105 protein-coding genes, 1 other RNA gene and 1 riboswitch (1 of these 107 only partly in view) are annotated in these 112,422 nt (G+C 64.8%); of the genes, 67 read left to right on the forward strand and 39 right to left on the reverse strand.

Annotated elements, in window-relative coordinates; all coding sequences use genetic code 11:
• Positions 1–99: 99 nt before the first annotated feature.
• The 5 genes from AC0L27_RS11150 to AC0L27_RS11170 all read right to left on the reverse strand — a co-directional run bounded on the left by AC0L27_RS11150 (position 100) and on the right by AC0L27_RS11170 (position 3,645).
• Positions 100–708: a thiamine phosphate synthase gene (locus AC0L27_RS11150; RefSeq protein WP_473318947.1), complete on the reverse strand. Its 609-nt coding sequence runs from the start codon at positions 706–708 to the stop codon at positions 100–102.
• A complete protein-coding gene (locus tag AC0L27_RS11155) occupies positions 695–1,477 on the reverse strand; it encodes a thiazole synthase (RefSeq protein WP_354205216.1) in 783 nt (260 codons plus the stop codon). The genes AC0L27_RS11150 and AC0L27_RS11155 overlap by 14 nt, the downstream gene beginning before the upstream one ends.
• A 169-nt stretch (positions 1,478–1,646) precedes the next feature.
• On the reverse strand, positions 1,647–1,844 hold the full coding sequence (thiS, locus tag AC0L27_RS11160) for a sulfur carrier protein ThiS (RefSeq protein ID WP_254141651.1): 198 nt from the start codon (positions 1,842–1,844) through the stop codon (positions 1,647–1,649).
• A complete protein-coding gene (locus AC0L27_RS11165) occupies positions 1,835–2,845 on the reverse strand; it encodes an FAD-dependent oxidoreductase (protein ID WP_354205218.1) in 1,011 nt (336 codons plus the stop codon). The genes thiS and AC0L27_RS11165 overlap by 10 nt, the downstream gene beginning before the upstream one ends.
• A riboswitch (TPP riboswitch) is annotated at positions 2,833–2,961 on the reverse strand. (Overlaps the previous gene by 13 nt.)
• A gap of 132 nt (positions 2,962–3,093) precedes the next feature.
• Positions 3,094–3,645: a lytic transglycosylase domain-containing protein gene (locus AC0L27_RS11170; protein ID WP_354205220.1), complete on the reverse strand. Its 552-nt coding sequence runs from the start codon at positions 3,643–3,645 to the stop codon at positions 3,094–3,096.
• Positions 3,646–3,889: 244 nt separating this feature from the next.
• Between AC0L27_RS11170 and AC0L27_RS11175 the strand changes: the two genes are divergently transcribed.
• Positions 3,890–4,105, forward strand: a complete 216-nt coding sequence (locus AC0L27_RS11175; protein ID WP_354205222.1) for a hypothetical protein — start codon at positions 3,890–3,892, stop codon at positions 4,103–4,105.
• A 292-nt stretch (positions 4,106–4,397) separates the two neighbouring features.
• Positions 4,398–4,943 (forward strand): PRC-barrel domain-containing protein, encoded by a 546-nt coding sequence (locus tag AC0L27_RS11180; protein WP_275173963.1) that lies wholly within the window; start codon positions 4,398–4,400, stop codon positions 4,941–4,943.
• Between the two features lie 147 nt (positions 4,944–5,090).
• On the opposite strand, the gene AC0L27_RS11185 is transcribed toward AC0L27_RS11180, so the two are convergent.
• Both AC0L27_RS11185 and AC0L27_RS11190 read right to left on the reverse strand, forming a co-directional pair.
• A complete protein-coding gene (locus AC0L27_RS11185; protein WP_354205224.1) occupies positions 5,091–5,366 on the reverse strand; it encodes a hypothetical protein in 276 nt (91 codons plus the stop codon).
• Positions 5,359–6,153, reverse strand: coding sequence for a DUF899 domain-containing protein (locus AC0L27_RS11190; protein WP_354205226.1), 795 nt, complete (start codon positions 6,151–6,153; stop codon positions 5,359–5,361). Before AC0L27_RS11190 ends, AC0L27_RS11185 begins: the two co-directional genes overlap by 8 nt.
• Before the next feature lie 147 nt (positions 6,154–6,300).
• Here AC0L27_RS11190 and AC0L27_RS11195 point away from each other — a divergent pair, with 147 nt between their 5' ends.
• From AC0L27_RS11195 to AC0L27_RS11230, 8 genes are all read left to right on the forward strand, one after another.
• Complete coding sequence (locus tag AC0L27_RS11195) at positions 6,301–7,521, forward strand: helix-turn-helix domain-containing protein (RefSeq protein WP_354205228.1); 1,221 nt, start codon at positions 6,301–6,303, stop codon at positions 7,519–7,521.
• A 30-nt stretch (positions 7,522–7,551) separates the two neighbouring features.
• Positions 7,552–8,190 carry a Vgb family protein gene (locus AC0L27_RS11200; RefSeq protein WP_275173956.1) on the forward strand — a complete coding sequence of 213 codons (639 nt, stop codon included), beginning with the start codon at positions 7,552–7,554 and terminating at the stop codon, positions 8,188–8,190.
• Positions 8,191–8,331: 141 nt separating this feature from the next.
• Positions 8,332–9,900 carry a DUF4403 family protein gene (locus AC0L27_RS11205; protein WP_354060432.1) on the forward strand — a complete coding sequence of 523 codons (1,569 nt, stop codon included), beginning with the start codon at positions 8,332–8,334 and terminating at the stop codon, positions 9,898–9,900.
• 134 nt (positions 9,901–10,034) lie between these two features.
• Positions 10,035–11,174: an ABC transporter ATP-binding protein gene (locus AC0L27_RS11210; protein WP_473318951.1), complete on the forward strand. Its 1,140-nt coding sequence runs from the start codon at positions 10,035–10,037 to the stop codon at positions 11,172–11,174.
• An 87-nt stretch (positions 11,175–11,261) separates the two neighbouring features.
• Positions 11,262–12,311, forward strand: coding sequence for an ABC transporter substrate-binding protein (locus AC0L27_RS11215; RefSeq protein ID WP_354205233.1), 1,050 nt, complete (start codon positions 11,262–11,264; stop codon positions 12,309–12,311).
• Positions 12,312–12,333: 22 nt separating this feature from the next.
• Positions 12,334–13,596, forward strand: coding sequence for an ABC transporter permease (locus AC0L27_RS11220; protein WP_354205235.1), 1,263 nt, complete (start codon positions 12,334–12,336; stop codon positions 13,594–13,596).
• Positions 13,593–14,420 (forward strand): ABC transporter permease, encoded by an 828-nt coding sequence (locus AC0L27_RS11225; RefSeq protein WP_354205237.1) that lies wholly within the window; start codon positions 13,593–13,595, stop codon positions 14,418–14,420. The genes AC0L27_RS11220 and AC0L27_RS11225 overlap by 4 nt, the downstream gene beginning before the upstream one ends.
• Before the next feature lie 348 nt (positions 14,421–14,768).
• Positions 14,769–15,983, forward strand: coding sequence for an ABC transporter substrate-binding protein (locus AC0L27_RS11230; protein WP_354205239.1), 1,215 nt, complete (start codon positions 14,769–14,771; stop codon positions 15,981–15,983).
• Positions 15,984–16,020: 37 nt separating this feature from the next.
• Here AC0L27_RS11230 and AC0L27_RS11235 read toward each other — a convergent pair whose 3' ends face one another.
• Together AC0L27_RS11235 and AC0L27_RS11240 are read right to left on the reverse strand one after the other, a co-directional pair.
• A complete protein-coding gene (locus tag AC0L27_RS11235) occupies positions 16,021–16,431 on the reverse strand; it encodes a c-type cytochrome (protein ID WP_354205241.1) in 411 nt (136 codons plus the stop codon).
• 113 nt (positions 16,432–16,544) lie between these two features.
• Positions 16,545–17,252: a L,D-transpeptidase gene (locus AC0L27_RS11240; RefSeq protein WP_354205243.1), complete on the reverse strand. Its 708-nt coding sequence runs from the start codon at positions 17,250–17,252 to the stop codon at positions 16,545–16,547.
• A 274-nt stretch (positions 17,253–17,526) separates the two neighbouring features.
• Here AC0L27_RS11240 and AC0L27_RS11245 point away from each other — a divergent pair, with 274 nt between their 5' ends.
• From AC0L27_RS11245 to AC0L27_RS11255, 3 genes are all read left to right on the forward strand, one after another.
• A complete protein-coding gene (locus tag AC0L27_RS11245; protein WP_354205245.1) occupies positions 17,527–18,579 on the forward strand; it encodes a glycosyltransferase family 4 protein in 1,053 nt (350 codons plus the stop codon).
• A 35-nt stretch (positions 18,580–18,614) separates the two neighbouring features.
• Positions 18,615–19,304: a class I SAM-dependent methyltransferase gene (locus tag AC0L27_RS11250; RefSeq protein WP_106945316.1), complete on the forward strand. Its 690-nt coding sequence runs from the start codon at positions 18,615–18,617 to the stop codon at positions 19,302–19,304.
• A gap of 124 nt (positions 19,305–19,428) precedes the next feature.
• The gene (locus AC0L27_RS11255) at positions 19,429–20,088 is read left to right on the forward strand and encodes a hypothetical protein (RefSeq protein ID WP_354205247.1); all 660 of its coding nucleotides are present in this window, start codon (positions 19,429–19,431) and stop codon (positions 20,086–20,088) included.
• Between the two features lie 146 nt (positions 20,089–20,234).
• Here the strand turns inward: AC0L27_RS11255 and AC0L27_RS11260 are convergent, their stop codons facing one another.
• Positions 20,235–21,899, reverse strand: a complete 1,665-nt coding sequence (locus tag AC0L27_RS11260) for an aminotransferase class III-fold pyridoxal phosphate-dependent enzyme (protein WP_473318962.1) — start codon at positions 21,897–21,899, stop codon at positions 20,235–20,237.
• Positions 21,900–21,934: 35 nt separating this feature from the next.
• On the opposite strand from AC0L27_RS11260, the gene asd reads away from it, so the two are divergent.
• Together asd and AC0L27_RS11270 are read left to right on the forward strand one after the other, a co-directional pair.
• Positions 21,935–22,798 carry an archaetidylserine decarboxylase gene (gene asd / locus AC0L27_RS11265; protein WP_354205251.1) on the forward strand — a complete coding sequence of 288 codons (864 nt, stop codon included), beginning with the start codon at positions 21,935–21,937 and terminating at the stop codon, positions 22,796–22,798.
• A 67-nt stretch (positions 22,799–22,865) separates the two neighbouring features.
• Entirely contained in the window at positions 22,866–23,429 is a 564-nt protein-coding gene (locus AC0L27_RS11270) for an NUDIX hydrolase (protein WP_275173932.1), read from the forward strand.
• Positions 23,430–23,615: 186 nt separating this feature from the next.
• On the opposite strand, the gene AC0L27_RS11275 is transcribed toward AC0L27_RS11270, so the two are convergent.
• Together AC0L27_RS11275 and AC0L27_RS11280 are read right to left on the reverse strand one after the other, a co-directional pair.
• On the reverse strand, positions 23,616–25,070 hold the full coding sequence (locus AC0L27_RS11275) for a FecR family protein (RefSeq protein ID WP_473319285.1): 1,455 nt from the start codon (positions 25,068–25,070) through the stop codon (positions 23,616–23,618).
• A 272-nt stretch (positions 25,071–25,342) separates the two neighbouring features.
• Entirely contained in the window at positions 25,343–26,107 is a 765-nt protein-coding gene (locus AC0L27_RS11280; protein ID WP_473318965.1) for a DUF2147 domain-containing protein, read from the reverse strand.
• A 195-nt stretch (positions 26,108–26,302) separates the two neighbouring features.
• On the opposite strand from AC0L27_RS11280, the gene AC0L27_RS11285 reads away from it, so the two are divergent.
• The 7 genes from AC0L27_RS11285 (at position 26,303) to AC0L27_RS11315 (ending at position 34,360) form a co-directional block, all read left to right on the forward strand.
• The gene (locus AC0L27_RS11285; RefSeq protein ID WP_473318967.1) at positions 26,303–27,151 is read left to right on the forward strand and encodes a DUF2147 domain-containing protein; all 849 of its coding nucleotides are present in this window, start codon (positions 26,303–26,305) and stop codon (positions 27,149–27,151) included.
• 306 nt (positions 27,152–27,457) lie between these two features.
• Positions 27,458–28,648 (forward strand): extensin-like domain-containing protein, encoded by a 1,191-nt coding sequence (locus AC0L27_RS11290; protein ID WP_473318969.1) that lies wholly within the window; start codon positions 27,458–27,460, stop codon positions 28,646–28,648.
• Between the two features lie 319 nt (positions 28,649–28,967).
• Positions 28,968–30,266, forward strand: a complete 1,299-nt coding sequence (locus tag AC0L27_RS11295; RefSeq protein ID WP_473318970.1) for a M20 family metallopeptidase — start codon at positions 28,968–28,970, stop codon at positions 30,264–30,266.
• A complete protein-coding gene (locus AC0L27_RS11300) occupies positions 30,263–31,102 on the forward strand; it encodes an ABC transporter permease (protein WP_354060465.1) in 840 nt (279 codons plus the stop codon). The genes AC0L27_RS11295 and AC0L27_RS11300 overlap by 4 nt, the downstream gene beginning before the upstream one ends.
• Before the next feature lie 29 nt (positions 31,103–31,131).
• Positions 31,132–32,142 (forward strand): taurine ABC transporter substrate-binding protein, encoded by a 1,011-nt coding sequence (locus AC0L27_RS11305; RefSeq protein ID WP_473318976.1) that lies wholly within the window; start codon positions 31,132–31,134, stop codon positions 32,140–32,142.
• 62 nt (positions 32,143–32,204) lie between these two features.
• Positions 32,205–33,599: an amidase family protein gene (locus AC0L27_RS11310; RefSeq protein ID WP_473318978.1), complete on the forward strand. Its 1,395-nt coding sequence runs from the start codon at positions 32,205–32,207 to the stop codon at positions 33,597–33,599.
• 32 nt (positions 33,600–33,631) lie between these two features.
• A complete protein-coding gene (locus AC0L27_RS11315; protein ID WP_354205263.1) occupies positions 33,632–34,360 on the forward strand; it encodes a Crp/Fnr family transcriptional regulator in 729 nt (242 codons plus the stop codon).
• A 117-nt stretch (positions 34,361–34,477) separates the two neighbouring features.
• Here the strand turns inward: AC0L27_RS11315 and AC0L27_RS11320 are convergent, their stop codons facing one another.
• Both AC0L27_RS11320 and panE read right to left on the reverse strand, forming a co-directional pair.
• Complete coding sequence (locus AC0L27_RS11320; RefSeq protein WP_473318982.1) at positions 34,478–35,758, reverse strand: MFS transporter; 1,281 nt, start codon at positions 35,756–35,758, stop codon at positions 34,478–34,480.
• Between the two features lie 19 nt (positions 35,759–35,777).
• Complete coding sequence (gene panE, locus AC0L27_RS11325) at positions 35,778–36,698, reverse strand: 2-dehydropantoate 2-reductase (protein ID WP_473318983.1); 921 nt, start codon at positions 36,696–36,698, stop codon at positions 35,778–35,780.
• A 149-nt stretch (positions 36,699–36,847) separates the two neighbouring features.
• On the opposite strand from panE, the gene AC0L27_RS11330 reads away from it, so the two are divergent.
• A complete protein-coding gene (locus AC0L27_RS11330) occupies positions 36,848–37,420 on the forward strand; it encodes a bifunctional transcriptional activator/DNA repair enzyme AdaA (RefSeq protein ID WP_354205269.1) in 573 nt (190 codons plus the stop codon).
• A gap of 171 nt (positions 37,421–37,591) precedes the next feature.
• Here the strand turns inward: AC0L27_RS11330 and AC0L27_RS11335 are convergent, their stop codons facing one another.
• Positions 37,592–37,855 (reverse strand): DUF6665 family protein, encoded by a 264-nt coding sequence (locus AC0L27_RS11335; protein WP_473319286.1) that lies wholly within the window; start codon positions 37,853–37,855, stop codon positions 37,592–37,594.
• Between AC0L27_RS11335 and AC0L27_RS11340 the strand changes: the two genes are divergently transcribed.
• The 3 genes from AC0L27_RS11340 (at position 37,799) to AC0L27_RS11350 (ending at position 39,344) form a co-directional block, all read left to right on the forward strand.
• A complete protein-coding gene (locus AC0L27_RS11340) occupies positions 37,799–37,930 on the forward strand; it encodes a helix-turn-helix domain-containing protein (RefSeq protein ID WP_354205271.1) in 132 nt (43 codons plus the stop codon). The two genes, AC0L27_RS11335 and AC0L27_RS11340, sit on opposite strands and share 57 nt — an antisense overlap.
• Positions 37,931–38,140: 210 nt before the next feature.
• Positions 38,141–38,494 (forward strand): hypothetical protein, encoded by a 354-nt coding sequence (locus AC0L27_RS11345; RefSeq protein WP_473318986.1) that lies wholly within the window; start codon positions 38,141–38,143, stop codon positions 38,492–38,494.
• Between the two features lie 64 nt (positions 38,495–38,558).
• On the forward strand, positions 38,559–39,344 hold the full coding sequence (locus AC0L27_RS11350; protein ID WP_354205274.1) for a potassium channel family protein: 786 nt from the start codon (positions 38,559–38,561) through the stop codon (positions 39,342–39,344).
• Positions 39,345–39,478: 134 nt separating this feature from the next.
• Here AC0L27_RS11350 and AC0L27_RS11355 read toward each other — a convergent pair whose 3' ends face one another.
• Both AC0L27_RS11355 and AC0L27_RS11360 read right to left on the reverse strand, forming a co-directional pair.
• Entirely contained in the window at positions 39,479–39,820 is a 342-nt protein-coding gene (locus AC0L27_RS11355; RefSeq protein ID WP_354205276.1) for a DUF6665 family protein, read from the reverse strand.
• Positions 39,821–39,864: 44 nt separating this feature from the next.
• Positions 39,865–40,500 carry a TetR/AcrR family transcriptional regulator gene (locus AC0L27_RS11360; RefSeq protein ID WP_354205278.1) on the reverse strand — a complete coding sequence of 212 codons (636 nt, stop codon included), beginning with the start codon at positions 40,498–40,500 and terminating at the stop codon, positions 39,865–39,867.
• 195 nt (positions 40,501–40,695) lie between these two features.
• On the opposite strand from AC0L27_RS11360, the gene AC0L27_RS11365 reads away from it, so the two are divergent.
• The 4 genes from AC0L27_RS11365 (at position 40,696) to AC0L27_RS11380 (ending at position 47,377) form a co-directional block, all read left to right on the forward strand.
• Positions 40,696–42,015 (forward strand): HlyD family secretion protein, encoded by a 1,320-nt coding sequence (locus AC0L27_RS11365; RefSeq protein ID WP_354205280.1) that lies wholly within the window; start codon positions 40,696–40,698, stop codon positions 42,013–42,015.
• Positions 42,016–42,041: 26 nt separating this feature from the next.
• On the forward strand, positions 42,042–43,628 hold the full coding sequence (locus AC0L27_RS11370) for a DHA2 family efflux MFS transporter permease subunit (RefSeq protein WP_275173904.1): 1,587 nt from the start codon (positions 42,042–42,044) through the stop codon (positions 43,626–43,628).
• 484 nt (positions 43,629–44,112) lie between these two features.
• Positions 44,113–45,912, forward strand: a complete 1,800-nt coding sequence (locus tag AC0L27_RS11375) for an ABC transporter ATP-binding protein (protein ID WP_354256130.1) — start codon at positions 44,113–44,115, stop codon at positions 45,910–45,912.
• A gap of 58 nt (positions 45,913–45,970) precedes the next feature.
• A complete protein-coding gene (locus tag AC0L27_RS11380) occupies positions 45,971–47,377 on the forward strand; it encodes an MATE family efflux transporter (RefSeq protein ID WP_473318989.1) in 1,407 nt (468 codons plus the stop codon).
• 71 nt (positions 47,378–47,448) lie between these two features.
• On the opposite strand, the gene AC0L27_RS11385 is transcribed toward AC0L27_RS11380, so the two are convergent.
• Complete coding sequence (locus tag AC0L27_RS11385; RefSeq protein WP_473318990.1) at positions 47,449–48,192, reverse strand: sulfite exporter TauE/SafE family protein; 744 nt, start codon at positions 48,190–48,192, stop codon at positions 47,449–47,451.
• A 230-nt stretch (positions 48,193–48,422) separates the two neighbouring features.
• Here AC0L27_RS11385 and AC0L27_RS11390 point away from each other — a divergent pair, with 230 nt between their 5' ends.
• Positions 48,423–48,680 carry a hypothetical protein gene (locus tag AC0L27_RS11390; RefSeq protein ID WP_354205287.1) on the forward strand — a complete coding sequence of 86 codons (258 nt, stop codon included), beginning with the start codon at positions 48,423–48,425 and terminating at the stop codon, positions 48,678–48,680.
• 58 nt (positions 48,681–48,738) lie between these two features.
• Here AC0L27_RS11390 and AC0L27_RS11395 read toward each other — a convergent pair whose 3' ends face one another.
• Complete coding sequence (locus AC0L27_RS11395) at positions 48,739–50,109, reverse strand: aminotransferase-like domain-containing protein (RefSeq protein ID WP_354205289.1); 1,371 nt, start codon at positions 50,107–50,109, stop codon at positions 48,739–48,741.
• 49 nt (positions 50,110–50,158) lie between these two features.
• Between AC0L27_RS11395 and AC0L27_RS11400 the strand changes: the two genes are divergently transcribed.
• Both AC0L27_RS11400 and AC0L27_RS11405 read left to right on the forward strand, forming a co-directional pair.
• A complete protein-coding gene (locus AC0L27_RS11400) occupies positions 50,159–50,623 on the forward strand; it encodes a DUF983 domain-containing protein (protein ID WP_354060491.1) in 465 nt (154 codons plus the stop codon).
• A gap of 72 nt (positions 50,624–50,695) precedes the next feature.
• Positions 50,696–51,409 carry an alpha/beta fold hydrolase gene (locus AC0L27_RS11405; protein WP_354205291.1) on the forward strand — a complete coding sequence of 238 codons (714 nt, stop codon included), beginning with the start codon at positions 50,696–50,698 and terminating at the stop codon, positions 51,407–51,409.
• A gap of 56 nt (positions 51,410–51,465) precedes the next feature.
• Here AC0L27_RS11405 and rnpB read toward each other — a convergent pair.
• Positions 51,466–51,896: RNase P RNA component class A (rnpB, locus tag AC0L27_RS11410), an RNA gene on the reverse strand.
• Positions 51,897–52,045: 149 nt separating this feature from the next.
• Here rnpB and AC0L27_RS11415 point away from each other — a divergent pair.
• Positions 52,046–52,399: a YciI family protein gene (locus tag AC0L27_RS11415; protein ID WP_354205293.1), complete on the forward strand. Its 354-nt coding sequence runs from the start codon at positions 52,046–52,048 to the stop codon at positions 52,397–52,399.
• Positions 52,400–52,421: 22 nt separating this feature from the next.
• Complete coding sequence (locus AC0L27_RS11420; protein ID WP_354205295.1) at positions 52,422–53,654, forward strand: RNA polymerase sigma factor; 1,233 nt, start codon at positions 52,422–52,424, stop codon at positions 53,652–53,654.
• Between the two features lie 73 nt (positions 53,655–53,727).
• On the opposite strand, the gene AC0L27_RS11425 is transcribed toward AC0L27_RS11420, so the two are convergent.
• A complete protein-coding gene (locus AC0L27_RS11425; protein WP_275173891.1) occupies positions 53,728–54,510 on the reverse strand; it encodes an N-acetylmuramoyl-L-alanine amidase in 783 nt (260 codons plus the stop codon).
• 523 nt (positions 54,511–55,033) lie between these two features.
• On the opposite strand from AC0L27_RS11425, the gene rsmH reads away from it, so the two are divergent.
• The 19 genes from rsmH to ligA all read left to right on the forward strand — a co-directional run bounded on the left by rsmH (position 55,034) and on the right by ligA (position 81,018).
• Complete coding sequence (rsmH, locus tag AC0L27_RS11430; RefSeq protein WP_354205297.1) at positions 55,034–56,023, forward strand: 16S rRNA (cytosine(1402)-N(4))-methyltransferase RsmH; 990 nt, start codon at positions 55,034–55,036, stop codon at positions 56,021–56,023.
• Positions 56,024–56,026: 3 nt separating this feature from the next.
• Positions 56,027–56,419 carry a cell division protein FtsL gene (gene ftsL, locus AC0L27_RS11435; protein WP_027570696.1) on the forward strand — a complete coding sequence of 131 codons (393 nt, stop codon included), beginning with the start codon at positions 56,027–56,029 and terminating at the stop codon, positions 56,417–56,419.
• A complete protein-coding gene (locus tag AC0L27_RS11440) occupies positions 56,416–58,170 on the forward strand; it encodes a peptidoglycan D,D-transpeptidase FtsI family protein (protein WP_275173889.1) in 1,755 nt (584 codons plus the stop codon). Before ftsL ends, AC0L27_RS11440 begins: the two co-directional genes overlap by 4 nt.
• Before the next feature lie 84 nt (positions 58,171–58,254).
• Complete coding sequence (locus AC0L27_RS11445) at positions 58,255–59,727, forward strand: UDP-N-acetylmuramoyl-L-alanyl-D-glutamate--2,6-diaminopimelate ligase (protein WP_354205300.1); 1,473 nt, start codon at positions 58,255–58,257, stop codon at positions 59,725–59,727.
• On the forward strand, positions 59,724–61,103 hold the full coding sequence (locus AC0L27_RS11450; protein WP_354205302.1) for a UDP-N-acetylmuramoyl-tripeptide--D-alanyl-D-alanine ligase: 1,380 nt from the start codon (positions 59,724–59,726) through the stop codon (positions 61,101–61,103). Before AC0L27_RS11445 ends, AC0L27_RS11450 begins: the two co-directional genes overlap by 4 nt.
• A 164-nt stretch (positions 61,104–61,267) precedes the next feature.
• A complete protein-coding gene (gene mraY / locus AC0L27_RS11455; RefSeq protein WP_106945343.1) occupies positions 61,268–62,371 on the forward strand; it encodes a phospho-N-acetylmuramoyl-pentapeptide-transferase in 1,104 nt (367 codons plus the stop codon).
• 7 nt (positions 62,372–62,378) lie between these two features.
• Positions 62,379–63,779, forward strand: coding sequence for a UDP-N-acetylmuramoyl-L-alanine--D-glutamate ligase (gene murD, locus AC0L27_RS11460; protein ID WP_354205304.1), 1,401 nt, complete (start codon positions 62,379–62,381; stop codon positions 63,777–63,779).
• A gap of 237 nt (positions 63,780–64,016) precedes the next feature.
• The gene (ftsW, locus tag AC0L27_RS11465; RefSeq protein WP_354205306.1) at positions 64,017–65,168 is read left to right on the forward strand and encodes a putative lipid II flippase FtsW; all 1,152 of its coding nucleotides are present in this window, start codon (positions 64,017–64,019) and stop codon (positions 65,166–65,168) included.
• A 109-nt stretch (positions 65,169–65,277) separates the two neighbouring features.
• A complete protein-coding gene (gene murG / locus AC0L27_RS11470) occupies positions 65,278–66,378 on the forward strand; it encodes an undecaprenyldiphospho-muramoylpentapeptide beta-N-acetylglucosaminyltransferase (protein ID WP_354205308.1) in 1,101 nt (366 codons plus the stop codon).
• A gap of 136 nt (positions 66,379–66,514) precedes the next feature.
• Positions 66,515–67,918: a UDP-N-acetylmuramate--L-alanine ligase gene (gene murC, locus AC0L27_RS11475; protein WP_354205310.1), complete on the forward strand. Its 1,404-nt coding sequence runs from the start codon at positions 66,515–66,517 to the stop codon at positions 67,916–67,918.
• Positions 67,919–67,922: 4 nt separating this feature from the next.
• Positions 67,923–68,843, forward strand: coding sequence for a UDP-N-acetylmuramate dehydrogenase (gene murB / locus AC0L27_RS11480; RefSeq protein ID WP_354205312.1), 921 nt, complete (start codon positions 67,923–67,925; stop codon positions 68,841–68,843).
• Positions 68,844–68,913: 70 nt separating this feature from the next.
• The gene (locus tag AC0L27_RS11485; protein ID WP_354205314.1) at positions 68,914–69,900 is read left to right on the forward strand and encodes a D-alanine--D-alanine ligase family protein; all 987 of its coding nucleotides are present in this window, start codon (positions 68,914–68,916) and stop codon (positions 69,898–69,900) included.
• A 350-nt stretch (positions 69,901–70,250) separates the two neighbouring features.
• Positions 70,251–71,279: a cell division protein FtsQ/DivIB gene (locus AC0L27_RS11490; RefSeq protein ID WP_473319000.1), complete on the forward strand. Its 1,029-nt coding sequence runs from the start codon at positions 70,251–70,253 to the stop codon at positions 71,277–71,279.
• Complete coding sequence (gene ftsA / locus AC0L27_RS11495) at positions 71,276–72,598, forward strand: cell division protein FtsA (RefSeq protein ID WP_354205318.1); 1,323 nt, start codon at positions 71,276–71,278, stop codon at positions 72,596–72,598. The genes AC0L27_RS11490 and ftsA overlap by 4 nt, the downstream gene beginning before the upstream one ends.
• A gap of 87 nt (positions 72,599–72,685) precedes the next feature.
• A complete protein-coding gene (ftsZ, locus tag AC0L27_RS11500; protein ID WP_354205320.1) occupies positions 72,686–74,491 on the forward strand; it encodes a cell division protein FtsZ in 1,806 nt (601 codons plus the stop codon).
• A 360-nt stretch (positions 74,492–74,851) separates the two neighbouring features.
• Positions 74,852–75,814, forward strand: coding sequence for a UDP-3-O-acyl-N-acetylglucosamine deacetylase (gene lpxC, locus AC0L27_RS11505; RefSeq protein WP_275173869.1), 963 nt, complete (start codon positions 74,852–74,854; stop codon positions 75,812–75,814).
• Between the two features lie 295 nt (positions 75,815–76,109).
• Entirely contained in the window at positions 76,110–77,015 is a 906-nt protein-coding gene (locus AC0L27_RS11510; RefSeq protein WP_354205324.1) for an outer membrane protein assembly factor BamD, read from the forward strand.
• A 13-nt stretch (positions 77,016–77,028) separates the two neighbouring features.
• Positions 77,029–78,702, forward strand: coding sequence for a DNA repair protein RecN (recN, locus tag AC0L27_RS11515; RefSeq protein WP_473319005.1), 1,674 nt, complete (start codon positions 77,029–77,031; stop codon positions 78,700–78,702).
• A 162-nt stretch (positions 78,703–78,864) separates the two neighbouring features.
• Positions 78,865–81,018 carry an NAD-dependent DNA ligase LigA gene (gene ligA, locus AC0L27_RS11520; RefSeq protein ID WP_473319006.1) on the forward strand — a complete coding sequence of 718 codons (2,154 nt, stop codon included), beginning with the start codon at positions 78,865–78,867 and terminating at the stop codon, positions 81,016–81,018.
• Positions 81,019–81,182: 164 nt separating this feature from the next.
• Here ligA and AC0L27_RS11525 read toward each other — a convergent pair whose 3' ends face one another.
• Both AC0L27_RS11525 and AC0L27_RS11530 read right to left on the reverse strand, forming a co-directional pair.
• Positions 81,183–82,457: a multidrug effflux MFS transporter gene (locus AC0L27_RS11525; protein WP_473319007.1), complete on the reverse strand. Its 1,275-nt coding sequence runs from the start codon at positions 82,455–82,457 to the stop codon at positions 81,183–81,185.
• 323 nt (positions 82,458–82,780) lie between these two features.
• A complete protein-coding gene (locus AC0L27_RS11530; RefSeq protein WP_473319008.1) occupies positions 82,781–84,607 on the reverse strand; it encodes an aminopeptidase P family protein in 1,827 nt (608 codons plus the stop codon).
• 188 nt (positions 84,608–84,795) lie between these two features.
• Between AC0L27_RS11530 and AC0L27_RS11535 the strand changes: the two genes are divergently transcribed.
• Positions 84,796–84,978 (forward strand): hypothetical protein, encoded by a 183-nt coding sequence (locus AC0L27_RS11535; RefSeq protein ID WP_354060534.1) that lies wholly within the window; start codon positions 84,796–84,798, stop codon positions 84,976–84,978.
• A 20-nt stretch (positions 84,979–84,998) separates the two neighbouring features.
• Here AC0L27_RS11535 and AC0L27_RS11540 read toward each other — a convergent pair whose 3' ends face one another.
• Positions 84,999–85,886: a 50S ribosomal protein L11 methyltransferase gene (locus tag AC0L27_RS11540; RefSeq protein WP_473319009.1), complete on the reverse strand. Its 888-nt coding sequence runs from the start codon at positions 85,884–85,886 to the stop codon at positions 84,999–85,001.
• Between the two features lie 163 nt (positions 85,887–86,049).
• On the opposite strand from AC0L27_RS11540, the gene AC0L27_RS11545 reads away from it, so the two are divergent.
• A complete protein-coding gene (locus AC0L27_RS11545; protein WP_456769831.1) occupies positions 86,050–86,205 on the forward strand; it encodes a Flp family type IVb pilin in 156 nt (51 codons plus the stop codon).
• Between the two features lie 263 nt (positions 86,206–86,468).
• Here the strand turns inward: AC0L27_RS11545 and AC0L27_RS11550 are convergent, their stop codons facing one another.
• Positions 86,469–88,079, reverse strand: coding sequence for a phytoene desaturase family protein (locus AC0L27_RS11550; protein WP_473319010.1), 1,611 nt, complete (start codon positions 88,077–88,079; stop codon positions 86,469–86,471).
• 250 nt (positions 88,080–88,329) lie between these two features.
• Here AC0L27_RS11550 and AC0L27_RS11555 point away from each other — a divergent pair, with 250 nt between their 5' ends.
• Entirely contained in the window at positions 88,330–90,612 is a 2,283-nt protein-coding gene (locus AC0L27_RS11555) for a fused MFS/spermidine synthase (protein WP_473319012.1), read from the forward strand.
• A gap of 148 nt (positions 90,613–90,760) precedes the next feature.
• Here AC0L27_RS11555 and AC0L27_RS11560 read toward each other — a convergent pair whose 3' ends face one another.
• A complete protein-coding gene (locus AC0L27_RS11560) occupies positions 90,761–91,768 on the reverse strand; it encodes a glycerophosphodiester phosphodiesterase (RefSeq protein WP_473302198.1) in 1,008 nt (335 codons plus the stop codon).
• A 160-nt stretch (positions 91,769–91,928) separates the two neighbouring features.
• Between AC0L27_RS11560 and AC0L27_RS11565 the strand changes: the two genes are divergently transcribed.
• The 3 genes from AC0L27_RS11565 to AC0L27_RS11575 are packed head-to-tail and all read left to right on the forward strand — an operon-like array spanning position 91,929 to position 95,304.
• Positions 91,929–92,888, forward strand: coding sequence for an acyl-CoA desaturase (locus tag AC0L27_RS11565; RefSeq protein WP_473319013.1), 960 nt, complete (start codon positions 91,929–91,931; stop codon positions 92,886–92,888).
• A 45-nt stretch (positions 92,889–92,933) separates the two neighbouring features.
• Positions 92,934–94,316: an MBOAT family O-acyltransferase gene (locus AC0L27_RS11570; protein ID WP_473319016.1), complete on the forward strand. Its 1,383-nt coding sequence runs from the start codon at positions 92,934–92,936 to the stop codon at positions 94,314–94,316.
• A 25-nt stretch (positions 94,317–94,341) separates the two neighbouring features.
• A complete protein-coding gene (locus AC0L27_RS11575) occupies positions 94,342–95,304 on the forward strand; it encodes a hypothetical protein (RefSeq protein ID WP_473319018.1) in 963 nt (320 codons plus the stop codon).
• A gap of 6 nt (positions 95,305–95,310) precedes the next feature.
• Here AC0L27_RS11575 and AC0L27_RS11580 read toward each other — a convergent pair whose 3' ends face one another.
• From AC0L27_RS11580 to AC0L27_RS11590, 3 genes are all read right to left on the reverse strand, one after another.
• Positions 95,311–97,011 carry a fatty acyl-AMP ligase gene (locus AC0L27_RS11580; RefSeq protein WP_473319019.1) on the reverse strand — a complete coding sequence of 567 codons (1,701 nt, stop codon included), beginning with the start codon at positions 97,009–97,011 and terminating at the stop codon, positions 95,311–95,313.
• A 24-nt stretch (positions 97,012–97,035) separates the two neighbouring features.
• Positions 97,036–97,290, reverse strand: a complete 255-nt coding sequence (locus AC0L27_RS11585) for an acyl carrier protein (protein WP_106945368.1) — start codon at positions 97,288–97,290, stop codon at positions 97,036–97,038.
• Between the two features lie 225 nt (positions 97,291–97,515).
• Entirely contained in the window at positions 97,516–98,286 is a 771-nt protein-coding gene (locus tag AC0L27_RS11590) for a L,D-transpeptidase (RefSeq protein WP_473319021.1), read from the reverse strand.
• 306 nt (positions 98,287–98,592) lie between these two features.
• Between AC0L27_RS11590 and AC0L27_RS11595 the strand changes: the two genes are divergently transcribed.
• The gene (locus AC0L27_RS11595; RefSeq protein WP_275173846.1) at positions 98,593–98,916 is read left to right on the forward strand and encodes a hypothetical protein; all 324 of its coding nucleotides are present in this window, start codon (positions 98,593–98,595) and stop codon (positions 98,914–98,916) included.
• 107 nt (positions 98,917–99,023) lie between these two features.
• Here AC0L27_RS11595 and AC0L27_RS11600 read toward each other — a convergent pair whose 3' ends face one another.
• Both AC0L27_RS11600 and AC0L27_RS11605 read right to left on the reverse strand, forming a co-directional pair.
• On the reverse strand, positions 99,024–99,785 hold the full coding sequence (locus tag AC0L27_RS11600) for an ABC transporter permease (RefSeq protein WP_354060558.1): 762 nt from the start codon (positions 99,783–99,785) through the stop codon (positions 99,024–99,026).
• Positions 99,782–100,705, reverse strand: a complete 924-nt coding sequence (locus tag AC0L27_RS11605; RefSeq protein ID WP_007600889.1) for an ABC transporter ATP-binding protein — start codon at positions 100,703–100,705, stop codon at positions 99,782–99,784. Before AC0L27_RS11605 ends, AC0L27_RS11600 begins: the two co-directional genes overlap by 4 nt.
• 279 nt (positions 100,706–100,984) lie before the next feature.
• Between AC0L27_RS11605 and AC0L27_RS11610 the strand changes: the two genes are divergently transcribed.
• Positions 100,985–101,698 carry a hypothetical protein gene (locus tag AC0L27_RS11610; protein ID WP_354060560.1) on the forward strand — a complete coding sequence of 238 codons (714 nt, stop codon included), beginning with the start codon at positions 100,985–100,987 and terminating at the stop codon, positions 101,696–101,698.
• Between the two features lie 421 nt (positions 101,699–102,119).
• Positions 102,120–103,109 carry a zinc-binding metallopeptidase family protein gene (locus AC0L27_RS11615; protein WP_473319024.1) on the forward strand — a complete coding sequence of 330 codons (990 nt, stop codon included), beginning with the start codon at positions 102,120–102,122 and terminating at the stop codon, positions 103,107–103,109.
• A gap of 22 nt (positions 103,110–103,131) precedes the next feature.
• Here the strand turns inward: AC0L27_RS11615 and AC0L27_RS11620 are convergent, their stop codons facing one another.
• Positions 103,132–103,983 carry an alpha/beta fold hydrolase gene (locus AC0L27_RS11620; protein WP_473319025.1) on the reverse strand — a complete coding sequence of 284 codons (852 nt, stop codon included), beginning with the start codon at positions 103,981–103,983 and terminating at the stop codon, positions 103,132–103,134.
• A gap of 127 nt (positions 103,984–104,110) precedes the next feature.
• Here AC0L27_RS11620 and AC0L27_RS11625 point away from each other — a divergent pair, with 127 nt between their 5' ends.
• Positions 104,111–104,728 carry a CGNR zinc finger domain-containing protein gene (locus tag AC0L27_RS11625; protein ID WP_354205364.1) on the forward strand — a complete coding sequence of 206 codons (618 nt, stop codon included), beginning with the start codon at positions 104,111–104,113 and terminating at the stop codon, positions 104,726–104,728.
• 128 nt (positions 104,729–104,856) lie between these two features.
• Positions 104,857–105,789, forward strand: a complete 933-nt coding sequence (locus tag AC0L27_RS11630) for a LysM peptidoglycan-binding domain-containing protein (RefSeq protein ID WP_473319026.1) — start codon at positions 104,857–104,859, stop codon at positions 105,787–105,789.
• Positions 105,790–106,132: 343 nt separating this feature from the next.
• On the opposite strand, the gene AC0L27_RS11635 is transcribed toward AC0L27_RS11630, so the two are convergent.
• The 4 genes from AC0L27_RS11635 to AC0L27_RS11650 form a co-directional block, all read right to left on the reverse strand.
• Positions 106,133–106,372, reverse strand: a complete 240-nt coding sequence (locus tag AC0L27_RS11635) for a hypothetical protein (RefSeq protein ID WP_473319028.1) — start codon at positions 106,370–106,372, stop codon at positions 106,133–106,135.
• Positions 106,373–106,396: 24 nt separating this feature from the next.
• Positions 106,397–106,714 carry a hypothetical protein gene (locus AC0L27_RS11640; RefSeq protein ID WP_354205370.1) on the reverse strand — a complete coding sequence of 106 codons (318 nt, stop codon included), beginning with the start codon at positions 106,712–106,714 and terminating at the stop codon, positions 106,397–106,399.
• Between the two features lie 117 nt (positions 106,715–106,831).
• Complete coding sequence (gene hspD, locus AC0L27_RS11645) at positions 106,832–107,287, reverse strand: small heat shock protein HspD (RefSeq protein WP_007613480.1); 456 nt, start codon at positions 107,285–107,287, stop codon at positions 106,832–106,834.
• Between the two features lie 230 nt (positions 107,288–107,517).
• Positions 107,518–108,591 carry a tartrate dehydrogenase gene (locus tag AC0L27_RS11650; protein WP_473302185.1) on the reverse strand — a complete coding sequence of 358 codons (1,074 nt, stop codon included), beginning with the start codon at positions 108,589–108,591 and terminating at the stop codon, positions 107,518–107,520.
• Between the two features lie 133 nt (positions 108,592–108,724).
• Between AC0L27_RS11650 and AC0L27_RS11655 the strand changes: the two genes are divergently transcribed.
• A complete protein-coding gene (locus AC0L27_RS11655) occupies positions 108,725–109,642 on the forward strand; it encodes a LysR substrate-binding domain-containing protein (RefSeq protein WP_473319030.1) in 918 nt (305 codons plus the stop codon).
• Between the two features lie 37 nt (positions 109,643–109,679).
• Complete coding sequence (locus AC0L27_RS11660; protein WP_354205376.1) at positions 109,680–110,504, forward strand: aspartate dehydrogenase; 825 nt, start codon at positions 109,680–109,682, stop codon at positions 110,502–110,504.
• A 3-nt stretch (positions 110,505–110,507) separates the two neighbouring features.
• Here AC0L27_RS11660 and AC0L27_RS11665 read toward each other — a convergent pair whose 3' ends face one another.
• The 3 genes from AC0L27_RS11665 to AC0L27_RS11675 all read right to left on the reverse strand — a co-directional run.
• Positions 110,508–111,812, reverse strand: coding sequence for a PQQ-dependent sugar dehydrogenase (locus AC0L27_RS11665; protein WP_473319033.1), 1,305 nt, complete (start codon positions 111,810–111,812; stop codon positions 110,508–110,510).
• A 142-nt stretch (positions 111,813–111,954) separates the two neighbouring features.
• Positions 111,955–112,164: a hypothetical protein gene (locus AC0L27_RS11670; protein ID WP_275173407.1), complete on the reverse strand. Its 210-nt coding sequence runs from the start codon at positions 112,162–112,164 to the stop codon at positions 111,955–111,957.
• 247 nt (positions 112,165–112,411) lie between these two features.
• On the reverse strand, positions 112,412–112,422 hold the 3' end of the coding sequence (locus AC0L27_RS11675; protein WP_007600907.1) for a methyltransferase family protein. 616 nt of this gene lie beyond the right edge of the window; 11 of the gene's 627 nt are visible here — the last part of the coding sequence; its start codon lies beyond the right edge, outside the window; its stop codon occupies positions 112,412–112,414.

Consider the following 112,422-nt stretch of genomic DNA (forward strand, 5'->3'; position numbering starts at 1 on the left):
GAGCTCTTGCGACGAAGCAATCCAGACTGTCTCTGCGGAGAGACTCTGGATTGCTTCGCTGCGCTCGCAATGACGGGGTGAGAGAGTGAGGCGCACGCATCACGCCGCCTCCGCGGACAGGCCGAGCCACTGCCGCACCCGCGCATCGGGGTCGGCGTTCTGGGTGACGTCGCTGACGACGGCGATGGAATCCGCGCCGGCGGCAAAGATCTCCGCGGCGTGCTCGAACTTGATGCCGCCGATCGCGACCAGCGGAATGTCGCCGATGCGCTTCTTCCATTCCGTGATCTTTGGAATGCCCTGCGGCTCGAATCGCATCGACTTCAAGGTGGTGAAGAAGATCGGGCCCAGCGCGACATAATCGGGTTTGGCGGCGAGCGCGGTGTCCAGCTCCGCATCGTCGTGGGTGGAAACGCCGAGCGACAGGCCGGCCTCGCGGATGGCGCCGAGGTCTGCGTCGGCAAGGTCCTCCTGGCCGAGATGCAGATACTTTGCACCGGCGACAATCGCAGCGCGCCAATAGTCGTTGACGACCAGCTTGGCTTGCGTGCCCGCGGTGATCGCGAGCGCATCGGTGACCATCTGGAGCGATTGGGAGTCGTCGAGGTCCTTTGCGCGCAGCTGGATGGTGCCCACGCCGAGTTTGGTCAGGCGCTCGACCCAGGCGAGGCTGTCGACGACCGGATAAAAGCGATCAGGATACGGCATGCCAGAACGGTGTCCCAACGACAGGGGTGGAAGGAGAGGCGAAATCGCGTGCGTTCATCAGCCCGGCTTCGTAAGCGGTGCGGCCGGCCTCGATGCCGAGGCGGAAGGCGTTGGCCATCGCGACGGGATCGGCGGCTTTTGCGATGGCGGTGTTGAGCAGCACGGCGTCGTAGCCGAGTTCGAGCGCCTGCGCCGCATGCGAGGGCGCGCCGATGCCGGCATCGACCACCAGCGTGATATCGGGCAGCCGCTCGCGCATCAGCTTGAGCGCATCGCGGTTGGTGATGCCTTTTGCGCTGCCGATCGGCGCGGCCCACGGCATCACCACCTTGCAGCCGGCATCGACCAGCCGGTTCGCGACCGAGAGATCCTCGGTGCAATAGGGGAACACTTCAAAGCCGTCCTTGATCAGGATGCTTGCTGCTTCCACAAGTCCGACCACATCGGGCTGCAGCGTGTCATTGTCGGCGATGACTTCGAGCTTGATCCAGGATGTCGCAAACAATTCGCGCGCGAGCTTGGCCGTCGTCACCGCCTCGCGCACGCTGCGGCAGCCGGCCGTGTTCGGCAGCACCGTGACGTCGAGCTCGCGGATCAGATTCCAGAACGCGTCCCCGGTCTTGCCGCCGGCGGATTCGCGCCGCAGCGACACCGTGACGATGTTCGAGCCCGAGGCGCGGATCGCCGACTGCATGATCGCAGGCGAGGGATAGAGTGCGCTGCCGATGAGGAGGCGGGAGGGGAAGGTCTTGCCGTAGAAGGTCACCATGTGGGAGGTGTCTCCTCAAATTCAACTGTCGTCCCGGCGAAGGCCGGGACCCATACCGCGTGATTTCCCTTAGGGCAGCTTGGCAGAGACCTTCCGTCCCAATGAAGGACGGTGGCTATGGGTCCCGGCCTTCGCCGGGACGACAAGGAGAGAGAACGTGCGATCATCTTCACCCTCCCTGCCGCGGCGTGATGATTTCGATCTCGTCGCCGGCCTTCAGCGCGGTCTCGGCCCAGCGGCTCTTCGGCACGACGTCGTAGTTCAGCGCGATCGCGAAATGAGTGCCTTCGTAGTCGAGCTCGGCGAGCAGCGCGTCCACGCTGGCGGAATTCACCTCGCGTTGCTCGCCGTTGACGATCACGCGCATTGCATCACCTCATTGTCGATCTGGCCGCGCTCGACATAAGCGAGCGTCAGCTCGGCCAGCGCCGGCGCGATCAGGAAGCCGTGGCGGTAGAGGCCGTTCACGTTGATCGTGTTGCCGCGAATGCCGATGCGCGGCAGATTGTCAGGGAAAGCGGGGCGCAGGCCGGAGCCGAATTCGACGATGCGGGCCTCGCCGAAGGCGGGATGCACGGCATAGGCCGCACCCAACAGCTCCAGCGCCGAGCGCACGCTGACGCCGGTGTCCTCTGCCTCGATCGAGGTCGCGCCCAGCATGAACAGATTGTCCTCGCGCGGGATCACATAGAGCGGCCAGCGCGGATGGATCAGCCGCACCGGGCGCGCGAGCTGCACCTCGGCGGTTTCGATCAGGATCATCTCGCCCTTGACGCCGCGAAGCTCCGGCTGCTCGTCGCGCGCGGAAAGGCCGCGGCAGTCGATGACGATGCCGTCGAGATCCCCGGCGGTGACGTCGCTGTCGAACTTGATGGTGCCGCCAGCAGCTTTGATGCGCTCGTGCAGTTTCGGCAGCACGCGGCGCGGCTCGACATGGCCTTCGGTCGGGAAGAACAGCGCGTCGCGGAAGCGGCCTTCGAGCGACGGCTCGAGCTCGGCCAGGCCGGCGGCATCGAGCCGGCGATGGCCTGCGGTCATCCGGGCAAAACGCTCGAAGTCGTTGCGCTCGCGCGGATGGGCGACGACCAGCGAGCCGTTGAAGGGCGTGTCGGGCAGCTCGCGCCGCCAGATGTCGAGCGAGCGCAGGCCGAGCCTGGAGATGATGGGTTCGGAAACTTCCGCCTCGCAATAAGGCGCGAGCATGCCGCCGGCCCAATGGCTGGTGGCATCGGTCATTTCGGCGTCACCGCGCTCGTGCAGGGTGACGGCGTGGCCGGCCTGCGCGAACAGCAAGGCCTGCCAGGCGCCCGCAATGCCTGCGCCGATGATGGATACCGGGGAATCCGGTCGCTTGGTCGTCTGCAACATCCCTGTCCCTTCGCCGGCATGACCCGGATCAGGTTCAAAGGGTCACCGCGGTCCTGGGCGGATTTGCCCATTTAGCGGTATCTCAGCTCCTCCTCGGAGCACCCCTCGGAACGGACGGAATGTATGCCAGTGGAGTGGGATGTCAATGTGCTGTCGGTCGTCATGCCCGGGCTTGTCCCGGGCATCCACGTTCTTGATGCGGCGCGAAAGTTCGTGGATGGCCGGGACAAGCCCGGCCATGACGGCGATCAGCGAGCGGGCGCCTGCGCCCGGGCGTTGCGAACGCGCTGGGCGAGCTTACGGTGCGGGACGGTGCCGAACATCGGCTGCGGATTGCCGTTCGGCTCGAGCCAAGGGGCGCTCATATTGGCCTCGCCCATATTGGCGACTTGGACGGCCTCCTGCCGCTGCCGCTTTGCGGCGTAGTAATAGCCGCCGGCGAAATAACGAACGGCTCTCGCATGATCGCCATTGGCGGCGTGATAGGCGCCGGCGAGATATTTCACGGCATAGGTGAGGTTGGTGTTGGGATCGCGCAGGCCGGCGGCGTCGCCGGTGTAGCCGACCCCGCGGGCGGTCGCGAGCTTGATCTGCATCAGCCCGATGGTGCCGCCATGGCCGACCAGGCCAGGCTGATAGCGGCTCTCGCGCATGATGACGCGATGCACGAGCGCCTCCGGCACGCCGTTGGCGCGCGCATGGGCCGCGACCATCTCGGCGTACTCCGCTTGGCCCGCGAATGCCGCCTGCGGCAACGTCAGTCCGGCCGCGAGCAGCGCGGCAACATGTAAAATTTTCATCAGATATCCCGGAGGTCCCTGAGACTGATTGAACGCCTGCGCCCGGCTGCCGTTTAGGCCTCCCGAACGCGGCGATGATGTGACCAAACGCCGCCGTTAACGTTTTCGCGGCGCCGAGCCGCTGTGACGACTCAATGCTGGCGCAGGAGTTCCCTCAGGCGGACAACTCGCGACAGCAGGCCTGTCTATTCGCATGGTCGGACGAAAGCGAGTATGTCACGGCCAGCGAATCGGGAGAGGTGCCATGACAAAATCAACCATGGTCAGTGCCCACACCGGCGAGATCCCCAGACATAACCCCTGTGCCCAATGCGGCACGCCGATCGCGCAGCCCGATTGGATCGAGCCGGGCGAAGGGCGCGTCTCCTATCTCTGGACATGCCACGCCTGCAATTACCGCTTCGAGGCGGTGGCGATCTTCGACGAGGCGGCGCTCGAGCACCCGCCGCTCGCGGCCTGAGTTTCGTTCTTTAGGCATGATTTCGGAAAAACCGCTGCACATTTTTCCGGATCATGCCTCAAGCCGCAAGCCGCGGCTGCTGCCGCACCAGCAACTGCATCCGCTCGATCCCGCGCCCCGCGCGATGGTCGGCGAGAAACGGTGCGCTGCAAAATGTTCCTGAGTGACTTAGGAACAATCACGCGCAGCTCTGATACTCGCGCAGCGCGCGACGAAATTGCAGCGCGCGCGGAACTGGGACTGATCCGGACTGTTTTCTCCGCACAAGTTTTCTGCTGAAGGAGAGGACAATATGTTGATGAAATCGATCGCGGCCGGTCTCGCCGGTACCGCACTGCTCGCAACCGTTGCGTTCGCGCAAAATCCGACCGCCACCACCGACAAGGCGCCGGCTGCCGCCGCCTCGACCACCACCACGACCGCGTCGGGACAGTGGCGTACGTCCAAGATGGACGGCATCAAGGTCTACAACGACGCCAACGAGAACATCGGCTCGATCAATGATCTGCTGATGGACAAGAGCGGCAACATCAAGATCGCCGTGATCGGCGTCGGTGGCTTCCTCGGCCTGGGCGAGCATCTGGTCGCGGTGCCATATGAGAAGCTGAAGTTCGTCAACGAGGCGGTTGCCTACACCGGCGCTGCTGGCAACAACCCGAACAGCGCAGCCAACCGGCCCGCGGCGAGCACCACGACGGGTGCCGCGACCGGCACCGACAACAAGCCCGCGACGACAACGACCGCGTCGTCCTCGTCGAAATGGTATCCGGACCACGCCGTGTTCAATGCGAGCAAGGACGAGCTGAAGAACATGCCCGAGTTCAAGTACTCGGAGTAATTCGGCTCTGAACGGCTAAACGAAGCGCGCCCGGTTTTTGCCGGGCGCGCTGTCGTGTCTTTTTTCGTCTGCCGTCATTGCGACCCTCAGTCCGAGGAGCCCGCTGCAGGCGGGCTCTCGAAGGACGGGGCGGGCGCGGGATAGCCGCTAACGGCCAACTCCGCCCCGCCACTCCGCAATCAGCCTCAGCCATGCCGCCGAATGAAACGCGCTCATCAGCAGATACATCGGCACCATCCCTCCGAGCATCGCCCCGTGTCCGGAGCCGCACAGCACGTCCGCCGGGCCATCGAGCACGGCCGTCAGCACGGCCATGATCGCAAAGGTCGGCGTGGCCGCCAGCCCGAGCCATCTGGCGAGGTGGCGCGCCGCCACCACACCGTTGCGGGTCGCACCGACACTTGCGCTGACGGGACTAGTCACGTCCTTCAGCTGCCTCCTCGCGAAAAGCCTTTTCGCCGGCGGTCGAGATCTCGACCCATTTCTTGTCGGGCGCCGCACCTTCGGTGTAGCTGTCGTGCCAGTTCCACCATTTATAGGTCGGCGTTTGCGGATAACCTTTCGGCGAATCCTCCCAGACCTCCTGCCGTCCCAGCGGCGTGATGTCGAGATAATTCCAGGTGCCGCCCATCTGCTCGTCGCCGCGGCTCTTGACGAAGTAGGTGCGGAAGATGCGCGTCCCGTCGCGGTAGAACACGTTGGTCCCGTGCCATTCGTCGACGCCGAAATCCGCATCGAAGCTGTCGGTGACGGTGACCCATGGCATGGTCCAACCCATCCGCTGCTTCAGCCTGATGATATCGGCCTGCGGCGCGCGCGAGGCGAACACCAGCGTGGTGTCGCGGGCATTCAGGTGTGAGACATGGGCGACCTGATCGGCCACCATCGAGCAGCCGCGGCAGGCGTGATCCGGCCAGCCGAACACGCCCGGCTCGAAGAAGGCGCGGTAGACGATCAGTTGCCGCCGGCCCTGGAATAAGTCGTGCAGACTGACCTTGCCGCCGGGCCCCTCGAACGCATAGGTTTTGGTGACTTCCATCCACGGCATGCGCCGCCGCTCGGCGGCCAGGGCGTCGCGGGCACGGGTATGCGCCTTTTCCTTCACGAGCAGTTGCTGACGGGCGGCCTCCCAGTCCTGCGGCGACACCACCGGCGGTGTTTGCATGGCGGCCTGTCCGTTATTTCCTGCGTTGTCAGCTGATGTCATCATGGCTCTCCAACTTTTCCCGGGCGGTCGTTCCGTATCTCGCTATGCAAGATGCGGAACCGCTCGCCCCTCGCCGCACATTGTCGGCCGTCAACGATCTCTCGCACCAGACAGTTGCGCGGTGGGAGTAACAAGTGTGGCGGGATTTGAATGGAGTCGTTGATCACGGCCGCGGCCCGCGCGCTCGAAGCCGGCGATCCGCTCGGCGCGCTGAACCGCGTCGCGCTGCGCAACGATGCACCTTCGCTGGCGCTGCGCGGCATCGCGATGGCGCAGCTCGGCGATCTCGCGAAGGCGAAGACGCTGCTGCGCAGCGCCGCACGCGCCTTCGGTCCGAGAGAGGCGGTCGCGCGTGCAAGATGCGTGGTGGCGGAGGCCGAGATCGCACTCGTCTCGCGCGACCTGAATTGGCCGGCAAACACGCTCGCGGCGGCGCGGGCGACGCTCGAAGGTCACGGTGACCTCGCCAACGCCGCCCATGCGGGTCACATCGAGGCGCGCCGACTGCTCCTTCTCGGGCGTCTCGACGAGGCCGAACGCACGCTGGCCGAGATCAAGACCACGCCGATGCCCCCGGCTTCGCAGGTCGCCCGCGAGCTCGTGATCGCCGGCATCGCCATCAGGCGGCTCCGAACGAAAGACGCGCGCGTGGCGCTCGGGCGCGCGGCGAGCGCAGCGCGGCAGGCCGGCATTCCAGCACTTGCGGCCGAGGTCGAAGGCACGAGCCGCGTGCTCGATACGCCCGCAGCGCGCCTGATCACGCGTGGGCACGAACGGCCGTTGCTGCTCGACGAGGTCGAGGACCTCGCGACATCGGAGGCGCTCGTGGTGGACACGTTCCATCACGCGGTTCGCAGGCGAGGCATCCTCGTGCCGCTCGGAAGACGGCCGGTGCTGTTCGCGCTCGCCCGCATCCTGGCGCAGGCCTGGCCCGCCGATGTCTCGCGGGAAGCGTTGATCACGGGAGCGTTTCAGGCAAGGCACGTCGATGAATCGCATCGCGCCCGGCTCCGCGTCGAAATCGGGCGGCTCCGCACCAAGCTCGAGCCTCTCGCCGACATCAGCGCGACGAAGGAGGGTTTTGTGCTGACACCGCGCAAGACGCGGCAGGTTCTCGTGCTGGCACGGCCCGTCGAGGAGAAGCACGCCAGCGTGCTGGCTTTCCTCTCCGACGGCGAGCCCTGGTCGAGCTCGGCGCTCGCGCTGGCGCTGGCAACGAGCGCGCGCACCGTGCAGCGGGCCCTCGAAGAGCTAGCACGATCGAACAAGGTGCAGTCCTTCGGACACGGACGGGCGCGGCGCTGGATGACGCCGCCCGTCCCGGGTTTCCCGACAGGCTTGTTACTCCCCGGATCGCTCATGAAGACGTAAGGTGGGATTCACACCACAGGGACCGAGCAGATGAAACGTTCAGCCGCCGAGATCGTCAGGGAATACGGGCCCTTTGCGGGCGTCGAAGCCGTGCACGGCGTCACCTATGACGGCAGCCATATGTGGTTCGCATCCGGCGACAGATTGAATGCGGTCGATCCGGCCGACGGCAAAATCGCCCGCTCCATCGATGTCGCCGCGCACGCGGGAACGGCGTTCGACGGCCGGCACTTGTTCCAGATCGCCGAGGACCGCATCCAGAAGATTGACGCTGCGACCGGCAAGGTGCTCGCCACCATCCCTGCACCTGGCGGCGGTGGCGATTCCGGATTGGCCTGGGCCGAGGGCTCGCTCTGGGTCGGGCAGTATCGGGAGCGCAAGATCCATCAGGTCGATCCCCAGACGGGAAAAATTCTCCGCACCATCGAAAGCAAGCGCTTCGTCACCGGCGTGACCTGGGTCGACGGCGAGCTCTGGCACGGCACCTGGGAAGGCGAGGACAGCGACATCAGGCGGATCGACCCAGATACGGGCAAGGTGCTGGAGCAGCTCGACCTGCCCGCCGGGACGATGGTGTCAGGATTGGAGTCCGACGGCGGCGACCGTTTCTTCTGCGGTGGCGGAGATCGCGGCAATGTGAGAGCGGTCCGCCGTCCCAAACGCGGCTAGCCTCGTGAGGGCTGCCTGAATCCGCGGCAATTGCGCACTCGCAGCCGTTAACCCATTCGCCGCAATTCCACCCCATCGGTACGCTCTAGCGCCCCTCTCTCCCGCCCTGTAAAATCCCTTCCCGGGCGGCCTGGGGGATTGATGCGACTAACTCTGAACTTGAAGACCATCCTGATCGCCGTCGCGGTGCTCGCGGCGTCGTTTTTCATCAGCCTGAAGGCGATGGACTTGCTGTCGCCGCGGGCGACGAATTCCGCGCCGCCGGTCGCGCAACTGCCGCCGCTGCTGCAGGTCGCGAAGAGCTCGATCGTGGTGGCGCCGGTCGCCATCGCGCTGTCGGCGATCCGCGAGCAGGCCGAGAAGGCCGCCCCGCGCAATTTCGCCGGCAAGGCCGAGAACCCGATTTCGCAAATCCTGGAGAACGCCGACATCGGCTGGTCCGCCGTGCGCGGGCCGATGTCGGCGGTCGGCGACAAGGACGTGCTGACGATCTCGACACCGCTCACGGGCAAGCTGAACGTGACGGGATCGCTGTCGTCGAAAGCCACCGGCGCCCTCGGCGAGGCGCTCGGCAGCGTGCTCGGCGGCAATGCCGCAAAACAGATCGGCGCGGTCAACATCAAGAATCTGAACGCCAGCGCCGAGATCAAGGGCAACGTCGTCGTCACCTCGCGGCCGAAGCTCGCGGCCAACTGGCATCTCGAGCCCAATCTCGGCGCCCAGGTCAATCTTGGCGACACCAACCTCAACGTCTCGGGCGCCAAGGTCAACGTGCCGGCGCAGGTGAAGCCGCTGATCGACAAGACCGTCGGCGAACAGATCAACGCCGTCTCCGAACGCATGCGCAACGATCCGACCTTGCGGGAGAACGCGAAGCTGCAATGGGCCAAGGCCTGCCGCTCGATCCCGCTGCAAGGCTCGGGCTCCTCGGCCGCGCTGCCGCCGCTCTGGCTGGAGATGAAGCCGATCCGCGCCATCGCGGCGCAGCCGCGCGTCGATGCGCAGGCCGTGACCCTGCTGCTGGGCCTGGAAGCGGAGACGCGCGTTACGTCCACGCCGACCAAGCCCGACTGCCCGTTCCCCGACAAGATATCGATCGTGCCGCCGACCGGCACCGGTGTGAATATCGGCGTACCCATCGACGTGCCCTTCACCGAGATCAACAAGCTGATCGCGGCGCAGATGGTCGGCCGCACCTATCCCGAGGACGGCTCCGGTCCGGTGGACGTCACCGTCAAGAGCGTCAACGTGATCCCGTCGGGGGAGCGCCTCCTGATTTCGCTGCTGGTGCGCGCCAAGGAGAAGAAGAGCTGGCTTGGTCTCGGCGCCGAAGCGACCGTGCACATCTGGGGCCGGCCGATGCTCGACCAGGCGCAGCAGACGCTGAGGCTCGCCGACATCCAGCTCGCGGTGGAGTCGGAGGCGGCCTTCGGCCTCCTGGGTGCCGCGGCGCGGGCGGTGGTGCCGCAGATGCAGCAGGCGCTGGTACAGAAAGCGACGATCGATCTGAAGCCGATTGCCGCGAACGCACGCGAGAAGATCGCCGCCGCGATCGCCGACTTCCAGAAAAACGAGGACGGCCTCAAGGTCGAGGCGAAGATCGACAGCCTGACGCTGGCCGACATCGCCTTCGACTCCAAGACGCTGCGCGTGATCGCGGAAGCCGGCGGCTCGCTGAATGTATCCGTGACGAAACTGTCGGGAATGTAACGCGCGCCTTTCCTCGACGGGTTCGTGCGCGTCGTCGCTTGCGCCGCTGGCAATCTGGTCGGAGGATGCTAAGCTGTTCCTCGCACCTTCGGACGAGGTGCTGACAGCAGTGTGGCTGATAACGCGAGGACGACATGGAAGCCGGCATGGTCACGCCTGCGCCGGCGCTGGTGCGCTTTTCCGGCATTCAGAAGACCTACGATGGCGAGCACCTCGTGGTGAAGAACCTCGATCTCGACATCAGGAAGGGCGAGTTCGTCACCCTGCTCGGTCCGTCGGGCTCGGGCAAGACGACCACCCTGATGATGCTGGCGGGTTTCGAAGTTCCGACCCATGGCGAGATCTACCTCGCGGACCGGCCGATCAAGAACGTGCCGCCACACAAGCGCGACATCGGCATGGTTTTCCAGAACTATGCCTTGTTTCCGCACCTGACAATTGCGGAGAATATCGCCTTCCCGCTATCCGTCCGCAACACGAACAAGGCCGAAGCGCAGGAGCGCGTGAGGGCAGCGTTGCGCATGATCAAGATGGAAAACCTGGCTCAGCGCCGGCCCGGGCAGTTGTCCGGCGGTCAGCAGCAGCGCGTGGCGCTGGCCCGCGCCCTGGTTTTCAATCCGCAACTCGTGCTGATGGACGAGCCCCTGGGCGCGCTGGACAAGCGCCTGCGGGAGCAGATGCAACTGGAGATCAAGCAACTGCACGAGACGATGGGCATCACCGTCGTCTACGTCACCCACGATCAAAGCGAAGCGCTTACGATGTCGGACCGCATCGCCGTGTTCAACGACGGCATCGTGCAGCAGATCGACAGGCCCGACGCGCTGTATGAGCATCCGGTGAACAGCTTCGTCGCCCATTTCATCGGCGAGAACAATGTGCTGTCCGGCACCGTCGAGACGGTCGAGAAAGAATATTGCCGCGTTGCGCTGGCGGGCGGCGGCGCCGTGACCGCACGAGCGGTCAACGTATCGGGCGCGGGCGCATCGACCTCGCTGTCGGTGCGGCCGGAGCGGATCGCCATTATCCCGGATGGCACCTCCAGCGACCAACCGAACCGACTGCCTGCCAAGGTGCAGAACACCATCTATCTCGGCGACCACGCGCTGGCCGTGCTCGACGTCGCCGACAACAGGGAGTTCATGGTCAAGCTTCAGCCGGGGACGCATGACGGCCTGAGAGCCGACAGCCTGAGAGTTGGCGGCCTTACACCCGGCGATGACGTGTTCATCACCTTCCGCCCGGAGGACTGCCTGGCTCTCGATCCCGTCTGATCCAACGATGCAACATCGCTCCCACGCGGGCGGACCTGCACCGACCAAGCTCAACGCAATTCACGTGAAGAAGAAGGAACAAAGACCATGCTGAAGCGCAAGATTGCACTGGGGTTCGCCGCGGCATTCACCGCCAGCGCGGCGCTGGCCACGGTCGCGCAGGCGCGTGACCTCACCGTCGTGTCGTGGGGCGGCGCCTATCAGGATGCCCAGAAGAAGGTCTATTTCGAGCCGTTCAAGAAAGCGACCGGCGTTGCGATGAACGACGAGTCATGGGACGGGGGCGTCGGCGTGTTGCGCGCCAAGGTGCAGGGTGGTGCCGCCACCTGGGACGTCGTCCAGGTCGAGAGCGACGAACTGGCGGTTGGCTGCGAGGAAGGCCTGTTCGAGAAGCTCGACTATTCGAAGATCGGCGGCGAGGCCGCCTATATCCCACCGTCAGTCAACGCTTGCGGCGTCGGCGCCATCCTCTACGATTTCGTTCTCGGCTACGACAAGGACAAGCTGAAAGAGGCTCCCAAGGGCTGGGCCGACTTCTTCGACACCAAGAAGATTCCGGGCAAGAGGGCCTTGCGTCAGGGCCCGAAGACCACGCTGGAGATCGCCCTCATGGCCGACGGCGTCGCGCCAAAGGACGTCTACAAGGTGCTGGCGACCGACGAAGGCGTCGAGCGCGCGTTCAAGAAGCTGGACACCATCAAGGGCGACATCGTGTGGTGGAAGGCCGGCGCTCAGCCGCCGCAATTGCTCGCCTCCGGCGAGGTGGCAATGACCTCGGTCTACAATGGCCGCATCGACACCGCGAACAAGAACGAGAAGAAGAATTTCGGCATGGTGTGGGACGGAGCGCTGTTTACCCTCGACACCTGGGTCATCCTGAAAGGCAGCCCGAACAAGGATGCGGCCTACAAGTTCCTGGACTTTGTCGGCAAGGCGGAGAACCAGTCGAAACTGTCGGAGAACATTGCTTATGGCACCTCGAACAAGGCCGCAGCCGCTCTGCTCGCGCCTGCTGTTCTGAAGGACCTGCCGACGGCACCCGACAACATCAAGAATGCGGTCGAGATCAACGTCGCCTTCTGGCTCGAGAACATCGACCGCCTGACCGAGCGCTTCAACAAATGGGCAGCGAAGTAGCGCGCCCCGCAGGGCTCGACCAATGACGGATGCGCTCTTGACCGGCGCCAACGCATCGACCGAGGTGCCGCTCAAGCGCCGATTGCGGCGTGCGGAGCGAGCACGCCAGGTCAAGGCATTGGCGCTGGTGCTGCCGCTTCTCGTCTTCCTGCTCTTCACCTTCGCTGGGCCCATCGCCGGCATGCTGTGGCGCTCGGTCGATGACCGGGAGGTGCGCCAGATTCTGCCTCAGACCATCGCGGCTCTCGCCAGTTGGGACGGCAGGGATCTGCCGGACGAAAAGGCCTACGCGGCGCTGGCCGGCGACATCATGGCGGCGCGCGCTTCCGGCACCATTGCGATTGCGGCCAAGCGGCTAAATTACGCACTGAACGGCTTCCGCACGATCCTGACCAGCACCGCACGCAATCTGAAGACCGTGCCCGAGCCCGGCACGGCCAGGGAGACGCTGGGCAAGATCAACCCCGCCTGGCGCGAACGCGCCACCTGGACCACGATCAAGGACGCCAGTGGTCCCATGACCGGCTTCTATCTTTTGTCGGCGCTCGACCTGACGCGGAACGTGGACGGCGCGATCGTCGCGGCCCCGCCGGATCAGGCCATCTACCGCGACGTTTTCGTCCGCACCTTCCTCATCAGCCTCAGTGTCACGGCACTTTGCCTGATCCTCGGCTTCCCGGTCGCTTACTTGCTGGCCGCGCTGCCGCCCGGCCGGTCGAACCTGCTGATGATCTTTGTCCTGCTGCCGTTCTGGACGTCTCTGCTGGTCCGCACCTGCGCCTGGATCGTTCTGTTGCAGGGCAAAGGCGTCGTGAACGAAAGCCTGCTCTGGCTTGACATCATCGATGCGCCGTTGCGCCTGATCTACAACCGCTTCGGTGTCTGCGTGGCCATGACCCACGTTCTCTTGCCGTTCATGATCCTGCCGCTGTACAGCAGTATGAAGGCGATCTCGCCTGCTTACATGCGTGCCGCCGCCTCGCTCGGTGCGCCGCCGGTCGCCGCCTTCCTGCGCATCTACCTGCCTCAAACGCTGCCCGGCATCGGCGCGGGAAGCCTGCTCGTTTTCATCCTGGCGCTCGGCTATTACATCACGCCGGCACTCGTCGGGGGCGCCGCCGACCAGATGATCAGCTACTTCATCGCGCTCTACACGACCGAGACGGCCAATTGGGGCCTTGCTTCGGCACTGGGTGCGGTGCTGCTGCTCGCCACTATTCTGCTCGCGCTCGTCTACGGAAAGCTGGTGCAGGGACAGCAGGTGACGGGAGGGATGAAGAATTGAGCGACAGTCCCTCCCTCCGCACGCCCAGCCAGCGCATCGCGTGGGCCGCGACCATCGTGATCTCCACGCTGGTGTTCATCTTCCTGATCGCGCCGATCCTCGCGATCATGCCGCTGTCCTTCAGCTCGGGCTCGTATCTCACTTATCCGCTGCCGGGCCTCTCCCTGCGCTGGTATGACGACTTCATCAATTCGCCGCGCTGGATGAATTCGCTGAAGAACAGCATGATCATCGGGGTGTCCTCGACCCTGCTGTCGATGGTGCTCGGCACGTTGGCGGCGCTGGGGCTGGCGCAGTGGAAGAGCCGGTTCAAGCCGCTCGTGCTGGCCTTCGTGCTGTCGCCGGTCGTCGTGCCCGGGGTCATCACCGCGGTCGGCCTGTATTTCTTCTTCGCGCCGATCGGACTGACCGGCAGTTATCTCGGCTTGATCCTGGCCCACACCGCGCTGGCGACACCCTTCGTGGTGATCACGGTCGGCGCGACGCTGCAAAGCTTCGACACCAATCTGGCACGCGCCGCCGCCTCGCTCGGGGCCTCGCCGCTTGATGCGTTCCGCCGCGTGATCCTGCCGCTGATCCTGCCCGGCGTGGCGTCGGGGGCGCTGTTCGCCTTCGCGACCAGCTTCGATGAGGTGGTGATCGTGCTGTTCATGGCAGGTCCGGAACAGCGCACCCTGCCGCGCGAGATGTTCAGCGGCATCCGCGAGAACATCAGCCCGACCATCACGGCAGCGGCGGTGATTCTGACCACGGTCTCGGTGATCCTGCTCGCCACGCTGGAAGGCCTGCGCCGACGCAATGAACGGCTCAAGGGCAGCGCGTGAGCGGGATCGGCGCTTCTCTCTCACCCGGCTTGCGGCAGGGCTATCGCCTGTGAGCATGCGCGAGAAGTCGTCATGCCCGGGCTTGTCCCGGGCATCCACGTTCTTCGCGCCGCATGGTTAGACGTGGATGGCCGGGACAGGCCCGGCCATGACGCGGAGGCTTCGCGCCCAAACTCTCGGATCAAATTCGATTGCTTTCCCGCAAGCGGGGAGAGACGAAGGAACACCGCCGCGCCCTGCTTATTTCTCAACCCTCCTCGCACATCCCGGGCTTTGCTCCCGCCAGCGATTGTCGCTAGAACGGCTCCCGCAACAAAGCCCAAACAACAACACAAAGGGAGAAACAAAATGCAAAAACTCATCGCCGCGGTCGCGGCCGGTCTCGCTCTCGCCGCCACTTCGGGCGCCGCGCAGGCGCAGATTTCCGACGACGTCGTCAAGATCGGCGTGCTCACGGACATGTCGAGCCTCTATGCGGACGCGACCGGCAAGGGCTCGCTCGCAGCCGTGGAGATGGCGGTCGCCGATCACGGCGGCAAGGTCGCGGGCAAGCAGGTCGCCGTGGTCTCCGCCGATCACCAGAACAAGCCCGACGTCGGCGTCAACATCGCCCGCAACTGGTACGACAACGACAAGGTCGACGCGATCTTCGACGTGCCGACCTCGTCGGTGGCGCTGCCAATCTCGGCGCTGACGCGCGAGAAGAACAAGATCCACATCAATTCCGGCGGCGGCTCATCCGATATCACGGGCGTCGCCTGTTCGCCCAACACGGTGCACTGGACCTACGACACCTATGCGCTGTCGAACGTCGCCGGCAAGGCGATGGTCAAGCGCGGGGAGGACTCCTGGTTCTTCGTCACCGCGGACTACGCCTTCGGCATGGCGCTGCAGCGCGACGCCGCCAACGTGGTCAAGGAGAGCGGCGGCAAGGTGCTCGGCGAGGTCCGCCATCCGCTCAACTCGTCGGACTTCTCCTCCTTCCTGCTCCAGGCTCAGGCGTCCAAAGCCAAGGTCGTCGCGCTGGCCAATGCCGGCGGCGACACCACCAACGCGCTCAAACAGGCGGCCGAGTTCGGCCTGACGCAGGGCGGCCAGAAGATGATCGCCTTGCTCATGGAGATCACCGACGTTCATTCGCTCGGCATCAAGTCGACGCAGGGTCTGATCATCACCGACGCGTTCTACTGGGACACCAACGAGGAGACGCGCGCCTTCTCCAAGCGCTTCAACGAGAAGGTCGGCCACATGCCGACCATGATCCAGGCGGGGCTCTATTCGGCGACCATGCATTACCTGAAGGCGATCGACGCCATCAAGTCCGACGAGGCACCGAAGGTGATGGAGCAGATGCGCAAGACGCCGGTCAACGACTTCTTCGCAAAGAACGGCAAGATCCGCATCGATGGCCGCATGGTCCACGACATGTATCTGTTCGAGGTCAAGAAGCCCGAGGATTCCAAGGGCGAGTGGGACCTCTACAAGCTGATCGCCACCGTGCCCGGCGACGAGGCCTTCCGTCCGCTCGACAAAGGCGGCTGCCCGCTGGTGAAGGGGAACTAGGACGGATAACCGGTCGGCGTCCTGCGTCGGGGGCTGGTTACGGCGAAGCCGCCTGCAAATATGCAACCACCTTCGCCGCTTCCTCCGCCGAGACGCCGCCATAGGGCTGCATCTTGTTGCCGGATACGACCTCGTCCGGCTTGACCATGAAGCGGGTGAGCTTGTCCTGGTCCCAGACGAAATCGGCTTCTTTCATCGATGAGGAATAGTTGTAGTTCGGCAGCGAGCCGGCTTTGCGTCCGACGATTTTATTGAGGTTGGGGCCCAGACGATTGTCGCCCTCTTTCACCGAGTGGCAGGTTCGGCAGGAATTGTTGAACGCCTGCTGGGCTGCGTCGCTGCTCGCCGGCTGCTGTGCGAGCGAGGCGGGCGCAGACAGCAGCAGCGCCACTGCGCCCGCGAACACGCGCAGCCATGTGCCTTGCGGCGTTTGCGGACGTGATTGCATTGGCGCCTCCATCGGGGATCGCGCCGCAGCACGCGCGCGCATCGGGATGCCGAGGGCCAACGAAAACGGCCCCGGTGGGTTCCGGGGCCGTTTGCGTCACAATGTCCTGTTGCTTACCGCGTCGCGGCGCCGAGGTCGGCGCGGCGCTCCGTCATCGGCAGCACGATGACCTTGGTGCCGACATTGACGCGGGAGTAGAGATCCGAGACATCGTCATTGGTCAGGCGGATGCAGCCGGAGGAGACCTGCTTGCCGATGGTCTCGGGCGCGTTGGTGCCGTGGATGCGGTAAATGGTGCCGCCGAGATACATGGCGCGGGCGCCGAGCGGATTGCCGGGGCCGCCGGCCATGTGGCGCGGCAGATAGGGCTGGCGGGCGATCATCTCCGGCGGCGGGGTCCACGCCGGCCACTCCGCCTTCCTGGTCACCGACTGCACGCCGGACCAGGTGAAACCGTCGCGGCCGACACCGATGCCGTAGCGTATCGCCTGGCCGTTGCCGAGCACGAGATAGAGGTAGGTGTTGGGCGTATCGATGATGATGGTGCCGGGCGCCTCACGCGTCGCGTAGGAGACCGTCTGACGACGAAAGCGGGCGGGTGTTTCAATGACGTCCTGATCTTCGGACGGCGCGGCCTGATAGGGCGTCGCTTGATAGGGTTGGTACGGCTGCGGCGCTGCGATCGGCGGCAGTGGTTGGAAGAACGGGAAGAGCTGCACGGGCGCGGCGTTGGCCGGGCCGGCGAACGCGATCGCGGTGACAGCCACTGCGCCAAACACAACGGCGCGCGAATAAGTCTTCAACGTCTCCAGATTGATCATTGGTCGCCCCTGTTTGCGCGGTGTTGCTTGGCCGCCCCGGCACCGCTTCGGTGCTCTGTTGCGTAAATCACTAACGGCAAGAAGTTTCGGGACGTTTGCGCGGAAAACCGAAAACGGCTTCATGGCGGCAACGATTGTTTCATGACGGTTTCGTGGCTGCGCGGACCCGTTAACGAACAAAACAGCGGGCCGACACTTACATGACGTCACACGCCTGAAATATCCGTGGTTGATGGTCCAAAGCCGAGAATCATAAAAATCTCGGGATTTCCCCATGCGGGTATTAATCGCGACTGACGCCTGGCATCCGCAGGTCAACGGTGTGGTGCGGACGCTGACCTCGCTGGCTGGCGCGGCCAAGGCATTGGATGTCGAGATCGACTTCCTCACGCCGGACGGCTTTCGGTCGTGGCCGTTGCCGACCTATCCGGGGCTGCGCATTGCGCTGCCGAGCGGCAAGGAGATTGCGCGGCGGATCGAGAAGGCGGCGCCGGAAGCGCTGCACATCGCGACCGAGGGGCCGATCGGCTGGGCGGCGCGGGCTTATTGCCGTCGCAACGGGCTCGCCTTCACCACCTCCTACACCACGCGCTTTCCGGAATATGTCTCGGTGCGAACCGGCATCCCCGCGAGTGTCGGCTACGCCGTGCTGCGCCACTTCCACGATGCCGCCGCGATGACGATGGTGGCGACGGCCTCGCTGCGGCAGGAGCTGTCCGAGCGCGGCTTCAAGCGGCTCGGCTTCTGGACCCGCGGCGTCAACACCGAGCTGTTCCATCCCGACTCTCCGGCCAAGCTTGATCTGCCTGGGCCGATCTTCATGACGATGGGCCGCGTGGCGGTGGAGAAGAACCTCGAGGCGTTCCTCTCGCTCGACCTCCCCGGCACCAAGGTCGTCGTCGGCGACGGCCCGCAGAAGGCTGCGCTCGAAAAGAAATATCCTGATGTGGTCTTCCTCGGCGAGAAGAAGGGCGCCGATCTCACCGCCCATCTCGCCGCCGCCGATGTGTTCGTGTTTCCGAGCCTGACCGACACGTTCGGCGTGGTGCAGCTCGAGGCGCTCGCCTGCGGCACGCCGGTTGCGGCGTTTCCGGTGACGGGTCCGAAGGATGTCATCGCCGATCATCCGATCGGCGCGATCGACCACGATCTGCGCGCCGCGTGCCTGCGCGCGCTCACCATGTCGCGCCAGACCTGCCGCAACTTCGCGCTGGAGCGCTCCTGGGAAAACAGCGCGCGCCAGTTCGTCGGCAACCTCACCTCACTTCAGCCCAGCCGTGCCTTGCGCGCCTCGCCTCGCATGGCGCGGCGGCCGGTGCGCGGTTGACCTCAACGTTTTGAACCACAGCGAGAACCTCACCGATGGCTAAGATCATGAACCTTGACGGCACCCAGCAGCTCGACCTCACCCGTGGCACGGTCGAGCAGGCCTATGATCGCTGGGCGCCGGTCTACGACCTCGTGTTCGGGGGCGTGTTCGCCAAGGGCCGGCAGGCCGCGATCGCCGCCACCAACAAGATCGGCGGCCGGGTGCTCGAGGTCGGCGTCGGCACCGGCATCTCGCTGCCGCTCTACGCGCCGCATCTGCGCATCTTCGGCACCGACATCTCGGAGGCGATGCTCGACAAGGCGCGCCAGCGCGTCGCCGAGGGCAAGCTGAACAACGTCGAAGGCCTCGCGGTGATGGATGCCGAGAAGCTCGAATTTCCCGACAACTCCTTCGACGTCGTGATGGCGCAATACGTCGTCACGGCCGTGCCGAATCCGGAAGTCGCGCTGGACGAATTCGCCCGCGTGCTGCGCCCGGGCGGCGAGCTGATCATCCTCACCCGCGTCAGCGCCGATACCGGCATGCGCCGCTTCATCGAGCAGAAGCTGCAGCCGGTGGTGCGCCCGCTCGGCTTCCGCACCGCCGAGTTCGCCTGGTCGCGTTACGCCAAATGGCTGGCCGGTGCCGACGGCATCGAGCTGGCCGAGCGCCGCCTGATCCCGCCGCTCGGTCATTTCTCGCTGGTGCGCTTCCGCAAGCTCGACGTCGCCAAGGCGGCGTAACCCAAGCTCACGGGTCGCGTGCGTCACCGCGTCGCTGCACATTGTCACATGACAAAATGATGATGTCACACGACCTACATCGAATCTCTGTAAATCCTGAACCCGAAAGCATTTGGGGAAGAGCATGATCAAGAACTATCTCGAACAGCTGCGGATCCAGCGCTGGGACGACCATCGCTACTATCACCACAGCCGCATCAATCAGAGCCTGCACTTCGTCAGCGCGCTGAGCTTTCTGTTCGCCTATGTCTGGTTGTTCGTCGATCCCATGGTCTCCGCGCTGGTCGGCTGGCTGGTGTCGATGACCTCGCGTCAGGCGGGTCACTTTTTCTTCGAGCCGCACGGCTACGACCACGTCAATCAGGCGACGCACGAGCACAAGGAAGAGATCAAGGTCGGCTACAACCTTCAGCGCAAGGTGGTGCTGATGTCGATCTGGGCGCTGTCGCCACTGGTGCTGTTGGTCGATCCCACGCTGTTCGGACTGTTCACGCCCTGGGCAGGCGCAACCGACTTCATGCGGCAGGTCGCCAAGATCTGGCTCGTGGTCGGCGGTGGCGGTCTCCTGTTCCGCACGGTGCACCTGTTCTTCATCCGCGACGTCGAGACCGGCCTCGTCTGGATGACGAAGATCCTGACCGACCCCTTCCATGATTTGATGCTCTACCGTAACGCGCCGCTGGCGCTGATGCGCGGCGAGCTGATGGATCCCGGCCTGCACCTCAACCCCGAGCACACGCTGGGCCTCATCGGCGAGCCCACGCTCGAAGAGCAGCACGCCTGAGCGCGCCGTTCTCACCAAGGCCTCCGATGTCTGATGGTTGCGTCATGCCCGGGCTCGTCCCGGGCATCCACGTCTTGGAGTTCTCGCGCGGAGACGCGTGGATGGCCGGGACAAGCCCGGCCATGACGCCGTTGGAGGAACTAGCCTCAGCGCCCGAAGCGCTTGGCGAGCATCTCTTTCAGGATCTGCCGCTTGATGGTCTTGTTGGTGAGGACGCCATCGTGCCACCAGAAGCCGTCGGCCTTCATCTTCTCGGCCGCGCGGACGAAACGCTCGGCGACCTCGGTGAAATCGGCATCGGTGTAGTTCAGGCTGAAGATCAGCCGGCCGGTGCCGACCCAGCTCAAGGACAGGCCTTCGGCGCGAAGGTAATACTGCAGCATCCAGTTGTAGCGGGACGGGGTGGTGTATTTCACCGTCCAGATCGACGAGAAGTTGGCGAACCGCACCGGCAGGTCGGCGCCCTCCATCATCTGGTTGAGCTTTTGCCCGCGGCCGTTCCAGGTCTCTTCCAGCCCGTCATAGACGGCGCGGAAGTTCGGGCTGGCGAGCCGGCTCAGAAACTCGTCCATCGCCGTCATGACGTAGGGGTGCGAGTTGAAGGTGCCGCGGGCGAAGCAGACGTCGGCGGGGCGATCGTCGCGGAAGCGGCGCATCAGCTCGCGTTTGCCGCAGACCACGCCGACCGGCAGGCCGCCGGCGAGGCTCTTGCCGTAGGTCACCATGTCGGCCTTGATGCCAAAATATTCCTGGGCGCCGCCTGCGGCGAGGCGGAAGCCGACGAACACTTCGTCGAAGATCAGCGCGATGCCGCGCTCGGTGCAGACCTCGCGCAGCTGCTTCAGCCACGCGGTGTAGGCGGCGCGGTCGAAATTGCCGCCGCGGGAGGAATCGACCAGCGAGGAATCGCCGGGCGCGTTGCCGTTCGGATGCAGGCCCTGGAGCGGATTGACCAGCACGCAGGCGATGTCCTTGCGCGTGCGCAGCACGTGCAGCGTCTTCTCGGACATCTCGGCGAGGGTGTAGGTCTCGTGCGCGGGAATCGGATTGCCGACGCCGGGCTGCACGTCGCCCCACCAGCCGTGATAGGCGCCGGCGAAGCGGACGAGATGGCTGCGCTTGGTGTGATAGCGCGCGAGCCGCACCGCCTGCATCACGGCTTCGGTGCCGGACATGTGGAAGGACACTTCGTCGAGGCCCGAGATCTGGCAGAGCCGCGCCACGTTCTCGAGGATGACGGGATGGTAGGGGCCGAGCACCGGCCCGAGTGCGTGCGCCCGCTTCTCGGAGCCCTCGATGCATTCCTTGTAGAAGTCGTTGCCGAAGATGTTGACGCCGTAGGACCCGGTGAGGTCGTAGGAGGTGTTGCCGTCGACATCCGTGACGGTGACGCCGCGCGACGACTCCACGAAAGTCGAGGTGCCCAAATGCTCGCGAACCAGACGCGAGAACTGGAACGGCACGCGGTAGGTCTCGGTGAAGTGCAGGTCGGAGATCTTTTCCGCCGCTTCCTTCGTCATCGCGCGGCCCTTGGGGTAGCGCTCGGCGTAGAGGCTTGCGAGGCGGAAGAAGCCTTCCTTGCGCCGGGCCGCGATGTTCGCGGGCGCGCCATCGCAGGCGAAGTACGCATCGCCCTCGAATTCGTAGAACGGGAGCAGCTTTGCCACCCGGCGCGACATTTTGGAGTGACCGGCCAGCGAGCGGTGCTTGGCGCGGGACAATTCGATCCGCGCCTTGATTTTCGGGAAGGCGGCGGCAGCGGACGCTGCGGCGGCCACGGACAAAGAAAGAATCGGGAGTGTCGTTTCCATGACAACAAGCGCTAATACTGCGAGCTGACAGATTCATGACAGTCAAAGCCCTCATCGCCTCTTTCACCCAGCAGGAAGACCTCAACTTCCTGTTGACCAACCGCATCCCCCGCGCGGCGCTGACCCGTTTCATGGGCTGGTTCTCCAAGATCGAGAACCCGCTGGTGCGGGACGGCTCCATCGCGCTGTGGAAGCTGTTCTCCGACCTCGATCTGTCGGAGGCGCGCAAGACCCATTTCAGGAGTCTGCACGACTGCTTCACACGGGAGCTCAAGCCCGGCTTGCGGCCCTTTGATCCGGACCCCTCCATTGTCGCCAGTCCGTCCGACGGCATCGTCGGCGCCCATGGCCGGATCGCCGACACCGAGCTGTTCCAGGTCAAGGGCGCGCCGTACTCGCTACTCGATTTGCTCGGAGACTCCGTGCTGGTCGACCAGCACCGCAACGGCTCCTTCGTCACGCTGCGGCTGACCTCGAGCATGTATCACCGCTTCCACGCGCCTTTTGACGCGCATATCGAGCGCGTCACGCTGATCCATGGCGATGTCTGGAACGTCAACCCGATCGCGCTGAAGCGGGTCGAGCGTCTGTTTTGCAAGAACGAGCGCGCGGTGATCCGCACGCATCTGCCGACGGGCGAAGCCGTGACGCTGGTGCCGGTCGCCGCGATCCTGGTCGCGAGCATCCGGTTGCACTTCCTCGACATGGTGCTGAACGCGCAGACCAGGGGGCCGGTCAATTTCCCCTGCGACGTCAACGTGGCCAAGGGCGAGGAGCTCGGCTGGTTCGAGCACGGCTCGACCATCATCATCCTCGCGCCCGGCGATTTCACCTTCTGCGAAGGAATCGCCGAGGGCGTGCGCATCCGGGCGGGTCAAGCGCTGCTGAGAAAAAACTAGCCTTCAATCCGCCGGGTCGGGCGCCTATATCGTTCCTGGGGACGTTTCTACGACGACGGATTGGGTGATGGCGCGGGCGCCGGTCATGGCGGCGGGTGGTATTGTGCTGCGGCGAGGTGCGCCGCCGCTGATTGCCGTCGTGCGCCAGCGCAAGCGCAACGAATGGGTCTTGCCCAAGGGCAAGCTCGATGACGGCGAAACGCCGAAGCAAGCCGCGCATCGCGAAGTGCTGGAAGAGACCGGCCACGACGTCGCCATCCACGAATTTCTGGGCACGCTCGTCTACCAGTCGGGCGGACGTTCCAAGGTGGTGCATTTCTGGCGGATGGAGGCCGGGGACGGTCCGGTCCGCAAGCTGATGAACGACATCAAGGCGGTCGACTGGCTGACGCTGGAAGACGCGCTCGCGCGCCTCTCGCGCGAGTACGAGCGCGTATTCCTGACGCAGATCGGCCCGATCGCGCTTGCGGCGGCGGGGCTTGCATCCTCGCCTGCGTCCGAGCCGACGCTGGCAACCGACGATGTCGATGCAGCTTTGCAGACACTGACACCGGCTGAAGCGGCCTCGGTCGGCGAGTTGCGGCATGGTCTGTTGCAGAAGATGAAGGCGTGGCTACGCGGCGAGGCGTAAATTGTTGTCGCGCCCAGCTTACGGGTGCGGAAGCATCCGCGGGTTGATACGGCCAAGATAGCGTCGCTCCCTCCAGATCGTCATTGCGAGGGCAGCGAAGCAATCCAGAATCTTTCCGCGGAGGGACTCTGGATTGCTTCGCTGCCCTCGCAATGACGGGGAGAGAGAGCAGCAAGCTGACGCACGTCACCGCCGCTCCTTCTCCTTTGGGGCCGGCACTGGCCTTCGCGGCGCTGCGGGGAGTTGTGCGGCGGGCGGGCGCTGCTGGAAGCTGCCCGGTCGCTGCATGCCCGGCTGTTGAACCGCGGGCGGCTGGCCCGGCTGCAATCCGGTGCGCGGCAGTCGCGGCTGCAGGCCGGGCTGCTGTTGCGCTCCGCCCGGCTGCTGCGGCGCGACTCCGCCGGGCTGCCTCGGAATCTGTCCACCGCGTTGCGGCCGGGTTTGCGGCGTGCCGTCAGGCTGCGTGCCTTGACCGGCACGCGGTAGGCCTGCCGGACGCCCCGCGCGTTGCTTCTGGCCTTGTTGCTGCTGACCTCGACCCGCGCGCGGCGTACCCGGTTGCACCGCGCCGCCTTGGCCCGGCCGCTGCGGCGGCTGGGCGCCTTGCTGGTTGCCTTGGCGACCTGGCGCGCCCGGCTGCTGTTGGCCTGGACGGTTGTTCTGACCGGGCTGGCCGTTCGGCCGCTGCGGCTGTTGGCCAGGCGCCGTGTTCGGCCGCAATTGTTGCTGTTGCGGCGGTTGGAACGGCCGCGGAATGCGCGGGCTCGCGGTCGGATTGGCGCGGCGGAAGTCGCGCTGCTCGGTGACGATCTGCCGGCCCGTGGTCTGCGCCAGATGCACCTGGCCGACGAAGCCGCGGTCGCGTGCGATCTGCTGTGGCGCAATCGTGATCGGCACCGCGGCAAAGCGCATGACGCCGGCAGCGGCTGCGCCCGGCCGGATTGCAAAACCGCTCGCGCCTTGCGTCAGCGCACCGAGCCGCGTCCCGCTCGTGCGATCGTCGACGTCGATGTGTCCGACCCGGCCGTCGGCGTCGGGATAGAGCTTGATGTTGACGTTGTTGGCTTTGTTCGCGGCCCCGCCTTCCGGCACGTCGACGACGCCCGTGGTGCCGCGGATGCCGAGCGTCGCCGTCGGCGTCGTGATCTTCATGTCGCCGGTCTTTGCCACCGCCGCCGCGACGAAGGCGACCGTGCCCTTGCCGATGTCGAAGATTCCTGCGTTGTGCTTGCCGCCGTCCTCATAGACGTAAGTGTCGATGGTGATCTTCGTGCTTGCGGAAAGGTTGAACGTGGTCGCGTCGTCGAAGGTGATGCCGAGCGAGGAGTTCGACGAAGTCTGCACGACGTCGTTGAGATAGATGTCGTCGCGCACCCGCAGCGGATAGGAATTTTTGTCGCGGATCACGGTCGCGATGCCCGTCACCGTTGCGACATTGCCGATCGGCTCGACGGCGGCGGGCTGCGCCTCGGTCGCGGGAGCGGGTGAAGCCGATGGAGTCGGCGAGGGGGCGGGCGACGGCTGCGCTTGTGGCTGCGCCTGCGCAAGGTGGATTGCATCGGATGCAGATGCTGCGTTTGAGCCGGCCGGCGGCAAGGCCAGCAAGGCGAGCGCGAACAAAAAGCGGCGCCAGGCCACGATAAAATTCAAGAGGAGGTCCCGGTGAGAAACGCGAGGCGAGATCGACCGATATCATCCTGATGCAGGTGAACGGCGGATGAATGTCTATCGCACGGGGGCAGCGAACGTTCAAACGGTACGCGATACTAGCTTGTGGCCAAGCCTCTCCACCGTCATGGCCGGGCTTGTCCCGGCCATCCACGCCTTGAAGCGCAGGACTAAGAACGTGGATGCCCGGGACAGGCCCGGGCATGACGAAGAATGTGCATGTGTTGGAGACGTCACCTTTGGCGTCAGCTCACGCGCTTCCAGGTCTGGCCGCCGCAGAACATGCCGCCGAAGGCGCAGCCCTGCACGCGCATTGCATTCGGGCCCTTCATCGCAATCGTCGAGTCGTAATTGCGGCCGGAGTCGGGATCGTGGATGCGGCCGCTCCACTTCGCGCCGTCGGGCTTCATGTTGATCAGGATGCGCTCGTTGGTCTTTGCGGCGTAGCCGCAGAGATTGACGCCGCACTGTTCGACACGGACATTGCCCTTGTTCTCTTCGGTGGCCCAAACGCCGATCGGCGTGTTGGCAACCGCGACAGGCGCGGCGACGGGAGCCGGAGCGGGGGGCGGCGCAACTGCGACGGGTGCGGGCGCGGCAACGGGAGCGGGCGCCGCGACGGGCGCAGCCTGCGTTGTGGTGTCGTAGCTGGCGGCCGGAGCAGCGGCAACCGTCGTGGCCGGAGCCGCGATAGCGGGCGCTGCCGGCGCGGTCGCCTGCACCGGCGCCTGCTGCACGGGAGCCGGCGCGGGCTGCGTGGTCGTGGCCGGCGTGGTGTCGACGTCATCGTCCTTCGAGCCCAAGCCCTTGAGGTTGATGTTGTTCAGCTTGATCGGCTTGTCCGACAAGCCCGGCGCCACGATGGTCACGCAATTGAGCGAGGCGCAGTTGCGCGGCGTCTCGATGCGGATTTTCTGGCCTTCGATCTGGAACGAGAGCGAATTGCCGGCATGCGCGGCGGCGGTGGACGCGAGGAAGAGAGCGGTGGCGGCGATGGCGAGCTTGTTCATGACAACCTCCGAAGAATGTGTGGGTCCCGATGGGACTGAAGTCGCTGGTGGATGAAGCGTGGTTCGACCCTATGCCGGGCTGATCGGACGTTCTGTGATAGACGTCACAACGGCTCGCGGCCGCTGGGTGACGCAGCGCACATTCATCTGCGATTCCATCTGCGTAACCTCGTCGCGACACAGAGGGAGGCGCCGATGACGCGGCTTGTGACTTCGCTTGGCACATTGATCGCGCTGATGGCGATTGCGCCCGCAGCCGAGGCCGGGTCCTACGCGTTCTCGATCGGCGTTCATCGATTCCAGGTCGAGTCGTCCAGTCGTTGCCGATCGGCTTCCTGTGTTTCGGTTTCCTCCCATCGCAGCTTTCGGGCGGACGTCGATACGACACCGGCGCCGACGCCGGTGCTTCCGCCGTCGCAGCCGCTCTATCCCGTGGCTCCGGTCAGGCCGCCGCAAGCCATCGTGGTCGCGCCCGCGCCAGCGCCGGGGGCTCCTGTCCTTGCCTCAACGACGTCGCAGCCAATTGTTCTGCCGCCGGCGCCAAGCGCCAATCCGCCGCGGGTCGAGCTACCGCGGACGGAACCGCCGAAGACCGTCGCGCTCGATCCGCCGCGCATGGAGGCACCTGTCGTCTCGCCGAGGCCGGAGCTCAAGCAGCCCGTGACCAGCCCTGAGCGCGACGACGACGAGCAGGCCTATTTGCCGCTCGGCGAATGGGAGAGCGCAGGCGCCAAGGGCACGGTCCGCATCGAACGCTGTGGACCGGCACTGTGCGGCTTCGCGCTGACTGAAGCGTCGACCAGGGGCGAGAGCGTGCTCGTCAACATGAAGCCGAAAACCCACGACGTCTGGACCGGCAACATCTACAGCCGCTCGAGCGGCAGCACCTATTATGCGAGGATGACGCTGAAGAGCTCCGGCAAGCTTCACGTCGAAGCCTGCGCACTGGGCCATTTCTGGTGTTCCGGCAACGACTGGACGCGAGCCGAAGAGCGGCCGGAGAAGCTGATCACGACGTCGCGGCAGTGGAGCGCGCGGTCGTAAGGGATGCGTTCGGTAGCTTCGACTGAAGCCGCTAGACCATGCCGAGCACGATGGCGCCGACAAAGGCCATGGCGAGGTACGCGGTGATAACGCTCAGTTTACCGGCGAACGTCATGAGGTCGCTCCCGCTGTCGCGCCGCCTTGCGCAAGAGCGTCATGGTTAACAGAAAGTCTCTTTTCGAAAAAGTCAGCCTTGCTGTCGCTCGCCCCCGGCAGGGCATTAGGCGCGCGCGGGCTGACATGGTTAAAGAACACTGAAATCAACACGTTGAAGAGTCTTTAAGTAAATTCACCGAACGTGCGTGCATGACGCGCGGAGTTCGTTTGTATCTCGTCGGCTCCATCGTCCTTGTTTCGTTAGCGGGTTGCGGACGCGGCTTCTTCCAGGCCGAACGTGAACCGTGGCGGGCCGAGGCCGAAGCCGCATGCCTGAAATCAGGCGCGGTGAAAGAGGGGCCGGATCTCGTTCGCATCGACCCGATCTCCGGGCCGGGCATGTGCGGCGCCGAGTTTCCGCTCAAGGTCGCCGCCCTCGGCGACGCCTCGAGCAGTTACGGCTTTGCCGATGAGGAATTGCGTCCGCCCGGGAGCGTGGGCAGCCAGCCGCGCTGGCCGGTGACGCAGCCGCGATCGAATTACCCGCAAGGCCAGAACTATCCGCAACGCTCAAACTATCCCGAGAGCGCGGTGCGCCAGCCGTCCGGCTATGGCGCGCCGTCCGGCCCGGTGTCGTTGAACGCACCCGGCGTGGCGCAGCAGGAAGACGAGATCGATCTGCCGCCCGAGGGCACCGATGCCGCGGGCGCATCGCGCTACATGAATGCGCCGAGCTATCCGGCGCGGCCGGCGCCGTACTCGCAGGCGCCCGCGCAGCAACCGCCGCCGCGTCTTGGTCCGGCACAGGGCAACCCCGTCACTGCCGTCGGTCCTGTTGCGATCAAGCCGGTTGCGACGCTGGCCTGTCCCATCGTGTCCGAGCTCGACCGTTGGCTCGCCGACACCGTGCAGCCATCGGCGATGCGCTGGTTCGGCACCCGCGTCGCGGAGATCAAGCAGATCTCCGCCTATTCCTGCCGCGGCATGAACGGCAATTCGCACGCCCATATTTCTGAGCACGCCTTCGGTAACGCGCTCGACATCGCCGCCTTCGTGCTCGCCGACGGCCGCCGCGTCACCGTGAAGGATGGCTGGCGCGGCATGCCGGAGGAGCAGGGATTCTTGCGCGACGTGCAGTCAGGCGCGTGCGTGCATTTCACCACGGTGCTGGCGCCGGGCTCGAACGTCTATCATTACGATCACATCCACGTCGATCTGATGCGCCGCGCCAGCCGCCGCCTGATCTGCCAGCCCGCCGCCGTCTCCGGCGAAGAGGTCGCCGGCAGGGCGCAATCGCGCAGCCCTTACGCCAGCAGGCGCGATCCCACCATCACCGGCTCGCTGGGTACGCGCAAGAGCACGCTTCGCAAGCACGAAGAGGACGAGTACGCCGACGATTGAGGATTGCGCGTGGTCCGTAGCCTGGACTACGGGCAGCGCAATCCTGGAAGGCGTTCCCGCATTGCGCTTCGCTCCATGCGGGCTACGACCCCACGCCGGGCGGCCTCGCGCTGAGCCTTGCCTGTTCAGCCGACGTCGCGTCTTCGGCAGAGCGCATCTCGAGCGCAAAAATTTGCGCGCGCGCAAATCCCGCCTAAGCCATTGAAGTCAGAAAGACAATTGTGCCGCGGCGGGCCTTTTCGGCGGTTGGCACGGTCGCTGCAATGAGGAGGCTGCCACGAAGCGGCGCTGCCGGCGCCGTGAGCCAGCGGATCCCGTCATGCAGATGCCTGTCACCCCTCCTTATTCGGATCTCGAACAGCGCGTGCTGTCGCGCATCACGGAGGAGCGCTGGCTTGAACTGGCGTCCGAGCTGATCCGCACCGGGCAGCCCCGTTCCGGCAATCCGCTGGATCCCGATTTGCCGCCCGCCGAGGAAGAGGCGATCTCGATGCTGGTCGCGGGCAAGCTCGAAGCGCTCGGCATGGAGGTCACCAAGCATAGCGCGCAGCCGCACCGGCCGAACGTGCTGGGCGTGCTCAAGGGGCGCAACGGCGCCCCCTCGCTCATTCTCAACGACCATCTCGACACCTATCCAGCCGTCGAGCCCGAGAAATGGCACATGACGGATTTCGATCCGTTCAAGGCGACGCGCCACGGCGATCTGCTCTATGCGCGCGGCACGTCCGATACGCGCGGCAACCTCGCTGCATCGTTGCTCGCAGTGCAGGCCCTGACCGAAGCGGGTGTGAAGTTCGATGGCACCTTGATGTGCTGCTACACTGTCGATGAGGAGCGGAACGGCACCGAGGGCTCCATCTACATGCTGAACAAGGTCGGCCTGACCGCCGACTACGAGATCACCGCCGAGCCGACCGCCTGGGGTGATGTCAACAGGGACTGGGGCATGAACCTGTCGGTGGCCAATTCCGGCCACTGCCTGATCGAGCTCACTGTCCACGGGATCAAGTCGCACATCTGGCGGCCGGACATCAGCGTCAACGCCATCATGGAAGCGGCAAAGCTGTTGCCGAAACTGAAGGACATGGCGTTCACGCATGTCCCCAGCAAGTTCATGGGACATACGCCGCCCTGCTGCGCCGTGGTGCGCATTCGTTCCGGCCTGCCTGGCGAGATGCAGTTCTCGCCGGATGCCTGCACCATCACGCTCGCCGTGGTCGGCATCGTGCCCGGCATGACGCTGTCGAGCGTGATTGCGGACATCGAGCGTCTCGGACGGGACACTTTTGCCGGCGTGAACGACGTCAAGGTCGAGGTGCGCCAGGTGCCCGGCTCGCTGTTCGTCAACGCGACCGAACCGGTGCCGGTCGAGGAGGAGCCCTGCCGCTCCTTGCGCGCCGTTTACCGGCGTCTGATGGGCCGCGAGCCCGGGGTCAACCGCAAGAACGCCTTCAACGACACAATCCGCTTCCGCGAAGCCGGCATCAATGCGGTGACGTTCGGTCCCGGAGAAGACGGCTGGGCCGTCGACAACGAGAACATCTCGATCACCAAGTCGGTGATGGCGACGCGGATCTACGCGCTGACCATCATGCAGATCCTGGGAGTGCGGACATGAGCGTCGAGGCGACCCACATGACGATTCCAATCTCGCCGGATCGCACCCGACGCGGCAGCCTGCGGCTGGGGCTTCCGAAGGTCTCGCGATCGGTGCTGCTCTCGACGTTGACCGTCGCCGTGCTGCTGGCCGGCTGGGCCATCGTCACGGAGATGGGCTGGGCCAACGAGCTGTTCCTGCCGAAGCCGCAGGCGGTCTGGGCTGCGTTCGTCAAGACGATGACGAAGGGATATCAGGGCGCGACCCTGCTTCAGCATCTCGGCGCAAGTCTCTATCGTATTCTCACGGCCTTCACGCTGGCCTGCCTGATCGGCATCCCGCTCGGAGTCCTCATGGGCGTGTCGCGGAATGCCCGCGCGCTGCTCAATCCGCTGATCGAATTCTACCGGCCATTGCCGCCGCTCGGCCTTTATACGCTGCTGGTGATGTGGCTCGGCATCGGTGAGAGCTCGAAGCTGTCGCTGCTGTTTCTTGCCGGTTTGCCGGGCATCGTCATCTCGACGATCCAGGCCGTCACCAGCGTGGATCCCGTTTACGTGCGCGCCGCACAGTCGCTCGGCGCGACCCGGCGCCATCTGCTCTTTCACGTCTACCTGCCGGCGGCGGGACCGCTGATTCTCGCTGGCATGCGCATCTCGCTCGGATTCACCTACACCGTTCTCGTCGCCGCCGAAATCGTCGCGGCATCCGCCGGCATCGGCTGGATGATCTGGGACGCCGCAAAATTCCTGCTCTCCGACGTCGTGATCATGGGGCTGATCGTGCTCGGTCTCACCGGCGTCGTGCTCGACCTCATGATGCGTGGAATCGCGAAACTGTTGATGCCGTGGGCCTGAATCCAATCCTGATCGTAGGGGAGACCTCCATGATGAAGAGACTGATTGCGACGCTCGCAGTTGCCACGTTGGCGCTCACGGGCGCAGGACGCGCCGAGGACAAGCCGGCGAAGGTGACCGTCGGCTATCTGAACCTCGTGAATGCGCAACTGGTCACCAAGCATCTTGGCCTGCTCGCCAAGGAGATGCCGGGGGTCGACATCAAATACGTCAAGATCGGCGGGGGCGGCGACATGCTGCGCGCGATCGCCGGCAACGACGTCGATTTCGGCGGCCTCGGCAATCCGCCGACCGCGATCGGCGCGACGCGCGCCCTGCCGATCAAGGGCATCCTGGTGATCAACATGCTCGACTACGTCGAGTCGATGGTGGTTCGCACCGACAAGAACATCACCTCGCTCAAGGACCTCAAGGGCAAGACGGTGGCGGCGCCGTTCGGCTCCACGACACACTACCTCCTGCTCCAGGCGCTCAAGGACGAGGGCGTCGATCCCGGCTCGATGAAGATTCTGGACCTCGCGCCCTCGGACATCGCGGCGGCCTGGCTTCGCGGCGACATCGACGCGGCCTGGTTCTGGGAGCCGAATCTCGGCAAGACCGTCAAGAACGGCGGCAAGATCCTCGTCACCTCGGGCGAGATGGCCAAGCGCGGCTACCCGACCTGGGACATCGGCGTCGTCATGAACGCGTTTGCGGAGAAGTATCCGTCCTACGTCGACAAGTTCATCAAGGCCGAATGCGAAGGCATCGATTTCTGGCTGAACAACCCGGAGAAGACCGCGGAGATCATCGCGGAAGAGCTTTCGCTGCCCATCGAGGACGCGCAGCGAATGATGAAGGGCACCGGGATGGTCCCCTGCAACAAGCAGCTCACGGAGGAGTATCTCGGCACGTCCGCGAAGAAGGGCAAGTTCGTCGACACGCTGATCTCGACCGCCGATTTCCTGGTGAAGCAGGAGCGCCTGCCGAAGTTGCTGCCGCGCGCCGACTTCGAAGCCTTCATCCAGCCCGCCTATCTGGAGAAGGTGATCGGCCGCTAGGGTCGATGCCGGCGGGCTTGTCTCGCCGGCATATTGCCAATCCCCGCACGCACGTGACCGACATGAATCTCGCACCTCGCCACCTCCGCGCCGCCTATTGCAGCGGTGAGCTCAAGCCGTCCGATGTCGCCGCACATGTGCTTTCGCGCCTTGACGACGCCGACCAGAGCGGCGTCTGGATCTCGACGGCAAATCCCGAAGGCGTCATGGCAAGGGCCCGCGCGCTCGATGCCCGCATTGGCGAGATCGGCAAGCTGCCGCTCTACGGCTTCGTGTTCTCGGTCAAGGATTGCATCGACGTGGCCGGCGAGCAGACCACCTCGGCCTGCCCGGAATTCGCCTACACCGCGAAAGCTACGAGCCCGGTTGTCGCCGACGCCATCGCCGCCGGCGCGATCTATCTCGGCAAAACCAATATGGATCAGTTCGCCACTGGCCTGGTCGGCGTGCGCTCGCCCTATGGCATCGCCCGCAACCCGCACAATCCCGACTACATTCCCGGCGGCTCCAGTTCTGGCGCCGCGGTATCGGTCGCGACAGGCACCTCGTCCTTTGCTTTTGGCACCGATACCGGCGGATCGGGCAGGGTGCCGGCGTCCTATTGTGGCGTGACCGGCTTCAAGCCGGCGCCCGGCGCCTTCAGTCAGCGCGGCATGGTCTACGCGTGCCGTAGTTTTGATACGATCTCGCTCTACACGCGCGATCCCCGCGATGGCCACGAGATCTATCGCGTGTTGGCGCGGCGCGATGCCGGCGACTGTTTTTCACCGGTCAATTTCGCCGGATGGACGGAGCAGGCATCTCCAGCGCGGCCGCTCAACATCGCAACGCCGCGTCCGGATCAGCTCAGGTTCTTCGGCAATTCGGAGACGGAGGCGCTGTTCGGCGATGGGCTTCGCAAGCTGCGGCGGCTCGATCTGTCGGTGGCATCGGTCGATTTCGCGCCCTTCATTTCGGTCAACGATTTGATGTTTTTCGGACCTTTCCTCGCCGAGCGGGACGTCTCGGTCGGCGCGTTCCTCGACGCCAATCCGGACGCGGGCGTGAAGATCGTGCGCGACCTCGTCGTCGGCAGCCGGAAGTTCACCGCGGCCGACGCCTATCGTGCGCTCTACAAGGTCAAGGAGGTCCAGCGATCGCTGCGCGACTTCTGGCAAGTTCACGATGCGCTGGTCGTGCCGACGGTCGGCACCGTGCTGAGCATCGACGACGTCGCGCGCGATCCGCTGACGGCCAACTTCAACAACGGCTATTACACCAATTATGCCAACCCGCTGGGCCTGGCCGCCATTGCCGTTCCGAACGCAATCACCGCGGCGGGCGTGCCCTATGGCGTCACGTTCCTGGCGCCGGCCGGCCGGGAGCGCCTGCTCACTGATCTGGCTTGCGCTTTCATGGAGGCTTCGGCCGAGCCCGAACATCTGCGCCGCGTTGCAATCCGAGCGGAGACCTCCTAGCCTTCGAGCCGTTACTCGAAGGGAGACCGATCGTGGGGCGCAGCGATGCGCATGAGGTGGCCGATCCAGCTGAGCCGCGCGCCGAACTGCCACGGCCCGGGACCGGACGTTATGTGCTGAAGGCGTTGGACAAGCCCGATCTGGATCTGGTGATGCGAACCGGCAGGCTCGCGACCTACCAGAATCGCGAATATCTGCTGCGGGAGGGCGAGCCCGCAAACGGCGTCCACATCATCCTGAATGGGATCGTCGAAAGCACCCATGCCGGCACGCAAGGGCGCGAACTGATGCTGTCGACCTGGGAGGCCGGTGACTTCGTCGGCGCGCCCTATATCCTCGGCGATCACCGCCACAGCTGGTCGGCCCGCGCGCTCGGGCGGGTCGAAGCACTGCATCTCGACCAGGATGCGGTCCGCCGGTTGATCGCGCAGTCGCCGTCGTTCGCAGTCGCGCTGATCGAGTGTCTCGGCTTCAAGGGCGAGACCTATTCGATGCTGGCGCAAACGCTGGCGGGACAGAAGGCGGCGGAACGGCTGGTGCTGCTGCTGGTCAAGCTGTGCGAGAACGCGGCCCAGGACGAGAGCGGCCCGATCTCGCTCGGCCGCATTACGCAGGCCAATCTCGCGCGCATGATCGGCGCGACGCGCCAGTCGATCAGCCTGATCCTCAGCCGCCTCCAGGACGACGGCATCATCTGGACCGGCCCGACCAAGATGGTCGTCAACGATCTCGCTGCGTTACGGAAGCAGGTGACCGACTAGGTCGTGCACATCAAGGTCAGCTTACCGACGCAAAACCGAAGTCTCCCCCCTTGAGGATGATGGGCGGCTTTTGACCCATTGCAGGCACTGGCTCCACCGCTGGGTTCGTCCGAAGATCTACTCACCAGCCGACCTTCTTGGAGGCCTTATGAGCACAATCAACGCGGCTACGATTTGCATTGCCGCGGCCAAGGCGAACGGCACCACGTAGCTCGTCGAAATGTCCCGAAGTACGCCGAGGATAGCAGGAGCCAACGCAAAGACAGCTTGATTGAACGCCACCACGAGCGCGACGACCGTACCGACGTCGGCCGGACGAAACTCATGTTGCGCGATAAGCGGGGGAAGGGAAACAACGTTACCGACGCCGAGACCAAACAGCACGCAACCAACCAGTACAATCGTGGGCACATTTGAGATGATCATCAATGCAACGCCGACACTTTGGAGGAGAAAGTTCGCGGATGCAGCCAGGCGGCGATCACGGCCTCCGATCGTCCAGCCTAGCAGAGTGCGGCCCAAAACAGCAGATGTCGTCACCATACTGACTGCGGCGGCAGCCCCGTTCTCGCCGAGCAATGGGGATATTCGGGTCAGCAAGTGCGTTAGCAGTCCGACTTGAGCGAATAGAGCCAACGCAAAGGCCACTGAAAGTGTCATGAAACCCTTTGTCTTGATGAGGTCTTTACGAGGACTACGCGTCGATGGGGCAGCGACGTGGGGCTTGCTGTCGATAAGCAGTCCGTCGGGCGCCAGACCGAGTCCCTTCGGATCACGGCGCAGGTAAAAAATCGAAAGAGGTATTATGACCAGCGGCATGGCGATACCTACCGCGACCGCCGCCGCCTCAACTCCAATCTTGGCGATCAGCAAAATAAGCAAGGGTGGAAACATGACGCCGCCGATGCTTGCGCCGTTGAATGCCAAGCCGATGGCCTTTGGTCGATCTCGATCGAACCATGGAGCGACCATCGCGTTGATCGCCGCACCGCTCGTCGCTGCCCAACCACTCCCCGAGATTGCTGCCGCCACGAACAATTGCCACGGAGCTGACGCGACTGACCAGGCCACGATCCCTGCGCCTGCGAGAACCGCGCCGATGATCGTTGTCTGCGCCAACCCAAGTGATCTGTGAGCTTCGGGTAAGTACACAATCAGTGCTGCCCCGATCAGGAAGTGCGCAGTGATCGCGCTAGAGATCATTGCGACCGGCCAGCCCTTGGAAGCGTGCAACGTCAGCAAGAGCACTCCCGGACTATAAAATCCGACACCCCATCCGAACAGCGCGATTACAAACGCGACCCAAACGACGGACCAGCCCTGAAATCGCGATTGTCGAAGCTCGGGGATCTGCAGAGTTAGGTGTCCTGATCTGAGGGCAGGGCGACGACTTGCCAAGTACGCACCGTATGCGCGATCAACCGCGCGTTTGCTCGTATGCCTTCAGATGCGTGTAGGTCGTGCGCAGCCGGGGCACCGGAACTTTTGCGGTATCAGCGCGCGCAATCAGGTCGCCAATCACATGATCGGCTTCGATCAGTTGGCCCGCCTTAATGTCGCGGAACATCGATGCGGTGAGCGGTGAGCCTTCCGTGGTCAACATCCCTGTCGCGCGTTCCAGCGCAGGCGCACGGGGCGGATAGCCCTCCACGGTCGCGACCGCCCTGCATTCGTCGAGAATGCCAAGCAGGAAGTCCTTACCGCCGGGCGCCGCCAGAATCATGCCGATTGGGGCGCGCATCACGCTGGTCGAGGCCGCGATCGACGCGAGGAACACCCATTTCTCCCACATGTCTTGCAGGACGGTCTCGCTCGCCGCGCCGTCGAAATTACAGCTTCTGACGATGTCCTCAATGGCGCGAACCCGGTCTGACAGTTTGCCGTCGCGCTCGCCGAAACCAAGCGACTGCACCGGGGCCAGCTGAACTACTTCGCGCTTGTCGTTCAGTGTCACCGCAATCAGGCAGAGCCCGCCCAGCACCTGGCTCGCGCCAATTTTTTCGTCGAGAACGTCCAGATGACGCATACCGTTGAGCAGCGGGATGATCACGGTCCTCTCGCTTACCGCCGGCGCGAACGACTTGATCGCATCGTCGAGGTCGTAGGCCTTGCAACTCAACAGCACGACGTCAAACTTGTCCTTGATGGTGTCAGCCTGGACGACAGGCGGATGCTTCAGCGTTACGTCGCCATTCGGGCTTTTGATCACGAGGCCTGCGGCGGCAAGCTCCGAGGCACGGCGCGGCCGCACCAGAAAGGTGATGTCGCGGCCGGCTTGCAGCATCCTGCCGCCGAAGTATCCGCCAATGGCCCCTGCGCCAACGATGAGAACGCGCATCTCTCAATTCCTCTTGTTGTTGGATACCGGATTGTCCAGAACGTTGCTTATCCGCGGCTCCGCTGTTCCTGGACATCTACATACCAGAAGGGGCACTCTGCGCGCTCGCCGGAATCGGACTCCGTCGCCGGCTATCCTCGAGGAACTCAATGCTCGATATCGAAGAATGCGAACGGGCGCGCGTTAGGCGGGATCGTCGCTTCGACGGCCTATTCTTTTCTGGCGTTCGCACGACACGTATCTACTGCCGCCCTGTCTGTCCGGTGCGCCCAGCCAAGGCGGCCAACGTAATGTTCTATCCGTCGGCAGCAGCGGCCGAACTTGCGGGTTTCCGACCGTGTCTGAGGTGCAGGCCCGAGGCTGCTCCTTTCTCGCCTGCATGGAAGGGAACACGCACCACTGTCGAACGTGCGCTCCGGCTCATCGCGGACGGTGCACTTGATGACGGCAGCGTCGAGACTTTGGCCGATCGTCTCGGGATCGGTTCGAGACATTTGTCCCGGCTCTTCCAAAGGCATCTCGGTGCAAGCCCGGTTCAGGTCGCCCAGACGACACGCGTGCAGCGGGCGAAGCGGTTTCTGGACGAGACCGATCTCACGATGTCGGAGATCGCGGTGCGCGCAGGCTTCGGTAGCTTGCGGCGATTCAATACGGTGTTCGTTGAGGTTTATCGGCGACCGCCAACGCAGATCAGGCGTGCCCGCAAACCGAGTGCCACGTAAACGTCGGCTTCCGGTGAAGCGGACAGATCGTCAGCCGAGCGCACACGTCTCTTGTTTGCCCATCTGCGACCTCGGAAGCCATCCGCTCGTCGGCCAGTGTTGGCGTTAAGCCGGACATCAGGCGGCCGGCCGCTCGATGAGTACACGCTCTAGCGCACGGCGCCGTAGAAATCATTCCGAGGCCGACTTCGAGGACGCTGGGACCAGCCCCATGCACAGCTGCACCTCGGCCGGGACATTGTAGGTCCGCATGATGTGGCGGCTGTCGCGCAGGCCGGTCGCCTCACGTTGCACCACGAACATCCAGAGTGCGTGGCCGGCTTCCATCACCAGCTTTCGCCTGGCCGGCTGCATCGAGGCAGGCACCTCGGGGAGGGCATGATCGGCGCGACGCGCGAGTCGATCAGCCTGATCCTCAGCCGCCTCCAAGAGGATGGCATCATCTGGACCGGCCCGACCAAGATGGTCGTCAACGATCTCGCTGCGTTACGGAAGCAGGTGACCGACTAGGTCGTGCCCATCAAGGTCAGCTTACCGACGCGAAACCGAAGTCTCCCGCCTTGAGCATGATGGGCGGCTTGTGACCGGAGCGCACGTGCTGTTTGTCTGAATCAGCTTCGGGCCAGTAAACGCACTTGCTTCCAGCGAACTGGAACAATCTCCAAGCGATCCGGTTGAATTCCTGGAGAAGCCTGTCGTTTATCGGGGAAGGTGTTTCACATGGATGACGAACGAAAATCATCAAAAGCTGGGGAACGGGCCGCTGAAGGCTTGCGCGAGGCGACTGCTAAGGAAGAAGCGAAAAACGAGAGCAAGACGGGACACGATTTAGCGAAGGGCGCTGATCGCTTCGAAGAACGCTCTAAAAGCTCCGATGGAGAGCGCAGAAGAGAAACAAAAAGGGTGAATGTATACGGCAGACCCGGCGCGGCATTTCAGTGGAGGAAAGCAGGCGAGCGGGGACCCGATAGCATCGAGGTTGTGCCGATGACAGTCCGTCCCGGTAACAGCCACCTGACGCTGGTGCTTCGGACTGTCACGGAAGCGTCAACTAGCTCGAACTTGTCGCACTGACTTAGATCTCGTAGCGCGCGCAAGGGGCGTCCCAGCTGCAATCATCTGTGCAAAGTGCGAGCATATGGCAGCTGTGAACCACACCTCCCTGAGAAGCCGCGTCCGTCGCCTCTACGAAGGTACAACGCCTAGCGCCGTTGGTTTCCGCTATGCGTTGCTCGCGTTTGATGTTGTGACCATACTGTTCATCATCGGAACGTCGTTCCTGCACCCCAGTGAGATCATCGAAACGTTCGACCTGCTATTCGGCGCAATGATATTGGCCGATTTTTCAGCACGGCTACTCGCCGACCGGCACCCGCTTCGAAAGTTTGCCCGCCTCTCGACATGGGCTGACATAGTCGCCATCGTTTCATTCCTGGCGCCCCTCGCTGGCGAGGCGGGCGGCTTTCTGCGGATTTTGCGGACGTTGGGACTGCTTCGTGACTACCAGATGCTCGCTAGGTTGCGCATGGATTCGTCATTCTTCCGTCGCAACGAGGAGGTCATCTTTGCCGTCACTAACCTTGCGGTTTTCATATTTGTCATGACGGGGATAGTTTACGAGACTCAGAAGTTTCGCAACGATCAGATTCGGAATTATGCTGACGCGCTGTATTTCACTGTTACCGCGCTGACGACGACCGGCTTTGGCGATATTACCCTGCCAGGCACAATAGGTCGTTTGATAACCGTCGTGATCATGATTTTCGGAGTAACCCTGTTCTTCAATCTTGCGCGCGCATTGTTGAGTCCGAACAAGGTCAGATTTCCTTGCCCAGCTTGCGGACTACAGCGGCATGAGAGCGATGCCGTGCATTGCAAAGCATGCGGCGCTGTTCTCAATATTCCCGATGAAGGTTTGGCGTAGCTGTTTCTACCTCAGCGATCGAGACGTATTGCCGTCATCAGGAGCGGTGCCCAAGCGGTCATTCGGCGTGGATGGCGTTTTTCGGTCGTGGGTGCCCGCTCGCGAGGAGCTCTAGCGCCGGGCGCCGTCGAAAATCATTTTCGGGTCGACTTCGACGGTGCCGGGACCAGCCCCATGCACAGTTGCACCTCGGACGGGACGTTGTAGGTCCGCATGATGTGGCGGCTGTCGCGCAGGCCGGTCGCCTCACGCTGCACCACGAACATCCAGAGCGCGTGGCCGGCTTCCATCACCAGCTTGCGCCTGGCCGGTTGCAGCGAGGCCGGCACCTCGGGGAGGGCATGGGCGGCGTCGAACTCGCGCAAGCGCGCCAGCGCCTGTTCGAGCGTGCGGCCCATCCGTCCGAGCGCGGAGGCCTGTTCCTGGACAATCTCGTAATGGAGGATATCGACGGGCGGGCGGAGATCACGGGACATGAGCCCCAATATAGGACCGACGGAACGGCCTGCAACGCGTGCGGCTACTTCGCCCAGTACGCCGCCAGGAACATCCGCGTCGCGCTGTCGACGACTTCGCTCATGCGTTCTTCCGATGGTGCGGGCGCGGCCTGGAAGACGAAGGGCAGGAACAGCGAGGCCTTGCACAGTTCCATGAACTGCGACGCCGCGAGGTCGCAATCGTCGATCGCGAGATCGCCGGAGGCGACATGGGCTTTGAGATAGTCGGAGAGGCGGTTGATGGTCTTGTCCAGCACCCGCGCATAATAGCGGCGGCCGACGTCGGGCATGCGCTCGGCGATCGCCATCACAGTGCGGATTGCGGACCCGCCGCCGGGCCGGCACAGCAGATGGATGTAAGCCTGGCCGAAATCCTTCAGCGTGGTCTCGGCATCGCGCGCGGGATCGAAATTGAACGCGACCTGCCCGTGCTGGAGCGCCTCCTGCTCGAGGATGGCTTCGAACAGCGCGCATTTGTCGGCGAAGTAGACGTAAAGTGTGCCCTTGGAGACCTGCGCCGCGCGGGCGATCTCGCCCATGCTGGCACCGTCAAACCCGAGATCCATGAACACCTTGCGGGCTCCGTCCAAGATCTGGCGGCGTTTGGAACTGTCCTCCTCCTGGATGACGTGCAGATGTTCGCGAGCGGCTACAACCATTGGTTCAGGGTCTCGGAAAGTTTTTGCATCGGTCCAGGGCCATGAAACCGAAATAAAGGATTCGGGCCAGTAGGCTCTGCCCGGGAATATTATCTATATTGACCGAACGGTTCGGTCAATGATATTTGGGATAGGCGAGAGGGACCCGGCCGCACGGCGAACGTCCCTCATCGCGCTTTTTTTGGGGAGGCCTTCATGGCCGTATTGAGAGACCAGGCTGCGCGGGTCCTTCGCAAGGACGCCGTGGAGACGCCGACGCCCGCGGGTGGTGACGCTGCCACCGAGACGTCTGTAGCTCTCGCCGAGCAGTTGCGCTCTCATGTGGCCGAGGAAGCCAAGCGCCTTCCCAGCGAGGCGCCGGAGAAGCCCGTGACCGACAAGCCGGCCGCAGCCCCAGACGCGCCCGCCGCCGCCGGCGCGCCGAAGTCCGGCAAGCGCAAATTCGTGATGATGGGTATAGGGCTGCTTCTGGCGCTCGCGGCCGCGAGCTATGCCGGCTATTACACGCTGGTCGGCCGCTTCTACGTCGCGACCGACGATGCCTATGTCCGCGCCAACAACACCATGCTGGGCGCGCGCGTTGCCGGCCACGTCTCCTCGATCCTCGCCGGCGACAACACGACGGTGCGCGCCGGCGACATCGTCTTCCGCATCGACGACGGCGACTACAAGATCGCGGTCGACGCCGCCGCGACCAGGATCGCGACCCAGCAGGCTACCATCGATCGCATCGGCCGCCAGGTCGCGGCGCTCGACAGCCAGGTCGCACAGGCCAAGGCGCAGCTCGTCTCCGCCGAAGCCGGCCTCAAGCGCGCCGATCTCGACTATGAGCGCCAGCAAGCGCTGAGCAACAAGGGTTTTGCCTCCCGCGCCACCTTCGAGAGCTCCGAAGCCGGACGCGACCAGGGCGCCGCCGCGGTCAAGGCTGCGCAGGCCGCCTACGATGTCGCGCTCAGCAATGTCGACGTCGCCAAGGCGCAGCAGGCCGAAGCGCAGGCGCAGCTCGCCGAGCTCAAGACCACGCTGGCCAAGGCCGAGCGCGATCTCGCCTTCACCGCGGTGCGCGCGCCGGTCGACGGCACGTTCTCGAACCGCCTTGTCAGTGCCGGCGACTTCGTCGCGGTGGGCCAGCGGCTCGGCAACGTCGTGCCGCTCGACAACGTCTATATCGACGCCAATTTCAAGGAGACCCAGCTCAAGCGCATCCGCCCCGGCCAGCCGGTGACGATCAAGGTCGACGCCTATGGCATGCGCAAATTCTCCGGCGTCGTCGACAGCATCGCGGCGGGCTCGGGCTCGGTATTCACGCTGCTGCCGCCCGACAACGCCACCGGCAACTTCACCAAGATCGTGCAGCGCGTGCCGGTCCGCATCCGCGTGCCGAAGTCGGTCGCGAAGCAAAACCTGCTCCGCGCCGGCATGTCGGTCTACGCGAGCGTCGATACCAACAAGGGCGCGGCCGACGCCGACAGCGAGGTCGATCTCGACGACGCCACCATGATCCATCCGCAGTAGCGCGCCTGCGCCCGCGAGGACAGATCATGGCGAACGCCACGACCGCTTCACCTGCCATGATGGCGGACCCCGCTTCGGAGCGCATCGCGCCGAAGCGGTTGTTCGCTTTCATCATCATGGTGTTCGGGATGTTCATGTCGATCCTGGACATCCAGATCGTCTCGGCGTCCCTGAGTGAAATCCAGGCCGGCCTGTCGGCAAGCTCCAGCGAGGTCTCCTGGGTCCAGACCGCCTATCTGATCGCCGAAGTGATCGCGATTCCGCTCTCGGGATTTCTGTCGCGCGCCTTCGGCACGCGGCTGCTGTTCGCTATCTCCGCGGCCGGCTTTACCGCATCGAGCCTGCTCTGCGGCTTCGCCACCACCATCGAGGAGATGATCCTCTGGCGCGCGCTGCAAGGCTTTCTCGGCGCCGGCATGATCCCGACCGTGTTCGCTTCGGCCTACACTGTTTTCCCACGCACCAAATTCCACATCGTCGGTCCCATCATCGGGCTCGTCGCGACGCTGGCCCCGACCATCGGGCCGACCGTCGGCGGCTACATCACCGACCTGATGTCCTGGAACTGGCTGTTCTTCATCAACATCGTGCCCGGCATCGGTATCACCATCGGCGTGCTGGCGCTGGTCGATTTCGACGAGCCGCATTTCGAATTGCTCGATCGTTTCGACTGGTGGGGACTGCTGTTCATGGCCGGCTTTCTCGGCACGCTGGAATACGTGCTGGAGGAAGGCCCGCAATATGAATGGATGCAGGACCCCTCGGTCGCGATCTGCGCCTGGATCTGCGGCATCTCGGCGATCGCCTTCTTCTGGCGCGTCTTCACCGCGGCCGAGCCGATCGTCAATCTACGCACCTTTTCCAACCGCAATTTCGCGATCGGCTGCGTCCTTCAGTTCTGCATCGGCATCGGCCTCTACGGCCTGACCTACATTTATCCGCGCTATCTCGCCGAAGTGCGCGGCTACAGCGCGCTGATGATCGGCGAGACCATGTTCGTCTCGGGCATCACCATGTTCCTGGTCGCGCCGGTGGTCGGCCGTCTGATGGCCAAGTACGACATGCGCTACATGATCGCGTTCGGGCTTGTCGTGTTCGCGCTAGGCTCCTACCAGATGACCTGGATCACGCGCGACTACGATTTCTACGAGCTGTTGATTCCGCAGATCCTGCGCGGCATCGGCATGATGTTCGCGATGGTGCCGACCAACAACATCGCGCTCGGCACGCTGGCGCCCGACCGGGTGAAGAACGCCTCGGGTCTCTTCAACCTGATGCGCAATCTCGGCGGCGCCGTGGGTCTCGCCGTCATCAACACCGTGCTCAACGACCGCACCGACCTGCACATCACGCGCCTGCAGGAGCGCGTGACCTGGGGCAACGCGACGGCGACCGAAACCCTGACCATGTTCATGCAGAAATTCCAGGGGCTCGGCGATTCCACACTGATGGCGATGAAGCAGCTCTCGCAGCTCGTGCATCGCCAGGCCGTGGTGATGAGCTTCGGCGATGCTTTCTTCATCCTGACGCTGTTCTATCTCGGCCTCACCCTGCTCGTCACACTGTTGAAGAGACCAGCCTCGCCGTTCGGCGCCAGCGGCGACGCGCACTAAGCCAGCCACTCATCCGGTGTCATCGCCCGCGAAGGCGGGCGATCCAGTATTCCAGAGGCCTTGGTTGGAAAGCGCGCTCCTGCCATAGAAGCCGCGGCGTACTGGATGCCCCGGTCAAGCCGGGGCATGACGGAGGAGCGCGCAGCGACGCGCACTAATTTGCAACACTCGTGCGTGATCTCGCGCGAGCCCCGTTGCAAATCACCGATGACACATCTATAAAGCGCACCTCATTCCATCGAACCGGGAGGATTTGCATGATTTCGTCGCATTCGCAGATCGCACGCCCGCGCTCGATGATGCTCTGGCTCGGTATGTGCTCGGCCTCCTAGAGGCATCTTCCGCCAGCTTCGATTGGGCTTTCAGTCCCGATCGCTCCGCTTCCCAAGTCAAAGCCAATTTTAAGTGACGCCGTCTCGGCCCTCGCGGCCGGTCTGTGTCCATCAATGGAGCCGGCCCGCGTCATAAGCGGCCGGATGATGCCATGACCGCTCTGTCAAAACGGCCCGCGGCGATACGCGTGGTGCTGCCCTTCGTGTTCCGGCACTGGCTGAAGCAGCCGGGGCGTAGCCTCGTCGTGGCCGGCGGCTTGTTGGGTGCGACCATCGCCGACCTGTTCATGCCGGTATTCTCCGGACATCTGGTCGACGCCCTGACGCGCGGCCCTTCCGATCCCGCCGCGCGCCACGAGGCGCTGATGGCATTGGCCGGTATCGTGGCGCTGGGCGCGGCGTCCATGGTGCTGCGGCTGACCGGCCTCCAGGCCATCGTGCCGTTCTCGCTGAAGATCATGTCCGAGGTCGCGCAGGAAGCCTTCATGCGCGTGCAACGCTTCTCGACCGACTGGCACGCCAACTCCTTCGCGGGATCCACGGTGCGCAAGGTCACCCGCGGCATGTGGGCGCTCGACCTGTTGAACGACACCATCTTGATGGCGGTGGCGCCGTCGCTGCTGGTGCTGATCGGGTCGATGATCCTGCTCGGCGTGCACTGGGCCTCGCTCGGCGCGGTGATCGCGCTTGGCGCGCTGGTCTATGTCACGATGACGGTGCTGTTCTCGACGCGCTACATCGCGCCGGCCGCGCGCGTCTCCAATGCCTGGGACACCAAGGTCGGCGGCACGCTGGCAGACGCGCTGACCTGCAACGCGGTAGTGAAATCCTTCGGCGCGGAAGTGCGCGAAGACGCGCGGCTTGCCCGTGTCGTCAACCGCTGGCGCGTGCGCGTGCGGCGGACCTGGCTCCGCTACAACTACACCAATCTGGCGCAGCTCTCGGTGCTACTGGCCCTGCGCGCCTCCGTGATCGGCGGTGCCGTGCTGCTGTGGGTGTCGGGGCGGGCCTCGCCCGGCGACGTCACCTATGTGCTGACGAGCTATTACGTCATCCATGCCTATTTGCGCGACGTCGGAATGCACATCAACAACCTGCAGCGTTCGGTCAACGACATGGAGGAACTGGTGGCGATTCATGACGAGCCGATCGGGATTGCGGATGCGACGAACGCGCGGCCGATCGCGATCGAGCGTGGCGAGCTCGTGTTCGATGATGTCACGTTCCTTTACGGCGGCCATCACGCGCCGCTCTATGACGGACTCTCAGTCACGATCCGCGCCGGCGAACGCGTCGGTCTCGTCGGCCGCTCCGGCTCCGGCAAGACCACTTTCGTCAAGCTGGTGCAGCGGCTCTACGACGTCACCGGCGGCCGCGTTCTGATCGATGGGCAGGACATTGCCAAGGCCACGCAGCATTCGCTGCGCAGCCAGATCGCGATCGTGCAGCAGGATCCGATCCTGTTCCACCGCTCGCTCGCCGAGAACATCGCCTATGGCCGGCCCGGCGCCAGCCTGGAGGCGATCGAGCAGGCGGCACGGCTGGCCAACGCGCACGACTTCATCGTGCGCCTGCCTAAGGGCTACGGCACGCTGGTCGGCGAGCGTGGCGTCAAGCTCTCCGGCGGCGAGCGGCAGCGCGTGGCGCTGGCGCGCGCCTTCCTGGCCGATGCGCCGGTGCTGATCCTGGACGAAGCGACCTCGAGCCTCGATTCGGAATCCGAGGCGCTGATCCAGCAGGCGATGGAGCGGCTGATGAGAGGCCGCACCTCGATCGTGATCGCGCACCGGCTGTCGACGGTACGGAGCCTCGATCGCATCCTGGTGTTCGACCACGGCGAGATCGTCGAGCAAGGCACACATGCCAAGCTCGCGGCCAAGCCCGGCGGCATCTATCGCGGCCTGTTCGAGCGCCAGGTGGTGGAGCTCGGACAGATCGCAGCAGCGGAATGAGTGGCGCGCGACGGCGGGACGAAAGTCCCGCCGTCGCGGCGCCAGAGGATGGAACGACATGAAGGACCTGACGCGCGGCTCCATCGTGAGCCACATCCTGAGCATGGCGCCACCGATCGTGGTCGGCATGATCACGATCATGATCTGCCAGCTGGTCGACCTGTATTTCGTGTCGGGACTGGGCGATGCGGCAATCGCGGGCGTCGCCGCGGCCGGCAATGCCGGCTTTCTCGTCAATGCGCTGATGCAGGTGCTCGGCGTCGGCACGGTGGCGCTGATGGCGCACGCCGTGGGGCGCAAGGATCGCGGCGACGCGAACCTCGTCTTCAACCAGTCGGTCGTCCTCTCGGTGCTGTTCGGGCTCCTGACCCTCGGCGCAGGCTTCGCATTGTCGCGTCCATATATGCGCGCGGTCGCGGCCGATGAGGCCACGGTCGAAGCCGGCGCGGTTTATCTGCTCTGGTTCATGCCGGCTTTGGCGCTGCAGTTTGCGTCGCAGGTCATGGCGTCTGCGTTGCGGGCGACAGGCATCGTGCGGCCGAGCATGCTGGTTCAAGCGCTTGCAGTGGCCATCAATATCGCGCTGGCGCCGGTCCTGATCTCGGGTTGGGGCACCGGGCTCGCGCTCGGTGTTGCCGGAGCGGGCCTCGCAAGCTCGATTGCCGTCTTCATCGGTGTGCTCATGCTGCTGGTGTATTTCCTGAAATTGGAACGCTATGTCGCCTTTGATCCCACGCAATGGCGACCGCAGCTTCAGCAGTGGAAGAGGATTCTCAATGTCGGCCTGCCCGCAGGCGGCGAGTTCGCGATGGTCTTCATCATCATGGCCGTGGGCTATTACGTGCTGAGCGTTTTCGGCTCGGCGGCACAGGCCGGATTTGGCATCGGAACGCGTCTGCTCGGCCTGATGCAGATGCCGGCGCTCGCCATCGCCCTTGCTGCAGGGCCGATCGCCGGCCAGAACTTCGGCGCCGGCAACGGAGCGCGCGTGAGAGAGACCTTTGTCAAGGCGGCGCTCATCGCGACCGCCGTGATGATCGTTTTCTTGATCCCGGCGCAACTCGCGCCTGGTCTGTTGCTAACCGGCTTCTCGAAGGATCAGGAGACGATGGCGGTTGCGTCGCTTTTTCTGCGCATCGTCTCGCTCAACATGGTGGCGCAGGGGCTGATCTTCACCTGCTCCAGCCTGTTTCAGGGGCTTGGCAACACCAAGCCGGTGTTGTGGACCTCGGCAACGCGGGTCCTCACCTATTCCCTGCCGTCGATCTGGCTCTCGACGTGGCCGGGCTTCCGGATGGAGCATGTCTGGTACCTGTCGATCGCGACGACCACGCTGCAGGCCGCCTTGAGCGTGTGGCTGCTACGACGTGAATTCAGGAAGCGCCTTGTCATGCTCCGGCACGAGGAGTCCCCCGAGCCGGCCGTGCCCAAGCCCGTGGGGTCTCCTGCACGCGCGCCCGCGTAGCGAGCGCTTATCTGCGTGCTTGGCGTCGGAATTGCCGGCGGCACGGCGCTTGCCGCGAAAAAAAGACGGAGCTAGTGCGTGCCCAAACTGTTCCAGACCAGGCCGAGGCCCGACAGGAACAAGAGACCGAGCACGACATCGCCAAAATGCTTGTCACTCAGCGCGTGATAGACGCGCGCGCCGGCCCATGCGCCGATCAAGGTGCCCGGAAAGGCAACCACCGCGAGCCAGACCACCTTGAACGCGACGAGGCCCGAGGCCGTCTGCAACACCAAAGCGGTGGCGAGCACGGTGAAATTGAAGAGCTGGAAGATGCCGCGCCGCTCGTGCTTGTTCCAGCCGCGAATGTTCGCCCACAGGATCGGAAGCGGCCCCGACAATCCGGCGAGACCGCCAAGAATGCCGCCGGCAAAGCCGATCGCACCGTCGGCGATGCGACCGCCGAACGTGATGGCGAGCGGCCTCTTGTTGAGGTACAGCGCCGTCGAGAAGATCAGCAGCAGCACGCCGACGCTCAGCTTGAACACTTTTGGATCGGCAGAGGCGACCAGCATGGTGCCCAAGGGCACGCCGATCAGTCCTCCAATCAGGAACGGCCAGACCAGCGAGAGATCAAAACTCTTCCACATGGACGGCAGCGTCGAGCTCTGCGCGATCACCGAGCAGATCAGCACCAGGGGCACCGCGAGCGAGGGCGGCAGCACGTAGAGCCAGATGCCGAGTGCCATCAGCGCCGTGCCGAATCCGGCAAGGCCCGAGACGAAGCCCCCGGCGAGTGCGCCGAGCAGCAGCAGCGCGTAGGTGAGTATTTCCAACAGATTGTCCCTGTTATTTGGACGATCCCGAACTGTTGATCGCCATCGCTCGCATAGCACAGCTGCGGCCGTGCAGGTCAATTTCAAAACCGCACGCAAGCGTGATCCCCAGCGGCGGGCGTTCGCGAAAGACAGGCCTACATGATGCTCGTACTTCAATGTAGGGCCCGCTCGACGCGATCATGCGGTTCGATCGGCCAGTCTCCCGAATGAGCATATGGAGAAGGACGATGACTCGCACGAAGATTGCCGTCGCGGCCGCGCTAGTGTCGGCGGCGGCCTTGATGCCGACAATGGCGGAGGCCCAGTTTTCCGAGCCTGCGGCCTATCAGGCTGCCCATCCGGACCGCGACGTCCTGAATGGCGGTCAGCTCACGCCCGCCGCGCGCGGGGCTCTCGGCCAGCCGAGCGATGCCTACGCATCGCAAGCTTATCCATCGGCTGTTGCGCCAGTCGTGCGCTCGCGGCATCGCCGTCAGCATAGATAACTATTTTTTGGAGCATGATCTTTTCGGAAAACCGCTGCACACTTTTCCGGATCATGCTCTAGACGATCTGTCTGATGTCGGCGGGCCTGTGCAGCGCGTTGACCAAGATGCGGAGCGCTTCCGTCAATTCCGCCCTGTTGCGCGCCGCGCCAAGCGAGACGCGTGCCGCGTGTGGCGGCGTTCCGTCGACGGTGAAGGCCTCGCCGGCGACGACTGCGAGTCCATTCCGCAGCAGATGCGCCGCGACGTCGGGACGGCCCTCCGGCAGCCGTAGCCACAGATGGTGAGCGGCGGGCTCGGCCTCGAACTCGAATCCTTTGAGCGCGCGTTGCGCGAGCTGCTGGCGGCCGATCGCCTCGCTCCTGATGGCGGTGATGATGCGGTCGGCGATGCCGGTCTCGATCCAATGCGTCACCAGCGCGACCATCAGCGGCGCCGGCATCTGCACCGTCGCTTGCAAATAGCTGCGCATCTCCCGCTGCGAGCCGCCGTCGGGCGTCACCAGATGGGCGACGCGTAGCGCGGGCGCGATGCATTTTGACAGCGTGGTTGCGAGATAAGTCCGTTCCGGAATGAGATTGGCGATCGGCGATGCCGAGCGATCGAGCAGCCCGTAGGCGTCGTCTTCGATCAGAACCGTATCGGAATCGTTGATGATCTTTGCGATGGCGCTGCGGCGGTCGGGAAGAAGCGTCGCGGTGGTGGGATTGTGCAGCGTCGGAATGAGATAGACGGCCTTCGGCTTATGCGTGCGGCAAGCCTTTGCCAGCGCGTCGGGCAGGATGCCGCCGTCGTCCATGGCGACGCCGACAAGCTTGACGCCGAGCCGCGCGGCGGCGGCCCTGATGCCGGGAAAGGTGAGGGCCTCCGTCAGCACGATGTCGCCGGGCCGGGCGAGGTGGGCGAGCAGATTGAACAGGATCGTCTGCGCGCCGGGAAAGATCACGAGCCTGTCGGCGTGGGCATGCGGCACGCGTGCGCGCATCCATCGCGCCGCGACCTCGCGCTCGTGGGCGCTGCCGCCGGGCGGCTGGTAGTTGAGATGCGCCGTCAGGCCCGATTGCGCGCGGATGGCTTCCATCCCGGCGATGATGCGCTCGTCGAGTTGCGCTTCGAGTGGCTGCGGCGGCACGTTCATCGAGAGATCGATCGCGACGGGATGCGGCAGATCGACCGCGCGGCGCGCGCTGGTCTCCGACACGAACGAGCCCTGGCCGACCCGGGCCTCCATGATGCCGCGGCGCCGCGCTTCGGTGTAGGCGCGAGTCACCGTGGTGAGGTCGATGCCGAGCGCCTTTGCCAGGGCCCGTTGCGTCGGCAATTGCTGCCCGCGCACCAGCCGGCCGGCGGCGATATCCGCCTCCATGGCCTCGACGATGCGCTGGTAGCGCGGCCCGCTCAGCTCCGAGATTGTAGGGGTCCAGTCCATGCAATTAACGTCCATATCCTTTGAATGTATGGATGCAAGATATTATTGTATGGATCGTAGAAAAGGAAGAGGTGGGGTCATGGCGACCGGTTCAGTCTCTCTGGCAAAGGCGATGTGGCGCGGTTTCTTGGGCAAATGCCCGAACTGCGGCGAAGGGCATGCGTTCGGCCGTTTCCTGAAGGTGGCTGATACCTGCGACCATTGCGGCGAGGAGCTGTTCCACCAGCGCGCCGACGATTTTCCGGCTTATCTCGTGATGGTGGTGGTCGGCCATCTCGTGGTCCCTGCGATTCTCGCGGTCGAAACCGCCTATGCGCCGGCCGTCTGGCTGCAACTGGCGGTGTGGCTGCCCGTGACGTTATTTGCATCGCTCGCGCTGCTGCAGCCGACCAAGGGTGCCATCGTCGGGCTGCAATGGCAGATCGGCATGCACGGTTTTGAGGCGGGCAAGCTTCGGCGCGAAGCTGGTCAGGGTGCACCCGTCCTCGTGAAGGTGAACACGCGCGCGGCCTAAGGGGCCAGAGCGTTTACATCGCGCGGTCGCCCGCTACACTCCGTCGTACAAACAAGAACGATGGAAACGCCGATGGCCGCACGCTCAAAAACCTTCCTGCTTTGTCACGGTGCGTGGTCCGGCGGGTGGGCCTGGAAGAAGATGCATCCGCTGCTGGCGCAGGCCGGCCGTCGCTTCATTGCGCCGACCTATACCGGGCTCGGCGAGCGCGCCCATCTGGCCAGCCCCGCGATCGATCTCGACACGCACATCCAGGACATTCTCAACGTCATCAGGTTCGAGGACCTCGAGGACATCGTGCTGCTCGGTCACAGCTATGGCGGCATGGTCGCCACCGGCGTCGCCGATCGCGCGCGCGAGCGGGTGACGCAATTGATCTATCTCGACGCCTTCGTGCCGCGTGACGGCCAATCGCTGTTCGATCTCCATGAGGGCGGGCGCGAGCCGATGCGCAAGGCAGCAAGCTCAGGCGACGGCTACCGCATCCCGCCGAACCCGCCGCCGCCGGACACGCCGCAGGCCGATCTCGACTGGCTCAACGCACGCCGGATCAACATGCCGATCAAATGTTTCGAGACGAAGCTGAAGCTCGAACATGGCGAGCCGAAAGTGCCGCGCAGCTACATCTATTGCACGCGCATTCCGCCGGGCGACGTGTTTGGGCAGTTTGCGAAGCGCACGAAGAGCGAGGATGGCTGGCGTTATGTCGAGCTCGACGCCAGCCACGCGCCGAACGTGACAGCGCCGGACGCGCTGATGGGCGTGTTGCAAGAGATCGCCGGATAGTGAGCGCCCAAATGGTGAGGGGCTCGATGCGGTCAGCATCGAACCCCTCGTTGCAAGATATCAGCCGGCCTGTAAGCCGGGTTCTGTAGGGCACCGTCCGCTTGCGCGAACGATACGTGACGGCCATTCCTCTGGGACCATGTTTGCACATGGCCTCGAGCAACCTACCCGGACGGCGGGCCTGACATCGCCCCGCGGCGTTATCGCTTTCGCGAACAGCCCGCTACGCCGTCCCTATTCGGTTTTGCTCCCGGTGGGGTTTACCATGCCGGCTCCGTTGCCGCAGCCGCGGTGCGCTCTTACCGCACCTTTTCACCCTTACCTGCCTGTGCAGCTTGCGCTGCGAAGGCGGGCGGTTCGTTCTCTGTGGCACTTTCCCTGGGGTCGCCCCCGCCGGACGTTATCCGGCACCGTATGTCAAGGGAGCCCGGACTTTCCTCCCCGGCGGCCTTTCGGCACTTGCCGGAGCGGCCGTCCGGCCGACTGACGGCTTACGCATGAAGCATTTGTGTCGGTTCCGCAAGCCGATAACGCCATGCACGGTTCGCCCGAAATAATTTATCCTGAAGATGTCGTTGGGCGTGTGTCCCGTTCGACTGGATATCGGCGATCCAGCCGTGCAACAGGAGTTAAGCGATGCAGTATTTGCTGATGATCTACCAGAACGAAGCCGAGTACGCGAATATGCGTCCGGCTGCCGGCCAGCAGATGACGGCGGAATATCAGACCTTCACGCAAGACATCATTCAGAGCGGCAATTTCAAGGCCGGCGACCGGCTGCAGCCGACCACGACCGCGACGACGGTCCGCGTGCGCGACGGCAAGACGCTGACGACCGACGGCCCGTTTGCCGAAACACGCGAGCAGCTCGGCGGCTACTACCTCGTGGAGGCCAAGGATCTCGATGCTGCGATCGAGATCGCGTCGCGGATTCCGTCGGCGCGCATCGGCTCGATCGAGGTGCGGCCGATCTGGGTCTACGACAAGTGATGGCGCAGCCGCGCATCGGGGCATGACACTGTCCGAGATCGACAAGGTCTTCCGCGACGAGGCGGGGCGGGCGCTGGCCACGCTGATCCGCCTCGTCGGCGATTTCGATCTCGCCGAGGACGCGCTTCAGGACGCCTTTGCGGTGGCACTGGAGCGCTGGCCGGCGTGCGAGGTCCCCGACAATCCGCGTGCGTGGCTGGTCAATGTCGCCAAGCACAAGGCCATCGACCGTATCAGGCGCCAGGCCGTCTTCCGCGGCAAGGAGCAGGCGCTCGTGCACGAGCTCGAGCTGAACGCGCAAGCGCCCAACGAGCCGCCGACGATGCTCGACGACGACATGCTGCGGCTGATCTTCACCTGCTGCCATCCTGCGTTCGCGCCCGAAGTCCAGGTCGCGCTGACGCTGCGCACCGTCTGCGGGCTCTCCACGGCGCAGGTCGCGCGTGCCTTCCTGGTCAGCGAGGAGGCGATGGGGCAGCGTCTCGTCCGCGCCAAGCAAAAGATAAGGCTCGCCGGCATTCCCTATGAGGTCCCCGAGCGCGACACGCTGGTGCCGCGGCTCGACGGTGTCCTTGCCGTGATCTATCTCGTCTTCACCGAAGGCTATGTGGCGACATCCGGTGCGGATTTGATGCGGCCCGATCTTGCGGCCGAGGCGATCCGGCTTGGCCGTTTGCTCGACCGGCTGCTACCCGATCGCGCCGGGATCAAGGGCCTGCTGGCGCTGATGCTGCTGCACGATGCGCGCCGCGCAGAGCGCCAGACCGCCGCCGGCGACATCGTGCTGCTGGAAGAGCAGGATCGTTCGCGGTGGCACCGTGCACAGATCGAGGAGGGGCTGCGTCTGGTGGACGACGCACTGCGCGTGCCCGGTCGGCCGCAGCCTTATGCAGTACAAGCCGCAATCGCCGCGCTGCATGCACGTGCGCCGAGCTATGAGCAGACAGACTGGTCGCAGATCGCCGGGCTCTATGAAGTGCTGCTGCGGATCAATCCGTCGCCGGTGATCGAGCTGAATCACGCAGCGGCAGTGTCGATGGTCGATGGTCCCGCACGTGCGCTCGATCTCGTGGATGCGACCGCCGCGCGTGGCGGGCTTCATGGTTACGAACTGTTGCCAGCAGTACGGGCGGATTTGTTGCGGCGGCTCGGCCGGAATGAGGAGGCGCGCGAGGCTTATCGCGCGGCGACGGAGGCGACGCAGCTCGAGCCGCTGCGACGGCTTTATGCGCGAAGGATGAGAGAGATGGAATAGTCGCCACATACTCCGTCATTGCGAGGAGCACTTGCTTCGCTTCGCTCGCAATGACGGGGTGTGGCAGTCGCCGTCACTTCGTCGCGATAGTCGTTGTCTCCTGAGGGAGACTCCCCAACAGCGCCTGCAAGGTCGACAGCGTCGAGTGATCCGCGACCCCATCCAGTCGCGCCGGGCGGAAATGGCGCTGGAACGCGGTGACGACTTCCATGGTCGCGGCGTCGTATTTGCCGGTGAGGGGAACGCCGTAGCCGTATCTGGCGAGCGCCTGCTGCAGGCTCAGCACCTCGTCGCTGATGGTGCCGAGCATCAGGCTCTCGCCGCGCACGACCGGCGCGGGCGTGACCCAGTGGCCGACGCCGGAATTGGCCAGCGAATGCCACGGAAATTTTTCGCCGGGATCTTTCTTGCGCGCGGGCGCCACGTCGGAATGGCCGAGCACCCGGTGCGCGGGCACCTTGCGGCGGAGCATGATGCCACGGCACAGCGCGATCACGGCGGCGATCTGGCGCAGCGGAAACTCCGGATAGCCCCAGTCGTGGCCGCGATTGACGATCTCGATCCCGATCGAGCAGGAGTTGATGTCATCCTCGCCGGCCCAGGACGAGACGCCGGCGTGCCAGGCACGCCTGGCCTCCGGCACGCATTGCACGATGCGGCCGTCTTCCAGCACGACATAATGTGCCGACACCTCGGTGCCCGCGGAGCAGAGCCGCGCGAGCGCACCTTCGACGTCGGGCATGCCGGTGTAGTGCAGCACGATCATATCGGGCTGCCGGCCCTTGTTGCGGTCGCCATGGTTCGGTGAGGGGATGATGTCGGAGACGATCGAGGAATCCGGCTCGAACGTCCGCATGTTCGCGGCGGCCTTGGGAACCGGGAGAACACGTTGACGCTTCGAATCAGATCCAGACGGCGTGGACGAACCGGACGACATAAACAGCTCGAGACAGACAGAGAGTGGGCCAAGCCCTTCTCTTTACTATTCCTTTACCCTCGATCGCGCGCAATCCGGCGACGGGGTTAACGGATGCATTTTGGCGCATGTGTGTGGATGAAGCATCACCGCCGCGTCAGCTTTTCGACTTGTCGCGAGCCGATCAACGCTTTCTTAACGCTAAGGGCCGTTACTGAGAGATGAAGAGCCGACCCGCGTCCGGAGGCGGCCAAAGCGTATTTTGGCTCGAAATCCCATGGCTGCCCGACAAATTCCAAGGGGAATACTGGGTTGGTGGCCCGGGACGACCGGGCTCGGTAACTATGTTGGACGGGGGTTGGGTCGTGGAACCGCCGCGACGCGGAATCATTCGAGGCGTTATGAGCTTGTTCGTCCCCGATCTCACTTGGGAGTCCGGCGAGGCGATCGGCAGGCCTGGCGCATGAGCTCGGCTCCGCACATCCCCGTTCTTGGCCGTGAGGCCATCGACCACCTCGCGCCACGCGAAGGCGGCCTTTATATCGACGCGACCTTTGGTGCCGGCGGCTACAGCCGCGCGATCCTCGACATGCCGGGAACCCGGGTGATTGCCATTGATCGCGACCGCACTGCGATCGCAGGCGGCGCCGAGTTGGTCGAACGCTCCGCGGGCAGGCTGACCCTCGTTGAAGATCGCTTCTCCAACCTCGCCGAAGTCTGCGCGGCTCAAGGCGTCGATGGCGTCGACGGCGTCGTGATGGATGTCGGGGTATCCTCGATGCAGCTCGACCAGGCCGGCCGCGGCTTCTCGTTCCGCCTCGATGGTCCGCTCGATATGCGGATGGGGCAGGCAGGCCCGACTGCGGCCGATGTCGTGGCGCGCGCATCGGAAGGCGATCTCGCCGACATCATCTATCTCCTCGGCGAAGAGCGGCAGTCGCGCCGGATCGCCCGCGCCATCGTCGCGGACCGCCAGGAGACGCCGTTCACGACCACACGCGCGCTCGCCGAGCTCGTCGGCAGGGTGGTCCGTTCCAAGCCGGGCGATATTCACCCGGCGACGCGAACGTTCCAGGCCCTGCGCATCCTCGTCAACGAAGAGCTCGAGGAACTCCAGAACGCACTCATCGCTGCCGAGCGTGTGCTCAAGCCCGGCGGTCGCCTCGTGGTCGTCTCATTCCATTCGCTGGAAGACCGCATCGTCAAGAATTTCCTCGCCGATCGGTCCAAGACGGGTGGCGGCTCACGCCATCTGCCGGAAGTGTCGCAGGCGGTGCCGAGCTTCCAGCTTCTGACGCGGCGGCCGGTGATCGCAGGCGAGGACGAAGTCGCGCATAACCCGCGCGCGCGGTCGGCAAAACTCCGCGCTGCCGAGCGCACCTCGGCGCCTGCGCATGACGATCGCGAGCAATCGTCCTGGCCAAAACTCTCCGACGTCATGAGAGGTGGCTAGCGCATGCGCTTCATCCACCTCCTCGTCATCGGTGCGCTGATCTTCGCGGCGGCCCATGTCTACCGGATCAAGATGGACTCCACGGCGCGCACCGAAAAGGTTCTGCGGCTGCATGCGGAGATCCGCGAGCAGCGCGATGCGATCGCGGCGCTGCGCTCCGAATGGGCCAAGCTCGATGCGCCCCTGCGCCTGCAAGGCCTGTCCGACCGCCATCTGCAGCTCAAGCCGGTCAACGGCACGCAGTATGATTCACTGAAGAATTTGCCCGAGCGTCCGCCGCGGATGTTCAGGCCGGGCGAGCCGGATCCGATCGGCGCCATGCTCAATACCATCGAAGCCGCCAGCGATCCCGATAATGTGACGGGCTCCGTGCCTCAGCCCGAGGACAAGCCATGAGTGCCGTGACCCCGGCCAAGCCTGCAGAAAAGCGGACCGAGCCTTGGCGGCAGCGGCTGATCCGCAGCCTGCTTTACGGGCGCAATGTCGATCGCGCGGCCAAGGCGCGGGCGCGCGTCGGTCTGGCGATGCTCGCCTTCGGCGCGGTCTACGCTCTGATCGGCGGTCGCCTCGTGATGTTCGCGATCGGCGCCGACGCCCACGGCGCGCGCCGCGCCGCGTCGCAGGAGGTGGTCGCGACCGCGCGGCCCGACATCGTCGATCGCAACGGCGCGATCCTCGCGACCGACGTCAAGGCGTCGAGCCTGTTCGGCGAGCCGCGCCGCATCATCGACAAGGACGAGGCGATCGAGCTTCTGACCGCCACCGTGCCCGACCTCGACGAGGCCGAGGTGCGCGAGCGCCTGAAGACGCGCAAGGGCTTCGTCTGGCTCAAGCGCGAGATTACGGCGAAGCAGCAGCAGGACATCCACAAGCTCGGCATTCCCGGCATCGGCTTCCTGCGCGAGAACAAGCGCGTTTATCCAACCGGCAACGAGGTTGCCCACCTCATCGGTCTCGTCAACATCGACAACCAGGGCATCGCCGGCATGGAGAAGTGGCTCGACAATCAAGGGCTGGCCGATCTCCACCGCGCGGGCTTTGCCACCGACCGGCTGCAAAAGCCGATCGAGCTCTCGGTCGATCTGCGCGTCGAGCACGCACTGCGTGACGAGTTGCTGAAGGCCAAGGAGAAATACCACACCAAGGCCGCCTCCGGCATCGTCTCCAACGTCAAGACCGGCGAGATCGTGGCGATGGTCTCGCTTCCGGATTTCGACCCGAACAATCCGAAGGAAGCGCACGACCCCGACCGCATCAATCGCCTGACCACCGGCGTCTACGAGATGGGCTCGACCTTCAAGGCGTTTACGCTGGCGATGGCGCTCGATTCCGGCAAGATCAATCTGAACACGTCGTGGGATGCACGCGGAAACCTGCACTACGGCAAGTTCACCATCCACGACAGCCATCCGCTCGGACGCTTCATCAACACCAAGGAAGTGTTCACGTTCTCGTCCAATATCGGCGCCGCGCGGATCGCGCTCGGTCAGGGCGTCGAGGCTCACAAGGCCTTCCTCGCCAAGATGGGCCAGTTGACGCGGCTGCGCACCGAACTGCCGGAAAGCGCGGCTCCGCTGATACCGCGCCGCTGGGGCGAGCTGAACACGGTGACCATCGCGTTCGGCCAGGGCATGTCGGTGGCGCCGCTGCAGGCGGTGATGGGCATCAATGCGCTGGTGAACGGCGGCTATCTGATTCCGCCGACCTTCATGAAGCGCAGCGAGTCCGAAGCGGCGGCGATGGCCAAGCGCGTCATCAGGACCGAGACCAGCGACAAGATGCGGTTCCTGATGCGGCTCAATGCCGAAATCGGCACCGCCAAGACCGCTGACGTCAAGGGTTACTACGTCGGCGGCAAGACCGGCACGTCCGAGAAGGTCATCAACGGCCGCTATGCCAAGAAGCGGGTGCTCAACTCCTTCACCGCGATCATGCCCTGCGACGATCCGAAATATCAGATCCTGATCATGCTGGACGAGCCCCAGGCGATTCCCGAAACAAAGGGTTTCATCACCTCGGGCTGGAACGCGGTGCCGACCGGCGGCAAGGTGATCGAGCGGATCGCCCCGCTTCTGGGCGTCGAACCGCGGTTCGACCTGCCGCCGTCTGAGCGCCTTATTCTTGCAGCATCCAGGACAACCCAGTAATCAACCGGGTGGGCCGTTGCCGCTGCTGAGTCGGGATTTCCCTGGAGATTCGGCGATCCGGTCCGGCATGTCGACTGGAAGACCATGAAGCTGCGCGACCTCCTCGATCAGGACGTTCAGGGTAATGATGCCGCAATTGAGCCCGCGGTCGCGGCGCTCGACGTGAGCGGCGTTGCCCTCGACAGCCGCGCGGTCAAGCCGGGTGATCTCTTCTTCGCACTTGCGGGCAGCAAGACCGACGGTGCGCGTTTCATCGATGCCGCGATTGCCGCAGGCGCGTTGGCGGTCGTCGGCGACCATGCGCCTGATGGCTGCAAGGTGCCGTTCATCACAGTCGCCAATCCGCGCCGCGCGCTGGCGCTCGCCGCGGCAAGATTCTACCCCGCGCAACCCGCGACCATTGCGGCGGTGACCGGCACCAGCGGCAAGACCTCGGTCGCCGCATTCACCCGGCAGATCTGGGAGAGGCTCGGGCACGCTTCCGCCAGCATCGGAACCATCGGCCTAGTCTCGCCGAAGCGTACCGTCTACGGCTCGCTGACGACGCCCGATCCGATCGCGCTGCACCGGCAACTCGACGAGATCGCGCGCGAGGGCGTCACGCATCTCGCCTTCGAGGCCTCCTCGCACGGACTCGATCAGTATCGCCTCGACGGCGTGCGCGTGTCCGCCGGCGGCTTCACCAATCTCTCGCGCGACCACATGGACTACCATCCGACCGTCGCGCATTATCTCGCGGCCAAGCTCAGGCTGTTCCGCGAACTTGTGCCGCCGGGAGGCGCGGCCGTGATCTCCGCCGATCATGATTGCTCGGCGGAGGCAATCAGTGCTGCGAATTCGCGCGGCTTGCGCGTGATGGCGGTCGGTCGCAACGGCGACGGGGCAGGCGAGGGCATTCGTCTCGCGGGTGCGGAGGTCGAAGGGTTTTCGCAAGTGCTCGCGCTCGAACATCGCGGCAAGCGGTATGCGATCCGGCTGCCGCTGGTCGGCGAATTCCAGATCGAGAATGCGCTGGTGTCGGCCGGTCTTGCGATCGGCACAGGCAGCGACGCCGCAAACGTGTTCGCGACCCTCGAAGGTCTCGAAGGCGCCAAGGGCCGGTTGGAGCGTGTCGGCGAGCGCAACGGCGCGCCGATCTTCGTCGATTACGCGCACAAGCCCGACGCGCTGGCCAAGGCGCTGCAGGCGCTGCGTCCCTACGCCAGGCGCAGGCTGGTCGTCGTGTTCGGTGCCGGCGGCGACCGCGATGCCGGCAAGCGTCCGATCATGGGCGAGATCGCGGCCGGCAACGCCGACGGCGTCATCGTCACCGACGACAATCCTCGCAGCGAGAAACCGGAATCCATCCGCGGCGAAATCCTGGCCACTGCGAAGGGCGCCCGCGAAATCGGCGACCGCGCTGCGGCGATCCGCACCGCGATCGAGGAATTGCAAGATGGCGATGCGCTGCTCATCGCCGGCAAGGGCCACGAGACCGGGCAGATCGTCGGCGGAGAGGTTTTGCCCTTCAGTGATCACGAGGCGGTCGCCGCCGCACTAGCGTCGAGGATTGCATGAGCGCGCCAATATGGACGGTGGCCGAAGTGGCGCGCGCGCTGGGCGCTGCCGGATCGTTCCCGGATACGCCGATCGACTTCGTCACCCAGGACAGCCGGCTGGTGAAACCGGGCAGCCTGTTCGTGGCGCTCAGCGGCACGCCGAGCGGCGGCTTCATCTCGGCCTTCGCCAGCGCGCGCGACGGTTGGGAGTTCGCGGACAAGGCGGAGGCTTCCGGCGCGGTCGCGATGATCGTGCCGCACGAGATCGCGGGCATCCGCATTCCCCAGATCGTGGTCAAGGACACGCTGATCGACGGTCTCTGGGGCCTTGCGCGCGCGGCACGTGCGCGCTTCAACGGGCCGGTGATCGGGCTCACCGGCAGCGCGGGCAAAACCAGCACCAAGGAATTCCTCGCGGCCTACCCCAATGCCTATGCCAGCCCGTCGAGCTTCAACAATTTCTGGGGCGTGCCGCTGACGCTGTGCAATGCGCGGCCCGATGCCAGTCTCTGGGTCGTCGAGATGGGCATGAACCAGGCCGGGGAGATCGCGCGGCTCAGCGAACTGACGCGGCCGACAGTCGCGCTCGTCGTCAACGTCCAGCCGGTGCATCTGGAGAAGCTCGGCTCGCTCGAAGCCATCCGTCGCGAGAAGGTGTCGATTGCACTCGGTCTGCCGGCGGAAGGCGTGCTGGTGCTGCCCGCCGGGATCAAGGCGCCGGACTGGAAAGGCAAGGTCATACGCTTCGGCGAGAAAGCCGAGGTGCACGAGGTCGCGCACGCGCCGCATGGCGACAGCTGGCAGGTCGTGGCCGCGCTCGGCAAGAAGGAGATCGCGTTCAGCCTGACGCCCGGCGCGCCGCACCGCGTCCAGAATGCGCTCGCGGCGCTCGCATCGATCCGTGCGGCGAACCTCGATGCGGCCACGCTTGCGATCAAGCTCGACCGCGTCGGCATCATGACCGGCCGTGGCGTCGAGCAGGCGGTCGGCGGCGTCACCGTGATCGACGACAGCTTCAACGGCAATCCGGCCAGCGTGGCTGCCGCGCTGCAAAGCCTGCAGGCGCGCAACACGACCGGCGGCCGCCGCATTGCGGTGCTCGGAGACATGCTGGAGCTGGGCGACGGCGCGCCGGCCTACCACACCGACCTCGCCAGGCATCTCGACGGCATTGACGGGGTCTATTGCGTCGGGCCGCTGATGCGTCACCTGTTCGAGGTGCTTCCAGCCGGCAAGGGTCTCGGCTGGCACGGCGACCCCGTCACGCTGAAGCCGGGCGAGGTCGCAAATCTGCTGCGGGCAGGCGATGTCGTGGTTGTCAAGGGCAGCAAGAAGATGTTCTGGGTCAACAAGTTTGTGCCGGGCCTAGTGGCCGCCTTGCAGGCAAGGGCGTAAACTGCTTGGAAGGCGCTGTTCCCGAATCCCACCGTTTCCGGCGCGAAGCCGTTCGTTTTCTTTAGAGGTCGCCCGACCCCAGGATGAAGACCAGCGAATGCGCGTGAGGCAGGTTGACAAGGCCAAGATCAAGGCGCGTGCAAAGGCGCCATAGGACCGTCTGAATGTTTTACTGGTTGATCGAGCTCTCCAACACATTTCCGGGCTTCGGTGCCGTTCGCACCTTCCTGAACGTCTTCCGCTACATCACCTTCCGCACCGGCGGCGCTGTCGTCACCGGCGCGCTGTTCGTGTTCCTGTTCGGACCCTGGATCATCGACCATCTGCGCATCCGGCAAGGCAAGGGCCAGCCGATCCGGGCCGATGGTCCGCAATCGCATCTCGCCAAGAAAGGCACGCCCACCATGGGTGGGCTGATGATCCTGTCCGGCCTCACGGTCGGCACGGTGCTGTGGGCCAATCCGCTCAATCCTTACGTCTGGATCGTGCTGGCGGTGACGCTCGGCTTCGGCTTCGTCGGCTTCTATGACGATTATCTCAAGGTGACCAAGCAGACCACGACCGGGTTCGGCAGCAAGCTTCGCCTGCTGATCGAGGCGGCGATCGCGCTGGTTGCCTGCTACGCGCTGGTGCGGCTGAACCGCGATCCGGCGTCGACCGCGCTGACGATTCCTTTCCTGAAGGACACCGTGCTGCATTTCGGCTGGTTCTTCGTCATCTTCGGCGCCTTCGTCATCGTCGGCGCCGGCAATGCGGTGAACCTCACCGACGGTCTCGACGGCCTTGCCATCGTGCCCGTGATGATCGCGACCGCGAGCTTTGCGATGATCGCCTATCTCGCCGGCAACGCGGTGTTCGCCGATTACCTCCAGATCAAATATGTCGCCGGCACCGGCGAACTCGCCGTGCTCTGCGGCGCCCTGCTGGGCGCGGGCCTCGGCTTCCTCTGGTTCAACGCGCCGCCGGCCTCGATCTTCATGGGCGACACCGGCTCGCTCGCGCTCGGCGGCATGCTGGGTGCGATCGCGGTCGCGGTGAAGCACGAGATCGTGCTCGCGGTGATCGGCGGCCTGTTCGTGCTGGAGGCAGTCTCCGTCATCGTGCAGGTGGTGTCGTTCAAGATGACGGGAAAACGCATCTTCCGGATGGCGCCGATCCATCACCATTTCGAGCAGCTCGGCTGGACCGAGCCGCAGATCGTGATCCGGTTCTGGATCATTTCGGTGATGCTGGCGCTCGCCGGCCTGTCCACGCTGAAGCTGCGGTGACCGGTCGATGATCCCCGTCACGTCCTTTGCCGGCAAGACGGTCGCGGTGTTCGGCCTCGGCGGCTCGGGGCTCGCGTCCTGTCACGCGTTGAAAGCGGGCGGCGCCGAGGTGATCGCCGCCGATGACAATGCCGAGAATGTCGCCAAGGCCGCGCAAGCGGGCTTCATCACGGCTGATTTGCGCAACGTCTCCTGGACGAATTTCGCCGCGCTAGTGCTCGCGCCCGGTGTACCGCTGACCCATCCGGTGCCGCATTGGAGCGTGCTGAAGGCGCGAGAGGCCGCAATCGAGGTGATCGGCGACATCGAGCTGTTCTGCCGCGAACGGCGCCGGCACGCACCGGATGCGCCGTTCGTCGCCATCACCGGCACCAATGGCAAATCGACCACGACGGCTTTGATCGCGCACCTGACCAAAGTCGCCGGCTACGACACCCAGATGGGCGGCAATATCGGCACCGCGATCCTGTCGCTGGAGCCGCCGGGCATGGGCCGCGTCCACGTCATCGAGATGTCGTCCTACCAGATCGACCTCACGCCCTCGCTCGATCCCTCCGTCGGTATTCTGCTCAATGTCAGCGAGGACCACATCGATCGCCATGGCACCATCGCGCACTACGCCGCGGTGAAGGAGCGCCTTGTTGCCGGTGTGCAGCAGGGTGGCACGGCGATCGTCGGGGTCGATGACGGTTTTTGCCGCGATATCGCCGACCGGCTCGATCGTGCCGGCAAGAATGTGGTGCGCATCTCGGTCAGGAATCCGGTGGCCAGCGGCATCCATGTCGAGCATGGCACCATCGTGCGCACCGCGGGTGGCGCGCGCAGCGAAGTCGCCAAGCTCGGCGGCATCGGCTCGCTGCGCGGCCAGCACAATGCGCAGAACGCGGCGTGCGCGGCCGCCGCCGCGCTCGCGATGGGCATCGGCCTGGATGTCTTGCAGAACGGACTGCGCAGCTTTCCCGGCCTTGCACATCGGATGGAGCAGGTCGGCCGCCGCGGCAACGTGCTGTTCGTCAACGACTCCAAGGGCACCAATGCGGACGCCACCGCGCATGCGCTGTCGTCCTTCTCCGACATCTTCTGGATCGCCGGCGGGAAGCCGAAAGCCGGCGGCATTACGGGCCTCACCGGCTACTTCCCGCGCATCCGAAAAGCCTATCTGATCGGCGAGGCCGCGCAGGAGTTTTCGGGGACGCTGGGCACGCAAGTGCCGCACGAGATCAGCCAGACCCTCGACGTCGCGGTCGAGCAAGCCGCACGCGATGCGGAAGCGTCGGGGATCACCGACGCGGTCGTGCTGCTGTCACCCGCCTGCGCCTCCTTCGACCAGTACCGCAATTTCGAGATCCGCGGCACCAGATTCCGCGAGCTGGTGCAGGCGCTGCCTGGCGTGAAGCCGGTGGTGTGAGGCGCCGTAGCCTCCTCGTTCTCCGCTGTCATCGCCCGCGCAGGCGGGCGATCCAGTACTCCGTGACAGCTGTGGTTCATCGAGAAGCCGCGGCGTACTGGATGCCCCGCCTTCGCCGGGCATGACGAGCATTTGAGGTGGCACTCTCCTTCTGTCTCCAATCATCCGCGATTCCTTAACCCCCCGGTAACCAACCTCGGCGACCAATGGACCGACCTCTGTCCGAAAGCGGCCGCCATGCTCTCCCGTGAAGAACGCACCCCCTTTTCCGAGTGGTGGTGGACCGTCGACAAGCCGCTGATGGGGGCCATCCTGGCGCTGATGCTGACGGGCGTGATCCTGTCGCTGGCGGCGAGCCCGCCGGTTGCGACCCGCATCGGGCTCGATCCCTTCCATTTCTTCAGCCGCCACGTGATGTTCCTGGTGCCGTCCGGCCTGGTGCTGCTCGGGGTGTCCTTCCTGTCGCCGCGGGCGATTCGTCGATCGGCGCTGATCATCTTCGCGGCCAGCATCGTTCTGATCGTGCTGACGCTCGCGATCGGCCCCGAGGTGAAGGGCTCGCGGCGCTGGATCACGCTGATCGGCGTCAACATTCAGGCCTCCGAAATCGCAAAGCCGTCGTTCGTCGTCATTGCCGCCTGGCTCTTCGCGGAATCGACCAGGCGGCCGGAGATGCCGGCGACATCGATGGCGCTGGCGCTGCTCTTGATGCTGGTCTCGCTGCTGGTGATGGAGCCCGACTTCGGCCAGACCATGCTGATCCTGATGGTGTGGGGGTCGCTGTTCTTCATCGCGGGCATGCGGATGATCTGGGTGTTCGGGCTAGCCGGCCTCGGCGCCGCCGGGCTGTTCAGCGCCTACCTTTTTGTTCCCCACGTCGCTGGTCGCATCAAGCGCTTCATGAATCCGGCCTCGGGCGACACCTTCCAGGTCGATACAGCCATGGAGGCTTTCTACAACGGCGGCTGGTTCGGGCTCGGACCGGGCGAGGGGATCGCCAAGCGCAGCCTGCCGGACAGCCACACCGACTTCGTGTTCGCGGTTGCCGCCGAAGAGTTCGGCATCATCCTGTGCCTCGCGATGCTGGCACTGTTTGCCTTCGTCGTCATCCGCACGCTGTCGCGCGCCTATGCCAACGAGGACATGTTCTCGCGCTTCGCTGCCTCGGGTCTTGCAATCCTGTTCGGCGTGCAGGCCGCGATCAACATGTCGGTCAACCTCCAGCTCATCCCGGCCAAGGGCATGACGCTTCCCTTCATCTCCTATGGCGGCTCCTCGATAGTGTCGCTGGCCTATGGTGTCGGCATGATGCTGGCGCTGACGCGGCTGCGCCCGCGCACCGAAGTCGAGGCGAGCGGCCACGCCGAGGCGATGCGCAGCTACGCGTAGTTTCGTCATTGCGAGCGAAGCGAAGCAATCCAGAATCCCTCCGCGGTGGCAGTCTGGATTGCTTCGCTTTGCTCGCAATGACGGGCGAGACACTGTAAAAGTCCCTGCCATGGACACCTCCCCCCTGATTCTTCTCGCCGCGGGCGGCACCGGCGGCCATCTGTTTCCGGCCGAGGCGCTCGGCGTCGAGCTGATCCGGCGCGGATTCCGCGTCCGCCTCGTCACGGACGAGCGCGCGCTGCGCTACAGCGGCCTGTTCACCAAGGACATGATCGACGTCGTTTCGAGCGAGACTGCGCGTGGACGCAATCCGCTGCAGCTCGCTTATGCCGGCCTGACGCTCGCGGCCGGCACGCTGTCCGCCTACAGCCTGATCAAGCGACTGAAGCCGGTCGCCGTCGTCGGCTTCGGTGGCTATCCGACGCTGCCGCCGCTGGTCGCCGCAAAATTCGCCGGCGTGCCCGGCATCATCCATGATGCCAATGCCGTGCTCGGCCGCGCCAACCGATTCCTGTCGAGCCGCGTGCGCGCCATTGCGACGTCATTGCCCGGCGTGCTCGATCGCGATCCGGCGCTATCGGGCAAGACCACGACGGTCGGTACGCCGATGCGTCCGGCAATCCTCGCCGCAGCTGGCGTGCCATATGCTGCGCCTGAAGCGAACGGTCCGCTGCGCCTGCTCGTCGTCGGCGGCAGCCAGGGGGCACGCATCATGGCCGACATCGTGCCGGGCGCGATCGAGCGCCTCGAACCCGCGCTGTGGAGCCGGCTCGTCCTCACCCAGCAGGTGCGCGACGAGGACATGGCGCGCGTGCGTGCGGTCTACGACAGGCTGAAGATCAAGGCCGAGCTTGCGCCGTTTTTCACTGATCTGCCGGCACGGCTCGCCTCCAATCATCTGGTGGTGTCGCGCTCAGGCGCCGGCACCGTGGCCGAACTCGCCGCGATCGGGCGGCCCTCGATCCTGGTGCCGCTGCCGGGCGCGATCGACCAGGACCAGTTCGCCAATGCCGGCGTGCTGGCCAAGGTCGACGGTGCGATCCGCATTCCGCAAACCGAGTTTTCCTCCGATCGCCTCGCCGGCGAGATCTCCGCCTTCGCCGCCGAGCCCGCGCGCCTTGCCGCCATGGCGCAGGCCGCCCGCGGCGCCGGTCGGCTCGACGCAGCGGAGCGGCTGGCCGATCTGGTGGCCAAAATCGCGGGAATCTGACGCCAAACTGGAATTTCCATAGTTTTACCGTCATGGCCGGGCTTGTCCCGGCCATCCACGTCTTGCAAGAAAGACGCTAGGATTCGTGGATGCCCGGGACAAGCCCGGGCATGACGAGGGAACTGCGGGATACGCCATGAGACTGCCGCGCGAGATCGGACCCATCCACTTCGTCGGGATCGGCGGGATCGGCATGAGCGGCATCGCCGAGGTGCTGCTCAATCTCGGCTATACCGTGCAGGGCTCGGACGCCTCCGACAATTACAATCTCGACCGTCTGCGCAAGAACGGCGCGAGGGTCTCGGTCGGCCACAAGGCGGAGAACGTCGATGGTGCCGAGGTCGTTGTGGTCTCCACCGCGATCAAGCGCGACAATCCGGAACTGACGGCGGCGCGCGAACGGCGCATTCCGGTGGTGCGCCGCGCCGAGATGCTGGCCGAGCTGATGCGGCTGAAGAGCTGCGTCGCCATCGCCGGCACGCACGGCAAGACCACCACGACCACGATGGTTGCGACGCTGCTGGATGCCGGCGGCCTCGATCCCACCGTCATCAACGGCGGCATCATCAATGCCTATGGCTCCAACGCGCGTCTCGGTGCGGGCGACTGGATGGTGGTCGAAGCGGACGAGAGCGACGGCACGTTCCTGAAGCTGCCGACCGAGGTTGCGATCGTCACCAATGTCGATCCCGAGCATCTCGATCACTTCAAGACCTTCGAGGCGGTGCAGGACGCCTTCCGCCATTTCGTCGAGAACCTGCCATTCTACGGCTTCGCCGTGATGTGCATCGATCATCCCGTGGTGCAAACCCTCGTCGGCAAGATCGAGGACCGCCGCATCATCACCTATGGCGAGAATCCACAGGCCGATGTGCGCTTCGTCGACCTGACCCCGACGGGCGGCGGATCGAAGTTCAAGGTTACGTTCCACGACCGCAAGACGGGCGTCGTGCACGAGATCGCCGATCTCGTGCTGCCGATGCCGGGACGCCACAATGCCTCGAACGCGACGGCCGCGATTGCGGTCGCGCGCGAGCTCGGCGTGTCGGACGAGGCGATCCGCAAGGCGATCGCCGGCTTCGGCGGCGTCAAGCGCCGCTTCACCAAGACCGGCGAATGGGACGGCGTCACCGTCATCGACGACTACGGCCATCATCCGGTCGAGATCGCGGCGGTGCTGAAGGCGGCGCGGGAATCCACCAACGGCAAGATCGTCGCCGTCGTGCAGCCGCATCGCTATACCCGCCTGCAGTCGCTGTTCGAAGAATTCTGCACCTGTTTCAACGATGCGGATGCGGTGATCGTCGCCGAGGTCTACGCCGCAGGCGAGACGCCGATCCAGGGCATCGACCGCGACCATTTCGCCGCGGGCCTGCGTGCCCACGGCCACCGCGAGGTGATCCCGCTGCCGGCGGCGTCCGATCTCGCCGGCATCGTCAAGGGCGTGGCGATGTCGGGCGATCTCGTCGTGTGCCTTGGCGCCGGCAACATCACGCAATGGGCGTATGCCTTGCCCGGCGAGTTGAAGGCGCTGGGGTAGGGCAGTGAGCTTCCCCGACATCACACCCTCGCTCAAAGCCGCGATGCCCGATCTCCGCGGCCGGCTGCTGGCGAACCAGTCGCTCGCCGAGCTGACCTGGTTTCGCGTCGGCGGTCCGGCGCAGGTGCTGTTCACGCCGGCGGACGAGGACGACCTCGCTTATTTCCTCGCGCATCTCGCAAGCGACATTCGCGTTCATGTCGTCGGCGTCGGCTCCAACCTGATCGTGCGCGACGGCGGCATTGCGGGCGTGGTGGTCCGGCTGGCGCCGCGCGCCTTCGGCGAGGCGAGCGCGAGTGGCGATGTCGTCACCGCGGGCGCGGCCGCGCTCGACAAGCGCGTGGCGGAAGTCGCCGCGTCAGCCAATATCGGCGGGCTCGAATTCTATTTCGGCATTCCCGGCACGGTCGGCGGCGCGCTGCGCATGAATGCGGGCGCCAATGGCGGCGAGACCAGGGACGTGCTGATCGAGGCGCGAGGCGTCGGGCGCGACGGCACGAAGCACGTCTTCTCCAATGCCGACATGAAGTTCGTCTACCGCAACAGCGGAGTCGATCCCTCCATCATCTTCACCTCCGCGCGTTTCCGCGGCGAGATCAGGGATGCCGAGGCGATCCGCGCGCGCATGGCGGAAGTGCAGACCCATCGCGAAACCGCGCAGCCGATCCGCGAAAAGACCGGCGGCTCGACCTTCAAGAATCCGCCCGGCCATTCCGCCTGGAAGCTGGTTGATGCCGCCGGCTGCCGCGGTTTGCGCGTCGGCGGCGCCGAGGTGTCCGAGATGCACTGCAATTTCCTGATCAACATGGGCGATGCCACCGCGCACGACATCGAGACGTTGGGCGAGACCGTGCGTGAACGGGTGAAGACGAATTCCGGAATTGAGCTACACTGGGAAATCAAGCGGATCGGAATTCCCGCGTGAGTGTCATTCCGGGGCGATGCTTAGCATCGCCCCGGAATGACGAACACAGACAGGTGACGGACCAAAGAACATGCGCATCACCATCCTCTTCGGCGGCTCCAACCGCGAACGTCTGGTTTCGGTCGCCTCAGCCCAGGCGCTGCATCAGGCGCTGCCCGAGGCCGATCTCTGGTGGTGGGATGTCGAGGACAAGGTGCATGTCGTGCAGTCGAGACAACTGCTCGAACATGCCCGTCCGTTCGAGGATGAATTCAAGCCGGGCACGTCAGGCATTCCGTTGGAGCAGGCGCTCGACCAGGCCAGGGCGGAGAACCGCGTGCTGGTGCTCAGCTTGCATGGCGGGCGGGCCGAGAACGGCGAATTGCAGGTGATGTGCGAGGCGCGCGGCGTGCCTTTCACCGGATCGGGCTCGGCCTCCTCGCATCTCGCGTTCGACAAGATCGCAGCCAAGCATTTCGCTGCGCTCGGCGGCGTGACGCCGCCGGCCAACATTGCGCTGGACCAGATCGACGAGGCCTTCGCCGAATACGGCCGGCTGATCGCAAAGCCCGCCAGGGATGGCTCGAGCTACGGCCTGATCTTCGTCAACGCCAGGCAGGATCTCGTCGCCGTCCGTAATGCGGCGAAGCACGAAGAATACGTGATCGAGCCCTACATCGCCGGCGTCGAGGCGACCTGCGGTGTGCTGGAGCGGCCGGACGGCTCGATCATCTCGCTGCCGCCGATCGAGATCATTCCGGGCGAGGGCAGTTTCGACTACGCGGCAAAATATCTTTTGAAGTCGACTCAGGAGATCTGTCCCGGCCGCTTCACGGCGGAGATCACCGCGGCGCTGAAGCAGCAGGCGATGCTGGCGCACCGGGCGATGTCGTGCACCGGCTATTCCCGTTCGGACTTCATCGTCTCGGACAAGGGGCTGGTCTATCTCGAAACCAACACGCTGCCCGGCCTGACCAAGTCCTCGCTCTACCCCAAGGCGCTGAAGGCCGAGGGCATCGAGTTCGTCGACTTCCTGCGCGGCCTGGTCGAGCTCGCCGTGGCCGGTGTGCGAAAATAATTAGGACTGGTTAACGGCCGAATCGGCGAAACGGCCGGTTTTGGAACCCAAAACCGGTAAAATGCCGGATATTGCGGCATAAATGCCTCACAGGCCTGGGCAAATAGCTCACGTCGTTAACGAACTTTACCTTTTGTTTACCAGGACGTCCGAAGGTTAACGCTGGCGGCGCATATGACGCTTTGGCTGCCGGCGCGTGGACCGTTGCGGGTGTTGTCACCTCCAGCGAACGCTCTGAAGGGGAGAGGTTTTCTTCTGCTGAAGACCAGCACCCGGCCCGGCAAGTCCGAGACGTCATGTTCGCCAGGACCCGCGCGATGTCGCGGGCAAACTGTTGACGAGCTCGTGCAATGGATGGAGCAGGAAGCCTCACTCGGTCGCTTTTCAGATCGCTGAGGCCCCAAGCTGACCTGAAGGCGGCCGCTATCGGAGCGGTCGTGCTTCTGCGCGAGTGGGTGCAGGACAAGCGCCAGGAAAGAGTTCACGGCGCGCGTGCTGCAGCCAAGGAAAAGATCAGGGCCAAAGCCGTCATCGAGCGCGAGCCGCCGCCGCGGCTGGTCGCGCTGGTCGAGCGCTATCTGCCGCGCCGGGTCGGGATCACCATGACGGTGCTGCTCCTGATCGGAAGCTGCGGCTTCGGTATCGTCAAGGGCGGCCATCTCCAGGATTTCATCACGGCGGTCAACGACACCCGCAACGCGCTGGCCAATTCCGCCGGTTTCCGCATCACCTCCGTCGTGATCAACGGCCGCAAGCAGCTCAGCCAGGACGAGATCCTCGCGATCGGCGGCGTCAGCGGCCGATCCTCGCTGCTGTTCCTCGACGCCGACGCCGTGCGCGACAAGCTCAAGGCCAATCCCTGGATCGCGGATGCGACCGTGCTGAAGCTCTATCCGGGCCAGCTCATGATCGAGCTCACCGAGCGCAAGGCGTTCGCGCTGTGGCAGGAGGCCGGCCGCCTCTCAGTCATCGCCGATGACGGCGCCGTGCTCGAGCCCTATGTCTCGCGCCGGTTCCTGTCGCTGCCGCTCGTGGTCGGCAAGGGTGCCGAGACGCAGGCCCGCGACTTCCTCGCTTTGCTGGCGCGCTATCCGCAGGTCAACTCGATCACCAAGGCCGCGATCTTCGTCGGTGAGCGGCGCTGGAACCTGAGGCTGAAGGACGGCCTCGACATCCGCCTGCCCGAGCAGGACGTCGGCAACGCGCTTGCGATGCTGTCCAGGCTCGACAAGGAGGACAGGCTGTTCTCCCGGGACATCGTCGCCATCGACCTGCGCCTGCCCGATCGGCTGGTGGTGCAGCTGTCCGAGGACGCCGCCAAGGCGCGCGACGATTTGTTCAAGGACAAGAAGAAGAAAAAGGCCGGGGACGCTGCATGACCGGTCTTGATCGCACCCAGACACCGAAGACACGCCCGATGCCGCACAAGCGCGGCGGCCTCGTCGCCTGCCTCGACATCGGCACCAGCAAGATCGCCTGCATGATTGCGCGGCTGAAACCGTCGGCGCCGAGCGAAGCCCTGCGCGACCGGACCCATGCGGTGGAGCTGATCGGCTACAGCCAGATCCAGTCGCGCGGCATGAAGGCCGGCGCCGTGATCGATCTCGGCGAATGCGAGCAGGCGGTGCGACAGGCCGTCGGTCTTGCGGAGAAGATGGCCAAGGTGCGGGTCGAGTCCGTGCTGCTGTCGGTCTCCGGCGGCCGGCTCTCCGGTCAGCTGGTCGAAGCTGCTGCCGACATCCGCGGCGGCGCCGTGACGCCGGCCGATGTCAGCCGCGTCACCTCCACCGGCATGCGCCACGCCACCGGCGAAGGCCGCACCGTGCTGCACGCGCTGCCGGTCGGCTACACGCTCGACGGCGTCAAGGGCATCCGCGACCCCCGGGGCATGGTTGCGCATCAGTTCGGCATCGACATGAACGTCGTCACCTGCGACGCCACCGTGGCGCGGAACCTGATGCTGGCGGTCGAACGCTGCCACATCAATGTCGAAGCCATGGCGGCAAGCCCCTATGTGGCCGGCCTGTCGGTGTTGACCGATGACGAAGCCGATTTAGGCGCTGCCGTGGTCGAGATGGGCGCGGGCACCACCACGATCGCGGTCTTTTCCGGCGGCCGCTTCGTGCATGCCGCCGGTTTTGCGGTCGGCGGGCAACACATCACGATGGATCTGGCGCGCGGACTCTCCGCGACCATTGCCGATGCCGAGCGAATCAAGACGTTATACGGGACCGTCATCACCGGCGGATCGGACTCGCGTGAGCTGATGTCTGTACCGACAGCCGGTGACGAGCAGGATCTGCCGCAGATCGTCTCCCGCGCTACCATCGCCAACATCGTCAAGCATCGTGCCGAGGAAGTCTTCGAAATGGTTCGGGACAAGCTGAAGGATTCGCCCTTCGCCTCAGAGCCCAACGGCCGCGTCGTGCTCTCGGGCGGGGCCTCGCAGCTCACCGGTCTCGTTGAGCTCGGAACGCAGATTCTCGGCCGGCCCGTACGGGTCGGACGTCCGCTCGGCTTCGGCCGGCTGCCCAACGAGGCGAAGAACGCCGCCTTCGCGGTGCCGGCCGGACTGCTCGTCTACCCGCAATATGTTCACCACGAACATGTCGAACCGCGGCATACGCGGCAGCAGGTCAGGACGGGGACCGGCGGGTATTTCGGAAGGGTCGGACGATGGCTACGCGAGGGCTTCTGATGACTCCTTCCCGCAATATTCGATTTTCATCAACTCCCGCGGCCGTCGGCCGGGGCGAACCCACGCGCGCGTGATCGAGAGGCAAACATGACCATCAGCATCAATGTTCCTGATATTCACGAACTGAAGCCCCGCATCACCGTGTTCGGCGTCGGCGGCGCCGGTGGCAACGCCGTCAACAACATGATCACGGCGGGCCTCCAGGGCGTCGACTTCGTGGTCGCCAACACCGACGCGCAGGCGCTGACGATGTCGAAGGCGCAGCGCATCGTCCAGATGGGCACGGCCGCCACGCAAGGGTTGGGCGCAGGTTCGCAGCCGGTCGTCGGCGCCGCCGCGGCCGAAGAGGTGATGGACGAACTCCGCGATCATCTCTCGGGCGCCAACATGGTGTTCGTCACCGCCGGCATGGGCGGCGGCACCGGCACCGGTGCGGCTCCCGTGATCGCCAAGATCGCGCGCGAGATGGGCATCCTCACCGTCGGCGTCGTGACCAAGCCGTTCCACTTCGAGGGCGGCCGCCGCATGCGCACCGCGGAAGCAGGCATCAACGAGCTGCACAAGGTCGTCGACACCCTGCTGATCATCCCGAACCAGAACCTGTTCCGGGTCGCCAACGAAAAGACCACCTTCGCCGACGCCTTCGCGATGGCCGACCAGGTGCTCTATTCCGGCGTTGCCTGCATCACCGACCTGATGGTCAAGGAAGGCCTGATCAATCTCGACTTCGCCGACGTCCGCGCCGTCATGCGCGAGATGGGCAAGGCGATGATGGGCACGGGCGAAGCCTCCGGCGACAAGCGCGCGCTGACCGCCGCCGAAGCCGCGATCGCCAACCCGCTGATCGACGATAGCTCGATGAAGGGCGCCAAGGGCCTCCTGATCTCCATCACCGGCGGCAAGGATCTCACCCTGTTCGAGGTCGACGAAGCTGCGACCCGCATCCGCGAGGAAGTCGACCAGGACGCCAACATCATCGTCGGCGCCACCTTCGACGAAGCCCTCGACGGCCTGATCCGCGTCTCGGTCGTCGCCACCGGCATCGAACAGGCCGCGATCGCGCGCAACAGCCAGGCCACCAGCGCTCCCGTGGCGAATCCTGCTCCGCAGGCGCAGCAGGCTCCCGCTGCTCCGGCCGCGGCTGCCGAGAGCCGTCTTGCCGATCTGACCGCACGGCTGCGCGCCGACAATCAGCGCATGGCCGAGCGCGCCCAGAAGTTCGAAGCGCAGACCCCGGCCGCCGGATCGGGCCAGTTTGCCGCCGCTCCCACGGCTCCGCGTCCGAACGTCGAGCGCGCTGCGCTTGCCGCCATCGCCGCCGCCGTTGCGGACGTCCCGCAGGCTCCCGCGCCGATGCAGACCTATGGCGACGTCACCGTGCGCCCGATCGCGCAGAAGCCCACGCTGTTTCCGGAGCCCGAGCAGGCGCCGATGGCCATGCATGAGCCGATGACGCCGGAAACCTTCATCCCGCCGCAGGCCGAGCGTGCGCCGGTCCGCACACCGCGGATGCCGCGGATCGAGGAACTTCCGATGCCCGCCCAGGCCGAGCTTCGCCAGGCCCGCGGCGAGGTCGAGGAGGAGACTCCGCAGAAGACCCGGCTGTCGCTGCTCCAGCGCCTCGCCAATGTCGGCCTCGGCCGTCGTGACGAGGAGAGCGAGGCGCCGATCGCGGCCCGCACCGCCGGTCCCGCGATGCCGCCGCTGCCCGAGCGCCGCCCCCAGAAGACCGTGGCGCAGCAAATCGCGTCCGCCGAGCCGGTGTCCGAGTATGCCCGTCGTCCCGCGCCGCAGGGCCTGGACATGCATGGCCGTCCCGCGCCTGTTGCCCCGGCGCCACAGGGAGACGACCATCTTGATATCCCGGCCTTCCTGCGGCGGCAGGCGACCTGAGGATTGTTACAATAAGGCAGACGAAAAAAGGTCCCGGCGGGAAGCTTGCCGGGACCTTTTCTTTTGCCCCGTGCATATCCGGATTGCGTGGCCAAGCAACTGATTTTAAATCGTTAATTACGTATTCGATGGTTCAGTAAAACTGCCGAAAACGGCTCCGAACTCCGGTCCAATTTGGTTAAGCCTTGGCGCGAATACGGCGGGTTTGGGGTAACAATCGGTAAAAAAGCGTGAGTTGGCGCTGTTTGAGGCAGTGACTATGGTTTGCCGTGACTTGGGGATACGGATTCGGAACGAGCGGTCTAGGCCGCTCAGTCGGGTTCAGTATAAGTCGCGATGGTCGTAGTGGGGCGGTTCCTGATGAAATTTAGCCGGCAAACAACGCTTCGTGCGCAAGCCAGTGTGGCAGGCGTCGGCGTTCATTCCGGTCTTCCCGTCACGCTTACGCTTGGACCCGCGCCTGTCGACGCGGGCTTTGTTTTTGTCCGTACCGGGCTTGAGGGAAGCGACCGCGAAGTTCAGGCCACCGCCGAGCAGGTGATCGCGACCGATTTCGCCACCGTCCTCGGCGATCGCAACGGTCCGCTGGTTTCCACCGCCGAGCATGTGCTTGCTGCGCTGCGGGGCATGGGCGTCGACAACGCCATCATCGAGATCGACGGGCCGGAAGTGCCGATCATGGACGGCAGCGCCGCAGCCTTCGTTGCGGCGATCGACCAGGCCGGCATCGTAACCCAGCCGGCACAGCGCCGCTTCATCCAGGTTTTGAAGCCGATCTCGGTCAAGATCGGCGACTCCTTCGGTGAGATCAGGCCCTATGCCGACGGGTTCCGCGCCGAGGTCGAGATCGACTTCACCAATCCTGTCATCGGCCAGCAGAGCTACGCCTTCGACCTCAACCCGGAGCGTTTCCGCCGCGAAGTCGGCCGGGCCCGGACTTTCGGTCTGATGTGCGACGTCGCGCGGCTCTGGAGCGCCGGCTATGCGCTCGGCGCCTCGTTCGACAACACCGTCGTGTTCGACGAGGAGCGGCTGCTGAACACCGAAGGCCTGCGCTACGCCGACGAATGCGCCCGCCACAAGGTGCTGGACGTGATTGGCGACCTCGCGCTGGCCGGTCTGCCACTGCTCGGCGCCTACCGCTCGGTACGTGGCGGCCACAAGCTCAACCACGCCGTCCTGACCGCGCTGCTCGCCGACCGCACCGCCTGGCGGGTGGTCGAGGGCGAGGCAGCCCGCCGCACCACGCGTCCGGTGGCCGAAACCGGTCGCGGCATCGTCGGTGGTCGGATCGCCGCGGTCTACGGGCCGGACGTTTCCTGAAGACAGACGTTTCCTGAAGCGGGCGTTCCTAAAAGAGAGACGGGTCCTGAAGAGACCCGTTGCCATGGGCGTTTGGCGGCGGCTTTCCCCGGGAAACTCCTGGTAACGATGATCGGCTAGGGTTGCGGCGCGTTCGCCTTAATCCGGGCGGAATGCCTGCCTATCCGGTTGGTTGAAGATCGTTTTTCGGTTACACCGGCGTGGCTGCATGGCAGGCACCACGGCTATATTTCGCGCCCAGGACGGGGTTCATGGGCTGGCGGACACCGCACCACAGGGCGTCAGGGCAATACTCATGTCGGCACAGCGTATGACGCGCGGATATCTTCAAGTCCCGTCTCGAGAAGTCTCGTCTCGAGCCCGTGGGCTGATTCAGGCTGTCGCCCTCTTCGTGCTCGCGCTGCCGCTGGCCGGCTGCGGCACCGGTGCGCTTTGGGACAAGTTCACCGCCAAGGACGACACCTTCGTCGAGGAGCCCGCCGACAAGATCTATAATGAGGGCCTGTACCTCATGAACGAGAAGAAGGACATGAAGGCGGCGAACAAGAAGTTCGAAGAGGTCGACCGCCAGCATCCTTATTCCGACTGGGCCCGCAAATCATTGCTGATGTCGGCCTACGCGTCGTACCAGGGCGGCGATTATGACAATTGCATCGGCGCGGCCACCCGCTACGTCACGCTGCATCCCGGCAGCCCGGATGCGGCCTATGCGCAATATCTGATTGCCGCCTCGCATTACGACCAGATTCCGGACATCAGCCGCGACCAGACCCGCACCGAGAAGGCGATCGCCTCGCTGGAAGAGGTGGTGCGCAAATATCCGACGTCCGAATATGCGACCTCGGCCAAGGCCAAGATCGAAGGTGCGCGCGACCAGCTCGCCGGCAAGGAAATGAACGTCGGCCGCTACTACGCGCAGAAGCGCGACTACACGGCGGCGATCAACCGCTACAAGGCCGTGGTGACGCAGTACCAGACCACCCGCCACGTCGAGGAGGCGCTGTACCGCCTGACCGAGGCCTATATGGCGATCGGCATCGTCGGTGAGGCCCAGACGGCCGCCGCCGTGCTCGGGCACAATTTTCCTGACAGTCGCTGGTACAAGGACGCCTATAATCTTGTAAAATCAGGCGGTCTCGAACCGAGCGAGAATCAGGGGTCCTGGATTAGCAAGACCTTCAAGAAAATGGGTCTCGGCTAGGAAATAGAATTCCATGCTGGCGCGTCTGTCGATCCGTGACATCGTCCTGATCGAACGGCTCGATATCGAATTCGCACCGGGCCTCGCGGTTTTGACCGGCGAGACCGGTGCGGGCAAATCCATCCTGCTCGATGCCTTTGCGTTGGCGCTCGGCGGCCGCGGCGATGCCGGCCTCGTGCGCCATGGCGTGGAGCAGGGGCAGGTTACTGCCGTGTTCGATATCCCCAAGAATCACCCTGCAGCGAAAATCCTCGCGGAGAACGGGCTGGAGGATACTGGCGAGATGATTCTCCGCCGGGTCCAGCTCGCCGACGGCCGCACCCGCGCCTTCATCAACGACCAGGCGATCAGCGTGCAGACGCTGAAGGCGGTCGGTGCTGCCCTGGTCGAGATCCACGGCCAGCACGACGAGCGTGCGCTGGTCGATGCCGCCACCCACCGCCGCCTGCTCGACGCCTTCGCCGGTCTCGAAAAGGATGTCTCGGCGGTCGAAGCGCTCTGGGACGCCCGCCGCACCGCCAACACCGCGCTGGAGGAGCATCGCGCCGGCATGGAGCGCGCTGCGCGCGAAGCCGATTACCTTCGTCACGCCTCCGACGAATTGAAGCAGCTCGCGCCCAAGGACGGCGAGGAGACCTCGCTGGCGTCCCGTCGGACCACGATGATGCAGGGCGAGAAGATCGCGTCCGACCTGCGCGAGGCGCAGGAGGCGGTCGGCGGCCACCATTCGCCGGTCGCCTCGCTGTCGGCCGCCGTGCGCCGGCTCGAGCGCCGCGGCGTCAACTCGCCGGCGCTGGTCGAGCCCGCGGTCAGGGCGATCGACACCGCGATCAACGCGCTGGAGGAAGCCGACCAGCATCTGCAGGCGGCGCTTGCCGCGACCGATTTCGATCCCTCGGAGCTCGAACGCATCGAGGAGCGACTGTTCGCGTTGCGCGCCGCCTCGCGCAAATATTCCACACCGGTCGACGGGCTCGCCGCGCTTGCTGCCAGATACGCCGCCGATGTCGTCCTGATCGATGCCGGCGCCTCACGGCTGAAGAAGCTGGAGCAGGCCGCGATCGAAGCCGACGCGCGCTATGCGGCGGCCGCCAAGAAGCTGTCGATGGCGCGGCAGAAGTCGGCGGAGAAGCTCAACAAGGCGGTCAATGCCGAGCTCGCGCCGCTCAAGCTCGAACGCGCCAAGTTCATGACCCAGGTGCAGACCGACGAGGCAGCGCCAGGCCCGCAAGGGTTCGATCGCGTCGAGTTCTGGGTGCAGACCAACCCGGGCACCAAGCCGGGGCCGATGATGAAGGTCGCCTCCGGCGGCGAGCTGTCGCGTTTCCTGCTGGCGCTGAAGGTCGTGCTGTCCGACCGCGGCTCGGCGCCGACTTTGGTGTTCGACGAGATCGACACCGGCGTTGGCGGCGCGGTCGCGGACGCGATCGGCGGACGGCTGGCGCGGCTCGCCGGCAAGGTTCAGGTGATGGCCGTGACCCACGCCCCGCAGGTCGCGGCCCGTGCCGACCAGCATTTGCTGATCTCCAAGGACGCACTGGACGAGGGCAAGCGTGTCGCCACCCGCGTCAATGCGCTCGCCGCCGACCACCGCCGCGAGGAGATCGCGCGGATGCTCGCCGGCGCCGAGATCACCGCCGAGGCGAGGGCTGCCGCGGACCGGCTGCTCAAGGCAGCGACGGCTTGATTTGTCGTTCCGGATGCGCGTAGCGCGAGCCGGGACCCAGAATGTCGCCCCCGATGGGCCCCGGCTCTGCAGCGCACCGCTAAAGAAGCGCTGCGCTGAGTCCGGGGCGCGAGACTTCAACCTGCCTTTACCCTCCCGTCCGCTCCGTCGTATTCAAGCACCATGGCCAGAGCAGTAAAATCCAAACCAACACCGCTTCGCGACGTCGCCGACCTCACCAAGGCGCAGGCCAAGGTCGAGCACATGCGGCTTGCGCTCGAAATCGAAGGGCATAACGAACGCTACTATCAGGAGGACGCGCCCACCGTCACGGATGCCGAGTATGACGCGCTGCGCCAGCGCTTTAACGCGATCGAGAAGCGCTTTCCGGAATTCGTCAGCGCGGACTCGCCGTCGCAGAAAGTCGGTGCTGCACCGTCAGGCCGCTTCAAGAAAGTGCGGCATTCGGTCCCCATGCTGTCGCTCGACAACGCCTTTGCGGAAGAGGATCTGCGCGACTTCGTCGGCCGCATCGTGCGCTTCCTGAAGCTCGAGGACGACAGGATCGATTTCTCCGCCGAGCCGAAGATCGACGGCCTCTCGATGTCGCTGCGCTATGAGGGTGGCGAGCTCGTCACCGCCGCGACGCGCGGCGACGGCGCTGAAGGCGAGGACGTCACCGCCAACATCCGCACGCTCGAAGACGTGCCGCAAAAGCTTAGGGGACGCAACGTCCCCGATATCTGCGAGGTGCGCGGCGAGGTCTACATGACCAAGAAGGCCTTCCTCGCGCTCAACGAGCGGCAGAAGGCGGAAGGCAGCACCATCTTCGCCAATCCGCGCAACTCGGCCGCGGGCTCGCTCCGGCAGAAGGATCCGACCATCACCGCCTCGCGCCCCCTCGGCTTCTTCGCCTATGCCTGGGGCGAGATGAGCGCGATGCCCGAGGGTACGCAGAGCGGCATGATCGGCTGGTTCGAGCGCTGCGGCTTCAAGACCAATCCACTGACCCAACTCTGTCACTCCGTCGAGGAACTGCTGGCGTTTCATCGTTCGATCGAGGAGCAGCGCGCAAAGCTCGACTACGACATCGACGGCGTCGTCTACAAGGTCGACCGCATCGACTGGCAGGAACGGCTCGGCTTCGTCTCGCGCACGCCGCGCTGGGGCATCGCCCACAAATTCCCGGCCGAACGCGCCATGACGGTGTTGCGCGACATCGAGATCCAGGTCGGCCGCACCGGCTCGTTCACGCCGGTGGGCAAGCTCGAGCCGGTCGGCGTCGGCGGCGTAATCGTGCAGAACGTCACGCTGCACAACGAGGACTACATCAAGGGCATCGGCAACAAGGGCGAGGTGCTGCGCGAGGGCCGCGACATCAGGATTGGCGACACCGTCGTGATCCAGCGCGCCGGCGACGTCATCCCGCAGGTGGTCGACGTCGTCCTCGACAAGCGGCCGAAGGCTGCCAAGGAATTCCAGTTTCCGAAGAAGTGCCCGTGCCCGCTGCACACCGATGTCACGCGCGAGGAAACGGCGGCGGGAGAGGAGGGCTCACGCGCCCGCTGCACCGGCGAGTTCGCCTGCCCCTATCAGAAAATCGAACATCTGAAGCTGTTCGTGTCGCGGCGCGCCTTCGACATCGACGGTCTTGGCGAGAAGCAGCTCCAGTATTTCTTCGACGAGGGTTTTGTGAAGGAGCCAGCGGACATCTTCACGCTGGAAAAGCGCAATTCGAAACTCAAGCTCGAGGACATCGAGGGTTACGGCGCAACGTCGGTGCGCAATTTGTTCAGCGCGATCGAGAGCCGTCGCAAGATTGCACTGGAGCGCTTTATCTACGCGCTCGGCATGCGCCATATCGGCGAGACCACGGGGCTGGCACTGGCACGCGGCTATGGCTCCTGGGACGCCTTCCACGACGCCAGCCTCAAGGTCGCCAGGGGCGACGAGGAGGCGATGGCCGAGATGGATGCGCTCGACCAGATCGGCGAGACCGTGATCAAGAGCATCGCCGATTATTTCGGCGAGAGTCACAATCGCGGCATCGTCGAGCGGCTGACCAAGGAGGTCGAGATCATCGACGCCGAGAAGCCGAAGAGCAATTCCGCCGTCGCCGGCAAGACCGTGGTGTTCACGGGCTCGCTGGAGAAGATGACGCGTGACGAGGCCAAGGCCACCGCTGAGCGGTTAGGCGCAAAAGTGTCCGGATCGGTGTCCAAGAAAACCGATCTCGTCGTCGCCGGCCCCGGCGCGGGTTCGAAGCTCGCGGAAGCCAACAAGCATGGCGTCAAGGTGCTGACCGAGGACGAGTGGCTGCAACTGATCGGGGAGTGAGCTCTCTCGGCGTCATTGGGGGGAGCGAAGCGACGCTTGTAGCCCGGATGGAGCGGAGCGAAATCCGGGGCGGTGTCGCCGCAATGCGCACTGACCCGGATTGCGCTTCGCTCCATCCGGGCTACGAATCTACGCTCGCAATGACGGGGCGACGGCGCGCCCCCTTACATCATCCCGCTCTCTTCCTCTTCCGCCTGCCCGATCAGCGTCTCGCTCACCATGATCTCGCGGCGGGGGACGACGAAGATCATCGTGCAGGCGCAGAGCAGGGAGATCGCCAGCACCGCGGCGGTAAGCGGCAGCGTGGTCGCGGAATGGCCGCCGAGATAGGCGCCGAATTGCGACATCAGCGCGCCGATGCCTTGCTGGAGGAAGCCCATCGCACCTGACGCCGTGCCGGCGGCCTCGGGACGGATGCTGATCGCGCCGGCGGCCGAGTTCGCCATTACGAAGGCATTGCCGACCATCACGATCATCTGCGTGCCGAACAGCCAGGCGGGTGCCTCGTTCCAGCCGGCGAAGCTCCAGAGCAGGTTCAACAGGCTGCCGCAAAGCTGGAGCGCGAGGCCGAACCAGATCAACTTCTCCAGCGAGTGCCTGGGCGCAAAGCGCACACAAAGCAGATTGCCGAAGAGATACGCAAAACCCGTCGTCGCGAACCACGCGCCGTATTCGGCGCTGGTCCTGCCCATCTGCGTCACCACGATATAGGGCCCGCCGCCGGCGAAGGTGAAGATGATCTGCGAGGCCAGCACCTGGCACATCACGTAGCCGACGAAGGCGCGGTTGCGGATCAGGATGCCGACGTCGCCGCGAAAGCCGCTGCCGGCGGCGCGGTCTCGGCGGGTCTCGGGCAGCGCGATCGCGATGCCGACGGCGACGATGATCGCGGCGACGGTGATGGCGTAGAAGATCGCGCGCCAGCCGAATGCGGTCTCGATCAGGCCGCCGGTGAGCGGGGAGACCATCTGCCCGATCATCAGCGCCGCGACGACGAGGCTGATCATCGAGGCGACGCGGTCGCGCTCGTAGATGTCGCGGATGATGGCGCGGCTCACCACCATGCCGGCGGCGCCGCCCAATGCCTGGAAGAAGCGCGCGGCGATCAGCTGCGGCAGCGTTTCCGCGAAGATGCAGGCGACGCTGGCGACGACCATCAGCGCCAGTCCTCCGAGCAGCACCGGGCGTCGCCCGAAACGGTCCGATAGCGGGCCCATGATGAGTTGCGACAGCGCGATGCCGACCATGTACAGCGACACCGTCATCTGCGCGACCGAGATGTCGCTGCCAAATGTCGTCGCCAGCACCGGCAGCGCCGGAACCAGCATGTAAAGCGAGATCGGCGCGATCCCGGTCATGACGACGAGCAGCAGCAACACCACGCGCGAGGTCGCGAGGTTCTTCGCCGTTTCCGGCGGTTTGCTCATCATGCCGTGCATGCGTGTCCGTCTGGTAGAAATTCGAACCGGACTGTAGCGTGCTGGCACATGACGCATATCGGCGTTTCGGAATGCGGCTATACGGATTCCGGGACGGTTACGATGGCGGTGAAATGATGATGAATTGGGCGCGGTTTGCGTGCCCCGTGACAGGTGTCATTCCCCGCGAAGGCGGGGAATCCAGTATTCCAGAGGCTGCAATTCTATACGGAGAGGCCGCGGCGTACTGGATGCCCCGCTTTCGCGGAGCATGACAGCTGTGGTGGAGAAGCAGCCTTGCGCAAATCGCGTGGTGCTATGCGTCGAGCCCGTGAACGACGCGCTTACGCCTTCAACTCCGCCGTGGCCTGGTCGAGCCAGGCCTTTGTCGTCGCGTCCAGCGCCGGCCGCACCTCGGCCCTGACGCGCGCGTGGTAGGCGTTGAGCCAGTCGAGCTCGTCCTTGCCCAGCATGGCCACATCGATCAGCCGGCGGTCGATCGGCGCCAGGGTCAGCGTCTCGAACGCGTTCATCGATTTTTCCGCGCCCTTGATGTCGGCTGCGACCACCAGTTCGAGGTTCTCGATGCGGATGCCGAAACCGTCGGTCTTGTAGTAGCCGGGCTCGTTGGACAGGATCATGCCGCGCTTCAGCGGCGTGGTGCCGAGCTTCGATATCCGCGCCGGTCCTTCGTGCACCGAGAGATAGCTGCCGACGCCGTGGCCGGTGCCATGCTCGAAATCGACGCCGGCGGCCCAGAGATATTGCCGTGCGAGTGTGTCGAGCTGCGCGCCGGTGGCGCCGTCGGGGAAGACCGCCCGCGCGATCGCGATGTGGCCGCGCAGCACACGCGTGAAGCGGTCGCGCATCTCGTCGGTCGGCTCGCCCACGGCCATGGTGCGGGTGACGTCGGTGGTGCCGTCTTCATATTGTGCACCTGAATCGATCAGCAGCAGATCGCCGGGCACGATCCGCCGGTTGCTCTTGCGGGTGACGCGGTAGTGCACGATGGCGCCATTCGGGCCGGTGCCCGATATGGTCGGGAACGACACGTCCTTGAGCGCGCCGGTGTCGCGGCGGAACGTCTCCAGTGCCTCGACCGCGTCGATCTCGGTGAGCTTGCCGCTTGCCGCCTCGCGGTCGATGAAGGCGAGGAAGCGTGCCAGCGCCACGGCGTCGCGCCGGTGCGCCGTTTGCGTGCCCTTGATCTCGGTCGTGTTCTTGACCGCCTTGAGCAGCGCGATCGGATCGCTGCCGCGCACCGGCTTGCCGCCGGCACCCGTGATCAGCCGGCTGAGGGCATCGGCCGCGGTCGCATTGTCGAGCGCAATCGATCCACCACTCTTGGCGAGCGCCATCAGCGTCGGCGCCATCGCATCGGGCTCGCGCACGTCGGCGGACTGCTCGAGATGGTCCCGCGTCAAATTGGAGAGCTTGCGGTGATCGATGAAGACTGTGGGACGGCCGTCCTTCGGCACCAGCGCATAGGACAGCGGCAGCGGCGTATGCGCGACGTCGGCGCCGCGGATGTTGAACGTCCAGGCCACGGCATGGCTGTCGGACAGCACCAAGGCATCGACGCCGAGCTTGCCGATCTCGCTCCTGATCTGCGTCAGCTTCTCGGCTTCAGTCACGCCGGCATGTTGCATCCCGTGCACCGTGACCGGCGCAATCGGCGGCTGTGGCCGGTCCTGCCAGATCGCGTCGACCGGATTGCTGTCGACCGCGACCAACTCGGCACCGGCCTTGGTGCAGGCGGCCAAACGCTCGGCTGCCGAAAAAGTGTGCAACCACGGATCAAATCCGAGGCGATCACCGGCCTTCAGGTGTGCCGATATCCAGCTTTCCGGCGGGGGATCGATCAGAGATTCCACGGCCCAGGCCCTTGAATCGACCTGCTTGGCCGCCTGGATCGTGTAGCGTCCATCGACGAACAATGCTGCCTCGTGCGTCAGCACCACCGCCAGTCCCGCCGAGCCGGTAAAACCGGTCAGCCAGGCCAGGCGCTCTTCCGACGGCGGCACATACTCATTCTGTTGTTGATCGGCGCGTGGAATCACGAAACCGGTCAGCTTGCGGCGGGCGAGTTCTTCACGGAGCGCGGCCAGCCGAGCCGTCAATGCGACGCCGGCCTCGGGCTCCTCGAATGTCTGGAAGTGCGCTTCGAACATGGTGGATCACTTTAGGATCATGCGGATCAGTCCGCAATGTAGACGCATTTGAGGTCGCATCTGGCATGGACTGTGCTTGAACAAGTTCCATTCGAATTGAGTGGAGTACAGGATGCGGCAGTTGCGCTTCGTCCGGATAACAGGGAAATTCGAGCAAGTTGTTCATCTCAACGACGAGGGGACACTCGATGCCAGCGTTCACGTTTGAGAAGATTACGCCGCCGGTGCGCCGCGCTCCGGCTGCGGCGACAACACCGAAGAAGCCGCGCGGCCTCATCAGCCAGATGATCGACCGTTTCGCCGAACGCCGAGCGAGGCGCGCCTCGCAGGCCGAGCGCGCGATGCGCCGGGACGAGAAGGCCGCGAAGTAGCGGCATCTACGGCACCACTCCTACTCACCCATCTTCCGCAGCAACAGGCTGCTCCACCCCTCGATCCGCAAGTGCTTCAGAGGCACGAGGCCGCGCGCGCGGTAGGCGGCGATCACGGCGGGGACCTGAGGTGTCAGCAGGCCGGAGAGGATGACGCGCCCGCCAGGTGCGAGGTGCCGCGTCAACGGGCCCGCCAATTGCCGCAGCGGATTGGCAAGGATGTTGGCCAGCACCAGGTCGAACGGGCCGCATCTGCCGAAATCAGCCGCAGCGAAGCCGGTGGCGCGGATCACTCGCACATGGTGACCGACCTCGTTCAACAACGCGTTCTCGGCTGCGACCTTGACCGAGGCCGGGTCGATGTCGGAGGCCAGCACCGCGCGATGCAGCGCCTTCGCCGCCGCTATCCCGAGCACGCCGGTCCCGGTGCCGAGGTCGAGCACGCGGCCGGGCCGGGTGCTTTTCAGGACATGGTCAAGCAGGAGTAAACAGCCGCGTGTGGTGCCGTGATGGCCGGTGCCGAAGGCGAGAGCGGCCTCGATCTCGATGGCGAGCTTGTTTGGCGGCACGCGGTGGCGGTCATGGCTGCCGTGGACGACGAAGCGCCCGGCCGGCACCGGGACGAGATCTTCCAGGCTTGATCTGACCCAGTCCCTGGCTTCGACGGTGTCGAAGGCCAGCGTGTCCGCGATCTCATTTCCTGCTGAGGTTGCAACGAGTTCGCGAAGCCACGCCCGGTCCGGCGCGTTCGCGAAATGCAGCGCGACGTCCCACTGTCCGTTAGGCTGCTCGAAGGCGGCGACCGCCGCATCGTCCTCGAAGAACATTTCGGTGAGGACGTCGACAATGCGCCTGGCGGCGATCTCGCTGCCGATCGAAAAACTGGCGCGATGGGTGGAGGGCTGCATTCTCAGGGTTCCGTCCGGTTCAATTTTTGGAACTTTTGTTCCCAATTTTTCGCATAACTTGCATTCATGAGATTAACCCGACCGCAGGTTGTAGGACGTAAATTTGCGGATGTTGGGCAAACCACACAGCTCGAAATTGAATAGGAGGCGAGACTTGAAGCGCATGATTTTGAAGTTCTGGACCGACGATTCAGGTGCAACCGCAATCGAATACGGCCTGATCGCAGCAGGAATCGCGCTGGCGATCATCACCGTGGTGAACGGCCTGGGCACCACGATGAACGAGAAGTTCACCTCGATTAGCACCTCCTTGAAGTAATTTCCGCTCCCATTTCCCGGCGGGCCATTTCTGCATAGGACTGCTTTCGACCAGCGCCCGTCGGGGGAATTGCCCCCTGGCGGGCGGAGTCGTTTTTGGGGATTGGTTTTCACAGAATGCCCACAGGCTATCCGCTGGTTTTTCCGGGCTTTGTCGATGGATTATTCCGCCGCTCATCCCCAGCTTTTCCCGCGACTTGTACCAGGCAGGGACGAGCGTAACCCACAGATCTTCCACAGCTCTGCCAACAACCTGTCCACAGCTTATCCACGGCTTCCAAACAGCGACCTGTGATCTCTCAGGATCGCCTGCGCGGCGTTGTGGCCGGGGGCGCCGGTGACGCCGCCGCCGGGGTGGGCGCCGGAGCCGCAGTGATAGAGGCCCCTCACGGGTCCGCGATAATCGGCGTGGCCCAGCATCGGCCGCGCCGAGAACAGCTGGTTCAGCGTCAGCGCGCCGTGGAAGATGTCGCCGCCGAGCAGGCCGAACTGCCGTTCGAGATCGAGCGGTGACAGGATCTGGCGGCCGAGCACGCTTGCCGCAAAACCCGGCGCGTATTTGTCCACCGTCGCGATCATGAGGTCGGCGACCTCGTCGCGGTGGTCGTCCCACGACTTTCCATCGGGAAGCTCCGGCGCGACATGCTGGCAGAACAGGCTCGCGACATGTTGTCCTGCGGGCGCGAGCGTATCGTCGAGCGTCGAGGGGATCAGCATTTCCACGACGGGCTCTCGGCTCCAGCCATGCGCCCGGGCATCGAGGAAGGCGCGATCCATGTAGCCGAGATCAGGGGCCAGGATGATGCCGGAGGTGAGATGATCGCCGTCGCCCGGCAGCGCCGTGAAGGAGGGCAGGCGGTCCAGCGCCACATTCATGCGAAAGGTGCCGGAGCCGTTCTTCCAGTGCCGGATGCGGTCGAGGAAGTTTTGGGGAAGGGCATCGGCGGCGACCAGCCGCGTATAGAGCAGCTTCGGATTGACGTTGGCCGCGACATATTTCGCGCGGATGGTCGTGCCGTTCTCCAGCGCCACCCCGACCGCGCGGTCGCGCTCGACGATGACCTCGCGCACGCCCGCATCGGTGTCGATCACAACGCCGCGGTCGCGTGCGGCGCGCGCCATGGCCTGCGTGATCGCGCCCATGCCGCCGATGGCGTGACCCCAGACGCCCTTCTTGCCGTTCACCTCGCCGAAGGCGTGATGCAGCATCACATAGGCAGAGCCTGCGGCGTAGGGGCTGGCATAATTGCCGACGATGGCATCGAAGCCGAACAGCGCCTTGACCAGATCATGCTCGAAACGTTCATCCAGCATCTCGCCGGCCGAGCGGGTGAAGAGATCGAGCAGGCTGCGGTTCTGCTCCAGCGACAGCCCACGAAGGATGTTGGCGCTCTGGAACGCGTTCACGGCTTCGCGGATCGAGGCCGTGCCGAAACCGTCGAGCAGGTTTGGCGGCGCGCGCAGCACGAACTGCCGGAGCACGTCGGCGATCTCTTCGAGCTCGCGCGAAAACCCGTCGAGCGCGTTTGCATCATGCGCGCTCAGCCGTGCGACGGACGCCTGCGTCCGCCCCTCGCCGGTGAGGAGATAGCTGCCGTCGAGCGCAGGCAGAAAATTCTGCGCGCGCCGTTCGACGATCCGCAGGCCCTGCTCGGCCAGCTTGAGGTCGCGGATCACCTGCGGATTGAGCAGGCTCACGGTGTAGGCCGCGACCGAATTGCGGAAGCCGGGATGAAACTCCTCTGTGACCGCGGCCCCGCCGACCACCTTGCGGCGCTCGACCACGCGCACGCGCAAGCCGGCCATCGCGAGATAGGCCGCGCAGGTGAGGCCGTTATGGCCAGCGCCGATGATGACGACGTCGGTTTCGATCATGCGTCCCTGGTGGTGTCATTCCGGCGTGCGCGAAGCGCGAACTGTGGTGCGGGCTCCGCACCGGAGAATCTCGAGGTTCCGGGTTCGATGCTCCGGGCCGCGCTTCGCGGTCCCGTCGCATCGCCCCGGAACGACCGTCTTATATCAAGCATTCCCCGCTGCAACATCACGAGACCCTTTATTGCTCGTTCAGGCGCCTTGTGCTCCATTGCGCGCGCCCGGCGCCCGCCGGGATTATGCCGGAGCTTCCATGGATTCGATCGTCGTGCAACCCGCCGCCACGGAGCAGCCGTCCTCGTCGCGCAACCGGCTGCTGCTGACGGTCTACACCGCTGCGATCTTCGTCAGCGCGCTGTTGCTGTTCTCGGTGCAGCCGCTGTTCACGAAGATGGTCCTGCCGCGGCTCGGCGGCTCGCCGGCGGTGTGGTCGGTGGCGATGGTGTTCTTCCAGTCGCTGCTGCTGGCGGGCTACGCCTATGCGCATGTGTTGATGCAGGTGAGGAACCGCATCGTTCCGGTGGTGGTGCATCTGCTGCTGCTGATCGCGGCCTTCGCCACGCTGCCGCTCGGCATCGCCTCGGCCTATGGCGAGCCGCCCGGCTCGGGCTACGCGGTCTGGCTGCTCGGCCTGTTCGTGATCTCGATCGGGCTGCCGTTCTTCGCGCTCGCCGCCAACAATCCGTTGCTGCAGGCCTGGTTCGTCCGCACCGGGCATCCGGCCGGACATGATCCCTATTTCCTCTATGCGTCCTCCAACATCGGCAGCTTTCTCGCCCTGCTGTCCTATCCGTTCCTGCTGGAGCCGATGTTCACGCTGCACACGCAGAACCGGCTCTGGACCGGCGGTTACGGCATTCTGATCCTCCTGATCGCGGCATGTGGCGTGCTGCTGTTGCGCTCGCCGAAGCTGGCCATGGTCGATGCGCGCACCGAGGATATCAACGCGCCGGCGGCCGGTTTCATGACGCGGCTGCGCTGGATATTCCTCGCCGGGGTGCCGTCCGGCCTGCTCATCGCCGTCACCGCGCACATCTCGACCGACGTCGCGGCGGCGCCGCTGCTGTGGGTGCTGCCGCTGTCGCTGTACCTCTTGACCTGGGTGGTGGTGTTCCAGTCGCGGCCGCTGCTGCCGCACAAATGGATGCTGATGCTCCAGCCGGTCGCGATTGCGGGCGTCGTCTTCCTGCTGGCGTTCGGCGGCGAACAGAACCTGCTGCTGACGCTCGGCGGCCATCAATTGTGCTTCTTTGTCATCGCGATGGCCTGCCACGGCGAATTGGCGCGGACCCGGCCGGCTGCCAAATATCTCACCGGCTTTTATGTCGCGCTGTCCTTCGGCGGCATGGTCGGCGGCCTGTTCGCAGGGCTCGTCGCGCCGTTCACATTCTCCTGGATCGCCGAATATCCGATCCTGGTTGCGCTTGCCGCGCTGTGCCGGCCGCCCGCGAACGAGCGACTGGCGGGCATCGTCAAATGGTACTGGCTGGCGCTTGCCGCACTGGCCATCGTGCTCGTTGCGCCGTCCACCACGACGGGCGGGCTATCGACCTGGTTCGAGGATCACCGGGTCTGGGCGGCTGGCGGCGTCGGCGTTCTCGCCGCGCTGCTGGCGCTCGCGGTCAATGCCGACCGCTGGAAGATATTCGCCACCGTCGTGCTCGCGCTGGCGTTGATCCGGGTTTATCCGGCGGACGAAGGCCGCGTCACCACGGTGCGCAGCTTCTTCGGCGTGCACAAGATCGTGGTGACGCCCGGCGGCTATTTCCACGTGCTGATGCACGGCACCACGATCCACGGCGCCGAGCGTTTCCTCAACAATGACGGCACGCCCGTCACCGGCCGGCCCGAGCCGATCACCTACTATCACAGGGATGGCGGCATCGGTCAGGCCGTCACCGCGATCCGCGAGCGCAAGGGCGCGCCGCTGAAGGTTGCCGCAATCGGCGTCGGATCGGGCACGCTCGCCTGCGCTGCCGAGCCCGGCGAAAGCTGGACCTTCTTCGAGATCGACCAGTCGATGGTCGACGCGGCAAGCGATCCGAAGAATTTCCGCTACATTTCGAGCTGCATGCCGGGCCTGAAGCCGGTGATCGGCGATGCCCGCCTCACCTTCGCGAAGGAGCCGGACGGCGCCTATGATCTCATCATCGTCGACGCCTATTCGTCGGATGCGATCCCGATCCATCTTGCCACCGAAGAGGCGATGAAGATCTACAAGGACAAGCTCGCTCCGCACGGTGCCGTGGTGATGCACGTCTCCAACCGCCACCTCGATCTCGAGACTGTCGTGGTCGGCATCGCCGATGCCAACGATCTCAAGAGCTGGGTCTACAACGAGGATTCGGGGCGCGATGGCGACTACATCTTCTCGACCGACGTCGTCATCTCCGCCCGCGAGGATGCCGACGTCGGCAGGCTCGCATCGTCGAAATCATGGGAGCAGACCGAAGCCGACGACAGGGTGCGGGTCTGGACCGACGATTACTCCAACATTTTGGGCGCGCTGTACCGGCGCTTGCGGGACGGGGAGTAGGCTTCGCGCCACTCATGGTCTCGTGCCCCCGACGCTGCGCAGCACGAAGTGATGCGCAGCAGAGCCGGGGCCCATCGCAACTTCTGGGTCCCCGGCTCTGCGGAGCAGCGTTGCACGCTGCACCGCGTCCGGGACACGAGCCCTGGTCTTAAGGCTCCACCGCTGTCCCCGCCGGCAACGCAATTCCCTTCTCCCCCGCGACCTGTCGCAGCAAATCGGGCCTGTCGGAGATGATGCCGTCGACGCCGATCTCGATCATGCGCGCCATGTCTTCGGGTTTGTTGACCGTCCAGACCACGACACGCAGCCCGAGCGCATGGGCCTCGGCGATCAGTGCCGCGGTCACATCGCCGAAATAGGGCGACCAGACCGCGCCGCCCGCAGCCTTGATGGTTCGGGGAAGCGACCCGCCATGGTCGGCCGGGCTGAATCCCGCCGTCCAATTGGTCGCCTTGTCCAGCGCCACCGTCTGGCCCGAGCCGCGCTGGAGCGTCAGGTACACCGTCGGCATCTTCGGTGCCCGCTGCTGGACCAGCAGCAGGGTTCGCCAGTCGAACGACTGGATCATGACGCGGTCGGAGAATTTTGCGGCTTCGACCACGCCGAGCAGCCTGGTAACGAAAGCTTGCGGATCGAGCGTCTCGTTCGGATGGTTGGGATCGATCTTGGTCTCGATGTTGAAGCGCACGCGCGTGTTGCCGGATTTGCGCACCAGCGCGAACAGCTCGCTCAGGGTCGGAATGCGGGTCCCGGGCATGGCGCGCTGGTCGGGGAATTGTTTCGCGTAAGGGCTGTCTGGCCGGATCTCGCCGACGTCATAGGTCCTGACGTCGGCGAGCCGCAGTTTCACGAACGGCGTGCCGGGAGGCGCGATGTAGGCGCCGCTCGCATCCCGCGCGAGATCAGGATTGAGCCCGCGCTCATGCGAGACGACGACTTCGCCGTCGGCGGTGATGCCGACGTCGAGCTCCAGCGTGTCCACGCCCATCGACAGCGCGTTGGCGAAGGCCGGAAGCGTGTTTTCCGGCAGCAGTGCCCGCCCGCCGCGATGGGCCTCGATGTCGAAGGCCGAATCAGATCCCGAATCGAATCCCATGGCCGGTCCCGCAATGAGAAGTGACAGTACGGTCAAGATCGTCGCAGCACGTGACGGCATGGCGGCTCGAGGGGCAAGCGGAAAGGGTGATATTTCAACGCATTTGGGCGTGTCCGGCCCATAGTATAGGCTTCCGTGGCTGTTGAAACCTTGGGCGGTGGCTTGGGTTGCGGCCGCCGCGGGGGTATGTACTCATAGTCGGCGCCCTGGAAATCCGCCCGTGCAGCAGCAACGCGATCATCGAATTATCCGCAGCCGGCATTTTCGCCGGATGCAGCGGCGGCATTTCATCATCTTCGACGTTTTGCCCTTTCTCGGCACGCTGCTGGCATTGGCCGTTCTGCTCTACCGCCCAATAGGCGCGATGGAGCTTGGCCTGTTCGTTGGCTTCTGGCTGGTCACCGGCCTCGGCCTTACCGTCGGTTATCACCGGCTCTTCACCCACCGCGCCTTCGCGACCTCCACGGCGATGAGTGCGATCCTGGTCGTGATGGGATCGATGGCCGGCCGCGGTCCCATGCTGTCCTGGGCGGCAATGCACCGCCGGCACCACGAATTGTCCGATCACGACGGCGATCTGCATTCGCCGCGGCTGCACGGCGAGGGCCCATTCGGCCGCCTGCGCGGCTTCCTGCACGCGCATTTGACCTGGATGATCGAGCACGATTATCCCAACGTTGCGCACTATGTCCCGGATCTGATGGCGGATCGCAGGCTGGTTGCCGTCAACAGCTACTATTACACTTGGGTCGGTCTCGGCCTGGTGCTGCCGGCCGCGATCGGCGGCCTCGCCACCATGAGCCTGTGGGGCGCACTGACCGGCTTGCTGTGGGGCGGCGTGGTGCGCATGTTCGTGGTCGAGCAGACCATGTCGGCCATCAACTCCGTGATGCATAGCTTTGGCGCGCAGCCCTTCGTCACCCGCGACGACAACAGCCGCAATCTCGGCGTGATGGCCTGGCTTGCCTGGGGCGAGGGCTGGCACAACAACCACCACGCCTTTCCCTATTCCGCGGCGTTCGGCCTGCGCTGGTTCGAGTTCGATCCCGGCTACATCTTCATCCGGGCTCTGGAAGCGCTCGGACTGGCCTGGGACGTCAAGGTGCCGAGCGAGGAGAAGATTGCGCGACGCATGCTGCGGCAGCCGGGCGACGCCGCGCCCGACCTCGAAACGGGCTGAGCATCATCCGCCGGCTCACGCCGGCGATGGCGCGGCTTTGAACCGATGCTGTTCAACGACTATCCCTTTCTCCTGGTCTTCCTGCCCGCGGCGCTGCTGATCTATCGCCTGGCCGATCCTCATCCGCAGTGGCGCATCGGCGTGCAGGTCGCGCTGTCGCTCGCCTTCTATGCCTGGGGCAGCCCGTCCTTCATCCTGCTCCTGATCGGCTCGATCGCGATCAACTGGCTCGCCTCGGTCGCTTATGGGCGCGTGAAATGGCCGGCGGTGCTGACGCTGGTGATCATGCTCGATCTTGCGGTGCTGGCGCTGTTCAAATACGCCAACTTCCTTCTTGCCGATCTGGGTCTCGTGCTGGGTACGACATTGCCGGTGCTCGACATCGGACTGCCGCTCGGCATCTCCTTCTTCATCTTCCACCACATCATGTATCTGGTCGACCTCAAGCGCGGCAGGGCGCCGCTCTATGCGCTCGACCGCTACGCGCTCTACATCGCCTTCTTCCCGCAGGCGATCGCCGGCCCCCTGGCGCGCTGGTCGGAGGTGATGCATCAGTTCGGCAGGCAGGTCTACGTTCCGGGCTGGCAGCGCCAGTTCTGCGTCGCGACCTGCTTCATCGCGATCGGCCTGTTCGAAAAAATCGTGATCGCCGACGGCCTCGCCCATCTGCTCGATCCCATCTACGCGCAGGCAGCGAATGGCCCGCTCGCGAGCGGTGATGCCTGGCTCGCCTTCTGCTTCTCTTTCCAGATCCTGTTCGATTTCTCCGGCTATTCCGACATCGCAATCGGGCTCGGTCTCCTGTTCGGCGTGCAGCTGCCGTACAATTTCAACGCGCCGCTCCGCTCGACCAATATCCAGGATTTCTGGCAGCGCTGGCACATCACATTGATGCTGTTCCTGCGCGACTACGTGTTCTATCCGCTGATCAATCTCCGCCTGCTGCCGCGGCACTGGCTCCCGATCCAGTTCTTCGGCGCGATGATGGTCACGATGGCGCTGTGCGGCCTGTGGCACGGCGCGAGCTGGACCTTCGTGCTGTGGGGCGTGCTGCACGGGCTTGCGCTGGTCGCCTGCACACTGTGGCGTCGCTATGGCCCGACGTTCCCGTCATGGCTCGGCTGGGCGCTCACCGTGTTGTTCGTGCTCGCGACCGGCGTCATCTTCCGCGCGGGCTCCGTGGAGGCGGCATGGCATGTCTTCTGCGGGTTGGTTTCGCCGCTGCCGCTCGAGCGCGGAAAGCATTTGTGGCCGCTGCTTGTCGCGCCGCTGTTCGCCTTCCTGTTGCCGGCGAGCCAGGACATCGTGGCGGTACTCACGCGCCGTCCCGATCCGTGGCTCGCGGGCCTGCTCGGTCTTGGGCTGTTCGCACTGCTGCTTCACATGGGTGGTCGGGATCTCCATGACTTCGTCTACTTCAAGTTCTGAGACCGATCCCGGCTGGGGCCGGAGCTTGCTCGCGTGCCTGGGCACGCTGATCGGGGCTGCGCTGCTGGTGCTCGCACTCATGGTGGCGGTCGATCCCTATGACAGCGGCAAGCTCGGTCTGTTCGGTATCGACGGCGTCGACAATCGTCTGACCCAGATCACGGCCGCGAGCCGCGCCAGGAATCCGGATTTTAATGCCGCGATCCTGGGTAATTCGACGGCGCAGATGATCGAGCCGATGGAATTGTCGCGCGCAACCGGCCTGCGCTTCGTGCAGCTCTACATGACCGGTGCGTTTCCCCGCCAGGAACTCGCGGTGCTGGACTTCTTCCTCCGGAATCACGAGCACGTCGGCGCACTGGTGATCGTAGCCGACCCCGGCTGGTGCGCGCATGCACGGCCCAAGGAGGAGGGCGGCGTCCCATTTCCCGACTGGCTCTATGACAGAAGCGTCGTCACCTACGCTGCACGTCTGATCTCATGGCAGGCAATCGAGCAGGCTTTTCAACGGATCAGTATCGGGCTCGGCTGGCGACCACGGATGAACCCCGACGGCTTTGTCAGTTACGAGGACATCTGGCCCCCGGGTCAATTCAAGGAAGTCGGCTGGCCCAGGGATCCGGCGCCGTCCTCGTCCGCCGAGATGCGGGCGACATTTCCCGAGATCGCTGCGCTGGCAGATAGCGTCAGGACATTGCCGGCCGATGTGCCCGTCGTCATCATCGTGCCCCCGACCTTCGCAACCACGGTGCCGAAGCCCGGCAAGGAAGCAGCGTTGGAGCGCAGCGCCTGCGACGCAGCATTGAAAAAAGTGGTCGCGGGCCGCCCGCGCAGCAATTTCATCAGCTATCGCGTTGACAACGATCTCACGCGCGACCGCGCCAATTTTGCCGACTTCATCCACTATCGCCCCATCCTCGCGCGCAAGATCGAGCAGGGGATCGCTGCGAGCCTGCGCGATGGAGAGAGCGCGAAGATCGATTTCTGAATCGTCTCAGCCGAGCTGCTCGAAACCGCCATCGAGCCAGAGTTTGCGCGCCAGCTTGCGCTGGATCTTGCCGCTGGTGGTCTTCGGCAGGGTGCCGGGCCGGATCAGCGCGATGTGGCGCGCGGAGAGTTCGTGGTTGTCGGTGACGGCCTCGCGAATCCGGCCCTTGATCGCTTCGGTGTCGATCGAGTGGCGCGCGGTGCGCTCGATTTCCTGGACGATGACGAGCGCCTCCTCGCCGGTCTCGTCCGGCACCGAGAACGCCGCGCCGCAGTTTTCGCGCAAAGCTTGGTCGAGGGACTGCACCGTGCGCTCGACGTCCTGCGGATAATGGTTGATGCCGCGGATAATGATGAGATCCTTGATCCGTCCCGTGACGAACAATTCGCCTGTGACGTCGATGAAGCCGAGGTCGCCGGTGCGCAGCCACGCACCGTCTTCGCCGGCAAGCTGCGCATTGAGCCCCTCGCGCGTCGCCTCGTCGTTGCGCCAATAGGCGCGTGCGACATTGGCCCCGTTCACCCATATCTCGCCGACGCGGTCCGCGGGCAGGCGCGTCCGATTGTCCGCGTCCACGATCGCGATCCGTTCGCCGGTGAGCGCGCGCCCGCAGCCGACGGCGATTTGCGTATCTTCGGCGCTGGAAGGCGCCTCCGCCGCATGCGCCTGAAGCGCCGTGCGGCTCAGGGTGCGTGTGACATGACCGCCGCCGCGGCGTCCGCCGGAAATCAGGAGCGTCGCTTCCGCCATTCCGTAGGCGGGATACATCCCGCGCGGGTCGAAGCCGTGCGGCGCAAATGTCTGGGCGAACCGTTCGATGGTTTCCGCATGCACCGGCTCTGCGCCGTTCAGCGCGATCCTGAGCGAGGACAGATCGATGCCTTCCATCTGGTCGGCGCGATAGCGGCTGACGCAGAGGTCGAAGCCGAAATTCGGGCTGCACGCCACTTCCGCGCGATAGTGCGAGATCGCGCGGAGCCAGCCGAGCGGCCGCTGCATGAACGCGTTCGGCGCCATCAACACGCAGGTCGCCCCGACATAGAGCGCCTGCAGTGCGTTTAGGATCAGCCCCATGTCGTGATAGAGCGGCACCCAATTCACGTAAGTCGATTGCCGGGTGTTGCCGAGCCCGAGCCGGATCATCTCGAGATTGGCAAGCAGATTGGCGTGGCTCACCATCACGCCCTTGGGCGCGGACGTCGAGCCGGAGGTGTATTGCAGGAAGGCGATGTCGTCCCGCGCCGGCTCGGGCAGTTCGATCGTCTCGCCGTCGGCCGCGGCGAGATCGACCTCGATCCATCGAATGTTCTCCTGCGCGAAGCGTGCCCGCATATCCCCACGGAGCGCTACGGCCGAATTGGTGAGTGCCAGCGTCGGCGTGCAATTGGCGAGTATCGTGGCGCTGGCGTCGCGCGCGCTGTTTCGCCGCGGCATCATCATCGGCACGGCGATGATGCCGGCCATCAGACAGCCGAAGAACGCCACCATGAACTCGATGCCGGGCGGAAACACCAGGATGGCGCGGTCGCCGGGACGCGCGGCCGCGGTCAGTCGCGACGCGAGCGCGGATGCGGAGTGATGCAGTTGGCGGAAGGTGAGGACAGTTTCCTCCGCCCCGCGATCAGAGACGAAGACATAGGCGCGGTCGTCGGCCTGCTCCGCCGCACGCCGGGCCAGCAGTGCCACGAGCGAGCGGAAGGTTTCCATGGGTTGCGCCGGCTTCAGCCGCCCTCAGGCGGCGGGGCGGATTGCGCGCTTGTCGGTGAGAAATCGCGACAGCGCCTCAACGGTCGGATGGTCGTAGAAGTCGTCGGTCGATAGTTCGAGGTCGAGCTTCTCCTCGAGTTCCATCATCAGGTAGACCAGCATCGCCGAATCGAGCCCGAGGCGGCTGAACTTCGTGCCGATGTCGACGCGGTCCTTCGAAATGCGCAGGATATTTGCCAGGGCGGTAACGCAGAAATCCGAAATCTGCTCGCGTGTCATGTCATGCCCCAGAAACAATGGGAACGACAATACGGGCGCCCCCCTGGTTGTCAATTTGGTCGGAACGCCGCTGCGTTGAAGGTTGTGGACTGTTGCTTCCTTGCGTCGGCCGGTGCCCAATCCGTGTACCGGCTGGCGCTATTTCCTGCGCTCCACTGCGGCAAGCGCCCGTCGCCGCAGCGGCTTTCTGATTCGCTGGCGCGGCAACGCCGCGTCCAGATAGGGTCAGTTCTGGTAGTAATAGCCACGCGGCTGGTAAACCTGCCGGGGCTGCGGCTGATAGTAGGTGCCGTTGCCCTGATTGTAATATTGCTGCGGCTGCTGCTGATAGACCTGCGCGTCATAGATCGGGCGGCCCCCGCGCGGGGCGGGGTAGCGCGCGCCGGTGTCGCTGCCGTCGGCCGGATAGATGTAGTTGTCATCCTGCGGCATGTAGCGGCGGGCAGGCGCGGCCTGAGGCGCCAGGTTCACGGGATCGCCTGATGTGGCGTATTGCTCTTCGACGGGCTGCGGCGCGCGGGCCACGGCCGTGGGGTTGCGGCCACGCGGATTGCGCGCCAGCGCCACCTGCGCCGAGCCGGTCAGCGTCACCGTGGTGTTGAGCACGCCCTGCTGCTGCACCAGCGCGTAGAGCGTCGTGGCATTCTGGCGCGACAGCCGCACGCAGCCATGCGAGGCGGGCGTGCCGAGCCGGCCGACCGAGTCGGTGCCATGGATGGCGTGCCCGACCTTGGTAAAGAAGATCGCGTGCGGCATCGGCGCGTCGTCGAATTCCTTGGAGTAGTGATCCTCTTCCATGCGGAAGGTGCGGAACGCGCCGTTCGGCGTCTCCCGCGAGGGGATGCCTGTCGACACCGGCCAGTGGTAGCGCGCGACGCCGTCGACGGCGACGGTCATCTGCTGATTGTCCTTGTCGACGGTGATCTCGACCTTGGCCTGCGCGGTGCCCGCGCTCAAAAGCATCAGGGAGGTGAAAGCAATAAAAAACGAACGCATCTGACTTCTGGCCTCCGGCCTGTTCACACTAGGCGCCGCGGCTCTCCGTCCCCCGGCGTGCACTATGCCTGCAATCCGGCTTTCGTTCCAGCGGCCTGCCAGCCCATCGTTAACGGGACGCCCGGCGTAAGCAAGGCCGCTTTGTGCCGCAAAGCCAGCGGCGGTGCTGACATTTTCGCGAGCGGGAGATGCGTTCACAACGCCGACAATTGGTCACATTGGCGCAACCATTTGGCTGCATCGGCGTTGCGATTGACCTGCCTTGGCTGGCGACCTTCGCCGCTGGTTTTACCTTTGGGAATGAAGATGAACAGAGTTTGTGTCGCCGCCGCTTCACGGCCGGCTGGTCTCCCTTTCCGCTTGCTCTTCGCTGGCGCCGCCGTTCTGGCCGCGCTGTCCTGCATCCCACAGCCTGGCCATGCCCAAGGCATCGTTCGGGGCGCCCAGGAAGGTTCATATGAAGGCAACCGGATCGCCGGCCCCGTGGGCGGCGTGGTGGGTGGCGCGGTCGGCGCCGGTGTCGGCGGTGCCGTCGGCGCTGTCGAGGGGGTGTTCGGCATTCCCCATCGCGGCCACCGTCGCTGCCGCGGCTATTACGACGGATACAACCGCTTCCACTGTTATCGGTGATGTCGCCGTAGCCCGGATGGAGCGAAGTGCAATCCGGGGCCGCTATCGCCTGAAAGCCGCGCCTGTCCCGGATTACGCTTACGCTCCATCGGGGCTGCGCCTCTCCATCAGTTCTTCAACCGATACCCCGTGCGGAAAATCCACCAGATCGCGACCAGACAGATCACCAGGAACGCCGTAGTCATGCCGATGCTGACGGCCATGCTGACGTCCGCGATCTCGTAGAAGCTCCAGCGGAAGCCGGAGATCAGATAGACGACCGGATTGAGCAGTGCCACCGTGCGCCAGGCGGGCGGCAGCATGTCGATGGAATAGAAGCTGCCGCCGAGGAAGGTCAGCGGCGTCACCACCAGCATCGGGATCATCTGCAGCTTTTCGAACCCGTCGGCCCAGATGCCGATGATGAAGCCGAACAGGCTGAACGTCACCGCCGTCAGCACCAGGAAGGCCAGCATCCAGACCGGATGATGGATGTGCAGCGGCACGAACAGGCCGGCCGTGGCGAGAATGATCAGGCCGAGGATGATCGATTTGGTCGCGGCCGCGCCGACATAGCCGAGCACGATCTCGAAATAGGAGATCGGCGCCGACAGGATCTCGTAGATCGTGCCGGTGAATTTCGGGAAGTAGATGCCGAACGAGGCGTTGGCGATGCTCTGCGTCAGCACCGAGAGCATGATCAGGCCCGGCACGATGAAGGTGCCGTAGCTGACGCCCTCGACCTGGCTGATGCGCGAGCCGATCGCGGCGCCGAACACCACGAAATACAGCGAGGTCGAGACCACCGGCGAGACGATGCTTTGCAGCAGCGTGCGCCAGGTGCGCGCCATTTCGAACAGGTAGATGGCGCGGACAGCCCGGTAGTTCATGACGCCCTCACGAGATCGACGAAGATGTCCTCGAGCGACGATTGCGTCGTGTCGAGATCGTTGAAGCGGATGCCGGCGGTGCGGAGGTCGCCGAGCAGGCTGGTAATGCCGGTGCGCTCGCCCTTGGTGTCGTAGTCGTAGACCAGCGTCGCGCCGCCGTCACAGAGGTCGAGCTCGTAATGGCCAAGACTCTCCGGCAGCGCATCGAGCTTGCCTTGCAGGTGCAGCGTCAGCCGCTTCTTGCCGAGCTTCTGCATCAAGGTGGCCTTGTCCTCGACCAGCACGATCTCGCCCTTGTTGATGACACCGATGCGGTCGGCCATCTCCTCGGCTTCCTCGATGTAATGCGTGGTCAGGATGATGGTGACACCGGATTGCTGAAGCGTGCGCACCACCTCCCACATGCCCTTGCGCAACTCGACATCGACGCCGGCGGTCGGCTCGTCCAGGAACAGGATTTGCGGCTCGTGCGACAGCGCTTTGGCGATCATCACGCGACGCTTCATGCCGCCGGAGAGCGTGATGATCTTGCTGTCCTTCTTGTCCCACAGCGAGAGGTCCTTCAGCACCTTCTCGATATGATCGGGGTTCTTCGGCTTGCCGAACAGCCCGCGGGAGAAGCTCACGGTCGCCCATACGCTCTCGAATGCATCGGTGTGCAATTCCTGCGGCACCAGCCCGATCAGCGAGCGCGCCTTGCGATAGGAGGTCTGGATGTTCTCGCCGCCGACGAGGACCTTGCCTTCGCTCGGATTGGCGATGCCGCAGATGATCGAGATCAGCGTGGTCTTGCCGGCGCCGTTGGGGCCGAGCAACGCGAAGATTTCGCCGCGCTTGATGTCGAGATTGACGTTCTTGAGCGCCTTGAAGCCGGACCCATAGGTCTTCGACAAATTGGCGACGGAAATGATGGAGGACATGATGGCCGCAAGTCTGAGGGGCAAAGGCTGGGGAGGGAGGCTGGAACCAGCCGGGAGGGGCGGGTCAGCGGAGCCCTGAGATAGGAAGGCCCTTGCGCGGCTGCAATCAGCGGGAGAAAAATGGCCTCAAAACGGACCCTTCGGTGGCAGGTTTCGGGCAAGTGTTGCGCGATGGTCACGGCTCGCCGCTAAGATCGTCGTTCACGCGGCTCTTTGTTGCGTCTGCGAGCAGGCCATGGCTACGATTCCGATCGAAGCATACTCCCAGGGAAAAGATCGATGAGACCGAACGGCCGTCATACCGCCGGCGCCAGCCAGTTGTCCGCCCTCCGTGCGTGGGCGATGGGCCTGCTTCTGCTGTCAGCTGTTGCCATCAGCCCGACCGCCGCCAAGGCGGCGCCGAGCCAGGCTGCGGTCGCGACCACGCATGTCTACCTGCTCCGCGGCGTGCTCAACATCTTCTCGCTCGGGCTCGACACGATCGGCGCCCGCCTCCAGGCGCAGGGCATCCCGGTGACCGTCGCGAATTTCGTGTCCTGGTCCTCGCTCGCGGACGAGGCGGCTGCCGCCTACAAGGCCGGCCGGCTCAAGACCATCGTGCTGGTCGGGCACTCCTCCGGCGCGACCGCGCTGCCGGACATGATCGCCAAGCTCAACCGTCTTGGCGTTCCCGTGAAACTCGCGGTCGGGCTCGACTCCGTGTTCAAGACCAAGCTGTCGACCGGCGCTGAACGCTACATCAACATCTATATCGGCGACGGCCCCGGCGAGCCGGTGAAGCGCGCGGACGGGTTTCGCGGCAAGCTCGACAATGTCGACGTCCGCGGCTCCGGCGTCGGCCACATCTCGATCGACAAGAACGAGGCGATCCAGCGCCGCGTGATTGCCGAGATCGACGCCGCAATCATGCGCTCGCGCGCACCGGCTCCGGTTGCCGAACCCGGCGCGCCCAGGCCGGCGCGTTCGGCGGCGGCAACGGCTCCCCGGAATTAAGCCCTTCGCCGCAAGGCGCTGAATTGACAATGCCGCCGTCATGCCGACGGCGGCATTGTCGTATCTGCGCCAGCCAGACTTCTGCACAAGACAACGCTTGAGCACCTGCCGGTCGGAGGAAGGGAACTCGGCACCCGATCTGGTGTTGTCACACCATGACAAGAAAACGAAACGTCGGCCCCATGGCGGTTCAGCCCGAGCGGGCGTGGGCCGGTCGACCTGTTTCCGAAAATGTCCTTGAGAAAAAGCCGCAGCCGCAATCGAGCCAGTTGAGCGCGACGCGAGCCGGCCTGTTGAGGCAGCACGCGCTCCGAACGCAGCGTGCGCTGCTCGCCGGCAACAGCGACGGTCGCAAGAGTTAAGAGTTCCTCGAATTGACAGGCCGGTTTTCCGGTGTGCCGTCTGTCTGGGGCCAGTCCACGTGAAGTTTTTTCAGTGCCCGTCATGCCGCCATCCTGTCTCGTTCGAGCACGTCGCGTGCGCGAATTGCAGCACCGAGCTGGCGTTCGATTCCTCGCGCATCGAGATGACGAAACTTGCATCCCATCAAGCTTGCCGGAATCGCGAGATCATCGGCTGCAACTGGTGTGTCGAGGGCGCGGACTGGTATTGCGGCTCGTGCCGCCTCACGCGCACGATTCCAAACCTCGGCAGCACCAGAAACATCATGCTCTGGCGCCGCATGGAGGAAGCCAAGCGCCGCCTTCTCTATGATCTCGGTCGCCTCAGGCTTCCTCTCGCATCCCGCACCGGCGAACAATTGGCGTTCGACATTCTCTCGGACGAGGTCAGTCCGATCCTGACCGGGCATCTGTCGGGCCTGATCACGCTCAACCTTGCGGAGGCCGACGATGTCGAGCGAGAATCTCGCCGCGTGGCATTCCGGGAGCCGTACCGCACGCTGCTCGGGCATTTCCGGCACGAGATCGGTCACTTCTATTGGGACCTGCTCGTTGACGGCACGACATTCCAGGCTCCGTTCAAGCTGATCTTCGGTGACCAGGCGCAGGACTATCAGGCCGCGATCAACTCCTATTACAGCCGCGCCGATCGTTCATACGACCGCAGCGGCTTCATCAGCGAGTACGCCACGTCCCATCCCTGGGAAGATTGGGCGGAAACGTTCGCGCATTTCCTGCATATCGTGTCGACGCTGGACTCGCTGGCAGGTTTGCCGTTGTCGCTGGACGAGCGCGCCCGCCAGACCCTGACCGATCCCTATCTCGAGAGCGACTTCGAGGCACTCCTGGCCCTGTGGATGCCGCTTGCTCGCAGCATCAACGAACTCAACCGCTCACTCGGCATGAGCGACGCATATCCGTTCGACATATCGCCGGCGGTCAAAGGCAAGCTGCATCTCGTCCACATGGCGATCAGCGCATTCCGCGATCAGCAGAGCCTGGCGGCGTAAACGTCGCGGTGGACAGCCCCCGTTACGTCAGGAAGGCGCGAATGGAATCCGCGATCTCCTTCGCGTGCGTCTCCAGCGCGAAATGACCGGTGTCAAAGAACTGCACCTGGGCGTTCGGATTGTCGCGCTTGAATGCCTCGGCGCCGGGCGGAATGAAGAATGGATCGTTCTTGCCCCAGACCGCGAGGAACGGCGGCTTGTGCGTGCGGAAATACTCCTGGAAGGCGGGATAGAGCGCGACGTTGCTCTTGTAGTCGCCCATAAGATCGAGCTGCACGTCGTCCGCGCCCGGGCGCGCAAGGTAGAAATTGTCGAGATTCTGCCCGTCCGGTGACACGGTCGTCGGATCGGGGACCCCATGCGTGTACTGCCAGCGCGTCGCTTCCGGCGTGAGGAAGGCGCGCAGCGCATCGCGATTGGCGGGCGACGGATCCTGCCAATAGGCCCTGATCGGTGTCCAGCCCTCACTCAGGCCATCCACATAGGCGTTGCCGTTCTGCGAGATGATCGCCGTGATCCGCTCGGGGTGACTGAGCGCAAGCCGGAAACCTGTCGGCGCGCCGTAGTCGAAGACGTAGACGGCGAACCGGTCGAAGCCGATCACTTCGGTGAAGCGTTCGATCACGCGTGCGAAATTGTCGAACGTGTAACGGAAGCTTTCGCGCGAAGGCATGTCGGATTGGCCGAAGCCCGGAAGGTCGGGCGCTACGATATGGAACCTGTCCGCAAGCAACGGAATGAGGTCACGAAACATGTGACCTGCGCTGGGGAAGCCGTGCAGCAGCAGGAGTTTTGGCGCGCCGACAGTACCGGCCTCGCGATAGGCCACCTTGAATCCGTCGACATCCGCGCTGCGGTACGTGATTGAGGCCATGACATTCTCCATTGGAAGTAACCATATAGAAGCTTTTTAAGAGGTTACTATTCGCCGTCGTAACTTGTCAATGGCACCCTAACTGGTTATCTACGTCCATGTTCTCCCGACCGGCCAAGGACCGCTCATGGACCGCCCGCCCGCCATGTTCATCGCCGACTCGCTCGGCCTAGACTTCCTCAATTCGGTGGCGACGCCGGTCGATACGCCAATGGACTGGATCGACGATGGCGATGGCCTGATCGACTGGCTGGCGCAGGCGAAGCTGGTGCCGGCGGATGATCTGCACGCGCTGACGGCGCGCGCCACGCCCGATGAGCTGGACAAGGTCGCGGATCAGGCGCGCGCCTTGCGGGAATGGTTCAGGGGGTTCGTGCGCAAGCATGCAGGCCGGCCGCTCACGGCAGATGCATTGCGCGAGCTCGGTCCATTGAACAGCCTGCTGGAGCGCGACGAAGCGTTCAGCCGGATCGAGCCCGGGCATGACGATGGCGGCGCTCTCGCACTGCGAATGAAGCGGCGCTGGCGATCGCCGGAAGCGCTATTGCTGCCGGTTGGCGAAGCCATGGCGAAGTTCGTATGCGAGGAGGACTTTTCGAACGTCAAGGCATGCGAGGGTCACAACTGCACCATGCTGTTCGCCGACCACACGCGCAGGCGCGCGCGACGATGGTGCATCATGGCGGTCTGCGGCAACCGCGCGAAACAGGCCGCGCACCGCAGCAGGCTCAAGACCATGCAGTAACTGGGCGTCGAGATGCGCGAATCAGCGCGGATCGAGCCCCGGTTCCGTGCCCCAAATTCCACCCAATCGGCCGTCACTAAGCGCCTTTGGGGGAGGCTGCAGCCTCCCGGAGTGGGACTGCTGGACTGATGATCGATTTGAGGCGACTCCTCGCGCTGGCAGCCGTTGCGCTGCTCGCCTTGAGCACCGGGACGGCCGTTGCCTCACCCGCCAAGACGAAGCCCACGGCGACCGCACCCGCCGCGCCACCGCCCCCACCGTTCGAGCCGTTGCCCCCGCCGAAAATCTACCTGTTCCGTGGCGCCATGGGGCCGTTCTTCTCCACCGGTATGGACCGGCTCGAAGAGAAGCTGACGCAGGCCGGCTTTTCGGCCAACGTCTATGAATTCACCATCTGCCGATGGATCGGCGATCGTGCCATCTCCAGCTACAAGGAAACGCCGGCGCCGATCGTGCTGATCGGGCATTCGATGGGCGGGCTCTGCTCGATCGTCATCTCCGAGATGGCGGCCAAGGAGAACGTCCCGATCAGCCTCGTCATCACCATCGATCCCGCGCATGCGACCGGCGACGTGCCGCTCAATGTCGAGCGCTTCATCAACATCTTTCTCTCCGACAGCGTGCTCGGCGGCGGCAACGTGGTCGCGGTGCCGGGCTATCGCGGTCACTATGCGAGCTATGATTTGAAGGAGAACGCGCGCGTCAGCCACATCAACATCGAGAAGTCCGACGACATCCATCGTCAGATCGTCGACATGGTCACGCAGTTGCCGCGCATTCCGCCCCAGACGCAGGTCGATGCCGTGCCGCTGCGCTATCTCGTGCCGGCGAATACGCTGGTCGAATTGTGGGACAGTGGCGTGCGGCTACCGGTGCGCCGCGGCGACACCATGGAGAGCATCGCGGCGGCCAACCGCGTGCCGCTGTGGTCGCTGGCGCAGAGCAACTCGCTGCCGGAGAACGCAACGCTCACCCCCGGCCAGTCCATCATCGTCCCGCGCCACCTGATACCGCCGGAGCCGACAGCCGCAATGGCAACCCCACCGCCCGCACGGCGGTAAGCGGTCGGCAACGGAGATGGCCGGGATGGAGCTTGTCTGCTGCCAGGCACCATCCCTCGCGGCCTCTGTCATTCACGCATCTTGTGCCGCGGCACCCATCCTGATGCGGGTGTCGCCAAGGAGGAGCGAGCCGTGGCGCAAGCCCGACTCGCCGGGCGATAGGGCGCGGCGAGAAGCATCAGAAACAACGCCCTTTCAGCCGCATATTTGGCGGCAGGTCGGCCATTTTCGTAGCCGTGCATGACCAGGCGTCCTTCCGTCGTGCAGACACGCCACCGCCATGTCCTTCGACCGCATTTCTTCAGGAACACTTCGAAGGTCGGGAGGTGTTCGGGCATGTCGATCACCCGTGGCTGCTTGCCGTCAGGCGCGTGGCTGCGTTCCCCGCCGCCCGGTTCGGAGCCTGAAAGGTGAGCGGAAAGACGGAGACGGCGAGCTTCTCGATCGCCGAGCGTTCCTCCGACACACGTCTCTCGATGAACCGCCGTTCGAACTCGGTCAGCTCAGTCTTGAGCAACCGCTGATAGCGGCTGATGTTGCTGCGATGGCTGCGCAACAAGGCCAGCTCTTCATCGACCATCATCGCAATCCCCGTAGCTGTCGTGGCCTAGGCTGCGAGGCCGGTTCGTTCGACGGATCGCGTGCGGGCCGGCTTGCCGCCCGGAGGTCCCTTCGGATGGTGGTCGAGGCTCGCGAGCGCTTCCAGAATTTCGTCGATCGTGACGGCCTTGCCCGAGCCGGGCAGCTCCCGCAATGTCGGACTCGAGGCGACACTGGCTGCGTCCGAAGCCCAGGACGCGAGGATCGCGCGCTTCTCGCCGATCGACAGAGTTGGGTCGGCTAGGACGTCGCGGGGATGATCATAGACAGAGCCAGGGTGCAGTATCGCGTTCAGATCGATGATGTTGTCGACATGATCGAGCATGAGAGGTCCTCCTCCTTTCTCTAAACCTCTGACTTGCATTCGGGTACGCGGTCGAAGGCCATGGTCGATCCCGCCCGACGTTCGGACGGGATCACGCAGGTCTCCGACAGACCGAATTCAGGCGGCTTTGCCTTCGAGTTGATGCACGTTGCCGGACGGCGCGGCATTGATGGCAATTCGCCGCGGCTTCATGGCTTCAGGGATTTCCCGGACCAGTTCGATCTTGAGCAGACCGTTCTCGAACGAGGCGCTGTGCACCTGAACATAATCGGCCAGGTTAAACTGCCGCTTGAACGGCCGCGCGGAAATGCCCCGGTAGAGATATTCGCGTTCGGTCCTGTCCGGCTTGTTTCCCTCGACGGTCACCGCGTTTTGCTCGGCAGTCACCGTGACCTCGTTGGGTGCAAAGCCCGCAATGGCCAGCGAAATCTGGTAGCGATCCTCGCCGACGCGCTCGATGTTGTAGGGGGGATAGTTGTCCTCGCCGGCACGCTGTGCCGTTTCAACGAGGTCGAAGAGGCGGTCGAAGCCAACGGTCGAACGCCACAAGGGAGAGAAGTCGTAAGTGCGCATAGCCAGATCCTCCAAGGAGCAAAATGGATACGAACGACACCGGACACGACCGGTGCCCGTCTCAGCTTCCCGACCCACCAGGCGTCGGGAACGCCACCTCTCGGCGGCAGCGGAAAAATAAAAAAAGCCCGTTTTGGTTTCAAGAGGGGGTCTGAATTTTTTTGGAATCCCTGGCGCTTCCCGCGCCAACCCTCCCCCGCAGAACGGGGGAGGGAGGAGACGCACCTCGACTAGACGTTCGATCCGTGGATCGCCTCGATCACGGCATCCGTCACGTCCTTCGTCGTCGCCGTGCCGCCGACGTCGGGCGTCAGCACGCCGGCTGCGCAGACGCGCTCCACCGCCGCCATCAACCGCACCGCCGCGTCTTTCTCGCCGAGATGCTCCAGCATCTGTGCGCCGGTCCAGAACGTCGCGACGGGGTTCGCAATGCCCTTGCCGGTGATGTCGAAGGCCGAGCCGTGGATCGGCTCGAACATCGAGGGGAAGCGGCGCTGCGGATCGATATTGGCGGTCGGCGCGACGCCGAGGCTTCCCGCCAGTGCCCCGGCGAGGTCGGAGAGGATGTCGGCGTGCAAATTGGTCGCGACGATGGTGTCGAGGCTCTTCGGATGCAGCGTCATGCGCACCGTCATGGCGTCGACCAGCATCTTGTCCCAGGTCACATCGGGGAATTCGGCCGCGACCTCGGCGGCGATCTCGTCCCACATCACCATGCCATGGCGCTGCGCGTTCGACTTGGTCACCACGGTCAGGAACTTGCGCGGGCGCGACTGCGCGAGCTCGAATGCATAGCGCATGATCCGCGTGACGCCAACGCGGGTGAACACTGCGACCTCGGTGCCGACCTCTTCCGGGAGACCCCTGTGGGCGCGGCCACCCATGCCGGCATACTCGCCCTCGGAATTCTCGCGCACGATCACCCAGTCGAGGTCGCCGACGCCGACATTGCGCAGCGGCGAGGCGACGCCCGGCAAGATCTTGGTCGGCCGCACATTGGCGTATTGGTCAAAGCCCTGGCAGATCGGCAGCCGCAGGCCCCACAGGGTGATGTGGTCGGGCACGTCGGGCGCACCGACCGCGCCGAAATAGATCGCGTCGAATTTCTTGAGCTCAGCAAGGCCGTCGGCTGGCATCATGACGCCGTGCTTCTTGTAGTAGTCCGAGCCCCAGTCGAACGTCTTGATGTTGAAGGCAAGGTCGCCGCTGCGTTTGGCCAGCGCCTCCAGCACGCGAATGCCGGCGGAGATCACCTCGGGGCCGATGCCGTCGGCGGGGATCGCTGCAATCGAGTGGGTGCGCATGAGGATACTCCGTCCAGATGTCGGCGGGATTGCGTGACGCTAGCGAGCCTAGGCGGGGAGTGGCAGGGACTCAATTGGCGCTGGTTTATACAAAAAAATGATATAATCCCGCCACAGGATCAGGGGACGGTGAATGGAATTGCATCCGTTGCGATGCTTCGTGGCGGCGGCCGAGCAGTTGCATTTCGGCCGCGCGGCGCAGCATCTCCAGATGCTGCCCTCCGCACTCGGCCGCCAGATCAAGCTGCTGGAGCAGGATCTGGATACGCGGCTGTTCGCGCGGACGACGCGTGCGGTATCGCTGACGGAAGATGGCGCGACGCTGCTGCGCGATGCCCGTGCCATCCTCGCCCGCGTCGAGGCGGTCGAGAGCAATCTGCGCAATCGCTCGCGCGCGGGGGCTGCTCGAAAACTCCGGGTCGGCGCCATCGACAGTGCTGCGGCGGGACTGTTGCCGGCCTTGCTACGCGATTTTCGCGCAAAGCATCCTCAGATCGCGGTACAGCTTCTGGAGGAGAAGACCGTCCGGCTGCTGCCAAAGATTCTGACCGGCGCGCTCGATCTCGCCTTCGTGCGCCCGCCGGCTCAGCGGGACAAGCGGCTCGACTTCCGCGATCTGCTGCAGGAGAGCGCCATCGTGGCGTTCCCGCAGCGCCACGCGCTGGCCAAACGCAAGTCGATCACGCTGGCGGAGATCGCCGAGGAGGCGATGCTGGTGCCGGACCGTCGCTCGCGGCCGCACAGTCACGACCTTACGATAGAATTGTTCGAACAGGCAGGCCTCACGCCGCGCATCGTGCAGGTCGCCGACGAGAAGCAGACCATCATCAATCTCGTCGCAACCAGGCTCGGGGTCGCGATCGTGCCGCGCTGGTCCACGCGGATGGCGGTATCAGGCGTGCGCTTCGTGCCGCTGCGGCCCAAGCAGATCGGGCCCGTCGGCCGGCTGCCGCTCGCTGCCGCATGGCTGCGCGGCTCGCGTGATCCGGCCCGTGACGCCATGCTGTCCGTGCTCGAGACGCGTCTGCGCAGCTATGCGCGCGACGCCTGAGGCGCTATGACATCGGCTGGACGAGAGGGGTGATGCGATGATTGAACCGAGAGCTTCGAACCAATTGCGGGTTGCCATCGCGGGGCTCGGCTCGATCGGCACCAAAATCGCCACGGCGCTCGATCAGGGTATCGAGGGATTGACGCTCTCTGCCGTGGCGGTGCGCGATCCCGCAAAGCATCAGAAATTGCTCGCCAGCCTGCGTCGTCCGCCATCCGTGCTGCCGCTCGACCAGCTCGGCGACGCCGCCGACATCGTTGTCGAATGCGCGCCGAGCAGCCAACTGCGTGCGATCGTCGAGCCCGCGGTGAAACGCGGCAAGGCCGCGGTCGTCGTCAGCGTCGGCGGGCTGCTCGACAATTTCGATCTTGTCGATCTCGCCCGCGCCAATGGCGGCCGCATCCTCGTTCCGACCGGCGCGCTGATCGGGCTCGACGCCGTCAACGCGGCCGCGATCGGCACCATTCATTCGGTGAAGATGGTCACGCGCAAGCCGATCGACGGCTTGAAGGGCGCGCCGTTCATCGTCCAGAACAACATCGATATCGACAATCTGCGCGAGCCGCTCAAGCTGTTCGAAGGCACCGCGCGCGAAGCTGCAAAAGGATTTCCGGCCAATCTCAACGTTGCGGTCGCGCTGTCGCTCGCGGGCGTCGGGCCGGATCGCACCCAGGTGCAGATCTGGGCCGACCCGACCGTGACGCGCAATGTTCATCGCATCGAAGTCGAGGCGGATTCGGCGCGCTTCTCGATGTCGATCGAGAATATCCCGTCCGAAAATCCCAAGACCGGGTTGATCACGGCGCTGTCCGTAATCGCCCTGCTCCGCAAGCAGCGCGCCACGCTCAGTATTGGAACGTGACCGCTACGCCCCCGTCACGCGCCAGATCACGTTGCCGACGTCGTCGGCCATCAGCAGCGACTTCTTGTCGGGACCGATCGCGACGCCGACCGGGCGGCCGTAGGATTCTCTTTCGTCGGGCGCCAGGAAGCCCGACAGGATGTCGCGTGCGGGACCCGAAGGCTTTCCGTTCTCGAACGGGATGAACACCAGCTTGTAGCCGGACAGCGTGCTGCGATTCCATGAGCCGTGCTGGCCGATCGCCATGCCGTCCGGGAAGCCCGGCAGCGTGCCCGCGGGCATCCAGCACAGACCGAGCGAGGCGGTATGGCCGCCGAGCGCATAGTCCGGCGTGAGCGCCTTGGCGACCATCGCCGGATCCTGCGGCACGCGGTCGTCCACGGTCTTGCCCCAGTAGCAATAGGGCCAGCCGTAGAAGCCGCCATCGCGCACCGAGGTCAGATAGTCCGGCGGCGTTTCGTCGCCGAGGCCGTCGCGCTCGTTGACGACCGTCCAGAGCACGTTGGTGTTCGGCTCCCAGGCGAGACCGACCGGGTTGCGCAGGCCGGCGCCGAAGATGCGGTGCGTGCCGGCGACGAGGTCGAGCTCGTAGACCGCGGCGCGGCCTTCCTCGACCTCCATGCCCATCTCGGCGATGTTGCTGAGCGAGCCGACGCCGGCATAGAGCTTTTTGCCGTCGGGGCTTGCGAGCAGGCTGCGGGTCCAGTGGCCGCTCGGCTTGAAATTGGTGAGGCGCTTGCCCGGCGCGGTGATGCAATCGGCATTCGCCACGTACGGGAAGGCCATCACACCGTCGGTGTTGCCGACATAGATGGTGTCGCCGACCAGCGCCATGCCGAACGGCTGGCTGAGATTTTCCATGAACGCGCCGCGATACTCCGCGACGCCATCGCCATCCTTGTCGCGCAGAAGCGTGATGCGGTTGGCGCTGACGCCGAGCGCGGCTGCGCGCCGCATCGTCGCCTGCATCGCGTAATGAAACACCGACCTCGGGGCCCCCGCGATCTGCGTTGCCTCCGCGATCAGCACGTCGCCATTGGGCAGCACCTCGATCCAGCGCGGATGGTCGAGGCCGGTTGCGAACGCGTTGACCTTGAGCCCGGGCGCGACCGTCGGCTTCTGTCCTTCGCTCCAGCCCCGCGCCGTCGGCATCTTCAGTGTCGGGATGGCGCCCTGCGGCTTTGCTTCGGGAATCGCGGGCGACTGGCCCCAGGCCGGCGCAGGCACGGTGCCCGACAGCTTTCGCCATTGCAGCGCGATGCCACCGAGAAGCGCAACGAACTGCGCAAAGATGCTGGAAAAAGTCATGAGAGGCCCCTGTTTGCGCGCGCATCCAACGGGCTGACGGGGCCGACGTCAACCTGTGCGACGGGCCGCGGGGCTCTATTCCCGTGGAATGGCAGCCGTTCGAATTTGCATGGGACGAATGCCGACAGGCTAGGCCCGGAGATCAGCGGCCGATCTGCCGCTCCGCCCGGCGCGCTGCGCGAAAGTCATCCAGCTGGTGGATGTTCGGCGCCAGCGCCGCCTCTCTGGAGAGGAGATGATAGACTCGCGCGACCGTGCGCTGCTTCTGCTTCGGCCGCCCGGGCGGCAGCGCCCGCGCCTTGCGGACGGCGGCGATCGCGTGCTCGCGGAAATAATCGTAGGCGTCGGACATGGCTCGATGCTCTGCGGTGTGTGGCAGGTATCGAGGGCTAACGGGCTGGAGGGAGGGCAGTTCCTCTGGCTGTCGTCCCGGCCTAGTGCGCAACTGCGCACGGGGGCCGGGACCCATACCGCGGAATCCATCGTTTGCAGATGGCAGAAGTACCGAAGCGACGAGTCTTTGCCAAACCGCAGCCTGTGGTTATGGGTCCCGGCCTCCGCCGGGACGACATCGAATGTGGGGCGCGTTCCCCGCGCCCTCAGCGCGGCG

This window comes from Bradyrhizobium sp. Ken51, assembly GCF_055807435.1.

Bases quoted from the DNA above. Each gene is read 5' to 3' on its own strand.
- AC0L27_RS11405 (WP_354205291.1), top strand. From the start codon at position 50,696: ATGGCCGCACGCTCAAAAACCTTCCTGCTTTGTCACGGTGCGTGGTCC.
- AC0L27_RS11310 (WP_473318978.1), top strand. From the start codon at position 32,205: ATGAATCTCGCACCTCGCCACCTCCGCGCCGCCTATTGCAGCGGTGAG.
- AC0L27_RS11205 (WP_354060432.1), top strand. From the start codon at position 8,332: ATGCGACTAACTCTGAACTTGAAGACCATCCTGATCGCCGTCGCGGTG.
- AC0L27_RS11395 (WP_354205289.1), bottom strand. From the start codon at position 50,109: ATGGACTGGACCCCTACAATCTCGGAGCTGAGCGGGCCGCGCTACCAG.
- AC0L27_RS11600 (WP_354060558.1), bottom strand. From the start codon at position 99,785: ATGAACTACCGGGCTGTCCGCGCCATCTACCTGTTCGAAATGGCGCGC.
- murC (WP_354205310.1), top strand. From the start codon at position 66,515: ATGAGACTGCCGCGCGAGATCGGACCCATCCACTTCGTCGGGATCGGC.
- AC0L27_RS11375 (WP_354256130.1), top strand. From the start codon at position 44,113: ATGACCGCTCTGTCAAAACGGCCCGCGGCGATACGCGTGGTGCTGCCC.
- AC0L27_RS11370 (WP_275173904.1), top strand. From the start codon at position 42,042: ATGGCGAACGCCACGACCGCTTCACCTGCCATGATGGCGGACCCCGCT.
- AC0L27_RS11360 (WP_354205278.1), bottom strand. From the start codon at position 40,500: ATGGTTGTAGCCGCTCGCGAACATCTGCACGTCATCCAGGAGGAGGAC.
- AC0L27_RS11655 (WP_473319030.1), top strand. From the start codon at position 108,725: ATGGAATTGCATCCGTTGCGATGCTTCGTGGCGGCGGCCGAGCAGTTG.
- AC0L27_RS11560 (WP_473302198.1), bottom strand. From the start codon at position 91,768: ATGCCGTCACGTGCTGCGACGATCTTGACCGTACTGTCACTTCTCATT.
- AC0L27_RS11180 (WP_275173963.1), top strand. From the start codon at position 4,398: ATGTTGATGAAATCGATCGCGGCCGGTCTCGCCGGTACCGCACTGCTC.
- lpxC (WP_275173869.1), top strand. From the start codon at position 74,852: ATGAAATTTAGCCGGCAAACAACGCTTCGTGCGCAAGCCAGTGTGGCA.
- AC0L27_RS11400 (WP_354060491.1), top strand. From the start codon at position 50,159: ATGGATCGTAGAAAAGGAAGAGGTGGGGTCATGGCGACCGGTTCAGTC.
- AC0L27_RS11610 (WP_354060560.1), top strand. From the start codon at position 100,985: ATGAGACCGAACGGCCGTCATACCGCCGGCGCCAGCCAGTTGTCCGCC.
- AC0L27_RS11345 (WP_473318986.1), top strand. From the start codon at position 38,141: ATGGATGACGAACGAAAATCATCAAAAGCTGGGGAACGGGCCGCTGAA.
- AC0L27_RS11635 (WP_473319028.1), bottom strand. From the start codon at position 106,372: ATGATGGTCGATGAAGAGCTGGCCTTGTTGCGCAGCCATCGCAGCAAC.
- AC0L27_RS11215 (WP_354205233.1), top strand. From the start codon at position 11,262: ATGCTGAAGCGCAAGATTGCACTGGGGTTCGCCGCGGCATTCACCGCC.
- AC0L27_RS11190 (WP_354205226.1), bottom strand. From the start codon at position 6,153: ATGATGACATCAGCTGACAACGCAGGAAATAACGGACAGGCCGCCATG.
- rsmH (WP_354205297.1), top strand. From the start codon at position 55,034: ATGAGCTCGGCTCCGCACATCCCCGTTCTTGGCCGTGAGGCCATCGAC.
- AC0L27_RS11490 (WP_473319000.1), top strand. From the start codon at position 70,251: ATGGATGGAGCAGGAAGCCTCACTCGGTCGCTTTTCAGATCGCTGAGG.
- AC0L27_RS11540 (WP_473319009.1), bottom strand. From the start codon at position 85,886: ATGCAGCCCTCCACCCATCGCGCCAGTTTTTCGATCGGCAGCGAGATC.
- AC0L27_RS11260 (WP_473318962.1), bottom strand. From the start codon at position 21,899: ATGGAAACGACACTCCCGATTCTTTCTTTGTCCGTGGCCGCCGCAGCG.
- AC0L27_RS11535 (WP_354060534.1), top strand. From the start codon at position 84,796: ATGCCAGCGTTCACGTTTGAGAAGATTACGCCGCCGGTGCGCCGCGCT.
- AC0L27_RS11550 (WP_473319010.1), bottom strand. From the start codon at position 88,079: ATGATCGAAACCGACGTCGTCATCATCGGCGCTGGCCATAACGGCCTC.
- ligA (WP_473319006.1), top strand. From the start codon at position 78,865: ATGGCCAGAGCAGTAAAATCCAAACCAACACCGCTTCGCGACGTCGCC.
- AC0L27_RS11670 (WP_275173407.1), bottom strand. From the start codon at position 112,164: ATGTCCGACGCCTACGATTATTTCCGCGAGCACGCGATCGCCGCCGTC.
- AC0L27_RS11570 (WP_473319016.1), top strand. From the start codon at position 92,934: ATGCTGTTCAACGACTATCCCTTTCTCCTGGTCTTCCTGCCCGCGGCG.
- AC0L27_RS11585 (WP_106945368.1), bottom strand. From the start codon at position 97,290: ATGACACGCGAGCAGATTTCGGATTTCTGCGTTACCGCCCTGGCAAAT.
- AC0L27_RS11340 (WP_354205271.1), top strand. From the start codon at position 37,799: ATGATCGGCGCGACGCGCGAGTCGATCAGCCTGATCCTCAGCCGCCTC.
- AC0L27_RS11150 (WP_473318947.1), bottom strand. From the start codon at position 708: ATGCCGTATCCTGATCGCTTTTATCCGGTCGTCGACAGCCTCGCCTGG.
- AC0L27_RS11155 (WP_354205216.1), bottom strand. From the start codon at position 1,477: ATGGTGACCTTCTACGGCAAGACCTTCCCCTCCCGCCTCCTCATCGGC.
- AC0L27_RS11220 (WP_354205235.1), top strand. From the start codon at position 12,334: ATGACGGATGCGCTCTTGACCGGCGCCAACGCATCGACCGAGGTGCCG.
- AC0L27_RS11210 (WP_473318951.1), top strand. From the start codon at position 10,035: ATGGAAGCCGGCATGGTCACGCCTGCGCCGGCGCTGGTGCGCTTTTCC.
- AC0L27_RS11195 (WP_354205228.1), top strand. From the start codon at position 6,301: ATGGAGTCGTTGATCACGGCCGCGGCCCGCGCGCTCGAAGCCGGCGAT.
- AC0L27_RS11330 (WP_354205269.1), top strand. From the start codon at position 36,848: ATGCTCGATATCGAAGAATGCGAACGGGCGCGCGTTAGGCGGGATCGT.
- AC0L27_RS11595 (WP_275173846.1), top strand. From the start codon at position 98,593: ATGAACAGAGTTTGTGTCGCCGCCGCTTCACGGCCGGCTGGTCTCCCT.
- AC0L27_RS11350 (WP_354205274.1), top strand. From the start codon at position 38,559: ATGGCAGCTGTGAACCACACCTCCCTGAGAAGCCGCGTCCGTCGCCTC.
- AC0L27_RS11425 (WP_275173891.1), bottom strand. From the start codon at position 54,510: ATGCGGACGTTCGAGCCGGATTCCTCGATCGTCTCCGACATCATCCCC.
- AC0L27_RS11525 (WP_473319007.1), bottom strand. From the start codon at position 82,457: ATGCACGGCATGATGAGCAAACCGCCGGAAACGGCGAAGAACCTCGCG.
- AC0L27_RS11390 (WP_354205287.1), top strand. From the start codon at position 48,423: ATGACTCGCACGAAGATTGCCGTCGCGGCCGCGCTAGTGTCGGCGGCG.
- ftsA (WP_354205318.1), top strand. From the start codon at position 71,276: ATGACCGGTCTTGATCGCACCCAGACACCGAAGACACGCCCGATGCCG.
- ftsZ (WP_354205320.1), top strand. From the start codon at position 72,686: ATGACCATCAGCATCAATGTTCCTGATATTCACGAACTGAAGCCCCGC.
- AC0L27_RS11175 (WP_354205222.1), top strand. From the start codon at position 3,890: ATGACAAAATCAACCATGGTCAGTGCCCACACCGGCGAGATCCCCAGA.
- AC0L27_RS11230 (WP_354205239.1), top strand. From the start codon at position 14,769: ATGCAAAAACTCATCGCCGCGGTCGCGGCCGGTCTCGCTCTCGCCGCC.
- AC0L27_RS11295 (WP_473318970.1), top strand. From the start codon at position 28,968: ATGCAGATGCCTGTCACCCCTCCTTATTCGGATCTCGAACAGCGCGTG.
- AC0L27_RS11605 (WP_007600889.1), bottom strand. From the start codon at position 100,705: ATGTCCTCCATCATTTCCGTCGCCAATTTGTCGAAGACCTATGGGTCC.
- AC0L27_RS11300 (WP_354060465.1), top strand. From the start codon at position 30,263: ATGAGCGTCGAGGCGACCCACATGACGATTCCAATCTCGCCGGATCGC.
- AC0L27_RS11235 (WP_354205241.1), bottom strand. From the start codon at position 16,431: ATGCAATCACGTCCGCAAACGCCGCAAGGCACATGGCTGCGCGTGTTC.
- AC0L27_RS11665 (WP_473319033.1), bottom strand. From the start codon at position 111,812: ATGACTTTTTCCAGCATCTTTGCGCAGTTCGTTGCGCTTCTCGGTGGC.
- AC0L27_RS11200 (WP_275173956.1), top strand. From the start codon at position 7,552: ATGAAACGTTCAGCCGCCGAGATCGTCAGGGAATACGGGCCCTTTGCG.
- AC0L27_RS11545 (WP_456769831.1), top strand. From the start codon at position 86,050: ATGATTTTGAAGTTCTGGACCGACGATTCAGGTGCAACCGCAATCGAA.
- AC0L27_RS11640 (WP_354205370.1), bottom strand. From the start codon at position 106,714: ATGCTCGATCATGTCGACAACATCATCGATCTGAACGCGATACTGCAC.
- murG (WP_354205308.1), top strand. From the start codon at position 65,278: ATGGACACCTCCCCCCTGATTCTTCTCGCCGCGGGCGGCACCGGCGGC.
- hspD (WP_007613480.1), bottom strand. From the start codon at position 107,287: ATGCGCACTTACGACTTCTCTCCCTTGTGGCGTTCGACCGTTGGCTTC.
- AC0L27_RS11440 (WP_275173889.1), top strand. From the start codon at position 56,416: ATGAGTGCCGTGACCCCGGCCAAGCCTGCAGAAAAGCGGACCGAGCCT.
- AC0L27_RS11240 (WP_354205243.1), bottom strand. From the start codon at position 17,252: ATGATCAATCTGGAGACGTTGAAGACTTATTCGCGCGCCGTTGTGTTT.
- AC0L27_RS11625 (WP_354205364.1), top strand. From the start codon at position 104,111: ATGGACCGCCCGCCCGCCATGTTCATCGCCGACTCGCTCGGCCTAGAC.
- AC0L27_RS11255 (WP_354205247.1), top strand. From the start codon at position 19,429: ATGATCAAGAACTATCTCGAACAGCTGCGGATCCAGCGCTGGGACGAC.
- mraY (WP_106945343.1), top strand. From the start codon at position 61,268: ATGTTTTACTGGTTGATCGAGCTCTCCAACACATTTCCGGGCTTCGGT.
- AC0L27_RS11245 (WP_354205245.1), top strand. From the start codon at position 17,527: ATGCGGGTATTAATCGCGACTGACGCCTGGCATCCGCAGGTCAACGGT.
- AC0L27_RS11270 (WP_275173932.1), top strand. From the start codon at position 22,866: ATGGCGCGGGCGCCGGTCATGGCGGCGGGTGGTATTGTGCTGCGGCGA.
- AC0L27_RS11590 (WP_473319021.1), bottom strand. From the start codon at position 98,286: ATGCGTTCGTTTTTTATTGCTTTCACCTCCCTGATGCTTTTGAGCGCG.
- AC0L27_RS11630 (WP_473319026.1), top strand. From the start codon at position 104,857: ATGATCGATTTGAGGCGACTCCTCGCGCTGGCAGCCGTTGCGCTGCTC.
- murD (WP_354205304.1), top strand. From the start codon at position 62,379: ATGATCCCCGTCACGTCCTTTGCCGGCAAGACGGTCGCGGTGTTCGGC.
- thiS (WP_254141651.1), bottom strand. From the start codon at position 1,844: ATGCGCGTGATCGTCAACGGCGAGCAACGCGAGGTGAATTCCGCCAGC.
- AC0L27_RS11250 (WP_106945316.1), top strand. From the start codon at position 18,615: ATGGCTAAGATCATGAACCTTGACGGCACCCAGCAGCTCGACCTCACC.
- AC0L27_RS11165 (WP_354205218.1), bottom strand. From the start codon at position 2,845: ATGTTGCAGACGACCAAGCGACCGGATTCCCCGGTATCCATCATCGGC.
- AC0L27_RS11280 (WP_473318965.1), bottom strand. From the start codon at position 26,107: ATGAACAAGCTCGCCATCGCCGCCACCGCTCTCTTCCTCGCGTCCACC.
- AC0L27_RS11510 (WP_354205324.1), top strand. From the start codon at position 76,110: ATGTCGGCACAGCGTATGACGCGCGGATATCTTCAAGTCCCGTCTCGA.
- asd (WP_354205251.1), top strand. From the start codon at position 21,935: ATGACAGTCAAAGCCCTCATCGCCTCTTTCACCCAGCAGGAAGACCTC.
- AC0L27_RS11580 (WP_473319019.1), bottom strand. From the start codon at position 97,011: ATGGAAACCTTCCGCTCGCTCGTGGCACTGCTGGCCCGGCGTGCGGCG.
- AC0L27_RS11365 (WP_354205280.1), top strand. From the start codon at position 40,696: ATGGCCGTATTGAGAGACCAGGCTGCGCGGGTCCTTCGCAAGGACGCC.
- ftsW (WP_354205306.1), top strand. From the start codon at position 64,017: ATGCTCTCCCGTGAAGAACGCACCCCCTTTTCCGAGTGGTGGTGGACC.
- AC0L27_RS11285 (WP_473318967.1), top strand. From the start codon at position 26,303: ATGACGCGGCTTGTGACTTCGCTTGGCACATTGATCGCGCTGATGGCG.
- AC0L27_RS11650 (WP_473302185.1), bottom strand. From the start codon at position 108,591: ATGCGCACCCACTCGATTGCAGCGATCCCCGCCGACGGCATCGGCCCC.
- AC0L27_RS11445 (WP_354205300.1), top strand. From the start codon at position 58,255: ATGAAGCTGCGCGACCTCCTCGATCAGGACGTTCAGGGTAATGATGCC.
- AC0L27_RS11355 (WP_354205276.1), bottom strand. From the start codon at position 39,820: ATGTCCCGTGATCTCCGCCCGCCCGTCGATATCCTCCATTACGAGATT.
- AC0L27_RS11170 (WP_354205220.1), bottom strand. From the start codon at position 3,645: ATGAAAATTTTACATGTTGCCGCGCTGCTCGCGGCCGGACTGACGTTG.
- ftsL (WP_027570696.1), top strand. From the start codon at position 56,027: ATGCGCTTCATCCACCTCCTCGTCATCGGTGCGCTGATCTTCGCGGCG.
- AC0L27_RS11530 (WP_473319008.1), bottom strand. From the start codon at position 84,607: ATGTTCGAAGCGCACTTCCAGACATTCGAGGAGCCCGAGGCCGGCGTC.
- AC0L27_RS11305 (WP_473318976.1), top strand. From the start codon at position 31,132: ATGATGAAGAGACTGATTGCGACGCTCGCAGTTGCCACGTTGGCGCTC.
- AC0L27_RS11620 (WP_473319025.1), bottom strand. From the start codon at position 103,983: ATGGCCTCAATCACGTACCGCAGCGCGGATGTCGACGGATTCAAGGTG.
- AC0L27_RS11380 (WP_473318989.1), top strand. From the start codon at position 45,971: ATGAAGGACCTGACGCGCGGCTCCATCGTGAGCCACATCCTGAGCATG.
- AC0L27_RS11485 (WP_354205314.1), top strand. From the start codon at position 68,914: ATGCGCATCACCATCCTCTTCGGCGGCTCCAACCGCGAACGTCTGGTT.
- recN (WP_473319005.1), top strand. From the start codon at position 77,029: ATGCTGGCGCGTCTGTCGATCCGTGACATCGTCCTGATCGAACGGCTC.
- AC0L27_RS11660 (WP_354205376.1), top strand. From the start codon at position 109,680: ATGATTGAACCGAGAGCTTCGAACCAATTGCGGGTTGCCATCGCGGGG.
- AC0L27_RS11290 (WP_473318969.1), top strand. From the start codon at position 27,458: ATGACGCGCGGAGTTCGTTTGTATCTCGTCGGCTCCATCGTCCTTGTT.
- AC0L27_RS11415 (WP_354205293.1), top strand. From the start codon at position 52,046: ATGCAGTATTTGCTGATGATCTACCAGAACGAAGCCGAGTACGCGAAT.
- AC0L27_RS11555 (WP_473319012.1), top strand. From the start codon at position 88,330: ATGGATTCGATCGTCGTGCAACCCGCCGCCACGGAGCAGCCGTCCTCG.
- panE (WP_473318983.1), bottom strand. From the start codon at position 36,698: ATGCGCGTTCTCATCGTTGGCGCAGGGGCCATTGGCGGATACTTCGGC.
- AC0L27_RS11420 (WP_354205295.1), top strand. From the start codon at position 52,422: ATGACACTGTCCGAGATCGACAAGGTCTTCCGCGACGAGGCGGGGCGG.
- AC0L27_RS11450 (WP_354205302.1), top strand. From the start codon at position 59,724: ATGAGCGCGCCAATATGGACGGTGGCCGAAGTGGCGCGCGCGCTGGGC.